The 94,873-nt window shown below is 73.4% G+C and carries 92 protein-coding genes; 51 read left to right on the plus strand and 41 right to left on the minus strand.

The features are described 5' to 3' along the window. The 9 genes from IG69_RS20495 to IG69_RS0117625 form a co-directional block, all read right to left on the minus strand. A partial coding sequence (locus IG69_RS20495) for a hypothetical protein (protein WP_036830577.1) occupies positions 1-191 on the minus strand: 191 nt, incomplete at its 3' end. A 126-nt stretch (positions 192-317) separates the two neighbouring features. Next, a complete protein-coding gene (locus tag IG69_RS0117590) occupies positions 318-1,001 on the minus strand; it encodes a MadR family response regulator transcription factor (RefSeq protein WP_281174747.1) in 684 nt (227 codons plus the stop codon). Further along, on the minus strand, positions 995-2,368 hold the full coding sequence (locus IG69_RS0117595; RefSeq protein WP_051750712.1) for a MadS family sensor histidine kinase: 1,374 nt from the start codon (positions 2,366-2,368) through the stop codon (positions 995-997). The genes IG69_RS0117590 and IG69_RS0117595 overlap by 7 nt, the downstream gene beginning before the upstream one ends. Further along, positions 2,365-3,573, minus strand: a complete 1,209-nt coding sequence (locus tag IG69_RS0117600) for an iron-containing alcohol dehydrogenase (protein ID WP_051750713.1) — start codon at positions 3,571-3,573, stop codon at positions 2,365-2,367. Before IG69_RS0117600 ends, IG69_RS0117595 begins: the two co-directional genes overlap by 4 nt. Positions 3,574-3,682: 109 nt before the next feature. After that, positions 3,683-4,348 (minus strand): anti-sigma factor family protein, encoded by a 666-nt coding sequence (locus tag IG69_RS20500; RefSeq protein ID WP_036830580.1) that lies wholly within the window; start codon positions 4,346-4,348, stop codon positions 3,683-3,685. Continuing rightward, positions 4,345-4,866: a sigma-70 family RNA polymerase sigma factor gene (locus IG69_RS0117610; protein WP_030529480.1), complete on the minus strand. Its 522-nt coding sequence runs from the start codon at positions 4,864-4,866 to the stop codon at positions 4,345-4,347. Before IG69_RS0117610 ends, IG69_RS20500 begins: the two co-directional genes overlap by 4 nt. Positions 4,867-4,885: 19 nt before the next feature. Next, positions 4,886-5,548 carry a hypothetical protein gene (locus IG69_RS0117615; protein WP_030529481.1) on the minus strand — a complete coding sequence of 221 codons (663 nt, stop codon included), beginning with the start codon at positions 5,546-5,548 and terminating at the stop codon, positions 4,886-4,888. 69 nt (positions 5,549-5,617) lie between these two features. Beyond that, on the minus strand, positions 5,618-6,907 hold the full coding sequence (locus tag IG69_RS0117620; RefSeq protein WP_030529482.1) for an MFS transporter: 1,290 nt from the start codon (positions 6,905-6,907) through the stop codon (positions 5,618-5,620). Further along, positions 6,904-7,518: an ArsR/SmtB family transcription factor gene (locus IG69_RS0117625; RefSeq protein ID WP_030529483.1), complete on the minus strand. Its 615-nt coding sequence runs from the start codon at positions 7,516-7,518 to the stop codon at positions 6,904-6,906. The genes IG69_RS0117620 and IG69_RS0117625 overlap by 4 nt, the downstream gene beginning before the upstream one ends. A gap of 220 nt (positions 7,519-7,738) precedes the next feature. Here IG69_RS0117625 and rplM point away from each other — a divergent pair, with 220 nt between their 5' ends. From rplM to IG69_RS0117645, 4 genes are all read left to right on the plus strand, one after another. Next, entirely contained in the window at positions 7,739-8,182 is a 444-nt protein-coding gene (gene rplM, locus IG69_RS0117630) for a 50S ribosomal protein L13 (RefSeq protein WP_030529484.1), read from the plus strand. After that, positions 8,182-8,694, plus strand: coding sequence for a 30S ribosomal protein S9 (gene rpsI, locus IG69_RS0117635; protein WP_030529485.1), 513 nt, complete (start codon positions 8,182-8,184; stop codon positions 8,692-8,694). The genes rplM and rpsI overlap by 1 nt, the downstream gene beginning before the upstream one ends. Positions 8,695-8,810: 116 nt before the next feature. Next, the gene (gene glmM, locus IG69_RS0117640) at positions 8,811-10,157 is read left to right on the plus strand and encodes a phosphoglucosamine mutase (protein ID WP_030529486.1); all 1,347 of its coding nucleotides are present in this window, start codon (positions 8,811-8,813) and stop codon (positions 10,155-10,157) included. Positions 10,158-10,225: 68 nt separating this feature from the next. After that, a complete protein-coding gene (locus IG69_RS0117645; RefSeq protein ID WP_030529487.1) occupies positions 10,226-10,651 on the plus strand; it encodes an Ohr family peroxiredoxin in 426 nt (141 codons plus the stop codon). A gap of 33 nt (positions 10,652-10,684) precedes the next feature. Here IG69_RS0117645 and lhgO read toward each other — a convergent pair whose 3' ends face one another. From lhgO to IG69_RS0117675, 6 genes are read right to left on the minus strand one after another with little or no spacing between them, the layout of a single operon-like run. Continuing rightward, on the minus strand, positions 10,685-11,872 hold the full coding sequence (lhgO, locus tag IG69_RS0117650; RefSeq protein ID WP_030529488.1) for an L-2-hydroxyglutarate oxidase: 1,188 nt from the start codon (positions 11,870-11,872) through the stop codon (positions 10,685-10,687). Positions 11,873-11,891: 19 nt separating this feature from the next. Then, the gene (locus IG69_RS0117655) at positions 11,892-13,277 is read right to left on the minus strand and encodes a GH1 family beta-glucosidase (protein ID WP_030529489.1); all 1,386 of its coding nucleotides are present in this window, start codon (positions 13,275-13,277) and stop codon (positions 11,892-11,894) included. A gap of 10 nt (positions 13,278-13,287) precedes the next feature. Then, positions 13,288-14,127, minus strand: a complete 840-nt coding sequence (locus tag IG69_RS0117660; RefSeq protein ID WP_030529490.1) for an MOSC domain-containing protein — start codon at positions 14,125-14,127, stop codon at positions 13,288-13,290. Beyond that, positions 14,124-14,639 carry a beta-class carbonic anhydrase gene (locus IG69_RS0117665; RefSeq protein ID WP_030529491.1) on the minus strand — a complete coding sequence of 172 codons (516 nt, stop codon included), beginning with the start codon at positions 14,637-14,639 and terminating at the stop codon, positions 14,124-14,126. The genes IG69_RS0117660 and IG69_RS0117665 overlap by 4 nt, the downstream gene beginning before the upstream one ends. After that, positions 14,636-16,339 (minus strand): fumarate hydratase, encoded by a 1,704-nt coding sequence (locus IG69_RS0117670; protein WP_030529492.1) that lies wholly within the window; start codon positions 16,337-16,339, stop codon positions 14,636-14,638. The genes IG69_RS0117665 and IG69_RS0117670 overlap by 4 nt, the downstream gene beginning before the upstream one ends. Beyond that, positions 16,336-17,265 carry a carbohydrate kinase family protein gene (locus IG69_RS0117675; RefSeq protein ID WP_030529493.1) on the minus strand — a complete coding sequence of 310 codons (930 nt, stop codon included), beginning with the start codon at positions 17,263-17,265 and terminating at the stop codon, positions 16,336-16,338. The genes IG69_RS0117670 and IG69_RS0117675 overlap by 4 nt, the downstream gene beginning before the upstream one ends. A gap of 127 nt (positions 17,266-17,392) precedes the next feature. Between IG69_RS0117675 and IG69_RS0117680 the strand changes: the two genes are divergently transcribed. Further along, positions 17,393-17,950, plus strand: coding sequence for a DUF4245 domain-containing protein (locus IG69_RS0117680; RefSeq protein WP_030529494.1), 558 nt, complete (start codon positions 17,393-17,395; stop codon positions 17,948-17,950). Positions 17,951-18,274: 324 nt separating this feature from the next. Beyond that, a complete protein-coding gene (locus IG69_RS0117685) occupies positions 18,275-18,826 on the plus strand; it encodes a dihydrofolate reductase family protein (protein ID WP_030529495.1) in 552 nt (183 codons plus the stop codon). Positions 18,827-18,874: 48 nt separating this feature from the next. Here IG69_RS0117685 and IG69_RS0117690 read toward each other — a convergent pair whose 3' ends face one another. Beyond that, positions 18,875-19,108: an exodeoxyribonuclease VII small subunit gene (locus IG69_RS0117690; protein WP_030529496.1), complete on the minus strand. Its 234-nt coding sequence runs from the start codon at positions 19,106-19,108 to the stop codon at positions 18,875-18,877. A 9-nt stretch (positions 19,109-19,117) separates the two neighbouring features. Then, on the minus strand, positions 19,118-19,666 hold the full coding sequence (locus IG69_RS0117695) for a hypothetical protein (RefSeq protein WP_030529497.1): 549 nt from the start codon (positions 19,664-19,666) through the stop codon (positions 19,118-19,120). A gap of 77 nt (positions 19,667-19,743) precedes the next feature. On the opposite strand from IG69_RS0117695, the gene IG69_RS0117700 reads away from it, so the two are divergent. Continuing rightward, positions 19,744-20,343: a TetR/AcrR family transcriptional regulator gene (locus IG69_RS0117700; protein ID WP_030529498.1), complete on the plus strand. Its 600-nt coding sequence runs from the start codon at positions 19,744-19,746 to the stop codon at positions 20,341-20,343. A 19-nt stretch (positions 20,344-20,362) separates the two neighbouring features. Here IG69_RS0117700 and xseA read toward each other — a convergent pair whose 3' ends face one another. Continuing rightward, a complete protein-coding gene (gene xseA / locus IG69_RS0117705) occupies positions 20,363-21,607 on the minus strand; it encodes an exodeoxyribonuclease VII large subunit (protein WP_051750714.1) in 1,245 nt (414 codons plus the stop codon). A gap of 82 nt (positions 21,608-21,689) precedes the next feature. Here xseA and IG69_RS0117710 point away from each other — a divergent pair, with 82 nt between their 5' ends. Continuing rightward, positions 21,690-22,703 carry a 4-hydroxy-3-methylbut-2-enyl diphosphate reductase gene (locus tag IG69_RS0117710; protein ID WP_036830585.1) on the plus strand — a complete coding sequence of 338 codons (1,014 nt, stop codon included), beginning with the start codon at positions 21,690-21,692 and terminating at the stop codon, positions 22,701-22,703. Positions 22,704-22,713: 10 nt separating this feature from the next. Further along, positions 22,714-23,169, plus strand: coding sequence for a GNAT family N-acetyltransferase (locus tag IG69_RS0117715; RefSeq protein WP_084696909.1), 456 nt, complete (start codon positions 22,714-22,716; stop codon positions 23,167-23,169). Here the strand turns inward: IG69_RS0117715 and IG69_RS0117720 are convergent. Further along, positions 23,151-24,344: a DNA recombination protein RmuC gene (locus IG69_RS0117720; RefSeq protein ID WP_030529501.1), complete on the minus strand. Its 1,194-nt coding sequence runs from the start codon at positions 24,342-24,344 to the stop codon at positions 23,151-23,153. The genes IG69_RS0117715 and IG69_RS0117720 overlap by 19 nt on opposite strands. A 9-nt stretch (positions 24,345-24,353) precedes the next feature. On the opposite strand from IG69_RS0117720, the gene IG69_RS0117725 reads away from it, so the two are divergent. From IG69_RS0117725 to ychF, 5 genes are all read left to right on the plus strand, one after another. Continuing rightward, entirely contained in the window at positions 24,354-24,815 is a 462-nt protein-coding gene (locus IG69_RS0117725) for a glutathione peroxidase (RefSeq protein WP_084696910.1), read from the plus strand. Between the two features lie 20 nt (positions 24,816-24,835). After that, positions 24,836-25,483 carry a hypothetical protein gene (locus IG69_RS0117730; protein ID WP_030529503.1) on the plus strand — a complete coding sequence of 216 codons (648 nt, stop codon included), beginning with the start codon at positions 24,836-24,838 and terminating at the stop codon, positions 25,481-25,483. A 9-nt stretch (positions 25,484-25,492) separates the two neighbouring features. After that, entirely contained in the window at positions 25,493-26,008 is a 516-nt protein-coding gene (locus IG69_RS0117735) for an NUDIX domain-containing protein (RefSeq protein WP_036830589.1), read from the plus strand. 134 nt (positions 26,009-26,142) lie between these two features. Further along, positions 26,143-26,499 (plus strand): YdeI/OmpD-associated family protein, encoded by a 357-nt coding sequence (locus IG69_RS0117745; RefSeq protein WP_030529505.1) that lies wholly within the window; start codon positions 26,143-26,145, stop codon positions 26,497-26,499. A 12-nt stretch (positions 26,500-26,511) separates the two neighbouring features. After that, complete coding sequence (ychF, locus tag IG69_RS0117750; RefSeq protein WP_030529506.1) at positions 26,512-27,597, plus strand: redox-regulated ATPase YchF; 1,086 nt, start codon at positions 26,512-26,514, stop codon at positions 27,595-27,597. A 170-nt stretch (positions 27,598-27,767) separates the two neighbouring features. On the opposite strand, the gene IG69_RS21800 is transcribed toward ychF, so the two are convergent. Continuing rightward, on the minus strand, positions 27,768-28,067 hold the full coding sequence (locus tag IG69_RS21800) for a hypothetical protein (protein WP_211251042.1): 300 nt from the start codon (positions 28,065-28,067) through the stop codon (positions 27,768-27,770). Positions 28,068-28,312: 245 nt separating this feature from the next. On the opposite strand from IG69_RS21800, the gene IG69_RS20505 reads away from it, so the two are divergent. The 3 genes from IG69_RS20505 (at position 28,313) to IG69_RS0117765 (ending at position 34,598) form a co-directional block, all read left to right on the plus strand. Then, complete coding sequence (locus tag IG69_RS20505; RefSeq protein ID WP_036830591.1) at positions 28,313-32,476, plus strand: nSTAND1 domain-containing NTPase; 4,164 nt, start codon at positions 28,313-28,315, stop codon at positions 32,474-32,476. Between the two features lie 308 nt (positions 32,477-32,784). Then, entirely contained in the window at positions 32,785-33,747 is a 963-nt protein-coding gene (locus tag IG69_RS21310) for a TolB family protein (protein WP_169742099.1), read from the plus strand. Next, complete coding sequence (locus IG69_RS0117765; RefSeq protein WP_157577712.1) at positions 33,744-34,598, plus strand: SGNH/GDSL hydrolase family protein; 855 nt, start codon at positions 33,744-33,746, stop codon at positions 34,596-34,598. The genes IG69_RS21310 and IG69_RS0117765 overlap by 4 nt, the downstream gene beginning before the upstream one ends. A 1,236-nt stretch (positions 34,599-35,834) precedes the next feature. On the opposite strand, the gene IG69_RS0117770 is transcribed toward IG69_RS0117765, so the two are convergent. Next, a complete protein-coding gene (locus tag IG69_RS0117770; RefSeq protein ID WP_030529509.1) occupies positions 35,835-36,584 on the minus strand; it encodes a ZIP family metal transporter in 750 nt (249 codons plus the stop codon). Between the two features lie 83 nt (positions 36,585-36,667). Then, a complete protein-coding gene (locus tag IG69_RS0117775; RefSeq protein WP_030529510.1) occupies positions 36,668-37,144 on the minus strand; it encodes a MarR family winged helix-turn-helix transcriptional regulator in 477 nt (158 codons plus the stop codon). A gap of 56 nt (positions 37,145-37,200) precedes the next feature. Between IG69_RS0117775 and IG69_RS0117780 the strand changes: the two genes are divergently transcribed. The 9 genes from IG69_RS0117780 (at position 37,201) to IG69_RS0117820 (ending at position 48,842) form a co-directional block, all read left to right on the plus strand. Next, positions 37,201-38,265, plus strand: a complete 1,065-nt coding sequence (locus IG69_RS0117780; protein WP_051750715.1) for an SDR family oxidoreductase — start codon at positions 37,201-37,203, stop codon at positions 38,263-38,265. 203 nt (positions 38,266-38,468) lie between these two features. After that, positions 38,469-38,675 (plus strand): hypothetical protein, encoded by a 207-nt coding sequence (locus IG69_RS22255; protein ID WP_157577714.1) that lies wholly within the window; start codon positions 38,469-38,471, stop codon positions 38,673-38,675. Next, positions 38,672-40,492, plus strand: coding sequence for a glycoside hydrolase family 15 protein (locus IG69_RS0117790; RefSeq protein WP_084696913.1), 1,821 nt, complete (start codon positions 38,672-38,674; stop codon positions 40,490-40,492). Before IG69_RS22255 ends, IG69_RS0117790 begins: the two co-directional genes overlap by 4 nt. A gap of 17 nt (positions 40,493-40,509) precedes the next feature. Beyond that, the gene (locus IG69_RS0117795) at positions 40,510-43,506 is read left to right on the plus strand and encodes an FAD-binding and (Fe-S)-binding domain-containing protein (protein ID WP_084696914.1); all 2,997 of its coding nucleotides are present in this window, start codon (positions 40,510-40,512) and stop codon (positions 43,504-43,506) included. 69 nt (positions 43,507-43,575) lie between these two features. Further along, positions 43,576-45,381 carry a thiamine pyrophosphate-requiring protein gene (locus IG69_RS0117800; RefSeq protein WP_030529515.1) on the plus strand — a complete coding sequence of 602 codons (1,806 nt, stop codon included), beginning with the start codon at positions 43,576-43,578 and terminating at the stop codon, positions 45,379-45,381. A gap of 76 nt (positions 45,382-45,457) precedes the next feature. Next, positions 45,458-46,573 (plus strand): enolase C-terminal domain-like protein, encoded by a 1,116-nt coding sequence (locus tag IG69_RS0117805; RefSeq protein ID WP_030529516.1) that lies wholly within the window; start codon positions 45,458-45,460, stop codon positions 46,571-46,573. A gap of 378 nt (positions 46,574-46,951) precedes the next feature. Then, the gene (locus tag IG69_RS0117810; RefSeq protein ID WP_030529517.1) at positions 46,952-47,260 is read left to right on the plus strand and encodes a hypothetical protein; all 309 of its coding nucleotides are present in this window, start codon (positions 46,952-46,954) and stop codon (positions 47,258-47,260) included. Between the two features lie 121 nt (positions 47,261-47,381). Beyond that, positions 47,382-47,678: a hypothetical protein gene (locus IG69_RS0117815; RefSeq protein WP_030529518.1), complete on the plus strand. Its 297-nt coding sequence runs from the start codon at positions 47,382-47,384 to the stop codon at positions 47,676-47,678. 237 nt (positions 47,679-47,915) lie between these two features. Further along, a complete protein-coding gene (locus tag IG69_RS0117820; protein WP_051750717.1) occupies positions 47,916-48,842 on the plus strand; it encodes a universal stress protein in 927 nt (308 codons plus the stop codon). 22 nt (positions 48,843-48,864) lie between these two features. Here IG69_RS0117820 and IG69_RS0117825 read toward each other — a convergent pair whose 3' ends face one another. Together IG69_RS0117825 and IG69_RS0117830 are read right to left on the minus strand one after the other, a co-directional pair. Then, a complete protein-coding gene (locus IG69_RS0117825) occupies positions 48,865-49,677 on the minus strand; it encodes an SGNH/GDSL hydrolase family protein (RefSeq protein ID WP_030529520.1) in 813 nt (270 codons plus the stop codon). A 106-nt stretch (positions 49,678-49,783) separates the two neighbouring features. After that, a complete protein-coding gene (locus IG69_RS0117830; RefSeq protein WP_036830605.1) occupies positions 49,784-50,581 on the minus strand; it encodes a PIG-L family deacetylase in 798 nt (265 codons plus the stop codon). Between the two features lie 137 nt (positions 50,582-50,718). Here IG69_RS0117830 and IG69_RS20515 point away from each other — a divergent pair, with 137 nt between their 5' ends. The 3 genes from IG69_RS20515 (at position 50,719) to malQ (ending at position 54,888) form a co-directional block, all read left to right on the plus strand. After that, a complete protein-coding gene (locus IG69_RS20515; protein WP_084696916.1) occupies positions 50,719-51,042 on the plus strand; it encodes a DUF3311 domain-containing protein in 324 nt (107 codons plus the stop codon). Beyond that, complete coding sequence (gene mctP / locus IG69_RS0117840) at positions 51,039-52,688, plus strand: monocarboxylate uptake permease MctP (protein WP_030529523.1); 1,650 nt, start codon at positions 51,039-51,041, stop codon at positions 52,686-52,688. The genes IG69_RS20515 and mctP overlap by 4 nt, the downstream gene beginning before the upstream one ends. Before the next feature lie 70 nt (positions 52,689-52,758). Continuing rightward, positions 52,759-54,888 carry a 4-alpha-glucanotransferase gene (gene malQ, locus IG69_RS0117845; protein WP_030529524.1) on the plus strand — a complete coding sequence of 710 codons (2,130 nt, stop codon included), beginning with the start codon at positions 52,759-52,761 and terminating at the stop codon, positions 54,886-54,888. Positions 54,889-54,971: 83 nt separating this feature from the next. Here malQ and IG69_RS0117850 read toward each other — a convergent pair whose 3' ends face one another. From IG69_RS0117850 to IG69_RS0117890, 9 genes are all read right to left on the minus strand, one after another. Then, entirely contained in the window at positions 54,972-55,943 is a 972-nt protein-coding gene (locus IG69_RS0117850; protein WP_030529525.1) for a hypothetical protein, read from the minus strand. 257 nt (positions 55,944-56,200) lie between these two features. Continuing rightward, positions 56,201-56,896 carry a type 1 glutamine amidotransferase gene (locus IG69_RS0117855; protein ID WP_030529526.1) on the minus strand — a complete coding sequence of 232 codons (696 nt, stop codon included), beginning with the start codon at positions 56,894-56,896 and terminating at the stop codon, positions 56,201-56,203. A 3-nt stretch (positions 56,897-56,899) separates the two neighbouring features. Continuing rightward, positions 56,900-57,649, minus strand: a complete 750-nt coding sequence (locus tag IG69_RS0117860; protein WP_030529527.1) for a VIT1/CCC1 transporter family protein — start codon at positions 57,647-57,649, stop codon at positions 56,900-56,902. 1 nt (position 57,650) lies between these two features. After that, on the minus strand, positions 57,651-57,959 hold the full coding sequence (locus tag IG69_RS0117865; RefSeq protein WP_030529528.1) for a 4a-hydroxytetrahydrobiopterin dehydratase: 309 nt from the start codon (positions 57,957-57,959) through the stop codon (positions 57,651-57,653). A 65-nt stretch (positions 57,960-58,024) separates the two neighbouring features. Beyond that, positions 58,025-59,239: an ABC transporter ATP-binding protein gene (locus IG69_RS0117870; protein ID WP_051750718.1), complete on the minus strand. Its 1,215-nt coding sequence runs from the start codon at positions 59,237-59,239 to the stop codon at positions 58,025-58,027. Next, on the minus strand, positions 59,236-60,252 hold the full coding sequence (locus IG69_RS0117875; RefSeq protein WP_030529530.1) for an ABC transporter ATP-binding protein: 1,017 nt from the start codon (positions 60,250-60,252) through the stop codon (positions 59,236-59,238). The genes IG69_RS0117870 and IG69_RS0117875 overlap by 4 nt, the downstream gene beginning before the upstream one ends. A 7-nt stretch (positions 60,253-60,259) precedes the next feature. After that, the gene (locus IG69_RS0117880) at positions 60,260-61,243 is read right to left on the minus strand and encodes an ABC transporter permease (RefSeq protein ID WP_030529531.1); all 984 of its coding nucleotides are present in this window, start codon (positions 61,241-61,243) and stop codon (positions 60,260-60,262) included. Beyond that, complete coding sequence (locus IG69_RS0117885) at positions 61,240-62,247, minus strand: ABC transporter permease (RefSeq protein ID WP_030529532.1); 1,008 nt, start codon at positions 62,245-62,247, stop codon at positions 61,240-61,242. Before IG69_RS0117885 ends, IG69_RS0117880 begins: the two co-directional genes overlap by 4 nt. A 111-nt stretch (positions 62,248-62,358) precedes the next feature. Then, the gene (locus IG69_RS0117890; protein WP_030529533.1) at positions 62,359-64,035 is read right to left on the minus strand and encodes an ABC transporter substrate-binding protein; all 1,677 of its coding nucleotides are present in this window, start codon (positions 64,033-64,035) and stop codon (positions 62,359-62,361) included. A gap of 255 nt (positions 64,036-64,290) precedes the next feature. Between IG69_RS0117890 and typA the strand changes: the two genes are divergently transcribed. The 6 genes from typA (at position 64,291) to IG69_RS21315 (ending at position 73,892) form a co-directional block, all read left to right on the plus strand. Continuing rightward, positions 64,291-66,186 carry a translational GTPase TypA gene (gene typA / locus IG69_RS0117895; protein WP_030529534.1) on the plus strand — a complete coding sequence of 632 codons (1,896 nt, stop codon included), beginning with the start codon at positions 64,291-64,293 and terminating at the stop codon, positions 66,184-66,186. A 9-nt stretch (positions 66,187-66,195) separates the two neighbouring features. Further along, positions 66,196-68,046 (plus strand): ABC transporter substrate-binding protein, encoded by a 1,851-nt coding sequence (locus tag IG69_RS0117900; protein WP_084696918.1) that lies wholly within the window; start codon positions 66,196-66,198, stop codon positions 68,044-68,046. After that, the gene (locus IG69_RS0117905; RefSeq protein ID WP_245616191.1) at positions 68,043-68,900 is read left to right on the plus strand and encodes a PIG-L family deacetylase; all 858 of its coding nucleotides are present in this window, start codon (positions 68,043-68,045) and stop codon (positions 68,898-68,900) included. Before IG69_RS0117900 ends, IG69_RS0117905 begins: the two co-directional genes overlap by 4 nt. Beyond that, positions 68,897-69,388, plus strand: a complete 492-nt coding sequence (locus tag IG69_RS0117910) for a flavin reductase family protein (protein WP_030529537.1) — start codon at positions 68,897-68,899, stop codon at positions 69,386-69,388. The genes IG69_RS0117905 and IG69_RS0117910 overlap by 4 nt, the downstream gene beginning before the upstream one ends. Continuing rightward, positions 69,385-71,127, plus strand: a complete 1,743-nt coding sequence (locus tag IG69_RS0117915) for a VanW family protein (protein WP_030529538.1) — start codon at positions 69,385-69,387, stop codon at positions 71,125-71,127. The genes IG69_RS0117910 and IG69_RS0117915 overlap by 4 nt, the downstream gene beginning before the upstream one ends. 104 nt (positions 71,128-71,231) lie before the next feature. Further along, complete coding sequence (locus tag IG69_RS21315; protein ID WP_051750719.1) at positions 71,232-73,892, plus strand: hypothetical protein; 2,661 nt, start codon at positions 71,232-71,234, stop codon at positions 73,890-73,892. On the opposite strand, the gene IG69_RS0117925 is transcribed toward IG69_RS21315, so the two are convergent. Further along, positions 73,861-74,901, minus strand: coding sequence for a GNAT family N-acetyltransferase (locus IG69_RS0117925; RefSeq protein ID WP_051750720.1), 1,041 nt, complete (start codon positions 74,899-74,901; stop codon positions 73,861-73,863). The two genes, IG69_RS21315 and IG69_RS0117925, sit on opposite strands and share 32 nt — an antisense overlap. Before the next feature lie 21 nt (positions 74,902-74,922). Between IG69_RS0117925 and fdxA the strand changes: the two genes are divergently transcribed. The 3 genes from fdxA (at position 74,923) to IG69_RS0117940 (ending at position 77,789) form a co-directional block, all read left to right on the plus strand. Beyond that, positions 74,923-75,249 (plus strand): ferredoxin, encoded by a 327-nt coding sequence (gene fdxA / locus IG69_RS0117930; RefSeq protein ID WP_030529541.1) that lies wholly within the window; start codon positions 74,923-74,925, stop codon positions 75,247-75,249. 4 nt (positions 75,250-75,253) lie between these two features. Next, positions 75,254-76,414, plus strand: coding sequence for a succinyldiaminopimelate transaminase (dapC, locus tag IG69_RS0117935; RefSeq protein ID WP_030529542.1), 1,161 nt, complete (start codon positions 75,254-75,256; stop codon positions 76,412-76,414). Positions 76,415-76,502: 88 nt separating this feature from the next. Then, positions 76,503-77,789, plus strand: a complete 1,287-nt coding sequence (locus tag IG69_RS0117940; protein ID WP_030529543.1) for a citrate synthase — start codon at positions 76,503-76,505, stop codon at positions 77,787-77,789. 68 nt (positions 77,790-77,857) lie between these two features. Here the strand turns inward: IG69_RS0117940 and IG69_RS0117945 are convergent, their stop codons facing one another. Then, positions 77,858-78,745, minus strand: a complete 888-nt coding sequence (locus tag IG69_RS0117945; protein ID WP_030529544.1) for a hypothetical protein — start codon at positions 78,743-78,745, stop codon at positions 77,858-77,860. 49 nt (positions 78,746-78,794) lie between these two features. Continuing rightward, the gene (gene dapD, locus IG69_RS0117950; RefSeq protein WP_030529545.1) at positions 78,795-79,718 is read right to left on the minus strand and encodes a 2,3,4,5-tetrahydropyridine-2,6-dicarboxylate N-succinyltransferase; all 924 of its coding nucleotides are present in this window, start codon (positions 79,716-79,718) and stop codon (positions 78,795-78,797) included. A 69-nt stretch (positions 79,719-79,787) separates the two neighbouring features. Between dapD and dapE the strand changes: the two genes are divergently transcribed. The 8 genes from dapE (at position 79,788) to IG69_RS0117990 (ending at position 86,715) form a co-directional block, all read left to right on the plus strand. Next, on the plus strand, positions 79,788-80,894 hold the full coding sequence (gene dapE / locus IG69_RS0117955; RefSeq protein WP_030529546.1) for a succinyl-diaminopimelate desuccinylase: 1,107 nt from the start codon (positions 79,788-79,790) through the stop codon (positions 80,892-80,894). Positions 80,895-80,966: 72 nt separating this feature from the next. After that, entirely contained in the window at positions 80,967-81,695 is a 729-nt protein-coding gene (locus tag IG69_RS0117960; RefSeq protein WP_051750728.1) for an LOG family protein, read from the plus strand. Between the two features lie 48 nt (positions 81,696-81,743). Next, complete coding sequence (locus IG69_RS0117965; RefSeq protein WP_051750721.1) at positions 81,744-82,073, plus strand: DivIVA domain-containing protein; 330 nt, start codon at positions 81,744-81,746, stop codon at positions 82,071-82,073. Next, positions 82,073-82,510 carry an SRPBCC family protein gene (locus tag IG69_RS0117970; protein ID WP_030529549.1) on the plus strand — a complete coding sequence of 146 codons (438 nt, stop codon included), beginning with the start codon at positions 82,073-82,075 and terminating at the stop codon, positions 82,508-82,510. Before IG69_RS0117965 ends, IG69_RS0117970 begins: the two co-directional genes overlap by 1 nt. After that, complete coding sequence (locus IG69_RS0117975; RefSeq protein ID WP_051750722.1) at positions 82,507-84,564, plus strand: DivIVA domain-containing protein; 2,058 nt, start codon at positions 82,507-82,509, stop codon at positions 84,562-84,564. Before IG69_RS0117970 ends, IG69_RS0117975 begins: the two co-directional genes overlap by 4 nt. Then, a complete protein-coding gene (locus IG69_RS0117980) occupies positions 84,551-85,873 on the plus strand; it encodes a hypothetical protein (RefSeq protein WP_245616192.1) in 1,323 nt (440 codons plus the stop codon). Before IG69_RS0117975 ends, IG69_RS0117980 begins: the two co-directional genes overlap by 14 nt. 125 nt (positions 85,874-85,998) lie before the next feature. After that, complete coding sequence (locus tag IG69_RS21805; protein ID WP_084696920.1) at positions 85,999-86,169, plus strand: DUF3117 domain-containing protein; 171 nt, start codon at positions 85,999-86,001, stop codon at positions 86,167-86,169. A gap of 189 nt (positions 86,170-86,358) precedes the next feature. Continuing rightward, the gene (locus IG69_RS0117990) at positions 86,359-86,715 is read left to right on the plus strand and encodes a hypothetical protein (protein WP_030529552.1); all 357 of its coding nucleotides are present in this window, start codon (positions 86,359-86,361) and stop codon (positions 86,713-86,715) included. Between the two features lie 9 nt (positions 86,716-86,724). Here the strand turns inward: IG69_RS0117990 and IG69_RS0117995 are convergent, their stop codons facing one another. Beyond that, the gene (locus IG69_RS0117995) at positions 86,725-87,360 is read right to left on the minus strand and encodes an O-methyltransferase (RefSeq protein WP_030529553.1); all 636 of its coding nucleotides are present in this window, start codon (positions 87,358-87,360) and stop codon (positions 86,725-86,727) included. A gap of 135 nt (positions 87,361-87,495) precedes the next feature. Between IG69_RS0117995 and sigE the strand changes: the two genes are divergently transcribed. The 4 genes from sigE to IG69_RS21320 are packed head-to-tail and all read left to right on the plus strand — an operon-like array spanning position 87,496 to position 90,595. Beyond that, positions 87,496-88,119: an RNA polymerase sigma factor SigE gene (sigE, locus tag IG69_RS0118000; RefSeq protein WP_051750730.1), complete on the plus strand. Its 624-nt coding sequence runs from the start codon at positions 87,496-87,498 to the stop codon at positions 88,117-88,119. Next, positions 88,116-88,670: an anti-sigma factor family protein gene (locus tag IG69_RS0118005; RefSeq protein ID WP_030529555.1), complete on the plus strand. Its 555-nt coding sequence runs from the start codon at positions 88,116-88,118 to the stop codon at positions 88,668-88,670. The genes sigE and IG69_RS0118005 overlap by 4 nt, the downstream gene beginning before the upstream one ends. After that, on the plus strand, positions 88,667-90,016 hold the full coding sequence (locus IG69_RS0118010) for a S1C family serine protease (RefSeq protein WP_036830596.1): 1,350 nt from the start codon (positions 88,667-88,669) through the stop codon (positions 90,014-90,016). The genes IG69_RS0118005 and IG69_RS0118010 overlap by 4 nt, the downstream gene beginning before the upstream one ends. Before the next feature lie 27 nt (positions 90,017-90,043). Further along, the gene (locus IG69_RS21320; RefSeq protein WP_051750723.1) at positions 90,044-90,595 is read left to right on the plus strand and encodes a twin-arginine translocase TatA/TatE family subunit; all 552 of its coding nucleotides are present in this window, start codon (positions 90,044-90,046) and stop codon (positions 90,593-90,595) included. Between the two features lie 30 nt (positions 90,596-90,625). Here IG69_RS21320 and IG69_RS0118020 read toward each other — a convergent pair whose 3' ends face one another. The 4 genes from IG69_RS0118020 to IG69_RS21325 are packed head-to-tail and all read right to left on the minus strand — an operon-like array spanning position 90,626 to position 94,267. Then, positions 90,626-91,759 carry an Mrp/NBP35 family ATP-binding protein gene (locus tag IG69_RS0118020; protein WP_030529558.1) on the minus strand — a complete coding sequence of 378 codons (1,134 nt, stop codon included), beginning with the start codon at positions 91,757-91,759 and terminating at the stop codon, positions 90,626-90,628. 10 nt (positions 91,760-91,769) lie between these two features. Beyond that, positions 91,770-92,330, minus strand: coding sequence for a DUF1003 domain-containing protein (locus tag IG69_RS0118025; RefSeq protein WP_051750724.1), 561 nt, complete (start codon positions 92,328-92,330; stop codon positions 91,770-91,772). After that, positions 92,323-93,621: a magnesium transporter MgtE N-terminal domain-containing protein gene (locus IG69_RS0118030; protein ID WP_030529560.1), complete on the minus strand. Its 1,299-nt coding sequence runs from the start codon at positions 93,619-93,621 to the stop codon at positions 92,323-92,325. The genes IG69_RS0118025 and IG69_RS0118030 overlap by 8 nt, the downstream gene beginning before the upstream one ends. A 10-nt stretch (positions 93,622-93,631) precedes the next feature. Then, positions 93,632-94,267, minus strand: a complete 636-nt coding sequence (locus IG69_RS21325) for a hypothetical protein (RefSeq protein WP_051750725.1) — start codon at positions 94,265-94,267, stop codon at positions 93,632-93,634. Between the two features lie 320 nt (positions 94,268-94,587). Between IG69_RS21325 and IG69_RS0118040 the strand changes: the two genes are divergently transcribed. Beyond that, on the plus strand, positions 94,588-94,873 hold a 286-nt coding region (locus IG69_RS0118040; protein ID WP_030529562.1), incomplete at its 3' end, for a hypothetical protein.

The following is a 94,873-nucleotide window of genomic DNA, read 5'->3' on the forward strand; positions in this document are numbered from 1 at the left end:
CGCACGGCCTCCAGCACGACCACGACCCGGGCAGCAGAGGCCCGCGCGGCGACCTCGTCGAGCAGCTCCATCAGCTCACCCAACCCGTCCCCGCACGCTTCGGTCAGGGCCTCGTCGAGCCCGGTCAGGGCATCGCGGGCAGCCTCGAGCCGGGAGCGGCGCTCCTCGAGTTCGGCTGTCCCCGTGGACATGTGACCATCCTGGCACCGGCCACCGACAGCCCACCCGTCCCGCCCGGGCGCCTGTGGACGACGGCCGCCGTCCTACCTCACTGTGGAAAACCGTTGTCCTGCAGCCGCGACCGAGGTCGCTCGGCGCTAGGAGAGCAGCCCGCGCTTCGTCGCCTCGTAGACCGCCTCGGCGCGCCCCGACACCTCGAGCTTGCGCAGGATGTTGCCGACGTGGAACTTCGCGGTGGTCTCCGAGATGTAGAGCCGCTTGCCGATCTCCTTGTTGGACAACCCTCGTGCGAGGAGCTGGAGCACCTCGTCCTCGCGCGCCGACAGGGTCGGGGTGACCGGCTGCGGAGGCGCCTGCATCCCGCGCACCATCGCCGCCGCGGACCGTGCGTCGAACGCCGACTCGCCCTTGCTCACGTCGTGGATGGCGCGCACGAGCGCCGCGGTGTCGACGTCCTTGACGACGTAGCCGCGTGCACCCGCGCGCACCGCCTCGAGGACGAGCTGCTCGTCGAGGAACGTCGTCAGCACGAGGACGGCCACGCTCGGGTGCCCGGCGCTGATCGCCTGCGCGAGCTCGAGGCCCTCGGTGTCGCTCGACGACGACAGCTTGAGGTCGAGGAGGACCACGCGCGGGGTCACGCGCTCGAGGACGGCCAGCGCCTCTCCGCGCGAGGAGGCCTCCGCGACGACGGTGATGTCGGGCTCGCGCTCGAGGACGGACCGCAGGCCCTGCCGGACGATCGCGTGGTCGTCGACGAGCATGACGCCGATGGTCTCGCGGTCGGCGGGGGTGTCTCGGACGTCGGCGGTGCTCAGCACGGCGTGGCCTCCTCGGCGGTCGGGGGAGCGAGCCCGGCGGGGACCCGGACGACGGGCAGGGGGACGCGGAAGGTGAGCCGGACGCCGCCCAGCCGCGAGCGACGGAAGGCCAGCGTCCCGCCCAGCCCCCGGACGCGGGAGTCCATGTTGGCCAGGCCCTGGTGCCGGCCGTCTCGCACCGTCCGGCGCTCGAGCTGGAGCATTCGGCGCAGCGCGGCGGGCTCGCCGTCGCCGTCATCGGACACCGACACGACGAGGGCGTCCGGCATCCACCGCACCCGCAGGACCGCGCGCCGCGCCCCGGCGTGGGTGACGACGTTGAACAGGGCCTCGCCGACGACCCGGGCGACCTCGTGGTGCACGTCGTGCCCGAGCGCGGTCGTCCGCCCCGCGACGCGCACCTGGATGTCGAGCATCGGCCGGTGGTGGTGGACGACCTCGCGCAGCAGGTCCTCGAGCGACGCGACCGAGTCGGTGTGCGGACGGGTCAGGGCGAAGATCGCGGTGCGCAGCTGCTCGACCGCCGTCTGCGTCAACGACTTCGCGGTCTGCAGCTGCGCCCCGACCTGCCGCGCGCCGAGCGCCTCGGCCTCCCCGCGCGCGACCTCGACGGCCATCCCCGCCGAGAGCACGTACTGCGTGACGCTGTCGTGCAGCTCGCGGGCGATGCGGTGCCGCTCGGCGTCGACGAGCTCGCGCTGCTCGGCGACCGCGAGCCGGTGCTCCGCCGCCTCGAGCTCGGCCGTGCGTGTCGCGAGGTCGCGCGCCTGCGCCCGTGCCTCCTCGTGCAGCCGCTGGGCGCGCCGGTGCAGCGACAGCCCGGCCTGGTACTGCTCGCTCGTGTGCAGCGAGACCGCCGCCTGGTTGGCGAGGATGCGCAGCACGGCGAGGTCCTCCGGCTCCGGCTCCTCGTGGAGCCCGTGGCGTGCGGCGAGCCCGCCGACGCGGCGCCCCTCGAGGTACATCGGGACGCGGACCCAGACGTCGGTGCGCGCCGAGGGCCCGGCGTAGCCCGAGCGCACCGCCGACAGCTCGAGGCGCACGGCCTCGGGCACCTCGGTGGGGTCGCCGACGCTGCGGCGGTCCGGGCCGATGACGACGAAGCGGGGCCGGGCGCGCTCGAGGTGGCTGTCGGCGAGGGCGAGCACCGCCCAGTCGGCGTCGAGGTGGTCGGCCGCCGCCCGCGCCACCTCCTCGAGCAGCCCCCGCGGTCCCTCGACGGTGCGGACGACGGCCCGCGAGATCGTGTCCATCGCGCGCACCGCGCGCTGGGTGCGCTCGGTGGAGCGCACGTACGCCGGGTAGTAGGAGTTCTTGCCGGACCGCACCCCGGTCAGGCGCGAGAGGTCGGTCGCGCCCTCGGTCACAGCGCCGCCCGGAAGATGCGCTCGATGTCGGCCGCGTCCGTGGGGCGCGGGTTGGTCGTCAGGCAGGCGTCCTCGAGCGAGTTCTGCGACAGCGTGACGAGGTGCTCCTCGGTGATGCCGAGCGAGCGCAGCGACAGCGGTACCCCGACCTCGTCGGCCATGACGCGCACCTTCACCGCGAGGGCCTCGGCGGCCTCGGCCGGCGGCATCCCGTCGACGGCCAGCCCGGCGGAGCGCGCGAGCGGCACGAAGCGGTCGGGGGAGGACTCGGCGTTGTAGCGGATGACGTGTGGCAGGAGGATGCCGTTGATGACGCCGTGCGGGGCGTCGAGCAGCCCGCCGACCTGGTGGCTCATCGCGTGCGTCGCGCCGAGGATCGCGTTGGTGAAGGCGAGACCGGCGGCGAGCGCCGCCTCGGCCATCCCGGTGCGGGCCTCGGGGTCGTCGGGGGCCCGCATCGTCTGGACGAGGTGCTGGTTGACGAGGCCGACCGCGTTGAGCGCGTGGACGTCGGCGAGTGCGTTGTGCGCCCGCGAGACGAAGGCCTCGATGCCGTGGGTCAGCGCGTCGAGGCCGGTCGCCGCGTTGAGCCACTCGGGCATCGTCGTCAGCAGGCGCGGGTCGGTGATGGAGATGTCGGGCACGAGCGCGCGGCCCATGATCGTCACCTTCACGTGGCGCGTGGTGTCGGTGACGATGCAGAACTGGCTGACGTCGGCGCCCGTGCCGGAGGTCGAGGGCACCATGAGCAGCGGCGGGATCTCGCGGTGCACCTGGTCCACGCCCCGGTAGTCGAGGATCGAGCCGCCGTTGCCGGCGAGCACCGCGACCCCCTTGGCGGCGTCCATCGCGGAGCCGCCGCCGAGGCCGATGATGACGTCGCAGTCGTTGGCCCGGTAGAGGTCGTGCGCGGCCGCGACCTCGACGTCGCGCGGGTTGGGCGAGACGTCGCTGCAGACGACGGGGGAGAGGCCGACCTCGCGGAGGTGGCCGAGCAGCTCGTGGGCCCACCCGACCTCGACGATGCCCGGGTCGGTGACGACGAACGGCCGGCGCGCCCCGAGCCGGCGGGCGGCGTAGCCGGCCTCGGCGAGGGCGCCGATCCCGAAGACGATCTCGGGGGCCTGGAACTTGACGAGCGCCGAGGCGTCGAGCGGCCAGGTCGTGGTCGTCGTCCCGGCTCCGTTGCCGCCCAGCGCCGTCATCGCGGCCCTCCTGCACCCCTCGGGTGGCAGCAACGGTAGCCCGCTCGGCCGGGACGCGCACCCGTCCGCCCGGCCCGTGGCCGGGACCGGCCACCCCCTCTCCGAACGGTCAGGTCGTGTGGCCCTCGGCGAGCGTGTCGCCCGCCGCCGACACGACCTCGAGGGTGGCGATGCGGCCCGCCGGGAGCGATGTCGCGCCGACGACGCGCACGACGTCGCGGTCGGTGGCCGACCACGTCGCGCCGGTCTCCCGGCGGCCGTCGGTGGCGTGGACGACGAGGGTGTAGCGGCCGGTCGGGGGGAGGTCGGCGAGCTCGAGCGCCACCTGGGTGCCCCAGGGGCGGGGCTCCAGGTCGGCCCGTCCGCTCGGGCCCGAGCCCACGGTGGACGCGAGCGTCACGGCCGTGGTGGAGGGGGGCGGCGACCCGGCGGCGGCCAGGCGCGCCCCGAGGACGACGCCGGCCAGGAGGGCGACGGCCGCGGCGAGGGCGCCGAGCGCGACGGCGCGTCGGCGAGCGGCGCGGCGCCGCGCGGCCACGGCGCCGAGGAGCGGGGCCACCTCCTGCTCGGGTGTCGTCGCCCGGGCGGGCTCGGCCCACACGTCCTCCGGGACACGGCGCAGGAGGCCGGCCACGGGGGTGGCGGCCTCCACCTCCGCCCGGCACCCGTCGCAGGCGGCGAGGTGGGCGCCGAACCGGGCGCGGTCGGCGGCGTCGAGCCCGCCGAGGACCCAGGGCCCGAGCAGGTGCCGCAGCTCGTCGTGGTCCTCGGTCACCGGGTCACTCCCATCTCCTCGAACGCGACGCGCAGGGCGCGCACCGCGTAGTGGCTCCGTGACTTCACGGTGCCCTCTGGCACCCCGAGCCGCGCGGCGGCCTGGCGCACCGACATCCCCTCGTGGAACAGCAGCCGGACGACCTCGCGGTGGGCCGGCGCCAGCCGCCGCAGCGCCTCCGCCACGAGCCAGCCGTCGACGGCCTCCTCGAGGCCGTCGTCCCCGGCCATGGCCTCGAGGACCGAGCCGTCGTCGAGGAGCTCGGGCCGGCGGCCCGCGGAGCGCCACGCGTCCGTCGCGACGTTGCGGGCGACGGTGAGGACGTAGGCCCGCACCTCGCGCTCGTCGCGCCCGGGCTCGAGCCGTCCGATGGTCCGCCACACCCGCAGGAACGTCTCCTGGAGCAGGTCGTCGGCCACCTGCGGGGAGGCCGCGCGGCGCCGCAGGTACGCGCGCACCGCCGGGGCGTGCGCGGCGTACACCGTGGCCAGCGCGGCCTCGTCCGCCGGTGGGGTCATGGGGGAGATGATGGACCGTTCAGGGCCCGGTGACCACGAAGTCCACCGAGGCGACCTCGGACGCCAGCCCGAGTGCCCGCAGGTCGCGGGCGTCGACGTCGCCGTCCCCGTCCGCGTCCGGGACGACGGCGGGTGCGTCGTCGTAGCGGCCGTCGTGGTCGAGGTCGGCGACGACCGCGGCGAGGATGGTCGAGCGGGTGCCCGTGCCGAAGGACGGGGCGCCGACGATCCACGTGTCCATGACCGACACCCGGTCGGGCCGGTTGTCGGTGAGCGCGGTGAGGTTGAACAGGCCCGCGAGGTTCTGGCCCGCCCCGGCGCCGACCGCGGTCGTCGAGTCGAGGACGACGAGCCCGGGCAGCGCCTCGTCGGCGCCCGGGGCGAAGGCGCCGGGGAACGGGGCGGTGCTCGCGTGCGCGGCGGGGCCGGTCAGCTGCGGCGTGAACGCGGACCGGGTCAGCGCGTCGGGGCCGTGCACGGTCACGCGCAGGTCGACGGCCCAGGCGCGCCCGGCGACGCCGACGACGTCGTGGCGGGCGGGGGCGACGATCCGCACCTCGGCGCCGCGCTGCCGGTGGCCGTGGTCGCCGTCGGCGGCCGCAGGGCTCGGCGAGGCGGCGGCCACCGCGACGACGGCGGCGGTGCTCGCGATGGCGACGGTCAGGGCGGTGCGTGGTCCCACGGTGTCCTCCTCGGGCCGGCGGGTACCTCCCGCCGTCGAGGGGAGGTACGCCGGCGGGGCCCGGTCGGTTCAGCCGGCGACCGAGGGCACCGCTCCGGCGCGCTCCTGGCGCAGCGCGGGGAGGTAGCAGAGCGCGCCGAGGACGCTGAAGGCCCCCGCGACGAGGATGCCGGTCGCGGTGCTCGTCGCCTCGGCGAGCGGGCCCAGGACGAGCAGGCCGAGGCTGTAGCAGCCGCCGGCCACCATCGAGTTGACCGACAGGACCGTGGTGCGGTTGGCGGCGTCGGCCTGGCGGTGCAGCAGGGTGCTGTGGACCGGGCCCGCGGTGCCGTGCAGCGTGTAGACGACGAAGAAGGCGGTGACGAGCCCGACCGGGCCGGTCATCAGGGCCATGACGACGACGAACCCGCCCTGGAGGACGCGGGAGGCGATGGCCGTCCACGTCACACCGACCCGGCGGGCGGCGAGCGCGGCCGCCGCCGACCCCGCCGCGAACAGCCCCCACGCCGCGGCGGACACCGGACCCATGAGCGCGCCGGCCTCGGTCTCGCCGCCGACGAGCTCGGAGAGGCGGACCGGCATGAACGTCTCGAAGGCGATCATCCCGACGCTCCAGAAGACCTCGACGAGCACGAGCGCCCGCAGGACGCCGTTGCGGCCGAGCAGCCGGACGCCGGCCACGACGACACGGGGCGCCTCGCGCGCGGAGTCGAGGGCGCGGCGCACGCCGCGGGCGTCGACGTGCGTGCTCGGCTCGCGCAGGAGGACGAGCGTGGCGACGAGGTTGACGACGACGAAGGCGATGGAGAGCCAGTACGCGTTCTCGAGCGCGGTGAGCGCGCGCACGGGGTGCCACGCGATGACCCCGCCGGAGACGACGGCACCGAGCGCGATGGCGACGCCCAGCACCGTGCCGGCGCGGGCCAGGCCCTGCTCGACGGGGACGCCGGGGTCGTCGGCCTGGGCGGTGTCGACGTACCAGGACTCCAGCGGCCCGGAGTCGAGGGCGCGGAAGACGCCCTGGAGCAGGAGGGCGACGCAGAAGGCGGCGAAGGTCTGCGCGAGGACGAAGACGAGCGCGGACACGAGCGCGACGACGCCGGAGGCCACGAGCAGCGGGCGGCGACCGAGGGCGTCGGCGAAACCACCGGTCGGCAGCTCGAGCGCGAGCACGACGAAGCCCTGCATCGAGAGGATGACGCCGAGCTGCGCCAGCGACATCCCGCGCTCGAGGGCGAGGAGCGTGGTCACGCCGATGACCAGCCCGACGGGGAACCAGCGGGTGAAGGTCAGCAGCAGGAGGACGCGCAGCGCCTGCCGCGCGGTGAGCGGGGCGGTGCTCGACGCCGTCGTGCTCATCGCTGCTCGCCACCCCGCGGGGCGCGGTCGAGGTCGACCGGGTACATGACGGCGTAGACGGCGACCCGGCGGGCCGAGGGGTTGCCCTGGCCGACGCGGCGGTAGCGCGCGACGACGTCGTCGAGCTCCTGGCGCAGGGCCCGCGCCTGGTCCGGGGTGGCGACGACCCACGAGTCGTCCATCCCCATCGCGTCGCGCCAGTCGACCGGCCACGTCGACTCGACGTCGAGCCAGCGCTCGTAGCGCTCGCCGAGGTGGCGGGAGTAGTCGCGCTGGAGCCAGCCGAGCGCGCTCTCGGCGTCGTCGTCGCCGGCGAAGTCGCTCGGCTCCCACTGGTGGCTCTCGGTGGCGGCGCGCCACAGCCGGCGCTTGCCCTCGCCGTCGCCGGTGTCGGCGACGAGGCCGACCGCCTCGAGGCGGCGCAGGTGGTAGGACGTCGCCCCGGAGTTGGTGCCGAGCGCCGCGGCGAGGTCGGTGGCGGTCGCCGGGCCGCCGACCCGCAGGGCCGAGAGGAGGCGGCTGCGCAGCGGGTGGGCGAGGGTCTTCAGGGCCGCGGCGTCGAGCCGCAGGCCGGTCAGGTGCCCGTCGTCGGTGGGGTCGGAAGAGGCCATGTGTGCACACTACCTGTGCACAGTTTGTTTGCACAAGAGTCGTGCAGAGAGGATGTGGACGGCATCGCCGCAGGTCAGGGACCATCCGCCGGCGATTTGGGGGAGCGGGGCACGGGTCCGTAGCATGGACGACTGGTGTGCCGTGCGCTGTCACGAGGGCCGTCGCTCCCTCGCGGGAGCACTCGGCACACGCCATCCGACCCGCAACAAGAGGACTCTCATGCGTACCTTCACCCCGAAGCCGGGCGACGTGACCCGCGCGTGGCACGTCATCGACGCCACCGACGTCGTGCTCGGCCGGCTCGCGAGCCAGGCGGCCGTGCTGCTGCGCGGCAAGCACAAGCCGACCTTCGCGCCGCACGTCGACACCGGTGACTTCGTCATCATCATCAACGCCGACAAGGTCGCCCTGACCGGCTCCAAGGCCGAGCAGAAGAAGGCCTACCGCCACTCGGGCTTCCCGGGCGGTCTGCGCTCGACCTCCTACACCGAGCTGCTCGCCAAGAGCCCGGAGAAGGCGATCGAGAAGGCCATCCGCGGCATGGTCCCCAAGACCTCCCTCGGCCGCCAGCAGCTGACCAAGCTCAAGGTCTACCGCGGCGCCGAGCACCCCCACGCTGCCCAGCAGCCCAAGCCCTTCGAGATCACCCAGGTGGCCCAGTGATGTCCGAGAACGCCCAGATCGACGAGACCGCCGGGACGGACGTCAACGACGCCCCCGTCACCGAGTACACCTCCGAGTCCGACGGCACCGTCGCGACCGAGTCGACCCGCCGCCCGAGCGCCTCGGCGCCCGGTGGCGCGACCGGCCGCCGCAAGCAGGCCGTCGCCCGCGTCCGGATCGTCCCGGGCAGCGGCGAGTGGAAGATCAACGGCCGCTCGCTCGAGCAGTACTTCCCGAACAAGGTCCACCAGCAGATCGTCAACGAGCCGCTCAAGGTCCTCGAGCTCGACGGCGCCTACGACGTCCTCGTGCGCGTGCACGGCGGTGGCCCCTCCGGCCAGGCCGGCGCCGTCCGCCTCGGTGTCGCCCGCTCGCTCAACGGGGTCGACGAGGAGCTGAACCGCCCGGCGCTCAAGAAGGCCGGCCTGCTCACCCGTGACGCCCGCGTCCCCGAGCGCAAGAAGGCGGGTCTCAAGAAGGCCCGCAAGGCGCCGCAGTACAGCAAGCGCTGACCCGCGCCCCGCGCGACGAGCCGACGGCGGCACCCCTCGGGGGTGCCGCCGTCGCCGTGTCCCGGCCCGCCACACGGTAGGTTCGGTCGCTGCCCCACCACCGAAAGGCCCCCAGCATGTCCCGACTCTTCGGCACCGACGGCGTCCGTGGTCTCGCGAACCGCGACATCACCGTCGAGCTCGCGCTCGACCTGAGCATCGCCGCGGCCCACGTCCTCGGTGACGCCGACCGGCAGGCGGGCCGCCGCCCCCGCGCGGTCGTCGGCCGCGACCCCCGGGCCAGCGGCGAGTTCCTCTCCGCCGCGGTCACCGCGGGCCTGGCCTCGGCCGGTGTCGACGTGCACGACGTGGGGGTCCTGCCGACCCCGGCGGTCGCCTTCCTCACCGCGGACATGGGCGCGACCTTCGGCGTGATGCTCTCGGCGTCGCACAACCCGATGCCCGACAACGGCATCAAGTTCTTCGCCGAGGGCGGCCACAAGCTGCCCGACGCCGTCGAGGACGAGATCGCCGCCCACATCGGCCAGGACTGGGACCGCCCGCAGGGCGCGGAGGTCGGCCGCATCCAGAGCAACCGCGCCGGGCAGGCGCGGTACATCGCGCACCTGCTGCGCACGCTGCCGAACCGCCTCGACGGCCTGACCGTCGTCATCGACGGCGCGCACGGCGCCGCGAGCGCGGTCTCGCCGGAGGTCTTCCGGCTCGCCGGCGCCGACGTCGTCGAGATCGGGACCGACCCCGACGGCCTCAACATCAACGACGGCTACGGCTCGACGCACCTCGACCGGCTCAGGGCGGCCGTCCTCGAGCGCGGGGCCGACCTCGGCATCGCCCACGACGGCGACGCCGACCGCTGCCTCGCGGTGGGCCACGACGGCCGCGAGGTCGACGGCGACCAGATCATGGCCGTCCTCGCGGTCGCCCTCAAGGAGCGCGGCGTGCTGCGCGAGAACACCCTCGTCGCCACCGTCATGAGCAACCTCGGCCTGATCCAGGCGATGGAGCGCGAGGGCGTCAAGGTCCGCCAGACCGGTGTCGGCGACCGCTACGTCCTCGAGGAGATGCGCCGCTCCGGCTACTCCCTCGGCGGCGAGCAGTCCGGGCACGTCATCATGCTCGAGCACGGCACGACCGGCGACGGGGTCCTCACCGGCCTCATGCTCGCGGCGCGCGTCGTCGAGACCGGCACGCCGCTCGCCGAGCTCGCGACCGTGATGTCGCGCCTGCCGCAGGTCCTCGTCAACGTCAAGGGCGTCGACAAGTCGCGCGTCGAGAGCGACGAGGAGCTCCAGGCCGCCGTCCGCGCCGAGGAGGAGGCCCTCGCCGGCACCGGCCGCGTGCTGCTGCGCAAGTCGGGCACCGAGCCGGTCGTGCGCGTCATGGTCGAGGCCGCGACCGAGGAGCACGCCCGCGAGGTCTGCGACCGGCTCTGCGCGGTCGTCAAGGAGCGACTGGCCCTCTGACGGGAATGGCCGCGCCGGGGGTTCGGTTGGCACGAGGGACCACCTGTCGACGTTGAAGGAGAGCCTCCGTGCCCCACGAGTCCGTGACCAAGAAGTTCTACAGCATCTCCGCCACCTCCACCGGCGGCCGTGACGGCCACACCAAGAGCGCCGACGGCACCGTCGACGTGAAGCTGGGCAAGCCGAGCACCTCGAACCCGGTCGCCAACCCGGAGACGCTCTTCGCGGCCGGCTACGCCGCCTGCTACAACGGCGCGCTCGCGCACGTGGCGCAGCAGGACGGCATCGACGTCACCGGTGCGGAGACGACCGCCGACGTCACCCTCGGCGAGACGGCCACCGGTGTCGGCCTCGCGGTCGAGATCGTCACGACCATCCCGGGTGTCGACGCGGAGACCGCGCAGGCGCTCGCCGACAAGGCGCACGAGTTCTGCCCCTACAGCAAGGCGACCCGCGGCAACATCGACGTCACCGTCGTCGGCAAGCCCGCCTGACGCCCCCTGCACCACCCCACCGGCCTCCTCCCGTCACGACGGGAGGAGGCCGGTGACGTGTCGGGCGATCGCGAACGCCGCGGTGGCCGCCGGCGAGGGCGCGTTGAGGACGTGCACGCAGCGGCCGGAGCGCTCGACGAGGAAGTCGTCGACGAGCGTGCCGTCGGGGCGTACCGCCTGGGCGCGGACGCCGGCGGGGGCCGGGCGCAGGTCCTCGTCCCGCAGGTCGGGGACGAGCCGGCGCAGGCTGTCGCCGAAGCGTCGGGCGTCGAGCGAGCGCGCGACCTCGTGGAGACCGCTGCGGGCGTGCCGGCGGGCCAGCCGCCACAGGCCCGGGTACGCGAGCGTCCCGGCGAGCTCGCGGGGCCGGACCACGCCCCAGCCGTAGCCCTCGCGGGCGAGCGCGAGGACGGCGTTCGGGCCCGCGTGCACGTGGCCGTCGACGCCGCGCGTCAGGTGCACGCCGAGGAAGGGCAGCTCCGGGTCGGGGACGGGGTAGACGAGGCCGCGGACGAGGCGCGCCGCCTCCGGGGCGAGCTCGCGGTACTCGCCGCGGAACGGCACGATGCGCACCGACGGCCGGTGCCCGAGCCGCTCGGCGACGAGGTCGGTCCGCAGGCCGGCGCAGGAGACGACGAGGTCGGCCGTGACCGTCCCGCGGTTGGTCTCGACCACGACCTCGCGGGGGCCGTCGTGCCCGCCGACGACCTCCGTGCCGGGCCGCAGGTCGGCGCCGGCGGCTGCGAGGCGGTCGACGAGCGCCGCGCACACGCCCGGGTAGTCGACGACCCCGGTCTCGGGGACGTGGAGCGCTGCGAGGGCGGCGACGTGCGGCTCGTGCGCGCGGGCGCCGTCGGCGTCGAGGCGGCTCACGGCGAGACCGTTGGCCAGCCCGCGGTCGTGGAGCGCGGCCAGGCGGGGCAGCTCGTCGGGGGAGGTGGCGACCACGAGCTTGCCGGTGACGGCGTGGGCGACCCCGTGCTCGCGCGCGAAGGCCAGGAGCTCGGCCGCGCCGCTGCGGCACCAGCGGGCCTTCGCGCTGCCCGGCGGGTAGTACAGGCCCGAGTGCACGACGCCGCTGTTGCGCCCGGTCTGGTGCCTCGCCCAGCCGGACTCCTTCTCCAGCACGGTGACCCGAGCCGCGGGGTCGTCCGTGACGAGCCGGTGGGCGACGGCGAGGCCGACGATCCCGCCGCCGACGACCACGACCCGGCGGCTCATCGGTCGGCCACTCCCGGCGTCATCCGCGCCCGTGGTGCTCCGCGATGACCCGCGCGTACTCGAGGCCGGAGTCCTTGATGGTCCGCACCTGGGTGTCGTAGTCGACGTGGACGATGCCGAAGCGCTTGTCGTAGCCGTAGGCCCACTCGAAGTTGTCGAGGAGGCTCCACGCGAAGTAGCCGCGGACGTCGGTGCCGCCCTCGATCGCGTCGGCGACGGCGCCGAGGTGGTCGCGCAGGTACGCCACGCGCTCGGGGTCGTGGACGGCGCCGTCTGGGGAGACGGTGTCGTCCCAGGCCGACCCGTTCTCGGTGATGTAGACCGGCAGGCCGCACTCGCGGGCGGAGCGCTCGATGATCAGTCGGTGCGACTCCGGCGACTGCTCCCAGCCCATCGCCGTGACCGGCGGGTGGGGGTCGATCTCGGAGACGCGCTCGCAGCCGGGCAGGAGGTGGGTGTTGCCGACCGGCTCGTCGCCGTCGGCGGTGGCGCGCACGCGGGTGGGGAAGTAGTTGTTGACGCCGAGGTTGTCCAGCGGGGCGCCGATCGTCGCGAGGTCGCCGTCGTGGACGAACGAGCCGTCGGTGAGGTGCGCGACGTCGTCGAGCATCCCGTCGGGGTAGGCGCCGTGGAAGAGCGGGCCGAAGAAGACGCCGTTGAGGGCGTTGTCGGCGCGGCGGACGGCGTCGAGGTCGGCCTCCGTCGGGTCGGCCGGGCCGTGGACCTGGGTCGGGTTGAGGGTGATCGACACCTGTGCGTCGCGGCAGTGCTCGCGGATCACGGGCACCGCGGTGCCGTGGGCCAGCATCAGGTGGTGGGCCGTGAGCAGGCCCTCCATCGGGTCGCGGTGGCCGGGGGCGTGGGCCCCGATCGAGTGGCTGAGCATCGAGGAGCACCACGGCTCGTTGAGCGTGGTCCAGTTGACGACGCGGTCGCCGAGCGCGCCGACGACGTGGGCGGTGTAGTCGGCGAACCAGCCGGCGACGTCGCGGGAGCGCCAGCCGGCCCGGTCCTCGAGGGCCTGCGGGAGGTCCCAGTGGTAGAGCGTGACGACCGGGCGGATGCCGGCGCCCAGCAGCTCGTCGACGAGCCGGTCGTAGAACGCGAGCCCGAGGGGGTTGGCGGGGCCGGTGCCGTCGGGCTGGATGCGCGGCCACGCGACGGAGAACCGGTAGGCCTCGAGCCCGAGCCGCTGCATGAGCGCGACGTCCTCCGGCACCCGGTGGTAGTGGTCGCACGCGACCTCGCCGGTGTCGCCGTTCGCGACCTTGCCCGGGGTCGCGGAGAAGGTGTCCCAGATGGACTGGCCGCGGCCGTCCTCCTTGGTCGCGCCCTCGATCTGGTAGCTCGCGGTGGCGGCGCCGAAGAGGAAGCCCTCGGGGAAGGTGAGCTCGGAGGTCGTCATGCGCACGAACCTACCGGGCGGGCCGGACCTCGTCGCCGACGCGGACCTCGCCCGTGGACACCGGCACGAGCTGGACGGCGAACCACGTCGCGCCCTCCCAGCGCCGGTGGCGGGCGAGCGTGCGGATCGGCTCGTGGCCGCGCTCGCGGGTGGCGGGGTCGAGGGTGGTCATGACGCAGCGGTCGACCGGCTTGACGACGCGGAAGGTGACGGCGCCGACGGTGACCGCGCTCCAGCCGTCCTCCTCGAAGGGCTCGAGGTCGCCGTCGACGACGAGGTTGGGCCGGAAGCGGTCGATGCCGATGGTGGTCGGCTCCTCGCCGCGCTCGAGCGCGGTCTCCGCGACCCAGTCGCCGAGCCGCCGGAGCGAGGCCGCCGACGCGAGCGTGACCGGGTAGCCGTCGGCGAAGGCGGTCGCCTCGCCGGGGCGGGCGTGCGTCGGGTTGAGCGGTCGCGGGTCGGCGACGTGCACGAGCCGGACGTCGGTGCGCCGCAGGGCATCCCGCAGCCAGGCGTGGGCGGCGTCGTCGGCCACGCGACCGGTGAGCGCCCGCCCGTGGACGGTCACGGGGACCGGCTCGCCGTGCGGGGGCTCGACGAGGAGGTCGTCGCCGCCGTCCGCGCGCAGCCGCAGCGCGGCGCCGAGACCGGGGTCGGTGCCCGGGGTGTCGGCGGTCAGGGCGAGGAGGGCGTGCTCCTCGCGGGCGGTCAGGCACTCGCCGTCGGGCGTGACGACCATCCAGCGGCGGTCGTCGCGCAGGCCCCAGGGCTCGACCGTGGCGGCCGGGACGGCGCGGACCGCGGTGCTCTTGACCGGGTGCAGCGCCACCCGTTCCAGCCGGGTGCTCACGCCTGCCGGCTGATGCGCCCGGTGTCGACGTCGTACATGAAGCCGCCGATGAGGGCCCGCTCGCCGATGAGGGGGTGAGAGCGCAGGACGTGGACGTCGTGCTCGAGCGCGGCCTGCTGGTCGGTGACGACGTTGAAGTCGTGCCACGACGCGTCGACCCCGGCCGACTCGCCGACCCGGCGCTGCAGCTCCTCCTCGGTGTTCGAGGCGACGGCGCAACGGGTGTGCGGGACGACGAGGACGCGGTTGACGTTGAGCAGGTGCACCGCGAGGACGATCGCCTCGAGGGCCTGCGGCGTGACGCGCCCGCCGGGGTTGCGGAAGATCTTCGCGTCGCCGGGGTGCAGGCCGAGCATCGCGAGCGGCGCGATCCGGCTGTCCATGCACGTGACGATGGCGATGCCCGCGTGGGCGACGCCGTCGAAGCCGGCGAGGTCGAAGGTCTCGGCGAAGTGCTCGTTGGCGGCGAGCAGGTCGTCGAAGTCGGCGGGCGTGGTGGTGGGCTCGCTCACAGCAGTCCGGTCCTCTTCTCGATGGTGAACGCGACGGGCTTGGTGACGCCGGCGAAGAAGTCCTCGCCCTTGTCGTCGACGACGATGAACGCCGGGAAGTCCTCGACCTCGATCTTCCAGACGGCCTCCATGCCGAGCTCGGGGTACTCGAGCACCTCGACGCTGCGGATGCAGTCCTGGGCGAGGCGCGCGGCCGGGCCGCCGATCGAGCCGAGGTAGAAGCCGCCGTGCGCCTGGCACGCGTCGGTCACCTGCCGGCTGCGGTTGCCCTTGGCGAGCATGACCATCGAGCCGCCCGCGGCCTGGAACTGCTCGACGTAGGAGTCCATCCGGCCGGCGGTCGTCGGGCCGAACGAGCCCGACGGCATCCCCTCGGGGGTCTTGGCCGGGCCGGCGTAGTAGACGGGGTGGTCCTTGAGGTACTGCGGCATCGGCTCGCCGGCGTCGAGGCGCTCCTTGATCTTCGCGTGGGCGATGTCGCGGGCGACGACGAGCGGGCCGGTGAGGCTCAGCCGGGTCTTGACGGGGTACTTCGTCAGCTCGGCGAGGATCTCGTCCATCGGCCGGTTGAGGTCGATCGGCACGACCGCGCCGGCCCCGGTGCCGCTGACGCCCTCGGCGTCCTCGAGGCCCTCGTGGGTCGTGTCGGGGAGGAAGCGGGCGGGGTCGGTCTCGAGCTGCTCGATGAAGACGCCCTCGGGGGTGATCTTGCCGAGGACCTGGCGGTCGGCCGAGCACGAGACGGCGATGGCGACGGGGAGGCTGGCGCCGTGGCGGGGGAGCCGGACGACGCGGACGTCGTGGCAGAAGTACTTGCCGCCGAACTGCGCGCCGATGCCGAACTCGCGCGTCAGCTCGAGCACGCGCTCCTCGAGCTCGGTGTCGCGGAAGCCGTGGCCGGTGGCGGGGTCGCCCTGCTTGGGCAGCTGGTCGAGGTACTTCGCGCTGGCGTACTTGGCTGTCTTGAGGGCGAACTCGGCGCTCGTACCGCCGATGACGATGGCCAGGTGGTACGGCGGGCAGGCGGCGGTGCCGAGGCCGCGGAGCTTCTCGTCGAGGAAGCGCATCATCGCGTCCGGGTTGAGGATCGCCTTCGTCTCCTGGAAGAGGAAGGACTTGTTGGCGCTGCCGCCGCCCTTGGCCATGAAGAGGAACTTGTACGTCGTCTCGTGGCCGGGCGCGGTGTCGGCGTAGAGCTCGACCTGGGCCGGCAGGTTGGAGCCGGTGTTCTTCTCCTCCCAGGTCGTCACCGGGGCCATCTGGCTGTAGCGCAGGTTGAGGCGCGTGTAGGCGTCGTAGACACCGCGGCTCACGGCGGCCTCGTCGGTGCCCTCGGTGAGCACGTGCTGCCCGCGCTTGCCCATGACGATGGCCGTGCCGGTGTCCTGACACATCGGCAGCACACCGCCGGCGGCGATGTTCGCGTTCTTCAGCAGGTCGAGCGCCACGAACTTGTCGTTGTTGCTCGCCTCGGGGTCGTCGAGGATGTTCGCCAGCTGCTGCAGGTGCGCGGGGCGCAGGTAGTGGGCGATGTCGTGCATCGCGGTCTCGGTCAGCAGGCGCAGCGCCTCGGGGGCGACCTGGAGGAAGCGCCGGCCGCCCGGGCCGTCGACGGTCTCGACGCCATCGGTCGTCAGCAGCCGGTACGGGGTCTCGTCGGCCCCGACGGGCAGCAGGTCCTCGTAGGCGAAGTCGGTCATCGGATCTCCTCCCGGGTGGGGGCGTAGGCGCCGGCGTGGCGGACGGTGACCCCGCTCGTGGCGAGGGCGCGCTCGACGGCGGGGTCGACGTCGTCGAGGGTGGCGCGGGCGAGGCGCTCGCGGGCGTCGGGGCTGCCGAGCAGCCCCGTGTCGAGGAGACCGGACACGAGGCCGGCCATGAAGGAGTCGCCTGCGCCGACGGTGTCGACGACGTCCTTGATGCGGGCCGGCGCGCGGCCCTCCTCGCCGGACGCGGCGCGCCAGACGACGCCGTCACCGCCGAGGGTCACGACCGTCAGCGACGCGCCGAGGTCGGCCCACCGGGCCATGACGGCGGAGGGGGAGTCGCCCGGGTAGAGCCACTCGAGGTCGTCCTCGGAGCACTTGACGACGTCGGAGAGGCCGACGAGGTGCTCGACCCGGGGGCGGACGTCGGCGACGGCGCCCATGATCGTGGGGCGCACGTTGGGGTCGTACGAGACGGTGCCCTGGGCGCCTGCCCGGCGCATCGCGTCCTCGACCTCGGCGTCGCCCGGCGTGAGGGTCGTGGCGATCGACCCGGTGTGCAGGTGGCCGGTGCCGTCGGGCAGCTGCACCGGCGGGAGGTCCCAGTGCAGGTCGAAGACGTAGGAGGCCGCGCCGTGCTCGTCGATGGTCGCGAGAGCGGTCGAGGTCGGGTGGTGCGGGCTGCGGCTGCCGGGCAGCAGGTGCGCGCCGCTGGCCTCCACGTGCTCGGCGCAGCGGGCGCCGCGGGCGTCCTCGCCGACGAGGCACGCGACGTGGGTGTCGTGGCCCAGCCGGGCGAGACCCACCGCGACGTTCGCGGGCGAGCCGCCGACGTGCTCGGCCGACCGCCCGTCGGGGTAGCTGACGATGTCGACGAGGAGCTCGCCGACGACGACGACCGGCGGCGCGGAGGCGCTCACGGCATCCCAACCTCTCTGGCGGCTGCTGACGGGCCCGCCCGTGGCCGGCACGGTCGAGGGCGGCGTGTCGAACCCTATCGTCGGCACCGATTGGGCGTCTGCGCCGCCCGTCGGCGACGATGGGGGAGTGAGCACCCCGACCGCCCCGAAGAGCCGCTACTCGATGGGGTCGACGAAGAACCTCGTCCTGTCGCTGCTCGCGGTGCTGGGGATGGTGCTCGTGCTGGTCTTCATGGTGCCGCGGGTCGACCGGGTCGGGGGGCCTGTCGTCGACGTCGCGACGAAGGCGCAGGAGATCCGGACGTCCTCGGGCTGGCCGATCGTCGAGCCGGAGGGGCTGCCGAGCGGCTGGTCGCCGACCTCGGTCCGGTACGTGCCGGTGACCGACGGCTTCCGGACCTGGCACGTCGGCTACCAGACGCCGTCCGGCACGTTCGTCGCCGTCGAGCAGACGAAGGACCCCAGCCGCGGGTGGATCTCGGCGCAGACCAACCGGGCCCCGCGCGAGGGGACGGTCGAGGTGGCGGGGCGCACGTGGGAGAAGTTCGTCCGCGACAACAAGGTGCAGAACAGCCTGCTGTACGTCCCGCCGACCGGGTCGGGCGAGCTCGCGACGCTCATCACGGGCACCGCGACCTTCGAGGACATGGAGACGTACATCGAGTCGCTCCAGCCGGTGCGCTGACGCAGCCGGCGCGGGTCGAGGTCCGCGCTCACGCCGGTGCCCGCGGGCGGAAGGGCCCGGGCCTGGTGTGCACGTCCGGCCGCTGTCGTTCGCTCCCGTCCCTGACGCATGCAGGATGAGCGGTCAGGCGCGACCGTTCGTCCCGGTTGCTCCGCCATCGGGAGCGAACGACAGTGACTGTCCGAAGGGTGTGCTGACGGGGGTCGGCCGCCTCGACCGGGCAGGCCTGCGGTCGCCGCATGCCCGAGCGATGAGTTCGCGGTGGCGGGGTGGTCCATCCGTGCGACAGCATCCACGTCACCCGCACGACCACCGGAGGACCCCATGACCCGCCTCGTCACCGCCCACCTCTTCCACGCCGTCAACGGCGTCGTCGAGTCCCCCGACCAGTGGCAGTTCGGCCACTTCGGCCCCGAGGAGGGCGAGATGATGGGCCGCACCCTGGCGAACGTCACCGACGTCGTGATCGGCCGCAAGCTCTGGCAGGAGTGGTCCGAGTTCTGGCCCGCAGCCGCCGAGGGCGACCCCTTCGCCGCGTTCGTCAACCCGGTCCGCAAGCACGTCGTCTCGAGCACGCTCGGGGACGACCTCGGCTGGAACAGCACCCGCATCGACGGCGACCCGCTGGACCACGTCCGCGCCCTGCGCGAGGGCGACGGTGGCGACATCGCGGTCGTCGGCGGCGTCGAGACCGTCCGCTCGCTGTTCCTCGGCGGGGTGGTCGACCGGCTGACGCTCACCACGCACCCGGTCGTCGGTGCCGGGCGGCGGCTCTTCGGGGACGACGTGCCCGTGACGCGCCTCGAGCTGCTCGAGTCCACCGCGACCTCGGCCGGCAACGTCGTCACGACCTACGGTCTGCGCACCGCCGACTGACACGCGTCCCCGGCATCACCCGAGGCGGAGAGGGCCGGCCCGCGGGCCTCAGTCCTGCGGGCCGGCGACGCGCTGCTCGGCCTGGTCGAGCCAGCGGCCGCAGTGCGCCGCGAGCGCCTCGCCGCGCTCCCACAGCACCATGCTCTCCTCGATGCCGACCTGCCCGCTCTCCAGCCGGGCGACGATGTCGACCAGCTCGTCCCGCGCCTGCTCGTACCCCAGCTCGGCGACGTCGGCGTTCGCGCCGGTGCCGGCGTCGGGGGCGGGGGCGTCCTTCGGCATGCCGCGAGACTACCGACGCCCACCGACCCCCGCCGGTCGAGGGCGCACGGAGTAGCTGAGGCTGACGACCCCGTCGACCGCCACGACGAGCGACCAGAGGCGCAGCGTCCCGAGCAGCGCCTCCGTCCGGGCCGCGTCCCCGATGACGAGGATGCCGACCCCGAGGAGCGACGCCCCCACCGCGTACGCGACGAGGTGACGCAGGAAGCCGCGGCGCTCGCGGGCCGCGTGCGCCCGTCCGGCGCGGGGGCGAGGGGCCGGGGCGGGGCCGCCCGCGAACCGGTGCGCGAAGCGTTCGTCGGCCCAGCGGACCATCGAGTGCCCGAAGCCCACCGAGACCCCGAGGTAGACGGCGGCGAGGGCGTGCGCCGTCGTCGCGGTGGCGCCGCCGCGCAGGTCGAGCACGGTCGCGACGAGCAGCACGAGGTCGACGAGCGGCGCGGCGACGAGCAGCCACCCGCCGACTTGGGGACGGCGCAGCAGGTAGCGCGTGGCGAGCCCCGCGAGGACGAGGACCCAGAACATGACCTCGCAGGTGACGATGACGGCGACAAGCACAGTGCGTCCCTCCCGATTTGTTGGTACGACCGTACCAAATAGATGGACCCGCCGCCCCGGGCTGCTAGACAGGGTCCGTGCCCAGGGTCGTCGACCAGCAGGCGCGCCGGCAGCTCATCGCCGACGCGCTGCTGGCCGTCGTGCGCCGGGACGGGATCGGTGCGGTGTCCGTCCGGTCCGTGGCGGCGCAGGCAGGCCTGTCCGTCGGCTCGATGCGGCACACGGCCGCGAGCCAGGACGACCTCGTGGCCTTCGCGATGCACGCCGTCGCCGACCGGGTCGGGGCCCGGGTGGCGGCCCGCGTCGGCGGGTGGGACGCCGCCCACGCCCCGGACCTCGACGACCTCGTCGACCTCTGCGGGGAGGTGCTGCCACTCGACGACGAGCGGCGCGCCGAGGCCGCGGTCTGGCTCGAGCTCGTCACCCTGGCCCGCACCGCCCCGCGGCTCGCCGAGGTTTCGACGCAGGCGCACCTCGGCATCCGCTCCCTCGTCGACCGGGTCGTCGCCGCCCTGCTGCCGGCGGCCGACCCCGCGCGCCACGAGGCCGAGGCCACCCGGCTGCACGCCCTCCTCGACGGCCTCGCGCTGCACGTCGTGCTCCAGCCGGAGGTCACCGACCTCCGGGGCGTGCGTGCGGTCGTCCGGCACCACCTCGCCGGGCTCGCCGCGGGCTGAGCTGCCGGCGACCGCGGGGTCAGGACCCGAGGACGCGGACCCCGAAGTCCCCACGGGCGACACGGACCCGCAGCAGCTCGTCGGGTGCGAGGTCGGCGGGGTCGGTGACGAGGCCGCCGCCGACCTGCTGCACGACCGCGTACCCGCGGTCCAGCGTCGACTGCGGTGAGAGCGCCCGGGCCTGCGCGCGGAGGTGGTCGACCCGGTCGCGCTGCCGGTGCAGCCCGGCCTCGACCCGGTGCAGCGCGCGGGAGCGCAGCGCCTCGACCACCTCGCGCTGTGAGCGCAGGAACGCCCCCTTGTCGGCGAGGACCGGGCGGCTCGCGAGCTCGGCGAGGCGGCGCCGCTCGTGGTGCAGCCGTCCGCCGACGGCCCGGTGCCCGCGCTCACGGGCGACCTCGAGCCCGCGCCGCTCGGCGACGGCGTCCGGGACGATCGCCTTCGCGGCGTCCGTCGGGGTGGAGGCGCGGTGGTCGGCGACGAGGTCGAGCAGCGGGGTGTCGACGTCGTGCCCGATCGCGCTGACGACCGGGGTGGTCGCGGCGGCGACGGCGCGCAGCATCGTCTCGTTGGAGAACGGCAGGAGGTCCTCGACGCCCCCGCCCCCGCGGGCGATGACGACGACGTCGACCTCGGGGTGGGCGTCGAGCTCGGCGAGGGCGGCGGTCACCTCCGCCACCGCGTTGGTGCCCTGCACCGCGACCTGCCGGATCTCGAACCGTGCGCTCGGCCAGCGGCGCAGCGTGTTCTCGACGACGTCCTTCTCGGCGGCGCTGGCCCGGCCGCAGACGAGGCCGATGCGCCGGGGGAGGAAAGGCAACGGGCGCTTGCGGTCGCGGTCGAACAGGCCCTCCTGCCCGAGGTGGCGCTTGAGGTACTCCAGACGCGCCAGCAGCTCGCCGACGCCGACCGGCCGGATCTGGCGGGCGTCCATGACGAGGGAGCCGCGCTGGCTCCAGAACGACGGCTTGGCCTGGAGGACGACCCGGGCCCCCTCGCTGAGCGGACCGGGCATCGCGTCGAGGGCGTTGACGTGGACCGAGCACGAGAGGCTCATGTCGACGTCGGGGTCGCGCAGGGTGAGGAACGCCGTGCGCGCGCCGGGCCGCCGGGTCAGCTGGACGACCTGTCCCTCGACCCAGAGGACCGACATCTTCTCGACGTACTCGCCGATCTTCATCGAGAGCAGGCGGACCGGCCACGGGTTCTCGGCCGTGGTGTCGACCGCCCGCTCGGGCAGGGGTGCGCGCGCCGGGGTGCTCACGGGGGCCACCCTAGGCGGCGGCACCGTCAGCCCGTCCGCCCGCGATGCGGGCCCGGACGAAGGCCCCACCTACGATGGACACATGGCTGAGACGACCAAGCGCGTGCTCCTCGCGGCCCCCCGCGGCTACTGCGCCGGTGTCGACCGGGCCGTCGTCACCGTCGAGAAGGCCCTCGACCTCTACGGCGCCCCCGTCTACGTCCGCAAGGAGATCGTCCACAACAAGCACGTCGTCACGACGCTGCAGCAGCGTGGCGCGATCTTCGTCGACGAGACCGACGAGGTGCCCGAGGGCGCGACCGTCGTCTTCTCGGCGCACGGCGTGGCCCCGGTCGTCCACGAGGAGGCGCGCGCGCTGAGCCTGCGCACCATCGACGCCACCTGCCCGCTCGTCACCAAGGTGCACCGTGAGGCCGTCCGGTTCGCCGACAGCGACTTCGACATCCTCCTCATCGGCCACGAGGGCCACGAGGAGGTCGTCGGCACCGCGGGCGAGGCGCCCGAGCACATCCAGCTCGTCGACGGCCCGGACGACGTCGACAACGTCACCGTCCGCGACCCCGAGAAGGTCGTCTGGCTCAGCCAGACCACGCTCTCGGTCGACGAGACGATGGAGACCGTCCGCCGGCTGCGCGAGCGCTTCCCGAAGCTGCAGGACCCGCCGAGCGACGACATCTGCTACGCGACGCAGAACCGCCAGCTCGCGGTCAAGCAGATGGCCGCCGACTGCGACCTGATGATCGTCGTCGGCTCCCGCAACTCGTCCAACTCGGTGCGCCTCGTCGAGGTCGCGCTCGAGCACGGCACGCGGGCCGGCCACCTCGTCGACTACGCGGACGAGATCGACGAGTCCTGGCTCGACGGCGTCTCGACCGTCGGCGTGACCTCCGGTGCGTCCGTGCCCGAGATCCTCGTCCGCGGCGTGCTCGACTACCTCGCGGCGCGGGGCTTCGAGGACGTCCGCCCGGTCGTCGCCGCCGAGGAGTCGCTGATGTTCGCGCTGCCGAACGAGATCCGGCGCGACCTCAAGGCCGCCGGCATGTCGGACAAGATGCGCCACGACGGCTCGTTCGCCGAGACCAGCGCCCTGCGCTGACCGGCGGCACGTGGACGCCCGGGTCGAGCTCGCGACGACGGGCCCCGGGCTGGCCCTCGCCGGGCGGCTGCTCGACGCGTTCAACAGCGAGTACGACGACCCGTCGCCCGGCCCGGACGCCCTCGCCGCACGGCTCGCGGAGCTGACCGGCCGCGGCGACACCGACGTGCTCCTCACGGGTGAGCACGGGGTGGCGGTGGTCCGCTACCGCCCGGCACTCTGGAGCACGCGCGACGAGGCCTACCTCGCCGAGCTCTGGGTGGCGCCGGCCGCCCGCGGCCACGGCCTCGGGCGGGCCCTGCTGCGGGCCTGCCTCGACCGGGCCCGCGCCCGCGGGTGCGACCTGCTCGACCTCGCGACGAGCGCCGACGACGTCGCGGCCCGAGCCCTCTACGAGAGCGAGGGGCTGCACGCCACGGAGGGACCGGGCGGCCCCACGACGTACCACTACGAGATCGACCTCTGACCCTCCCCGTCGTCGGGGCGCGGCCCGTCGAGCACCAGCTGCGGGCGCGCGTCGGGCTCGGTGACGGCGTCGATGAGCTCCTGCGCGGTGAGCGGCCGCGGACCGGTGCGGACCGGCTCGAGGACGGACAGCTCGTCGGTGACGACCTCGAGGTCGCGCATCCGCCGGGCGGTGACGAGCACGCGCGACTCGAGCGCCCCGACCATCGCGTTGTACGCCTCGACGCTCGACTGGAGCGAGCGGCCGACCTTGGCCGTGTGCGCGCCGAGCGTGCCGAGCCGGCCGTAGAGCTCGCGGCCGAGGTCGAGCAGCTCACGGGCGCTCTGCGAGAGGGCGTCCTGCTGCCACGTGAACGCCACGGTGCGCAGCAGGGCCATGAGCGAGGCCGGGCCGACGAGCACGACCCGGCGAGCCAGCGCCTTCTCGTGCAGCGCCGGCTGGGCGGCGAGAGCAGCGGCGAGCATCGCGTCGCTCGGGACGAAGCAGACGACCATCTCGGGGCCGTCGCGGAAGGCGGCCCAGTACTCCTTGGCGGCCAGGGTCGCGACGTGGCCCGCGACGGCGTCGGCGTGCCGGCGCAGCAGCGCGGTGCGCTCGTCGTCGGTCAGCTCCTCGGCCTGCGCGTCGAGGAAGTGCGTCATCGGCGCCTTGGCGTCGACGACGAGCGACTTGCCACCGGGGAGGCGCACGACGACGTCGGGGCGGACCTGCCGGTCGTGCGGCCCGAGGACGCCGACCTGCTCCTCGAAGTCGCAGCGCGAGAGCATGCCCGAGGCCTCGAGGACGCGGCGCAGCTGGACCTCTCCCCACGCGCCGCGCACCGATGACGAGCGCAGCGACCCGGCGAGCGAGGCGGTGGCCCGGCCCAGGCCCTGCGTCTCGGCCTCGACCCGGCCGAGCAGCGCCCGCAGCGAGCCGTACTGCTGCGACCGGTCGCGCTCGAGGACACCCACGTGCTCCTCGACGCGCACCAGGGCGTCCTTGAGCGGCGCCAGCAGGGCCGCGGTCTCCATGTCCTCGGCGAGCGAGGTCTCGAGGTCGAGCACCCGCTCGCGCAGCAGGTCGCGCTCGGTCTCGACCCCCGCCACCGCCGCCCGGTGCACGAGCCGCGCGAGCAGCCACGCCACGACCGCGCCGACGACCAGCCCGAGCACGCCCCACGTCATCCCGTCCATGCGAGGACCATGGCAGAGCCCTCCGACAGGCCCGGCAATCCGCCGCGCGCCGCGAGTCCGAACCTCCACCCGGTCAACACCGCGTGTCAGTGCGGCTTCACGCCCCAGTACGACGGCCTCGAGGCGCTCTGGCAGGAGTACAAGGACCGCGGCCTCGTCGTCCTCGGCTTCCCGTGCAACCAGTTCGGCGGCCAGGAGCCGGGCAGCGCCGAGGACATCGGCGAGTTCTGCCGCGTCAACCACGGCGTGACCTTCCCGCTGTTCGACAAGGTCGAGGTCAACGGCGACGACGCCCACCCGCTCTTCCGGTGGCTGCGCCACGAGGCACGCGGCGCCCTCGGCAGCGAGAAGATCAAGTGGAACTTCACGAAGTTCCTCGTCGGGCGCGACGGCACGCCGATCAAACGGTTCGGCTCCAGCACCAAGCCCGAGAAGCTGCGCGGCGCCACCGAGAAGGCCCTCGCCGCCTGAGCCGTCCTAGGCTCGCGGGCATGCCCGAGAGCGCCGAGGAGTACGCCGCCCGCGTCGTTGCCGCGCAGGACCGCGACGGTCGCCTGCCGGTCGGGGGCCAGGAGGTCCTCGGGTGGGACGTGTTCCCCTTCGAGGTCGACGGCCTCCGGGCCAAGGTCGGGCCCGTCCTCGTCGACGTCGAGCCGCCGCGACGCGGCGAGGATCCGAGCGGCTGCCACTGCCGCGAGGCGGCGATGGAGGGTCCGGCCGCGACCGGCGACTGGGCCGCCGTCTGGGAGGGGGTGGGCTGGCGGGTCAAGGTCGCCCCGCCGTCGGGCTCGCCGCTGGTTCTCGTCGCCGAGCCCCTCGAGCACCTCGACGTCGATGCGCTGAGCGACGACCTCGCGGCGGCCCTGGGGCGCCTGCAGGTGGCGCTCGTCGGCGCCGTCGAGGCGCTGCCCTCCGTGGGCCGCTGCCACGTGCTGCGGCTCGGGGACGGTGGCGCCCACGCCCACGTGTGGTTCGTCGCCCGCCCCGCGCGGATGCCGCAGCTGCGCGGGTCGTTCATGGTGGTCTGGGACGACCTGCTCCCGCCGGTCCCGGCAGAGGTGCGGGACGCCAACGCGGCCTTCGTCGTCGAGCGGCTCGTCCGGCGGCTCGGCGGCCGGGCCGTCACCGCGCTCGCGTAGGGTCACGGCATGGCGCGACGCGAGGAGACCGAGGCCGAGCGCCTACGGCGGATCGCCATCCTCAACGCCCGGCTGCCCAAGAAGCGCAACATCGCGCAGGGGCTGCTGCGCAACCCGGCCGGCGAGGTCCTCCTGTGCGAGCTGTCGTACAAGAAGGAGTGGGACCTGCCCGGCGGCGTCGTCGACCCGGGGGAGCCGCCCGCCCTCACCGTCGCCCGCGAGGTCGACGAGGAGCTGGGGCTCGAGGTCGCCGTGGGTGGTCTCGTCGCCGTCAACTGGCTGCCGCCGTGGCGCGGCTGGGACGACGCCCACCTCTTCCTCTTCGACCTCGGCGTCTTCGAGGGCGAGCTCGACCCCGCCCGCTTCCTGCCCCGCGAGATCGCCGGCGCCCACTGGGTCCGGCCCGAGGCCGCGGCCGAGCACGTGGCCCCGTACACCGCGCGGATGCTCGAGGTCGTCGCCGGATGGACCCCCGGCACGACGCTCTACCTCGAGAACAGCGAGCCGGCCGGGGGAGCGACGTGAACGGCGAGCACCGCGTCGCCCTGATGCTGCTCGGCGGGCTCGTCCTCGTGAGCCTCGGCATCCTCGGCTACATCCTCGTCTCCGCCCTCACCGCCTGAGCGGCGGCTGTCACCGCGTCGCCCTACCGTCGGGTCATGACCCCGTCCGAGCCGGTCCTCGAGTTCCCCGACCGCGACGCTCTCTGGGCGTGGCTCACCGCCCACCACGAGAGCGATCCGGGAGGCTGGGTGCGCCTGGCCCGGGCCCGGTCGGGCCTGCGCAGCGTCACCTTCGAGGAGCTGCTCGAGGCCGGCATCGCCTTCGGGTGGAGCGAGAGCACCCGCCGCCGGTACGACGAGCGGTCCTACCTCCAGCGCTTCACCCCGCGACGCGGGCGCGGGACGACGTCCGAGCGCAACCGCCGCATCGCGGAGCGGCTGGAAGCGCAGGGCCGGATGACGCCGGCCGGGCGCCGGGCCCTGGCGGTCGGGGCGACGCCCGGGGCTCGGTAGACTCCTCGTCCTGTGGCACTCACCATCGGAATCGTCGGTCTCCCCAACGTCGGCAAGTCGACGATGTTCAACGCGCTGACGAAGAACGACGTTCTGGCGGCGAACTACCCGTTCGCGACGATCGACCCCAACGTCGGCGTCGTCCCGCTCCCGGACGCCCGCCTGCAGCGCCTGGCCGAGATCTTCGGCAGCGAGAAGATCCTCCCCGCCACAGTCTCCTTCGTCGACATCGCCGGCATCGTCCGCGGCGCGTCCGAGGGGGAGGGGCTGGGCAACAAGTTCCTCGCCAACATCCGCGAGGCGGACGCCATCTGCCAGGTCGTCCGCGCCTTCGAGGACGGCGACGTCGTGCACGTCGACGGCCAGGTCTCGCCCGAGTCGGACATGGAGACCATCCACACCGAGCTCGTCCTCGCCGACCTCCAGACCCTCGAGAAGGCCGTCGCCCGTCTCGAGAAGGAGGCGCGGATCAAGAAGGAGTCCAAGCCGCTCCTCGAGAACGCGCTGGCGGCCCAGAAGGTGCTCGAGGAGGGCAAGACCCTCTACGCGCACGGGGCCGCCGCTGGCGTCGACCTCGGGATGGCCGCCGGCCTCGGGCTGCTGACGACCAAGCCGTTCATCTACGTCTTCAACCTCGACGAGGACCAGCTCGGCGACACCGACCTCCACGCCCGGCTCGCGGCCCTCGTCGCGCCGGCCGAGGCGGTCTTCCTCAACGCCAAGCTCGAGATGGACCTCATGGAGATGTCCCCCGAGGACGCCCAGGAGATGCTCGAGTCCTTCGGCGCCGAGGAGTCCGGCCTGGACCAGCTCGCGCGGGTCGGCTTCCACACCCTCGGCCTGCAGACCTACCTGACCGCCGGCCCGAAGGAGTCGCGCGCCTGGACCATCCGCCAGGGCTGGACCGCGCCGCAGGCCGCCGGGGTCATCCACACCGACTTCCAGCGCGGCTTCATCAAGGCCGAGATCGTGTCGTTCTCCGACCTCGACGAGCTCGGCTCGATGGCCGCCGCGAAGGCCGCCGGCAAGGCGCGCATGGAGGGCAAGGACTACGTCATGCAGGACGGCGACGTCGTCGAGTTCCGCTTCAACATCTGACAAGCGCCGTCACTGCAGGTCCAGCAACTGCCATGACTCGGCGCAGGCCCGACGGTCCGCATCTAGTCCGCAAGAATTTGAGCCGTCTCTCCTAGCCCCCGGTGCCCTACGACGGTCGATACGGCGCACGCGCAACGCTGATCATGTAGCTCACGTGGCTCCCTTCTGTGTCAAGACGCCTTGGGGACGGCGGTCGTAGGCTGGTTGGTGACGGGTCCGGGAAGTGGCTTGTCCGAAGTGCCGGTGTGGGGTTGTGAGCCGGTCGCGCTGGAGTCAGAGTCGTTGCCCCGTTGCCCTCCCGGGCCCGTCGCCATGTCATGGGTGAGGTCGTCCGGGAGCGCTCGATAGACCAGGTCGGAAAGGCGGCGTTTGAGGCCGCGCATGGCTTCGTTGGGGGTCTTGCCAGCGGCGACCTTGCGGTCGTAGTACGCCCGGCCTTCGGTGGTGTTGCGGAGCTGGGACTGGGCCACGTGACGTGTCGTTGCTCGTTTGTGGCAGTCGTGTGAGCATCTGCGCTGCCCAGCCAGATGCAGTCAGATCGCAGGAATCGCCTGGTACAGCGCGCCGCGGGAGCGCGTGGGGCGCGCTCGTCCCGCGACGTGTCCCCGGGCCGAATGCCGTCTGGCAATCTGCGAGAAGGACGTATCGCAGTCGGACCACCGTTCCCTCGCTCGTTGCCGTTGACCTACATCGGGTGGGTTGGGACAGTGTGCCCGTGAGGGTCGCGGTCCTTGGACCACTCCTGGTCGGTGACGACGCACTCGGGCTCGGCCCGCGGGACCGCGTCGTCCTCAGCGTGCTCGTGCTGCGAATCGGAGTGGCTGTGCGCACGGACACGCTCGTCGACGCCCTGTGGGGGGAGCGCCCGCCCGCCTCGGCCGCGAAGGTGGTGCAGGGGTGCGTCGTTCGCCTGCGACGGATGCTTGGGACGGACGCCATCGAGACGGTCTCAGCGGCAGGCTACCGGCTGCGTATGCACTACGACGACGTCGACGCGACCGTCTTCGACGACCTGGTATCCCGAGCACGGGAACTGCTGGCCGGCGGCCAGCCCGACCGGGCCCGTTACACCAGCAACTGCGCGCTCGCACTGTGGCGCGGCGACCCGCTTCCGGACCTGGAGAACTGGCAAGGGGCGCAGGCGTGGCGCGGCCACCTCGTCGACCAGTACCGAGACGCGCAGGAGCTCGCGTGCAAGGCGGCCTTGGCGGTTGGCGCCCATGCCGACGTGCTGGCTGACCTACGGGGACTGGTCAACGAGGAGCCGCACCGCGAGCAGCGATGGGCCATGTTGGCCCTGGCTGAGTATCGGTGCGGTCGACAGGCCGAGGCCCTAGAGACGATCCGCCTGGCTCGTCGGCACCTTGGCGAGACGCTCGGGCTCGACCCGAGCGTTGAGCTGATCGAGCTCGAGGCGGCCATGCTGCGCCAGGCCCCGGGCCTGACAGCTCCCCCTCGTCCTCCGGATGCGGCGGACTGCCCTTATCCCGGTCTCCTGCCTTTCGACGTGGGCGACGCTGAGTCGTTCTTCGGGCGCGAGGCGGAGGTCGCCGCGGCGCTGCGTACGCTCGACCGCACGCATGCCCTCGTCGTCGTCGGGCCCTCCGGCTCCGGAAAGTCCTCCTTGTTGCGGGCCGGCGTCGCCGCGGCGCTGCGCCGGGATCGGCGCCGGGTGCACGTGATGACCCCCGGGAGGCGGCCCCGCGTCGCCTTCGCGGCCACTGGCGCAGTGCCGGGCGACGTTGTCGTCGTCGACCAGCTCGAGGAGGCCCTCGAGCCCGATGTCGAGGAGGGTGCCGCCTTCGCCGAAGACCTCGCGCGCTTCGTGCACGACGGCGGTGAGCTGGCGCTGGGTGTGCGCGGTGACCGCGTTGGCACCCTCGCCACCCACCCGGGTCTTGCGCGGCTCGCGGAGACCGGGCTGCACATGCTCGGCCCGTTGAGCGCCGACGACCTCCGACGGGCCGTCACCGGGCCGGCCGAGCAGGCCGGCCTCGTCGTGGAGCCAGGGCTGGTCGACCTCCTGGTGCGAGAGGTCGAAGGTGAGCCGGCGGCCCTCCCGTTGCTCTCCCACGTCCTACGCGAGACGTGGGCGGTGCGCGAGGGGCGCACACTCACCGTCGCGGGCTACGGATCCACAGGCGGCGTGCGGGCGGCCGTCGCACGCACCGCCGAGACGCTCTTCCACGATCTCGGCCCCGACGACCAGCTGCTGCTGCGCCAGCTCATGACACGGCTAGTGGGCACCGGCGAGGACAGCGCCCCGGTGCGGCGCCGGGTACCGCGCCACACGATCGAACAGGGCGAGCACCGGCACGCCCTTCTGGAGCGACTGATCGCGTCCCGCCTGCTCAGCAGCGACGGTGAGGTCGTCGAGATCGCGCACGAGTCGTTGACCGCGGTCTGGCCGCGACTGCGCTCTTGGCTCGACGACGATGTCGACGGGTTGCGCACGATGCGCCACCTCGCGGTCTCGGCCGAGAGCTGGGACCAACTGGGTCGTCCGCCGAGCGAGCTCTACCGCGGGGTGCGACAGTCCCGCGCCTCGGAATGGCGGGCGCGTGCAGACCCCGCACCCGACCTGACCCCCACCGAGACCGCCTTCCTCGAGGCGTCCGCCTCCCTGGCCGCCCACGAACAGCAGGCGGCGCAGGACCAGGTGAACCGCGAGAGGCGCGTGAATCGTCGGCTGCGCGCCGGTTTAATCGCCACCGTCGTGCTGGCCATCGTCGCGACAACCGCGGGCGTTTTGGCCTCGCTCGCCTCACGTCGCGCGGATGCCGCGGCAACGGCGTCCGACGCCCGTCGCCTCGGTGCCGAAGCGCTGCGCTCCGACCAGCTCGACACCGCCCTGCTCCTGTCGGTGGCCGGGGTGCGGCTAGACCCCTCGACCGACACCCGTGCAAACCTGCTGGCCACGCTCGATCGGGCCCCCACCCTGGTGCGGCTGAGCCGCACCCCACGGATCGTCAGCCAGGCACTAAACACCCGCTCGGGGCTCGTGCTCGCCCAGGCGCCGGACGAGGGGTTGCTGGTGCGGCGCGCGTCGTCCCTCGAAGCGGTGGCTGTGCACCCCGAACTGCGTGGAGCGGCAGTGGTGGTCGCTGCCGACGGGGCGACGGCTGCGGTGACCCCGATGCCCGAGCTGGTCGCCGCCGGCGCCGTGCCTGCGGTGGTCCTGCTCGACGCCGACGGCTCACGCGCCAAGACCCAGCTCGGCGGTATCCCTCGCGGTCGACATGCCCAGCAGAACATCTCCGTCAGCACCGACTCACGATGGCTCGCGGTGACGCTGCTGGCCCTCGACGGCGGTGACCAGCCGGTCACGGGGGTGTGGGACCTGAGAGCGCCAGAGCGACCAGTGGCGCTAATTAACCTCGGCGACCAGAGCGAAGGCCCCGTGGTCGCACCCGGCGGGCGATCCCTGTGGTCCTCAGGGGGTGGGGTGCTGCGCGAGAGCGCGCTGCCGTCCGGCCGTACGATGCGCACCTTGTCGGGCAGAGACCTCAGCCTCGGCGAGGTCGATGGCCCCTTCGCACTCTCGCCCTACGGCGCGACGCTCGTCCTCGCGTCGGGGTCACAGCTCGTGGTTGTCGACGCTGCGGAGGGCACGGTTCGCCACGTGATGCCGGTCATCGGCCGAGTCGACCGCATCGGCTTCTCGGCGGACGGCACGAAGCTCGTGTCCGCCGGCGACACCCTCATGATCTGGGACGTCGCTGGCGAGGAGCCAGTGGAGCTCCTCGCCCAGGACGACGGCGGGGGGTGGCCGGCGTTCGACGCAGCAGGGGAGACGCTGTACACCTCGGCCTTCGAAGGGATGCTGCTGGCTTGGGACGTCAGCGGTAGACGCGGCTTCCTGCCCTCAGCGGGAGCAGAGTCCGTGCTCGGCGGGGGTGGCATCGTCATCTTCTCACCCGACGGCGCGCGGGTGCTCACTGTCGCGGGCGGGCGCGACGCGACCTTCGCGGTCCGTGACGTCGCGACGGGTGCCGACAGCCCGGCGGTCACCGTCACCCAGGACACAGCGAACTACCTGGACGCGGCATGGAGCCCCGACGGGATGCTCATCACCGTTCAGACGGCCGACGACGTGGTGACGGTATGGGACGGCACAACCCTCAACGAGGTGGCCCGGCGCCCCCTTCCGGCTGGCGAACAGGCGGTCTACGCCGCGTTCACTGGTGACGGTGCCCTGCTGGTGGGAACGTCAGAGGGTCGGTTGCACGTCCTCGACGCGCACACCCTACGACCTCGACGGGACCCGGTCGTTGCCGCTCCGGCGGTCGGCGGGGAGCCTCCCGGAGTCGTGTCGAGCCTCCGGGTTCGGCCTGGCACGACGCAGGTGCTCGCCAGCATCCAGGACGTGGGAGAGGTTCTCGTCGACACGGCACTCGGCACCCTGCGGCCCCTTGACCTGGGGGTCGATGTGCTCGGTGCGGCCTGGTCCCCGGACGGCAACCGACTGGCCGTGACGCGCGCCGACGGAGCGGCGGGGCTCTTCGACGCTGCAGCGTCGCGCTGGATCGCCCCGCCGAGCGGGCGTTACCCCTTTGCAGGAGCGGCCCCGGCCTTCACGCCCGACGGCTCGGAGTGGGCAGTGGCCGCAGCCGGGCGCGTCGGGCGCTGGGATGGTCGCACCGGGGCCTTCCTCGGGGCGGTCACGGTCGATGGCGGGGCGGCGGTCAGCTACCTCCCCGACGGGTCTGCCCTGCTCGTGGCGCAGGACTTCGGCCCGGTGCGGCGTTGGAATCTCGACCCCGGCTCGTGGGTGCGCACCGCGTGCGCGGTCGCCGGCCGTGAGCTCACCGACGAGGAGTGGCACGACCATCTACCCGGCCGGGACGTCCAGCAGGTCTGCGCCGCGGACAACGGCTGACTGTAACGCTCCGGCAGCCCTCGCCTCACCGGCCGTCGGCCCACTGACGACCACCACCAGACCCGTCCAGGCTCATGCCGGCCAGCGGCCCGGCAAGGTCAACGGGTGCGCATGCTCTCCCGCGCGGAGCCGGGTAGTTGCGCTCGGCGCTGATACCGCACCGATACCCCGTCAACCCATGGTGGCGGCGACTCGAGGCAGCCGCGCCCCGACGGACAGCGAAGGATGCCATGTCCACTCAAACCACCACCGCGAGCACGGGGCGCCGAGTCGAACACCGGTTGGCGCGCGCTCCCAGGGCAGCGGTCGTGCTGCTTGCGACCTTGGCGGGCGCCTTGGGACTGTTCGGCGCGACCACCTCGGCGTCCGCTCACGTGGTCCCAGGCGCTGTGGCTGCGGCCATCGCACAGAAGCCTGCGAACGGTCAGATCACCTTCGGGCGTTACGACCCGTCCATCGACGCACACACCGTATGGATCGCCGACGCTGACGGGCGGGCCCAGCGCCAGCTGGTCGACGGACCCAGCTGGTTCTCCGACTGGTCTCCGGACGGCTCGCGGATCGCGTTCGACTTCGCTGACGACACTGGTGTGCACATTGGCACCATCTCCCCCGACGGCGGGCAACGCGCGAGTCTTACGTCCGAGGAGGGAGTCCAGGAGACACCGGACTGGTCACCAGACGGCCAGTGGATTGCCTACGGCGCCATGGATGCGAGCCTGCCCTACTTCAGCACCTCGATCTGGGTCATGCGAGCCGATGGCACGGGTGCCCGCCGCGTGACCTCCGGCGGCTTTGACGTCGAGCCGGTGTTCTCGCCGGACGGGACCCACATTGCGTTCGCGCGCATCGTCGACGACGGCGAGGGCGCGCCTCAGGTCAACTCACTGCACGTGGTCAATGTCGATGGAAGCGGACTACGCGAGGTGGTAGCACCTCGCGCGGGTCTCGAGCACCCCGACTGGTCCCCCGACGGAAAGTGGTTGGGCTTCAACATCAACCCCGGAGAGCGCGACCTTCCCGACTCCGGTGCGCTCATCGTGGTCCGCCCCGACGGCAAGGCGCTGCACGTGCTGCGGGCACCGACGTCCACCCTGCGCTTCTTTAAGATCGCGTGGTCACCCGACGGACACCGACTCCTCATGGGCTGCTTCGACACCCGCCTGGAGCGGGACCGGCTGTGCACCAGCAATGCCGGCGGAGGCGCCGTCCGCCCTGTGGAGCTCGGTAGCGACTCGTGGGTCAACTTCCCATCCTGGGGCACCACGTGACGGCCAAGGGAGCGGCGATGAAGCGAACACCAGCGATCGTGGCCGTACTCGCGTCATTCGTCGTGTTCGCGGGTTGCTCCTCGCCGCAAGGCACGTCGCCAACCACGGCGTCGAGTGCGCCTGCGTCCGTATCATCCCCGTTGTCGCTGGTCGTGATCGGTGACTCCATCCCGTACAACAGCCAACAGGATTGCCCCAGCTGCAGAGGCTTTGTCACTCAGTACGCCGACGCCCTGGCGAAAGCCACGGGTCGCGAGGTCACCCTCAAGAACCGGTCGACGCACACCGGAGCCACGGTGCCGGACCTCTTGGCGGACCTGCCGGGATTGCAGGCCGAGCTGACGACCGCGGACGCCATCATCGTGGGCATCGCGCACAACAGCTTCCCGCTCAACGAGGAGACCCCGTGCGGCTCGCCGGTCGACCGGTTGTCCGGCGTGATCAAGGACTGGTCCAAGGTCGACCAAGCGTGCGCTACGGCGTCCGTGAAGACGTACCGTCCGATGTACGACGAGTTGTTCGCCACTGTCGCCGGTTGGCGGACCGGGAAGCCCACGATCCTGCGGACGATCAACCGGTACAACGACTGGGTCGGCAGTGAACAGCTGACGCTCACTCCGGAGCAGGCAGTAAAGACGGTGGTCCTTCAAGACGCCTGGAACACGATGTTGTGCGAGTCCGCTGAGGCGAGCGGCTTCACCTGCATCGACGTCTACCACGCGTTCAACGGCGCCGACGGGTCCAAGCCTTCAGCCGACCTGCTCGCGGCGGACTACACCCACCCATCTCAGCGGGGGAACGACGAGATCGCGCGGCTTCTCGCCGCAAAAGGGTTTGCACCCTTGGGATGAACCGAACGCCGACCTGTTGACGCAAAGACCGCGTATCCCGGCCCCGGAAGTCCGATCAGTAGGTCTCAGTCTGTTACGGCTTGCCACGCACTAGGGGAGGCAGGTCCATCGACGACGGGGGTAACCACCGCGGGCAGGTTGACGAAGTCGCAGCGGTGCTCGGGCGACGCCGGATCGATGCCCTCGTCTTCAACATCGGCGTAATCGACGTCGCAGTCTCGGGCACATCGAGCAGCCTCGTACACGGCGACGCCCCGATTCTCGGCAGCAACGACCCCGGTCCATCCGGATCCGGCCGAACCCTCAAAAGCTGCGCCACCCCCGTAGATCCGCCAGCCGGGTGGACCTGCTCCGAGCGGATCACATCGATACGGTGGGGGCCAGTCGCCGCACGAGCGCGGGGCACAGGGGTGAGTGGGGCGCGATAGGCCCTCGCCGCCACGACCTCTATCTTGAAGAACCGCATCCCAGGAGGCACGAGTGCAATCGCCTGCTTACCCGAACCAGTTCCGTGATGGAGAGCCAGTCGAGCTAGCTCTGGTGGTCGGTTAACACGCCGCACAACAGCGGTGAGCGGAGTCTCGAGCCAACCTCGCAAAGGGCCTGCCGGTCCGCAAACGGTCCGCAAAAGTCCGCAGATCGATCCCTTGCGACCAGTCGTCGTCAGCACCGTTAAGTCAGTCACCTCGATGTCATCGCAGGTCAGAAAGCACGTATAGCTCACGGCTAGCGAAGACAAGCAACGCCCAAGAAGTGGCAAAGAGGTTCCGCTTCAACGTCTGAATCAAGGCGTTTACGCAGGTCAGGATGAGTGTTGTCTCTAGGAGTCCGCACACAGTCCGCAACATGATTTGCATGATGGCGCGATCCAGCCGTTGAGAGGGCCGGTGTCCCGCCCCGGGTCTTGCTCGTTGACCCCGCTGCGATGTTGCTCTTAAGTCGAGCCGCCTTCGCAGCGAGGTAGCGCCCGTAGCACCCCGCGAAGCTGTGAGCGAGAGGTCAGGAGTCTCCACGCTTTGCGTTGCTGCGCCACGCGGTGGCTTGGGGACCCCTGCGAAGTGTGGATCAACGACCCCTGGCACCTCGACACGAGCGTCGTGGTTCGACGGCCGATGCATCAGGTCGCGGCGCAATCGGTCCCTGTTGGGTGCCGGCGTCGCGTATGTGCGACGCCTGCACTTGTCGGGTGCCCCTTCAGGCGGTCGGATCAAGCCCTCAGCACAAGGGCTGAGACGGTCAGGCGCGCTCGATCGCGAAGGCGAGGATGAACCCGAGGGTGGCGATGAACCCGGCGTAGAGGTGGGTGCGTTCGAACGCTTCGGGAATCATGGTGTCGGCGACCATGGCGAGGATGGCGCCGGCGGCGACGGCGGTGATGACGGCGATGACTTCCGGGGCGGCGCCGTCGAGGGCGAGGACGCCGAGCACGCCGGCGAGGCCGCTAGCGAGGGCGATGCCGGCCCAAACGCTGAAGATGTAGCGGGCGCTGCGGCCGTTGGTTTTCATCCCGGCGGCGCTGGAGAGCCCTTCGGGCAGGTTGGAGATGAAGATCGCGGCCAGCACTGGGACCCCGACCCCGCCGCCGGCGAGGAGGGAGAGTCCGAGGACGACGGACTCGGGGATGCCGTCGAGCAGGGCCCCGATGGCGATGGCGGCGCCGCTGCCGTCCTGGTCCTCCTCGGAGGGTTGCTGCTCGCCGGAGCGTTTGCGGTGGCGGGCGCCGTGGCGGGCGAGGGCGATGTTGGCGGTGACGTAGACGCCGGCGCCGGCCAGGAACCCGATGATCGTGGGGGCGAGGCCGCCCGTGGTCTCTGCTTCGTCGACGAGGTCGAAGGCCAGCGCGGAGATCAGCACGCCGGCACCGAAGGCCATGATCGCGGCGATCACCTTCTGCGGGACGTGGACGAACCACGCGATGAGAGCACCAAGGACGAGGGCGCCGCCGGCGACGAGTCCCCAGATCCCGGCTTGCAGGGCGATGGACAAGGTGGGTTCCTCTTTCGGAAAGGGCCGTGGTCGATCGGTGAGAGCCGTTGTGCCGCGGGGGTATCCGAGACACTGGCGGCAGGTTAGGGCTGGTGTTCGTCGAGGTGCCAAGCGCCTTCGTGTGGTTCGCCAAGCGCGTCGGAGATGAGGGTGAGGCAGCGGTTCAGGTTGGCGCGGTCGCGGGGAGTGAGCGCGTCGAGGACGCGTTGGAGGTCGCGCCGCCGGTGGTCCATGACGGTGGCGAGCAGGGCTGATCCGTTGCGGGTGAGGTGGAGGGCAACCTGGCGTCGGTCGTCGGGGTCGACGCGCCGGTCGATCCAGCCGCCGGTGACGAGCTTGTCGCAGAGCCGGGTGGCACTTGAGGGGTGGATGTCGAGGGCGTGCGAGATGTCGCTGGCCTTGACCCGATCGCGGGTGCCGACGATGACCAGGACGCGTAGCTGTTGGGGGGTGATCTGGTCCCCGACCTGGGCCAGAGAGGCGGCGACGACCCCGGAGAACGCGCGGGAGGCGCGCAGCAGGGCCTCGAGGGAGGAGTCGTCGTCAGCGTGCTTGGGCATGCCCTGATCCTCTCGCAAGAGTTGCACTATTACAACTATTGGGGTAGACCAAGTGAATGGAAGAGACGACATCGGACAGGCCGCGCGTGGTCGTGGTGACCGGCGCCAGCGGCGGGATCGGGCGCTCGACGGCGGTGGAGTTCGCCCGTCGCGGGGACCGACTCGCGCTGCTCGCCCGCGGTGATGTCGGGCTCGCAGCGGCCGCGGATGAGGTCCGGGCGCTGGGGGTCGAGGTGATGGTGGTGCCGACGGATGTGGCCGACCACGCCGCGGTCGAGGCGGCGGTGGAGCGGGTCGAGGCTGAGCTGGGCCCGATCGAGGTGTGGGTGAACGTGGCGTTCTCCTCGGTGTTCGCGAGGTTCGAGGACATCACGGCGCAGGAGTACCAGCGGGCCACGGAGGTGGCGTACCTGGGGTACGTGTGGGCCACGATGGCGGTGCTGCCCCGGATGAAGCGCCGCGGTCGGGGCACGATCGTGCATGTCGGGTCGGCGCTGGCGTACCGGGGGATCCCGCTGCAGACGGCGTACTGCGGGGCCAAGCACGCCCTGCAGGGGTTCCACGAGGCGTTGCGGTGCGAGCTGTTGCACGAGCACAGCCCGGTGCGGGTGACGATGGTGCAGATGCCGGCGGTGAACACGCCACAGTTCTCGTGGGTGCTCAGCCGGCTGCCGCAGCGGGCGCAGCCGGTGCCGCCGATCTACCAGCCGGAGGTCGCCGCCCGCGCGGTGGTCTTCGCGGCGGACCATCCGCGCCGGCGGGAGTACTGGGTCGGCGCGAGCACCGTGGCCACCCTGATGGCGAACGCGGTGATGCCCGGGGTGCTGGACCGGTACCTGGCCCGCACCGGGTTCTCCTCGCAGCAGACCGGCACCCCCCGGTCGCCGCAGGACCCGGCGAACCTGTGGGACCCGGCCGACGGGCCCGGCGGCCGCGACTTCGGAGCCCACGGCGCGTTCGACGCCCGCGCCCACGACAAGAGCGTCCAGCAGTGGGTTGCGCACCGCTACCCCCAGCTCGGTGCCGCGCTGTCCGCCGCAGCGGGACTCGGCGTCGCGGTGCTGGTCCGCCGGTCCCGGCACCGCGGCTTTGCCTTGTCCCGTCACGGCCTTGCGCGATGAGCCCGGACATGACCGTGCACTCAAGGCCCGACGGGGGCGCCGGGACCGGGTGGTCCACGGCGTCCGGGGTCTGGGGCACCGGTTGGGGCCTGACGTTGCTGGTGGCGGGGCCACGGCTCTGGCACGGCCTGACCGGGACGGACGCAGGACGCGGGGACAGGGCCGCGATCCGGGCCCTGGGCGCCCGCCATCTGGGGCAGGGCGTGGTGCAGCTGGTCGCACCGTCCCGGTTCACCCGGACCCTGACGGTGGTCGAGACCGTCCACGCCGCGACCATGGCCGGGTTGGCCACGGTGGACCCGGGCCGGCGCCGACCGGCGCTGCTGTCCGCGGCGGTCGCGACCGGCACCGCCGCGACGCTGCTGACCCGCACGATCCGACGCCACACGAGCGGGCCGGTGGTGTCATGACGGGCCGGCGCGGGAGCACCGCGCCCGCGGGTGCCGCCTCGACGGTGGCGAAGAGCCACGGCGCTCCGGGGCGGGCGTTCCCGCCGCAGGCGTTGCGCGAGTACGCGTTCCTGGCCGACGGGTACCGCGGCGCCCTGATCGGGCCGCGGGGGGAGATCGCCTGGCTATGCGCCCCGCGCTGGGACTCCGGGGCGGTGTTCGCGGACCTGGTCGGCGGCCGCGGAGTGTACGCCGTGACCCCGGTGGGGCCGTTCGTGTGGGGCGGGTACTACGAGCCCGGCACCCTGATCTGGCGCAGCCGGTGGACCACCACGGGCGGCCAGGTGGAGTGCCGCGAGGCGCTGGCGATGCCCCCGGATCCGCACCGGGTGACCGTGCTGCGCCGGATCGAGACCGGTCCCGAGCCGGCGAGCGTCGAGGTCGTGCTGACCCTCGCCCCGGACTTCGGGCAGGACGTGTGGGAGGCCACACGGGATGAGTCGGGCGCCTGGGTCGGGCAGGCCGGGCCGCTGCGGGTGCGGTGGCGCGGCGCCGAGCAGGCCCGCCCCGGGAAGGACGGGACGCTGCGGCTGCGGCTGGACCTGCCGCCGGGCGGCCACCACGACCTGGTGCTGGAGGTCAGCGACCGGGCCCTGCCGGAGCCGGTGACGGCCGAGCGCCTGTGGGCCGGTACCGAGGACACCTGGCGGGGCACCGTCCCGGGCTACGGGGCCACCGCCGCACCCCGGGACAGCCGGCACGCCTACGCCGTGCTGCGCGGGCTGACCGCCCCCGGCGGGGGGATGGTCGCCGCGGCCACGCTCGGGCTGCCGGAGCGGGCCGCGGCGGGCCGCAACTACGACTACCGGTACGTGTGGCTGCGTGACCAGGCCTACGCCGGGCACGCGGCCGGCCTGCTGGGACCGGACCCGCTGATGGACGAAGCGGTCACGTTCACCACCGCCAAGATCCTCGAGCACGGCCCCCGCCTCGCGCCCGCCTACCGCCTCGACGGGCGGCTCCCGCCGCACGAGGAGACCCTGGACCTGCCCGGCTACCCGGGCGGGCGGGTCGTGGTCGGGAACTGGGTGCGTGGCCAGTTCCAGCTCGACACCTGCGGGGAGTTGCTGCAGCTGTACGCCACCGCCGGACGCCACGACCACCTGGGCAGCGACGACGTCAAGGCGGTGCTGGCCCTGGTCGACCTGGTCGAGCAGCGCTGGCAGGAGCCGGACGCTGGGGTGTGGGAGCTGGCCGACGACTGGTGGACCCACTCCCGGCTGGCGTGCGTGGCCGGGCTGCGCGCCGCCGCCGGACACCTCGCCGGCACCGATACCCCGCGCCTGCTCACCCTGGCGGATCAGGTCCTGGCCGAGACCTCACACCGGTGCCTGAACCCCGACGGGTCCTGGCGCCAAGCACCGGACAGGCCCGGGGTCGACGCCGCGCTGCTGCTGGCCACCGTCCGCGGCGCGATCCCGGCCGGTGACCCGCGCGCGGCCGCGACCCTGGCCGCGGTCACAGACCAGCTGGTCCAGGACGGCTACGTCTACCGGTACGCCGTGGACGGCCAGCCCCTCGGGGAGGCCGAAGGGGCGTTCCTGCTGTGCGGGTTCGTCATGTCCCTGGCTCAGCTGGCCGCCGGTGACACCGTCGAGGCGTTCCGCTGGTTCGAACGACAACGCGCCGCAGCCGGACCGGCGGGCCTGCTGTCGGAGGAGTTCGACGTCCGGCAACGGCAGCTGCGGGCGAACCTGCCCCAGGGGTTCGTCCACGCCCTGCTGCTGGAGACCAGCATCCGGCTGGGCCAGACCGACCAAGGACGAGGAGCAGCATGACCACCCCTACTGACCCCATGACCACCCCTACTGACCGGGAGGTCTCCCGCTCCGGGGCGACGGATGTGGTGATCGGGCCGTCGATGGCGCAGGAGCTGCGCCGTCACGTCGTGGGGGAAGTCCGCGCCGATGCCGGCGCGCGAGCCGCGTACGCGGTCGACTCCTCGAACTACCGCCAGGTCCCGCTCGCGGTGGTGAACCCGCGGACCATCGACGACGGGGTCGCCGCGCTGACGGTGTGCGCCGAGCGTGGGGTGCCGGTGCTGTCCCGGGGTGGCGGGACCAGCCTGGCCGGGCAGAGCACCAACGAGGCGGTGGTGCTGGACTGGAGCACCCACTGCCACCGGCTCGTCTCGGTCGACCCCGAGAACCGCACCTGCGTGGTTGAGCCCGGCATCGCCTTGGACGAGCTGAACCGGCAGCTCGCTGAGTACGACCTGATGTTCGGGCCCAAACCCTCGACCCACCGCTCCTGCACCCTGGGCGGAATGATCGGGAACAACTCGTGCGGGTCCACCGCCCAGGCCTACGGCAAGACCGTCGACAACATCACCGGGCTGGAGGTCCTGACCGCCGACGGGCTGCGGATGTGGGTCGGGCCCACCAGCGACGAGCAGTACGCCGACATCCTCGCCGCGGGCGGGCGCCGCGCGCAGATCTACGCCGGGTTGCGGGAGCTGCGTGATACCCACCTGGAGCTGTTGCGGACCCGCTACCCAGACATCCCGCGCCGGGTCTCCGGGTACAACCTGGACGCGCTGCTGCCCGAGCACCACTTCGACCTCGCCCGCGCTCTGGTCGGGTCCGAGGGCACCCTGGTCACCGTCCTGCACGCGCGGCTGCAGCTCGTACCGATCCCCAAGGCCAAGGCGATGGTCGTCCTCGGTTACCCCGACATCGCCACCGCCGGTGACGCCGTCCCGCAGATCCTCCCGCACCAGCCGTGGCAGCTCGAGGGCATGGACCAGGTGCTGCTCTCCCTCGAGCAGCAGGCGCAGCTGGCCGGCAAGGCCCGCCAGGACATGCCCACCGGCGGCGGGTGGCTGATGGTCGTCTTCGACGGCGACGACCAGGACGACGCCGATGCCAAAGCCAAGAACCTACTCGACGACGTCGAACACCATGACCACCCGCCGACCTACACGTTCCTGGACGACCCGGCCAAGGAGACCGAGCTGGTCGAGGTCCGCGAGGCCGGCCTCGGCGCCACCGCCCACCCTCGCGGCCGTCACGAGACGTGGGAGGGCTGGGAGGACGCCGCCGTCCCCCCGGACCGGCTTGGGGACTACCTACGCGACTTCCGGGCCCTGCTCAATGAGTTCGGGTATGCCCAGGACGAGACCAGCCTGTACGGGCACTTCGGGCAAGGGTGCGTGCACACCCGGATCCCGTTCGAGCTGCGCACCGTCGCCGGGATCGCGCACTACCGCGCGTTCGTCGAGGCCGGCGCCGACCTGGTCGTCTCCTACGGCGGGTCCCTGTCCGGGGAGCACGGCGACGGCCAGTCCAAGGCCGAGCTGCTGCCCAAGATGTTCGGTGACGACGTGGTCGCCCTGTTCGAGCAGACCAAGACCCTCTTCGACCCGCAGAACCGGATGAACCCGGGCAAGGTCGTGCGCCCGCACCCGCTGGACAACCAGCTGCGACTCGGGCCGGACTACACCCACCCCGAGCCGGCCACGTACTTCTCCTACCCGGACGACCAAGGCCGGTTCTCCACAGCGGCCATGCGCTGCGTCGGGATCGGCAACTGCCGCAGCGCGGTCAGCGACGAGCAGGTGATGTGCCCCTCCTACATGGTCACCCGGCAGGAGGAGCACTCCACTCGCGGCCGGGCCCGCCTGCTGTTCGAGATGATGCGCGGCACCACCATCACCGACGGGTGGCGCTCCACCGCGGTCCGGGACGCGCTCGACCTGTGCCTGTCCTGCAAGGGTTGTAAGTCCGACTGCCCGGTCGGGGTCGACATGGCCACCTACAAGGCCGAGTTCCTCGCCCACCACTACCGGCACCGGGTCAGGCCACGGTCGCACTACTCGATGGGCTGGCTGCCGCTGCTGGCCCAGGCCGCCGGCCGCGCCCCACGAGCGGTCAACGCCCTGACCGGGTCCCCGCTGGCGCCGCTGCTGAAGGCCGCCGGCGGGATCGCCCCGCAACGCGACATACCCCGGTTCGCGCCCCGCAGCTTCGTCACCGCCTGGAAGCACCGCCCGCCGAGCCCGTCTCGCCCGGACGGCCGGCACGCGCCGCTGGGGCCGGTGCTGCTGTGGCCCGACACCTTCACCAACCACTTCGACCCCGACATCGCCGTCTCGGCGGTGCGGGTCCTGGAGGACGCCGGGTTCGAGGTGCGCCTCCCGACCCGGCCGGTGTGCTGCGGCCTGACCTGGATCTCCACCGGACAGCTCGACGTCGCCGCGAAGGTGCTGCGCCGCACCCTGCGGGTGCTGCGCTCCGAGATCCGCGCCGGCACCCCCGTCGTCGGGCTCGAGCCCTCCTGCACGGCCGTGTTCCGCTCCGACGGGACCGACCTGCTCGCCGGGGACGAGGACATGCGCCGGCTGTCCAAGCAGACCTTCACCCTGGCCGAGCTCCTCACGAAGCGCGCCCCGCACTGGCGCCCGCCGCGGGTCGAGGTCGACGCGCTCGTGCAGACCCACTGCCACCAGCACGCCGTCCTGGGCACCGACCCCGACACCGACCTGATGCGCGCGGCCGGCATCGACGCCGACCGGCTCGCCTCCGGCTGCTGCGGCCTGGCCGGGAACTTCGGCTTCGAGGCCGGCCACTACGAGGTCTCCCGCGCCGCCGGCGAACGGGTGCTGCTGCCTGCCGTGCGGGCCGTCGACCCCGCCACCGCCGTCCTCGCGGACGGGTTCAGCTGCCGCACCCAGATCGCCCAGGGCGACACCGGCCGCACCGCCGTCCACCTGGCCCAGCTGCTCGCCTCCGGCCTCGAGACCTCCCCGCCCGCCCGGGGCGAACCGGCGGGCGAGCCACGGGCTTCCGACTGAACCCGACCACCCGAATCGTGACCCGCCGCCGCGGGACCGACCTGCGGCCCCGACCCGAAGGAGCACCTCATGAGCAGCACCACCGTCGCCGACCACGTCCTGACCCGGCTGCGCCAGTGGGGCGTCACCCACGTCTTCGGGTTCGCCGGCGACGGCATCAACGGGCTGCTCTCGGCGTGGGGGCGAGCGGAGGACCGGCCGAAGTTCGTCCAGGCCCGGCACGAGGAGATGGCCGCGTTCGAGGCCTGCGGATACGCCAAGATGTCCGGCCGGGTCGGGGTGTGTGTGGCCACGAGCGGGCCCGGCGCGATCCACCTGCTCAACGGCCTCTACGACGCCAAGCTCGACCACGTCCCCGTCGTCGCGATCGTCGGGCAGACCGCCCGCTCGGCCATGGGCGGGGCCTACCAGCAGGAGGTGGACCTGCTCGGTCTGTTCAAGGACGTCGCCGGCCAGTACTGCCAGATGGTCACCGTCCCCGAACAGCTGCCCAACGTCCTGGACCGGGCGATGCGGATCGCCGCCGCGCGGCGTACCGTCACCGCCGTCATCATTCCCTCCGACGTCCAGGAGCTGGAGTACACCCCACCGACGCACGCGTTCAAGATGGTCCCCTCCAGCCTGGACCAGACCCACGCCGCGCCGACCCCCTCGACGATGGACCTGCAGCGCGCCGCCGACGTCCTCAACAGCGGGAGCAAGGTCGCCATCCTGGCCGGGCAGGGCGCCCGCGGCGCCGCCGAACAGCTCGAGCAGGTCGCCGACACCCTCGGTGCCGGCGTCGCGAAGGCCCTGCTCGGCAAGGACGTCCTGCCCGATGACCTGCCCTGGGTGACCGGGTCGATCGGGCTGCTCGGCACCCGCCCCTCGTATGAGCTGATGATGGACTGCGACACCCTGCTCGTGGTCGGGTCCAACTTCCCCTACACCCAGTTCCTCCCACCGTTCACGGACGGCGAGCCCGCCGTCCGCGCGGTTCAGATCGACCTCGACCCGACCATGCTCGGGCTGCGCTACCCCTTCGAGGTCAACCTCGTCGGCGACGCCGCCACCACCCTGGACGCGCTGCTGCCGCTGCTGACCCGCCAGGACGACCGGTCCTGGCGGGAGAAGGTCGAGCAGGACGTGCACCGGTGGTGGCAGGTCATGGATGCCCGCGGTCAGGTCAGCGCCGACCCGGTCAACCCCGAGCACGTCTTCGCCGAGCTCTCCCCCCAGCTGCCCGAGCACGTGATGATGTCCGCCGACTCCGGCTCCGGCACCAACTGGTACGCCCGCCACGTCAAGATCCGCCCCGGGATGCGCGGCACCCTCTCCGGCACGCTGGCCACCATGGGCTGCGGGGTCCCGTACGCCATCGGCGCCAAGTTCGCCCACCCCGACCGGCCCGCCCTGGCGATGGTCGGGGACGGGGCGATGCAGATGAACGGCCTGGCCGAGCTGATCACCATCGCCAAGTACTGGCAGGACTGGCCCGACCCGCGCCTGGTCGTCGCCGTGCTGCAGAACGACGACCTCAACCAGGTCACCTGGGAGATGCGGGCCATGGAAGGCTCACCCCAGTTCCTGGCCTCCCAGCAGCTGCCCGCCGTCGACTACGCCGCCTTCGCGGCGAGCTTGGGGTTGCACGCCATCCATGTCGACGACCCCGATGCGGTCCCGGCCGCCTGGGCCGAGGCGTGGGCCCAGCAGCGGCCGTGCGTCGTCGTGTTCCGCACCGACCCGGCCGTCCCTCCGATCCCGCCGCACGCCACGTGGGACCAGATCACCAAGGCCGCCGAGTCCATCATCCGCGGCGACAGCGACCGCTTCGACGTGTTCAAGGAGGGCGTGAAGTCCAAGCTCGCCGAAGCCCTGCCCGGACACCCGCAATGAGGAGCACCAGCCTGGCGGCCCCCGCCGGCCGCACGGCCCGAGGGATCGTCGCGGTGGTCGACGGGGGGTCGTCGTGATGCCCCAGGACCTTCCCAGCCCGGGCCGCTGCCGGCTCGAGCACATCAGCGCGGCCGCCTACACCATCCCCACCGACCTGCCCGAGGCCGACGGCACGATCGCCTGGGACACCACCACCCTGGTCGTCGTCCACGCCACCGCCGACGGGGTCACCGGCACCGGCTGGACCTACGGGGCGGCCGAGATCGCGCCCTTGGTCGAGCACACCCTCGCCCCGATCGCCTGCGGCCGCACTGCCATGGACATCCCCGGTGCCTGGCTGGCCATGGTCCGCGGGTTGCGCAACATCGGCCGCCCTGGCCTGACCGCCATGGCCCTCTCGGCCGTCGACAACGCCCTGTGGGACCTCAAAGCCCGCCTGCTCCGGCTGCCGCTGCACCGGCTCCTCGGCGCGGTCCGTGACGACGTGCCCGTATACGGGTCCGGCGGGTTCACCACCTACAACCACCACCAGCTCACCGACCAGCTGCGCGGCTGGCTCGACCTGGGCGTGGACGCGGTCAAGATCAAGATCGGCGAGGACTTCGGCTCCAACACCTCCCGTGATCTGGACCGGGTCGAGCAGACCCTCGCCGTCGTCGGACCTGATGTGCAGGTGTTCGTCGACGCCAACGGCGGCTACACGACCGGGCAGGCCGTCCGGGTCGGGCACACCCTGGACGTCTACGGCGTGACCTGGTTCGAGGAGCCCGTCACCAGCGACGACCTCCCTGGGCTGCGGACCGTGCGGGAGGCCACCCGACTGGACGTCGCCGCGGGGGAGTACATCGACAGCCTCGACACCGCGCACCGGATGTGCGCTGCCGGTGCGGTGGACTGCCTGCAGGTCGACGTGACCCGCTGCGGCGGCATCACCGAGCTGCTGCGCATCGCCGCCGTCGCCGCCGCCCACCACCTCGACATCTCCGGGCACTGCTCCCCGTACCAGCACGCACCCGTCCTCGCCGCGGTCCCCAACCTGCGCCACCTGGAGTACTTCCACGACCACGCCCGCATCGAACACACCTACTTCACCGGCGCCACCGCCCCCCGAGCCGGACGGCTACACGTTGCCGACACCCCGGGATCAGGCATGACGTTCGATGTCGAGCGAGCAGCGCCGTTCACCACGTGACCCCCGACCAGGAGGAAGATCGAATGACCAGATCACCGTCAGAAGTCAGCAGGAATCGACATGCACACCGCGCGCGGGCACGCCGCGTCAGATCGCACCGACCAGGCTTAAGCCGCACGCCTCAGCCCCGTCCGAGTCAGGACGTTTCCCGGCGACGAGGCCGAAACGAATGTGGGACGAACGCGCCCGCAGATCACGCGATGGTGGGCATCAGGTGCAGTCGCCGCCGCGGCGCACTGACGTCCCTAGCACTATCCGTGATCTCAGTGGTCGCGCTCTCAGCCTGCTCGTTCTGGGCGCCCGTCCAGACCAACCAGCCGTACGTCCCCGCAGACGGCCTAGCTCTGTCCACTCCCACTCCAGTTCGAGAACCTCGTCGTGGTCGCCAAAGCCGCAGACCAGCCCGGGGTGCTCGTCGGCCAGGCCGTGAACACCAGCCCCCGGCCGATCCAGGTCAGCGTCACCGTGGCCGGCGGCCAGAACCCCGGCCAAGTCACGCTCCCCGCCGGAAGCGGCGACGGCATCAAGAGCCGCCTCTCACCGGTGAGCCTCGGTCCGATCCCTCAGCCTCCCGGGGCCTTGGTCCAACTCGAGATCTCTCTGACGCCCGGCGGGCGCCACCTTGTCGACGTCCCGATCCTCCCGCCCGACAGCAAGCTGAAGTACTACAACGGAATCACCCCGTGAGCCCCACACTCGGCGACGCGCTCGGCACCGACGTCCATCAGCGACATCGAACAGGGGCGACCGCGCGACCGCGGGTGCCACCGCACCGCCGGTTCACACCGACCACGACGAAGGTGAAGACATGACTGGTGACGACGATGCACAGCGGCTCGAAGAACGGCGAGCTGTAGACCAAACCATCCAGCACGTCATCAACGGGCTGGTCGATGGAGCCAAAGGCTCTGACCCTCGCCGGGTCGCCGCCGCTGTGAAGGCAAGCTTGGAAAACGCCGGGATGATGGGTATGCCTGCCCCCTGGATCGAGGCCGTGGCCGAAGGGCTGGCCCAAGGCAACGCTTACGTGGTCTCGCCGTACACCCAAGAACACGAAGACATCCCGCCCCCCGAGACACACGTCCCTTCGCGAACCATCGACTAAGCGGCCTGCCGGTCGGTGACTCCGACTCGCCGACACGCCTGGTCGACCGCCACCGCGGCGCCACCGGGACGTCGAACCACACGACGCGTGCCATCGTCACCACTCCCTCTCGAGTACCTGTCGGGAGATCCGCGCCGCCACCACCGACAGCCCCCGACGGTCTCCGTGACCGGTTCCACGCGCCCGCTGTGACCCACGAGACTGCGTCACCGGCCGCCGGCGGAGGACGCTGGGGTCATGGCCGAGAACGTGCTCCCGAAGCAGTCGGGCCGGGGTCCCGAGGGACCGGCCCGCCCACCGCTCGTCGCCGCGCTCGACGGCTCCGCCCACGAGGCGGCCGTCCTCGCGTGGGCCGCGGCCTGCGCGGTGCGGCAGGGGGTGCGGCTCGACCTCGTGCACGTCGTCGAGGTCGGCCCCGTGCTCGCGCCGTACTCGGTGCTGGCCACCGAGGCGCCGTGGTTCGGCGAACAGCTCGAGGTGGCCGAGCGGGCCCGGCTCGACGGGCTCGCGGCCGGGCTGCGTGAGCGCCACCCGGGCCTCGAGGTCGGTGTCCGCACCCCCGTGGGGTCACCGGCCGGTGTCCTCGTCCACCTCTCGGAGCGCGCCACGGTGGTCGTCGGCGCCTCCACCCACGACCGGCTGGAGCGCCTCGTCCTCGGGTCGACCGCGCTCGCGGTCGTGGCCCACGGGCACGGGACGGTCGTCGTCGTGCCCGAGTCGCTGCCGCCGGTGGAACCGCACCGGGTGGTCGTCGGGGCCGACGGCAGCGACGCCGGGGGTCGCGCCCTCGCCCACGCGGTGGACGAGGCCGCGTCCGTCGGTGGCGTCGTCACCGCCGTGACGGCCTGGACGGTCGAGGTCGAGGACGGCGTCGTCGTCACCGAGCCCGGGACCGACCGCTGGTCCCGGGTCGAGGAGCGCGTGGGGGCAGCCACCCGCGCGGCCCTGGCCGAGGCCGGGGCGGCCCACCCGGACGTCGAGGTGGCCGTCGTCGTCCGCAACGGCCGGCCGGCCCGCGCCGTCCTCGACGTGGCCGACGAGGTCGACGCCGACCTCGTCGTCGTCGGGCGGCGGGGCAGGGGCGGCTTCGCCGGGCTCCTCATGGGCAGCGTCAGCCGCACCGTGGTGCAGCGGACGACCCGGCCGGTCGCCGTCGTCCACTGAGGGCGGCGGTCGGCGCGGCCGCTCAGCCCATCGCGGCCCGGACCAGCGGCGCGAAGCCGTCGCGGTACCCGGCCCTCGTCGGATGGTAGATGTCGAGCAGGCCGGTCTTCTTCCCCCAGACGAACGGCGTCGCCGAGCAGACCTCGTGACCGGTGAAGGTGGCGGCGGGGTCGAGGTAGGTGAAGCCCGCGGCCTTCGCCCGGGTGGCGAGGACGCGGTCGAGGTGCGCGGAGACGCCGTCGAGCAGGCCGGCCTCGCGGGTGTTCACGCCGCTCGCCTGCCTGCACGAGACGGCGCCGCCGAAGGGCTTCGGGTAGCCGACGACCATGACCTTCGCGCCGGGGGCGCGGGTGCGGATGTCGGCGTACGTCGCGTCGAGCTTCGCAGGCAGCTCGGCGTCGATGCGGGCCTCGACCTTCGCGACCGTCGAGCGGCAGAGCAGCTCGTCCCAGCTGTTGACGCAGCTGAGGATGAGGTCGACGAACCCGACGTCGTTGCCGCCGATGCTCACCGTCACGAAGTCGGTCGAGGACGACAGGGCCGCGGTCTGGCCGCCCGTCACGTCACCGGTCTCGGCGCCCGAGCACGCCCGGAAGGTCAGGCTCGTGTTCGGGCGGGCCTTCGCGACGAGGGGTGCGTACGCGAGGCTGCTGCGGTAGCAGGAGAGGCTGAGGTCGGGCCAGCCGGTGCCGTTGCCCGCGGCGTAGGAGTCGCCGAGCGCGACGTACTGGTCCGGCTCGGCGGCAGCCGCGGACGGGAGGGCGGTGGCGGCCAGGGCGAGGGGCAGGGCCGCGACGGCGGCGGCGAGCGAGCGCAGGCGGGGACGAACGGGCAACGGGCACTCCTTCGTGCGGTGTCGCGGGCGGCTCGCCGCCCCGGGCCCCTGCAGCGTGGACCCGGTCGGCACCCCTCGCAACCGGAGCGTCGACCCGGCGTCGGGCTCAGGCCACGGCGAAGGGCCATCCGTCGACGAGCCCGGCCGCGCGGCCCGGCTCGAGGTAGTGCTCGAACCCGAACACGGCCTCGAACACCTCCGACGGCATCGCGAGCATCATGCCCACGTCGCTCGTCTGGCTGGCGTGCGCGCCGAGCGCGGTCCGCTTGCGCTCGAGCTGTGGGCGGACGTCGACCCGCCAGTGCAGCTCGGCCTCGGGCGTGCCCATCGGGTTGCCGTCGTCCATCGGCCGGTCGGGGTCCCAGTCGTCGTCGCGGCCCGCGGCCTTCGCCAGCTCGTACATCCGGCGCATGGCGTCGCGGTTCATCGAGGACTCGAGGACCCGCGGGCGGCGGGCGGCCAGCTCGACGCCCCGGTGCAGGACCCGGTGGACCTGGACGTGGTCGGGGTGGCCGTAGCCCCCGTGCCAGTCGTAGCCGACGGCGACGTCGGCGTCCTCCTCGTCGAGGACGTCCGCGAACCGGCGCGCGGCCTCGTCGAGGTCGGCGCCGGTGAACGCACCCTCGTGGGCGTTCTGCTCCCACCCGGTCATCCCGGAGTCGGCGTAGCCGAGCCACACCACGCGGTGCAGGCCGATGGCCGCGGCGGACGCGGCGAGCTCCGCCCGGCGCCGTTCGACGACCGTCTCGCCCTCGGCGAGGTCGTCGGGCGCGGTGCCGTGGTCGCCGTTGGTCGCGACGACGAGGACGACGCGGTGCCCCTCGTCGACGGCGCGGGCCATCGTGCCGGAGGTCTGCGAGGCCTCGTCGTCGGGGTGGGCGTGGAGGAAGACGATGGTCGACACGCCGCCCATCATGCCGAGGCCCACCGACGTCGTCGGACACCGACCGGCGCGGAAACTCCCTACACGCCTCACCAGTCCCTACGGTGTCGGGTGGTCCGGTCGCCGCCGGACCTCCACCGGGGGTCCCAGGAGGGTCCATGAGCAACGTCCACACCGGGCACGACGGGGAGGGCGGCGCCGGCGCCGTCGACCACGACACCGTGCCGCCCGCGAACAAGAAGCTGCTCGCCGTCGCCGGCGTGCTCCTCGCGCTGCCCGTCGTCGCGCTGCTCTGGGTCGGCAGCTACAGCCGCGTCGAGCCGCGGCTGTGGGGCTTCCCCTTCTTCATCTGGTACCAGTTCCTCTGGGTGTTCCTCTGCTCGGCGCTGACGTACACGGCCTACCGGATCGTGCTGCGCGCCCGCCCGCACCGCGCGATGACCGGCCCCAGCGCCGGCGACCGGACGGGGGAGCAGGCGTGAGCGGGGTCGACGGCGTCGCGCTGGCCGTCCTCACCGTCCTCTTCCTCCTCGTCACCGTCATGGGCTTCCTCGCGACCCGCTGGCGGCGACCGACGTCGATGGAGTCCCTCGACGAGTGGGGTCTCGGCGGACGCTCGTTCGGCACGTGGATCACGTGGTTCCTGCTCGGCGGCGACCTCTACACCGCGTACACCTTCGTCGCGGTGCCGGCGGCGATGTTCGCCGCAGGGGCGGTGTCGGGCTTCTTCGCGGTGCCCTACACGATCGTCCTCTACCCGATCATCTTCGTCTTCATGGCGCGCCTGTGGTCGGTCAGCCACCGGCACGGGTACGTGACGACGGCCGACTTCGTGCGCGGACGCTTCGGCTCGCGCGGGCTCTCGCTCGCCGTGGCCGTCACCGGCTTCCTCGCGACGATGCCGTACATCGCGCTGCAGCTCGTCGGCATCCAGGCCGTGCTCGAGGTCGTCGGCCTCGGCGGCGGCAGCAACATCATCGCCAAGGACGCGCCGCTGTTCATCGCCTTCGCGCTGCTCGCGGCCTACACCTACTCGAGCGGCCTGCGTGCGCCGGCCGTCATCGCGTTCGTCAAGGACTTCCTCATCTACCTCGTCATCATCGTGGCGATCGTCTACCTGCCCTCGAAGTTCGGTGGCTGGGACGCGATCTTCTCGGCGGCCGAGCAGAAGATGGCCACGCCCAACCCGACCGACGGCAAGCCGACCGGTGCGTTCGTGCCCGGGGCGCAGGCGCACTGGGCCTACGCGACGCTGGGGCTCGGGTCGGCGCTCGCGCTCTTCATGTACCCGCACTCGGTGACGGCCAGCCTGTCGGCCAAGGACCGCAACACGATCCGCCGCAACGCGTCCATCCTGCCGGCGTACTCGTTCGTGCTCGGTCTGCTCGCCCTGCTCGGCTGGGTCGCCATCGCCGCGGGGACCAAGCCGATCGGGCTCGACGGCAAGCCGAACGCGCAGCTGGTCATCCCGCAGCTGTTCGAGGACTCGTTCCCGTCGTGGTTCGCGGGGGTCGCCTTCGCGGCCATCGCGATCGGGGCGCTCGTGCCTGCGGCGATCATGTCCATCGCGGCGGCCAACACCTTCACGCGCAACATCTACAAGGAGTGGCTCAAGCCCGACGCGACGCCGCAGCAGGAGGCCAAGGTCTCCAAGCTCGTGTCGCTGCTCGTCAAGGCGTTCGCGCTCGTCTTCGTGCTGGCGCTCGACAAGCAGAACGCCATCAACTTCCAGCTGCTCGGCGGCATCTGGATCCTCCAGACCTTCCCGGCCGTCGTCCTCGGGCTCTACACCCGCTGGCTGCACCGGTGGGCACTGACCGCCGGCTGGGCCGTCGGGATGGTCTACGGCACCTGGCAGGCGTGGCAGGTCGCCAACCCGCGCGCGGGCATCAACCACTTCGGTGGCTCGCTCTCGGAGATCCCCTTCATCGGGCAGATGGGCTACATCGCGGTGACGGCGTTCGCGCTCAACCTCGTCGTGGCGGTGCTCGGCACGTTCGTGCTCCGGGCGGCCAAGGCCCCCGAGGGCGAGGACGAGACCATCCGCGGCGACTACTTCGCCGACGCCGGTGACCCGCGGGTCCAGAAGGTGCTCCAGCCGCTGCACCAGGAGACGCCGAACCCCTGACCCGGGACGGCACGGGGGCGGGCGCGGACCGGGAGTCCGCGCCCGCCCCTGCCGTTGGCAGGATGGGGGCATGCAGCCCACCCCGTCGCCCCGGCTCGTCGAGCTCGCCCAGGCGCACGGCGTCGCCACCGAGTACTGGGACTGGCGGGGGCAGCACGTCGTCGTGCCCACGTCGTCGATCGTCGCGGTGCTCGCGGCGCTCGGGGTCGAGGCCTCGGACGACGCCGGGGTCGAGGTCGCGCTCGCCGACCACGCCGACCGGCCGTGGCGGCGCACGCTGCCCCCGACCGTCGTCACCCGCGCCGGGCGCACCACGCAGGTGCAGGTGCACGTGCCCGCCGGGTCGGGGGTCGGGCTCGTCGTCGAGCTCGAGGACGGGGGACGGGTCGAGGCGGCGCAGGTCGACCGCTGGGTGCCGGACCGCGTCGTCGACGGGGTGCCGCTGGGGGAGGCGACCTTCGAGCTGCCGGCCGATCTCCCGCTCGGGTGGCACCGGCTCGTGGCCGTCGGGGATGCCGAGCCGCTCGAGGCCGCGTCGGCCACCGCGACCCTCGTCGTGACGCCGGAACGGCTCGAGCTGCCGGAGCCGGTCGCGTCGCGCCGGGTCGTCGGGCTGATGGCCCAGCTCTACCAGGTGCGCTCGGCGACGACATGGGGCGTCGGCGACCTGCGCGACCTCGCCGGCCTCGCGACGTGGGCCGCCGCCGCGCACGACGCCGACTTCGTCCTCGTCAACCCGCTGCACGCGGCCGAGCCGGTGACGCCGATGGAGGCCTCGCCCTACCTGCCGACGACCCGCCGGTTCGTCAACCCGCTCTACCTCCACGTCGAGGACGTCCCCGAGGTCGCCTCGCTCGACGCGACCGCGCACCGGTCCTTCCTCGGGCTCGCCGCGCGGGGGCGGGCGCTCAACGACGGCGACCGCATCGACCGCGACGCCGCGTGGACGGTCAAGCGCGAGGCGCTGCGGCTCGTCTTCGACGCCGGGCGCTCCGGTGCGCGGGCGGACGCCTTCGAGGAGTTCTGCGCCCGCGAGGGGGAGGGGCTGCTGCACTTCGCCACGTGGTGCGCCCTCGCCGACGTCCACGGGCTGCCGTTCACGCAGTGGTCGGCCGACCTCCAGGACCCCGACGGGCCGGGCGTGCGCGCGTTCGCCGCCGCCCACGCCGACGACGTCGACTTCCACCGGTGGATGCAGTGGCTCCTCGAGGAGCAGCTCGCCGGGGCGCAGCGCGAGGCGACGGCGGCCGGGATGACGCTCGGCGTCGTCCACGACCTCGCCGTCGGGGTGCACCCGGTGGGTGCCGACGCGTGGGGCCTCGGGGACGCGCTGGCCCGCGGCGTCACCGTCGGCGCGCCGCCGGACCCGTTCAACCAGCTCGGCCAGAACTGGAGCCAGCCGCCGTGGCGCCCCGACCGGCTCGCGGAGCTCGGGTACGCGCCGTTCCGCGACATGGTGCGGACCGTGCTGCGCGACTCCGGCGGCATCCGGGTCGACCACATCCTCGGGCTGTTCCGCCTCTGGTGGATCCCGGCCGGCGGCTCGCCCGTCGACGGCACCTACGTCTACTACGACCACGAGGCGCTGCTCGGCATCCTCGTCCTCGAGGCGCAGCGCGCGGGCGCCGTCGTCATCGGCGAGGACCTCGGGGTCGTCGCGCCCAACGTCCGCGACGTCCTCCTCGAGCGCGGGCTGCTCGGCACGTCCATCCTGTGGTTCGAGTGGGACGACGACACCGTGCGCCCGCCGGAGTCCTACCGCGACCTGTGCCTCTCGACGGTCACGGTGCACGACCTGCCGCCGACCGCGGGGTACCTGACCCTCGAGCACGTCGCGGTGCGCGAGCGGCTCGGGCTGCTGACCCGGCCGGTCGAGGAGGAGCGCGAGGTCGAGCAGGCAGCCATCGGGCGGGTGCGCGCGGCGCTCGCGGAGCGCGGGCTGCTCGCGGCCGACGCGGACGTCGACGAGACCGTCGTGGCGCTGCACCGCTGGCTGGCCCGCACCCCGAGCCGGATGCTCGCCGTCGCGCTGCCCGACCTCGTCGGCGACCGTCGGGCCATCAACCAGCCGGGGACCAACGACGAGTACCCCAACTGGCGGCTGCCGCTCGCCGGCCCGGACGGCACCCCGGTCGACCTCGACGACATCCGCGAGGCACCCCTCGCCGAGGCCCTCTTCACCGCCCTGCGCACCCCTTGACCCCGGAGTCCGCGATGGCGCGGCTCGGGGCTCGGATGGTGGCGTCGCGAGGGGGGTGATCGCCCCCGTTCCTGCACCATCGGTCACGCCACCCACCCCATCCACGGGTCGCGGCGGGTGGCCCGCACCGCCGGGCGAGGGCGCGCCGCAGCGACGGCGTAGGCGGCCTCGAGGCGCCCCAGCACCGCCTCGGGCGTCCGGTCGATGCTCCGAGGCGTCACGCCGACGACGACGATGCCGGCCGCGGTGGACGTCGCGTCCGACTCGACGGTGGCGTCCCACTCATCGCCCTGGCCGTGGAACCGGCGCGAGTGCACCATCACCGCCATCGCGACGTCGTCGAACCAGGCATCGGGGCTGACGAGCCGCGACCCGGTGGCGCTGACGAGGCCGGGGTTGAGCCACGGTTCGGGGAGGACATCGGAGGTGCGGACGAGCACGGCGAGCGAGTGCTCGGGACGCGACCACGCGCCGCTGGCCGCGGCCGTGACGGCGGCGTCCACCTGTCCGCCGGACGCCGCCCTGGTGCGGTAGGCCCACTCCGCGACGTCGTCGAGACGGGCGATGCCCTTCTGGACGGCCTCGACGACGAGGGCCACGGCGGTGTCGGGGCTCGCGGCGACGGCGGCCGCGTCGACCGCGGACCGGGCGCGGGAGGACATCCGCAGCGGTCCGCGGACGACGACGTCGGGGTCGTGCAGCACGGTGCGTCGGACGGCGGCGAACCCCGCGGTCCGGTCCGACCCCGGCCGCGGGACGAGCAGGTGGACGGTGCCGTCGTCCTCCGCCGAGGTGATGCCGTGCAGGCGCGCCGCTGTCGGGCCGGCCAGGACGGACGTGGGGCCCGCCCACAGCAGGGCGGCCACGTGACGCTGCCGCACGGTCGGCTCCGCTCTGCTCGTCAGCACCACCCTCGGCAGGACCACCCGCCAGCCGCGACCGGCGTTCCACCGCCAGGCCTCGACGCTCACCCCGTGCGCGAGCAGCTGGGAGCGGCTGACGACGCCGTCCTGACGGGCGAGGAGGTCGAGGACCTGGGGTGGGAGCTCTGGCACGGAGTCATCGTCGACCGCCGGCAGGTGGACGCACGAGACGCCGGGGCGAACCTGTGGACGGCCGGGTCCGGCGTCGACGCCTGTGGACGACCCGGGCGTCGACATCCGTCGAGGGGCGCGCGCAGCCGTGGTGGGCCTCGGGGCGCCGTTCGTGGCGTCGGAACGGGGGCGATCACCCCCTGTGCGACGCCACGGAGGCAGCCACCGACGCCACCATCGCCGCAGGAACCGACGGCGGGGGTGGTGGTGGCTCGGGGTCAGGTGAGCTGGGCGAGGAAGCGGCCGGTGAGCGGCTGCCACGCCGTGCGCAGCGCCTCGCGGGCGGCGGTGACGTCGGCGAGGGCCACGGCCCCGGAGGCGGAGTCGGGCTCGGCGCGCACCCAGTCCGCGAAGACCTCCGGGGAGGTCTCGGGGTGGAACTGCACCGACCACGCCCGCAGCCCGAGCCGCAGCGCCTGCGGCCGACCGTCCGGCATCGTGGCGAGGAGCGTGGCGCCCGGCGGCAGGTCGAGCACGACGTCGTCGTTGTAGTGCACCGCCGGCGCCCCTGCCGACCCCCCGAGCAGGGGGTCGGCCGCGCCCTCGCGGGTCAGCGCGACCGGTGCGACCCCGATGGTCCGCCCGGACGGGTTTGGCCCCGCGCGGCCGCCGAGCGCCACGGCGGCGAGCTGGTGGCCGAGGCACACGCCGAGCACCGGCTCGCCGGCCCGGGCGGTGTCGCGCAGCAGGGCCTTGGTCGGGGTGAGCCACGGGTGCTCGGCGTCGTCGTTCGCGCCCATCGCCCCGCCGAGGACGACGAGCCCGTCGTGGCCTCCGTCGGCGAGGCGCGCGGGCACCGGCTCCCCGAGGTCCCCGCGGACGACGTCGAGCCCGACGCCGAGCGCGGCCCACCACTCGCCGAGCCACGCCGGAGGGGCGTCCGGCTCGTGCTGGACGACGAGGAGCCGCGGCACGGCCTAGCCGACCTGGGTGCCGACGAGCGAGCCGATCGCGTAGGTCAGGGCCATCGCGAGCAGGCCGCCGACGACGACGCGGACGGTCGCCCGCTGCGCGTCGGCGTCCCCGAGGCGGGCGCTGACCAGGCCCGTCCCGGCGAGCGCGAGGACGACGGCGAGCACCGTCACCGGCACGCGCCACTCCGTCGGCGGCAGGAGGATGGCGATCAGCGGCAGCAGCGCCCCCACGGTGAAGGCGATCATCGACGCCCACGCGGCGTGCCACGGGTTGGTGAGGTCCTCGGGGTCGATGCCGAGCTCGGCCTCGGCGTGCGCGCCGAGGGCGTCGTGGGCGGTGAGCTCGACGGCGACCTGCTCGGCGAGCGCGGGGGAGAGGCCCTTGCCCTCGTAGATCGCCGCGAGCTCGGCGAGCTCGGCCTCCGGCTCCTCGCGCAGCTCGCGGATCTCCTTGGCGATGAGGGCCTTCTCGCTGTCGCGCTGGGTGCTCACCGAGACGTACTCGCCGACCGCCATGCTCATCGCGCCGGCCGCGAGCCCGGCGAGGCCCGCTGTCAGCACCGGCCCGCGCTCGGCCGTCGCGGCGGCCACGCCGATGACGAGGCCGGCGGTCGAGACGATGCCGTCGTTCGCGCCGAGCACCCCGGCGCGCAGCCAGTTGAGCCGGCTCGAGAACGAGCGGTCGTGGGCCTCGTCGTGGCCCTCGAGCGCGGCGGCGTCGACGCGGTCCGGCGCCTGGTGGTCGGGGGTCACGTCAGTCACGGAAGATCGCCCCCTCGGCGCGCGCAGCGGTGGAGATGCGGTGGGCCAGCTCGATGTCGAGCTGGGTGAGCCCGCCGGCGTCGTGGGTCGTCAGCAGCCACCGGGTCGTGCGCCAGCGGATGTCGATGTCGGGGTGGTGGTTCATCTGCTCGGCCTCGTCGGCCGCGGCGGCCACCAGCCGGATCGCGGCCAGGAAGTCGGGCGCTTCGATCGAGGCCACGAGGGCGTCGCCCTCGCGCGCCCAGCCGGGCAGGTCCGCGAGCTGGCGGGTGACCTCGTCGTCGGTGAGGAGTCGGCTCATCCCGCCATCATCGGCCACCCGGGGCGCCGACGGCACCTCAGGTGAGCCTCACCGTGCCCGGCGTCTCAGGGCCCGGGAGGCGTCACCTGCGAGCTCGCGGACGACGTGCGGCGCGCGTCGGCCTCGGCCTCCGCGACCGACGCCGGGCCGATGGCGTCGCCCTCGTCCTCGCCGCGCCAGTCCTGCACGGTCGCGGTGGCGGTCACCTCGTGCCGCTGGATCTCGCCGCGGGCGATCTCCTCGGCGAAGTGGCACGCGACCCGGTGCGAGGCGGGCACGCCGTCGACCTCGACGACCCGCAGCTGCGGGCGCTCGTCGTCGCAGCGCGTCTCCTGCCGCCACGGGCAGCGGGTGTGGAAGCGGCAGCCCGACGGCGGGCGCGACGGGGAGGGGAGGTCGCCGACGAGGAGGATCTGCTCGCGCGCGTCCTCGGCGGCCGGGTCGGGCAGCGGCACGGCCGAGAGCAGCGCCCGCGTGTACGGGTGCAGCGGCTGCGCGTAGAGGTCGTCGGCCGACGCCTCCTCGACGAGCCCGCCGAGGTACATGACGCCGATCCGGTCGCTGATGTGCCGGACGACCGCGAGGTCGTGCGCGACGACGAGGTAGGTGAGGTCGAACTCGTCCTGCAGCTCCTCGAGCAGGTTGATGACCTGCGCCTGCACCGACACGTCGAGCGCCGAGACCGGCTCGTCGGCGACGATGAGCTTCGGCTCGACCGCGAGGGCGCGGGCGATGCCGATGCGCTGGCGCTGGCCGCCCGAGAACTCGTGCGGGTACTTCTTGAGGGCCGCCGCGGGCAGGCCGACGGCCGCGAGCAGCTCGCGCAGCCGCTTCGCCGTGGCCTTGGCGTCCGTCGCGAGGCCGTGCGCCTTCATCCCCTCGACGAGGAGCGACTCGACCGACTGCCGGGGGTCGAGGCTGCTCATCGGGTCCTGGAAGACCATCTGGAAGTCCTTGCGCCGCCGGCGCAGCGCGGCGCCCTTGAGCGAGGCGACGTCGGTGCCGTCGACGAGGACGCTGCCCTCGGTCGGCGGCTCGAGGTTGAGGATCGCCTTGCCGAGGGTCGACTTGCCGCAGCCGGACTCGCCGACGAGGCCGTAGGTCTCGCCCTTGCGGATCTGCAGGTCGACCCCGTCGACCGCGTAGACGTGGCCGATCACCTTGTCGAGGATGACGCCGCGCTTGATGGGGAAGTGCACCTTGACCCCGCGGGCGTCGACGAGCAGCTCGCGCTCGTCGACGGGCGTCTCGGCGGGCGTGGGCTCGGCGGTGGCGGTCATCGGGGTCCTCCGACGGGGTTGAAGCAGCGCAGCGCGCGGCTGCCGGACTCCTCGAGCTGCGGCGTCCGCTGGGTGCAGACGTCGACCGGCTGCGAGCAGCGGGGGGCGAAGGCGCAGGCGCTCGTCCACGGCAGGTTGTCCGACACCGAGCCGGGGATGGGCGTCAGCGGGGCGCGCTCGGCGTCGAGCCGGGGGATCGACGCGAGCAGGCCGTTCGTGTAGGGGTGGCGCGGCTGCCCGAAGAGCTCGTGCCGGCCGCCGCGCTCGACGATCCGGCCGCCGTAGAGGACGTTGACCTCGTCGCAGAGCCCCGCGACGACCCCGAGGTCGTGCGTGATCATGACCAGGGCCGTCCCGGTCTCCTGGACCAGCTCCTTGAGCAGGCTGAGGATCTGCGCCTGGATCGTCACGTCGAGCGCGGTCGTCGGCTCGTCGGCGATGAGCAGCCGCGGCGCGCAGGCCAGGGCCATCGCGATGAGCGCGCGCTGGCGCATCCCGCCCGACATCTGGTGCGGGTAGTCCTTGAGCCGGCGGTCGGGGTCGGGGATGCCGACGCGCTTGAGGAGGTCGCGGGCCAGGGGCGTCGCCGCCTTGCGCGACATCTTGCGGTGGCGCTCGAGGACCTCGGTGACCTGCAGGCCCACGGGCACCACCGGGTTCAGCGACGAGAGCGGGTCCTGGAAGATCATCGCGATGTCGCGACCGCGCCGGTCACGCATCTCGGAGGAGCCGAGGCGCAGCAGGTCGGTGCCGTCGAAGGTCGCGGTGCCCTCGACCCGGTTGCCGCGCCGGGGGAGCAGCCCCATGATCGCGAGCGAGGTGACGGACTTGCCGCAGCCGGACTCGCCGACGAGGCCGACGGTCTGGCCGGGCCGGACGTCGAACGAGACTCCGTCGACGGCGGTGAAGGGCTCCTCGCCCTGCCGCGTGAACGTGACCCTCAGGTCGCGGACGGACAGCAGCGGCTCGTCGCCGTGACGGTTCGTGGACGGGGTGGTCGCCGTGGCGGTCATCGGCGGGTCACCTCCTGCTCTTGGGGTCGAGGGCCTCGCGCAGCGACTCGCCCATGAGGGTGAAGCCGAGGGCGACGACGATGATGCACAGCGCCGGGTACACGGCGAGGTGCGGGTAGTCGTAGATGTAGGTCTGGGCCTTGCCGAGCATCTGGCCCCACTCGGGCTGGCGGTCGTTGGGGTTGCCGAGCCCGAGGAAGCTCAGGGCGGCGGCGTCGATGATCGACGTCGCGAGCACGAGCGTCGACTGGACGATGACCGGGCCGAGCGCGTTGGGCAGCATGTGCCGGAAGACGACGGCCCGCTCGGTGACACCGAGGGCACGGGCGGCGAGCACGTGGTCGCTGTGCCGCTGGGCGAGCATCGACCCGCGCAGCAGGCGCGCGAAGATCGGCACCTGGACGGCCGCCACGGCGATGATGACGGTCAGCTGGCTCGGGCGAGCGGCCAGCGCGGCGATGGAGAAGGCGAGCAGCAGCGAGGGGATCGAGAGCAGGACGTCGACGATGCGCATGACGAGCGCGTCGACCCACCCGCCGAACGCGCCGGCGAGGATGCCGAGGACCATCCCGCCGGCGAGTCCGAACAGCGTCGCGAAGACCCCGACGATGAGCGTCTGCTGGCTGCCGACGATGAGGCGGGAGAGCAGGTCGCGGCCGGCGTCGTCGGCGCCGAGCGGGAACCCGGGCTGGGGGCCCGGCACGGGGTTGGACTGCGGGCGCACCTGGTCGATGAGGTAGCCGACCGCGGGGTCGTGCGGGGCGATGACGCGCGACACGAGGGCGAGAACGACGAAGAGGAGCGTGATGCCCGCGCCGATGAGGAAGACCGGGTTGCGGCGCAGGCGCTTCCACGCGCTGGCGATGAGCGAGACGCCGGGCTTCTCGTCGACCGTCCCGGCCTCGCGGACGAGGGTGGCCGTGCCGCCCGAGGTCGCGGCGAGGTCGTCGATGCGGTCCTTGCGGCGGTTCATGGGGTTGGTGGGGCTCATCGGGTCCTCACCCTCGGGTCGATGACGGCGTACGCGATGTCGACGAGCAGGTTGATGATGACGTAGATCGCGGCGGCCGCGAGGATGAGGACCTCGAGGACCGGGTAGTCGCGCCGCTGGAAGGCCACCGCCAGCGCGTTCCCGATGCCGCCGAAGTTGAAGACCTGCTCGGTGAGCACCGCTCCGGCGAGCAGGCCGCCGGTCTGGAGGCCGATCGTCGTGACGACGGGCAGCAGGGCGTTGCGCAGGACGTGCCGGCCCCGGATGACGCGGGCGTTGAGGCCCTTGGACTCGGCGGTGCGCACGTAGTCCTCACCGAGCACGTCGAGGACCGAGGCGCGGGTGATGCGGTAGATGACCGCGAAGGGGATCGTCGCGAGGGCCACCGACGGCAGGACCAGGTGCTTGAGGGCGCTCGCCGAGCAGTCGAACTCCCGGGTCAGCAGGCCGTCCAGGACGAAGAAGTTCGTCACGCGGGTGCAGCCGATGTTGTCCTGGCGACCCGAGACCGGGAACCAGTTGTGCTCGACCGAGAGCTGGTACTTGAGGAGGAAGGCGAGGAAGAAGACCGGGACGGCGACACCGACGAGCGAGACGACGACCAGCCCGCTGTCGAGCGGCGAGTTGGCGCGCCGGGCGGAGACGTAGCCGAGCGGGATCGCGAGGACGACGGCGATGAGCAGGGCCAGGAAGCTCAGCTCGATGGTGGCCGGCAGCCGGTCGAGGAAGATCGTCATGGCGTCGGTCCCGGGCAGGACGCCGGTCGAGACGCCGAACTCGCCCCGGAGGGCGCGGGTGAGGAACTTCCAGTACTGGACCCAGATCGGCTCGTCGAGGCCGAGCGCCTTGGTCAGCGCGGCCCGGGTCTCGGGCGTGGCCCGCTCGCCGAGGATCGCGGAGACCGTGCCTCCGGGCAGGGAGCGCAGCCAGAAGAACAGGAGCAGCGAGAGCACGAAGACCACCCCCACCATCTGGAGGAGTCGTCTGATGATGAAACGCGCCAACGTGAGGCTCCTGGTGTTCCCGGTGGACGACGGTGGCCGCCCCGAACGGCTGTGTTCGGGGCGGCCACCGACCCTATACGGACGTGCTCGCGGGGTGGGGACCCCGCGCGGTCACTTGCCTACGGTGACGGTGTCGAACGTCTCCGCCGTCAGCGGGCTGGCCACGAGGCCCTGGACCTTGTCGCTCGTGACGAGCGCCGGCGGGGAGTGGCTGACCGGGATGCCCGGCAGGTACTCCTCGGCGATGCGCTTGTTGATGTCCTGGTAGGCGGCGTCGCGCTCACCCTCGTCGACGATGGCGTCGGCCTTCTTGAGGTCCTCGGAGAGCGTCTTGCCCCACGGCATCACGCTCGTGTGGAAGTCGTTGCTCTTGAGGTTGCTGAAGAAGGTGCCGAGGAAGTTGTCCGCGGCGTTGTAGTCGCCGGTCCAGCCGAGCAGCCACATGTCGTACGCGCCGTTGGCCGACACGTCGTCGAGGTAGCCACCGTTCCACGGCTTGCTCACCTGCTCGACCTTGATGCCGACGGCCTCGAGGTCCTTGGTGAACGCGGCGTGGATCTTCTGGGGGTCCGGCATGTACGGCCGCGAGACCTCGGTCGGGAAGGCGAACTTGAGGGTCAGGCCCTCGGCGCCGGCCTCGGCGAGGAGCGACTTGGCCTTCTCCGGGTCGTACGCGTACGGCTGGAGCTGGGTGTTGTAGCCGGAGACGGTGTCGGGCATGAACTGCGAGGCCACCTTGGCGCCCTCGGGCAGCTGGGTCTTGACCATCTGGTCCCGGTTGAGGGCGTAGGCGATGGCCTGGCGCACCTTGAGGTCCTTGAGCTTCGGGTTCCGCTCCGGGTTCAGGCCCAGGTAGAGGATGTTGAAGGCGGGGCGGACCTCGACCTTGTTGCCGGCGTCCTCCAGACCCTTCCAGTCGACCGGGTTGGGCAGGTCGTAGCCGTCGATCGAGCCGGCCTGCAGCTCCTGGCGGCGGGTGCTCTCGTCGGGGATGATCTTGAAGACGAGGGTCTTGGTCTTCGGCTGCTCGCCGTAGTAGTTCTCGTTGGCGACGAGGGTGACGGTCTTGTTCGCCTCGTCGTACTTCGAGAGCTTGTACGGGCCGATGCCGACCGGGGCCTTCGAGTAGGCGGGGTAGGTGAAGCCCTCGCCCTGCGCCTGGACGTTGTTGGCGTCCCCGTCCTTGAGCGCCTTCGGCGACTGCATCGAGAAGGAGTCGAGCGACAGGATCGTCGGGAAGCTCGAGGTGGTGCGGGTGACGTCGATGACCGCGGTGTTCTCGTCCGGCGCCTCGCACGACTTGTAGAGCGAGCCCGACGGGTCGTCGCTGAACGAGCCGAAGAAGTAGCCCCAGTACTCGGCCGCCGTCTGGCCGGCGCCCTTCTGCTCGAACATGCGCTGCATGTTGTCGCAGACCGCCTGGCCGTTGAACGGCTCGCCGTCGGAGAACTTCACGCCCTGGCGCAGCTTGAAGGTCCAGGACAGGCCGTCCTCGGACGGGGTCCAGCTCTCGGCCAGCTCGGGCTGGATGTCGGCGGTGCCGGGCTTGATGCCGAGCAGGCCCGAGTGGATCTGGCGGGTGATGCGGAAGGTCTCGCCGTCGGTCGCGTAGAGCGGGTCGAAGACGTCGGGGGCCCCCGCCGCGCCGAACGTGAAGGTGTCCTTCACGTTCGTGGCACCGGATGCGCCCGTCCCTCCGTCGGAGTCCCGCTCGGACTGGGCGCACGCCGTCATGCTCAGGGCGGCGGCCGTCAGGAGCACGAGGGGCGCCGTGCGCTTGCGTGTCATCAGTGTGAACCTCGCTTGGGTGTGCGATCGCTCGGACCGCCCGGGTCGGGCGGACGAGGTCCCGCGCGGGCACCGGTCGCCCGGCCCCTCGCGGTTGCACGGACCCTAGCCAGCAAATTGCGCGGGGGGAACGGCCCGACGCGAGTGGTTACCCAAGTGAGACCGAATCCGCGGCGCAGACCTTTCGGCGCGTCTCCGCGGCCGCGCCACTACGCCGATTCGGTCGCTGGCGCAAGACCTGAGAGACTGGTGGGCATGTCTGCCTCCCGCCGCGACGACCTCCGTAACGTCGCCATCGTCGCGCACGTCGACCACGGAAAGACCACGCTCGTCGACAAGATGCTGTGGCAGTCCGGAGCCTTCGGCGAGCACCAGCACGTCGACGAGCGCGCCATGGACAGCGGTGACCTCGAGCGCGAGAAGGGCATCACCATCCTCGCGAAGAACACCGCCGTCCGGTACGCCGGCCCGGCCGCGGTCGACGCCGGGATCACCGACGGCATGACCATCAACATCATCGACACCCCGGGCCACGCCGACTTCGGTGGCGAGGTCGAGCGCGGCCTGTCGATGGTCGACGGCGTCGTCCTGCTCGTCGACGCCTCCGAGGGCCCGCTGCCCCAGACCCGGTTCGTCCTGCGCAAGGCGCTCGCCGCGCAGATGCCCGTCGTCCTGTGCATCAACAAGGTCGACCGCCCCGACGCCCGCATCGCCGAGGTCGTCGACGAGGTCTACGAGCTGTTCATGGACCTCCTCGTCGACGCCGAGCACCACCAGGACCAGCTCGACTTCCCGGTCGTCTACGCCTCGGCCAAGGCCGGCCGCGCCTCGCTGACCCGCCCGGCCGACGGCGGCCTGCCGGAGGACGAGGACCTCGAGGCGCTGTTCCGGACGATCATCGAGACGATCCCTGCGCCCTCCTACGACGACGAGGCCCCGCTCCAGGCGCACGTCACCAACCTGGACGCGTCCAACTTCCTCGGCCGCCTCGCGCTCCTGCGCGTGCACAACGGCACGATCCGCAAGGGCCAGCAGGTCGCCTGGTGCCGCCGCGACGGCTCGACCGTCCCGGTGAAGATCACCGAGCTGCTCATGACCGAGGCGCTCGAGCGCCGCTCCGCGGAGTCCGCCGGCCCGGGCGACATCATCGCCGTCGCCGGCATCCCCGAGATCACCATCGGCGAGACCCTCGCCGACCTCGACGACCCGCGGCCGCTGCCGCTCATCACGGTCGACGAGCCGGCCATCTCGATGACGATCGGCATCAACACCAGCCCGATGGCCGGCCGCGTCAAGGGCGCCAAGGTCACCGCGCGCCTGGTCAAGGACCGCCTCGACCGCGAGCTCATCGGCAACGTCTCGATGCGCGTCCTGCCGACCGAGCGCCCCGACGCCTGGGAGGTCCAGGGCCGTGGTGAGCTCGCCCTGGCCATCCTCGTCGAGCAGATGCGCCGCGAGGGCTACGAGCTGACCGTCGGCAAGCCGGTCGTCGTCACCCGCGAGGTCGACGGCAAGGTGCAGGAGCCGGTCGAGCGGCTGACCATCGACACCCCCGAGGAGTACCTCGGCTCCATCACCCAGCTGCTCGCCGCCCGCAAGGGCCGCATGGAGCAGATGACCAACCACGGCACCGGCTGGGTCCGGATGGAGTACCTCGTCCCCTCGCGCGGCCTCATCGGCTTCCGGACGCAGTTCCTCACCGACACCCGCGGCACCGGCATCGCCAACCACGTCTTCGAGGGCTACGAGCCCTGGCTCGGCGAGATCACGACCCGCATCAGCGGCTCGCTCGTCTCGGACCGCTCGGGGCCCGCGACCGCCTACGCGATGATGAACCTCCAGGAGCGCGGGACGCTCTTCATCCCGCCGACCACCGAGGTGTACGAGGGCATGATCGTCGGCGAGAACTCGCGCGCCGACGACATGGACGTCAACATCACCAAGGAGAAGAAGCTCACCAACGTGCGCTCCGCCGGTGCCGACGTCCTCGAGCGGCTCGCGCCGCCCCGCGCCCTCTCGCTCGAGCAGTCCCTCGAGTTCTGCCGCGAGGACGAGTGCGTCGAGGTGACCCCCGAGGCGATCCGCATCCGGAAGGTGGAGCTCGACCAGACTCTGCGCGCCCGCGCCGCGGCCCGCGCCAGGAGGAGCTGACCGCAGGGCATGACGAGCAGGAGCGACCGCAGTCCCGAGCAGGCCGCCGTCTCGCGCAGCGCGCGGCGGCGGGCGAGCCGGCGCCGTCCGACGCGCCTCGTCGTGGGGCTGGCCCTCATCGTCGTCGCGGTGCTCGTCGGGGCGGGGGTGGTCGTGGCGCGTCAGCGCGGCGGCGGCACCGGCTCCGACACGCTGCCGAGCTCGGCGGTCGGGGACCGCGTCGACACCCGCGGGGGCACGCTCAGCGCGCTCGCCCTGGGTCCGGTGCCCTCGTGGGACCCGCAGCGGATCGCGTCGCGGGCCGACATGGCCTTCGCCGGGCGGGTGTTCGCGCGGACCCTCACCGCCTACGCCCCGAGCACCGACCCGCAGCAGCAGTCGCGGCTCGTCGGCGACCTCGCGACCGACACCGGCACCGCGAGCGAGGACCTCAAGACCTGGTCCTTCACCCTGCGCGAGGGCCTGCGGTGGCAGGACGGCAGCGAGCTGACCTGCGCGGACGTCGCCTACGGCATCTCGCGGACCTTCGCCACCGACGAGGTGACGGGCGGCCCGACCGACGCGCTGGCCGTGCTCGCCATCCCGCGCGAGGCCGACGGGTCGAGCACCTACACCGGTCCGTACGGCTCCGGCGAGAAGGCGAAGGCCGCGCAGGCCGTCTTCGACAAGGCCGTGACGTGCGACGACCGCCAGATCACGTTCACCCTGAGCACCCCGGTCGGTGACTTCGCCGAGATGCTCTCGCAGCCCGCGTTCGGCCCGGTCAAGAAGTCCGCCGACCGTCGGGCCGACGGCACCTACGACGTGTTCAGCAGCGGCCCGTACATGCTGCGGGGCGCGTGGGAGCCCGGCCGCGGCGGCCTCTTCGTGCGCAACCCGCACTGGGACGCCGCGAGCGACCCCGTGCGCAAGGCCTACCCGGACCAGATCCGCTACCAGGAGGGCCTGGACGCGGAGGCGATCGCGCAGCAGGTGAGCGCCGACAACGCCGCCGGCCGGGCCGCCGTGGCCCTCGCGTCCGTGCCGCCCGCCATCCAGCAGCAGGTCACCGCCGTGCAGAGCCTCGGTGACCGGTCGGTCAACCCGCTGACCGGCGTGGTCGACTACCTCGTGCCGAACGTCAAGAGCCCCGTCTTCGCGGACGAGAAGGTCCGGCTGGCGCTCGCCGCCGCGACCAACCGCGACGCGTACGTCACCGCCATCGGCGGCGCCACCGCGGCGCAGCCGTCGCTGTCGCTCCTGCCGAGCGCCCTGCCGTCGGCGCACGACGACGACCCGGTGGGGGCCGGGGTGCGCGGTGACGCCGCCCGGGCCAAGGCCCTGCTCGCCGAGGCGAAGGTCGAGGGCCCGGTGGAGTTCACCCTCGCCTACCGCTCCGACCCCACGGCCGACAAGGCCGTCGCGGCCCTCGTCGCGGGCTGGCGGCAGGCCGGCTTCGCGCCGACCGTCGAGCCGATCACCGAGGACTACTTCTCGACGATCGTCCAGAAGTCCGCCGCCGAGGACTACGACGTGTTCTGGTCCAACTGGGCACCCGCGTGGCCCTCGGGCTCGACGGTGCTCCCGCCGCTGTTCGACAGCACGATCAACATCACCGACGCGGGCCCCGGCCGCGACTACGGCTACTTCAGCGACGAGCGCCTCGACGAGCAGATGGCCAAGACCTCGACCGTCGCCGACCGGACGGCCCGCGAGCGGGGCTGGGCCGACGTCGACCGCCGGCTGCTCCAGCAGGGCGCCTACATCGGGCTCGCGGAGCGTCGCGCGCTGTACATCGCGGGCAGCGACGTGCGCAACCTCTCGGCCAACACCGTGCTCGGCGGCGTCGTCGAGCTCGCCGACATCGCGGTCGTGCCGTGAGGGGCCTGCTCGACGGCCTCGACCTCGGGGGCAGGCCGTCCCGGATGCTCTTCGTCCACGCCCACCCGGACGACGAGACGCTGACGACCGGGGTCGCGCTGGCCCACCACGCGGCCCGGGGCGACGAGGTCCACGTCCTCACGTGCACGCTCGGCGAGGAGGGCGAGGTCATCCCGCCGGCGCTCGCGCACCTCGAGGGCGACGGCCCCGCGCTCGCCGCGCACCGCCGCGACGAGCTGCAGCGGGCGATGGCCGTCCTCGGCGTCACCCACCACCTGCTCGAGGACGCCGACGGCGCCTTCCGCGACTCGGGGATGGCCGGCTCGGCCGCCGCGGCCGACCCGCGCGCCTGGGCCGGGGTGGCGCCCGAGGTCGCGGCCGCCGCGGTCGCCGCCGTCGTCGAGCGCCTCGCCCCGGACGTCGTCGTCACCTACGACGCGGGGGGTGGCTACGGCCACCCCGACCACGTGCGCACCCATGCGGCGACCCGGCAGGCCCTGCGCACCACGGGGGCCGACCTGCCGCTGCTCGGCCGCCTCACCCCGCTGACCTGGGCGAGCGAGGACCACGCCTGGCTCGCCGCCCACGTCCCCGCGGGCGAGGGATGGGTCGTACCGGACGCGACGAGCGAGTACGCGGGCGACGTCGTCCCGGACGAGGTCGTCACCCGGGCCGTGGTCGACGCCTCCGTCGTGCCCGCCCAGGAGCAGGCCCTGCGCGCCCACGAGACCCAGGTCGTCGTCGGCCCGGGGTGGTACGCCCTGTCCAACCGCCACGTCTTCCGGCTCGCCGGCCGCGAGGGCTACGCGCGCCTCGACCTCGCGACGGGCCGCCCGGTGGGGGAGGCGTCGTGAGCACCCCCGACGAGGCCGTCTTCCGGCAGGCGATGGGCCGGATGGCCCAGGGCGTCAGCATCATCACGACGCGCCAGGGCGGTCACGACCACGCGATGACCGCCGACACCGTCACCTCGGTCTCGCTCGACCCGCTGCTCGTCCTCGTCTGCGTCGAGACCGAGAGCCGCTTCCACGACGCCGTCGTCGACGCCGGCGTCTGGGGTGTCAGCGTGCTCGGCGTCGACCAGCGGCCGCTGTCGGACTGGTTCGCCACCCGCGGCCGCCCCCTGCACGGCCAGCTCGACCGCGCGCCGCACCACCGCGGCCCGCAGACCGGCGTGCCGCTCGTCGACGGCGCCCTGACGACGCTCGAGTGCCGGACCACGGCCGTCCACCCCGCGGGGGACCACGTCATCGTCGTCGGCGAGGTGCTCGGCGTCGACATCCCCGACACCGTCGGGCCCGCCCTCGTCCACTACCGCGGCCGCTACGGGAGCCTCGCATGACCGACGACCTGCTCGGGCCGGACACCTGGGAGGAGCCGGCGTGGGAGGACCCTGCGCCCGGCCGCCGGCGCTGGCCCTACGTCGTCGGCGGGGCGCTCGTGCTGCTCGCCGTCGTCTACGGCGCGACCGCGGCCTGGGCCGCGGACCGGGTCGCGCGTGGCACCACCGTCGCCGGCGTCGAGGTCGGCGGCCAGAGCGCGGCGCAGGCCCGCGCGACGCTCGCGCGCGCGCTCGGTGACGGCTCGGGCCGCCCGCTGACGCTCACGTCCCCGGCCGGCGAGGCGTCCGTCGACCCGGCCGACGCCGGGCTCGCCGTCGACGTCCCGGCCAGCGTCGACCCGCTCGTCGGCTTCAGCCTCGCCCCCGCCGACGTCTGGCGCCAGGTCGCCGGCGGCGGGGAGCAGCCGGCCGCCGTCACCGTCGACGAGGCCGCGTTCGGCGAGGCGCTGGAGGGCGTGCGGGACGAGCTCGACGCGTCGGCGAAGGAGGGCAGCGTCTCCGTCGCCGGCGGCAAGGTGGCCTACGAGGAGCCGGTCGCCGGGGTCGAGACCGACGTCGCGCGGACGGCTGCCGCGGTGCGTCGCGCCTGGCCCGGCCGCGACACCGTCGCCGTCGTCGGCGACGTTCGGGCCCCGAAGGTGTCCGCGCAGGAGCTGCAGCGGGTCCGCGACGAGTTCGCGGAGGTGGCCGTGTCCGCGCCGGTCACCGTGCAGGTCGGCGGGTCCTCCTTCGAGCTGTCCGCGAAGCAGCTCGCCCCGGCGGCCGTGCTCACGCCGGCCGACGACGGCACGATCACGCCGCGCGCCGACGACGAGAAGCTGCGCGCGATCGTCCACGCGGCCGCGAAGAAGGCCAAGCTCGAGGTCGCCCCGAAGGACGCCGTCGTCACGTTCGCCGGCAACGACTGGCGCAAGCCGAAGGTCGCCCCGTCGGCCCCGGGCAGCGCGCTCGACGACGCCTCGATCAGCGCCGCGGTCTGGACGGCCTTCTCCACCCCGTCGAAGACCGCCACGGTGACGACCAAGGAGGTGCAGCCGGAGTTCACGACCGAGGTCGCGAAGAAGACGCTGCCCCGGGAGAAGGTCTCCAGCTTCACCACCTACTACGAGCCGGGCGCGGCGCGCGTCACCAACATCAAGAACGCCGCCCGCTACCTCGACGGCACCTACGTGCCCCCGGGCGAGCAGTTCAGCATGAACGGCGTCCTCGGCGAGCGGACCCCCGACAAGGGCTACGTCAAGGCGGGGATCATCCTCAACAACCGCCTCTCCGACAGCTACGGCGGCGGCATCTCGCAGGTCTCGACGACGATCTTCAACGCCTCGTTCTTCGCCGGCGTGCAGCTCGACGCGTGGCAGGCCCACTCGTTCTACATCTCGCGCTACCCCGAGGGCCGGGAGGCGACGATCTCGTGGCCGGACCTGCACAACAAGTTCACGAACACGCTCGACGGCGGCATCCTCATCGACGTCGTCGCGACGGACACCTCGGTCACCGTCACGTACTGGGGCACGAAGAAGTACGACGTCGAGGCGACCAAGAGTGCCCGCTACGACATCGTCCAGCCGAAGGTCGTCCGGGACGACAGCCCGACCTGCAAGCCGCAGGGGCCCGTCCCCGGCTTCAAGGTCGACATCGGCCGCATCTTCAAGCAGGGCGGCAAGGTCGTCCGGAAGGCCTCGTTCACGACCTCCTACGTGCCCGAGGACGACGTGACCTGTACCGCCTCCGGCCGCTGAGCCGATGCCGGTGTCGTCCCTTCGGACAGCTCCTCGTCGTGGGTGAGAGCGGCTCTGCGCCAGCCTTGTAGCGTTTCCGGCCGGGGACGACGAAGGAGCTGGACGTGGGTCGGGGACAGGTGCGTGGATGGGCCGCGCTCGCGGTGGTGGCGGCGCTCCTGCTGCCCCCGGCGACGGCGGTCGCCGCGCCGGCGGCGGCGGGCAGCGGGGTCGCCGCGGCGGCCGTCGCGCGACCGGAGGCGGGCAGCTACCGGGCCGTCTTCCCCGCCCGCCTGGCCGACACCCGCACCACCGGCCAGAGGCTGCGCCCCGGTGGGCGGCTCGTCGTCCCGGTCGTCGGTCGCGGGGGGCTCCCCGCCGCCGGGGTGGGTGCGGTGCAGCTGCACGTCACCGCCGTCGGGGCCTCCGGCACGAGCCACCTCACCGTCCACGCCTCCGGCACGACACCTCCTGCCGCGTCGTCCCTCAACTTCCCCCGCGCCCGCGCGGTCGCGAACACCGTCCTCGCGCGACCGGGGGCCGACGGCGCGGTCGTCGTCACCAGCGGCGGCGCGGCCGTCGACGTCGTCGTGGACCTCGTCGGGTGGTACGCCGCGAGCCCCCGGCCCACGACACCGGGCGTGCACGCCGTCGCGCCCGTGCGGGTCCTGGACACCCGCCGGACCGGGCGTCGGGTCTCGACGGTCCCGACGACGGTGCGGGTCACCACCGGCGCGGTGCCCGTCGGCGCCACCGCCGTCGTCGCCAACCTCACGTCGGTCTCGTCGAGCGCGAGCGGGCTGCCCCTGCTCTCGTGGGCGAACGGCAGCCCCCGCCCCTCCACGTCGAACGGCAACACGGTCCGCGACCAGGTCGTCGCCACCCAGGCGCTCGTCGGCGTCGGACCGGACGGTCGTCTGGCCCTCGCCATGGGGGCCGGCTCCACGCACCTCGTCGTCGACGTCGTCGGCTACCTCGTCGGTCCCTCCGCGGCGGGCGGGCGGCTCCAGGCGCTGCGGCCGACGCGTCTCGTCGACACCCGCACGAGCGGCGCCCCGGTCGGCTCGGGCCGCCGGCTCGACCAGCAGGTCGCCGGGCGCGGGGGCGTCCCGGCCGGCGCCTCGGCGGCCCTGCTCACCGTCACCGCGGTGCCCGGCCGGGGCGCCGCGGGCACGCTCGTCCTCGTCGGGACCGGGGAGCGCACCCCCGCGACGTCCGACGTCAACGCGCGCGACGACGTCCCGGTCGCCCGGCAGGTGCTCGTGCCCCTCGGTGTCGACGGCGGGGTCTCCGTCGTCCGGTCCGGGGGCAGGGGGCACGTCGTCGTCGACCTCGTCGGCTACGTCGGCGCCGTCCCGGAGCCGACGGTCGTCGTCGCACCGGGCGCGGCCGTCCTCGCCGAGGGGCTGCGCGACGGCCCGCTCCGCGACGACGCCGAGTCGGTGCTGCGGACCTCGGTCCGGCACGGCCTGAGGACCTGGTGGCCGAAGACCGCTCCGTCGCTGCTCGCCCGCCCGATGGACGCCGCGGCGCAGGCCGACCGGACCGACGCCGTCCGGCGCCTGTCCATGGAGGCGCTCGGGGTGTCGACGGCGCTCGCCACCGACGTCTACGACGCGCAGGACGCGGGGATGTCGCGGGCGCAGGCGCTCGCCGTGGTCGACCGGGTCGTCGGCACCGTCGCCTGCCGGCACCGGGCCACGCGCGTCGGCGGGTGGGGGCACTCCTGGCAGAGCACGATGTGGTCCTCGCTCGCGGCCCGGGCGGCGTGGCTGTCGTGGACCGGCCTGTCCGCACGGACCCGGGAGTGCGTGCGCGACATGGTGGTCTCGGAGGCCGACTTCGCGACGACGGCCGAGCCGTACGTCATGGTGTCGAGGTCCGGCGTGGTCCTGCGCCCGGGCAACTCCGGCTCCGAGGAGAGCTCGTGGTTCGCCCTCGCCCCGGCCGTCGCCCTGGCGATGCTCCCCACCGCGGAGCGCCGCGACGTCTGGCGGGCGGCCCAGGTGCGCCTGCTCGCGAACTCGTTCAGCCGCCGTGCCGACCTCTCGAGCACGGCGACGGTCGACGGGATCCCGCTGAGGTCGCTCCTCCTGGGCTGGAACGTCGAGGACGACGGGTCGGTCGTCAACCACGACCGCGTCGCCCCCGACTACGCGACCAACGCCTACCAGAACGTCGACGCCGTGCTCCTGGCCCGGCTGGCGGGGACCGACGCGCCCCAGGCGGCGTTCGTCGGGCTGCCCGCGGTGTACGCCGGGCTGGTCGACACCGAGTACGACGTGGCCGACGGGTACGCCGCGCCCGGAGGCAGCGTGTACCGCCCGCGGCCCCCCGCCGACGCCGGTGACGTCGACGACGCCGCGACCCGGTCCGGGTACGGCGTCTACTACCCCCAGGGCTGCGACTGGGGGGAGGGGCAGGTGCTGCCCTTCGCGCTGCTCGACACCCAGGCGGCGGCGTTCGGCTTCGCCGACGGGCCGCGCGGCGCCGGGGCCCGGGCGGCCGCGGTCCACCACCTGTCCCTCGCGGTGCAGATGCAGGCCCGCTCGACAGACGGCCGGATGTACGTCGACCCCCGCGAGTACACCTACGTCGGCCGCGAGGAGCACACCGCGCAGCTCGCCGCGCAGCTCGTCCTCACCCTGGCCCTCTCGCCGCTCTCCGCCGACGACGACGACGTGCGCGTGGCGCCGGACGCGACGTCCACCGCCCCGCTCGACGCGCCACCGCCGGCGGGTGACGAGTCCCTGCTCATCGACCCGCGGGCGTCCTCGGACGGGTGAGCGTCGTGTACTCGTGGTGCACGACGAACCCCGCCCTCCGGTAGAGCTCCTGCGCGGCCGCGTTGTCGGTGTCGGTCTGCAGGTGCAGGGACCGCACACCCCGGTCGGCCGCCGCGCCGGCGAGCCGGCGCAGCAGCGCGGAGGCCACACCCCGCCGGCGGGCCCGCGGTTCCACGAACATCGCGGCGATGCCGCCCCACGTCGACGCCACGCCCAGGCGCCCGACGCCGAGGACGCCCTCGTCGTCCTCGACCGACGCGAACACCTGCTCCGGCGACCCGGTGAGCACGGCGCGCGCCGGTCCCTCGGGCGCCTCGCGGTAGCCGCGGTAGGCGTCGAACCAGCGGTCCTCGAGCGTGGTCGAGGTCGTGACCCGCAGCCCTCCGTGGGCCGGCTCCGGCACGGCGGCCAGCACCTCGTCGACGGCGGCGGTGAGGGCGCTCGTGGCGACCCGGGGGACGTAGCCGCGCGCGACGAGCAGGGCTCCGAGCGGGTCGGCGTCCGGTCGGACGCCGACCGGCCCGGCGAGCGTCAGCATCGACGGCAGCCCTCGCTGGCCGTACCAGGCCTCGACGAGCTCGGCGGCCCGCTCGAGCGTCGTGCCCGGGTCGCCCACCGTGAGAGCGGAGTTGGCGCGGTGCGTGAAGCCCGACGTCGCACGCAGCAGCCAGTCGCCGAGGTGCTCGTTCTCGGCCGCCGGCCACGCGCCGACCATGACGCGCTCCAGGTCGTCGACCGAGAGGGCGAGGTGGGGTGCGCCGCGCCGGGACGGGCGCGGCGGCAGCTCCTTGACGACCGTCACCGACGGCCGGGGGACGGCGACCTCGCCGCGGCGGGTGCGGACGAGCAGGTGGTCGGCATCGACCGCGAGGAGGTCGCCGACGACGTCGGTCAGCGTCGCCCCCGAGAACGGGTCGGGCGCCGGGAGCCGGTGCCGGACGACGACGCGTGTCCCGACGGGCGGGACGTCGGGGGAGTGCGGCGGCGGGCCGCCCTCCGGGATGCTCATGGCGTGAATAGTATGGGCGGCATGACGTACGTGATCGCGCAGCCCTGTGTGGACCTGAAGGACAAGGCCTGCATCGAGGAGTGCCCCGTCGACTGCATCTACGAGGGCGAGCGCAGCCTCTACATCCACCCCGACGAGTGCGTCGACTGCGGTGCGTGCGAGCCGGTCTGCCCGGTCGAGGCGATCTACTACGAGGACGACGTCCCCGAGCAGTGGGCCGACTACTACAAGGCGAACGTCGAGTTCTTCGACGACCTCGGCAGCCCCGGCGGCGCGGCCAAGCTCGGCGTCATCGCCAAGGACCACCCGATCATCGCCGACCTGCCCCCGCAGGAGCACGACGAGTGACGGGGTGCTGACCCTCCCCGACTTCCCCTGGGACTCGCTCGCTCCGGCCAAGGAGCGGGCGAGCGCCTTTTCCGACCCCGACCTCGGGCCGGACGCGGGGCACGGGCTCGTCGACCTGTCGGTCGGCACCCCCGTCGACCCGACCCCCGGGCTCGTGCAGCGCGCGCTCGCCGAGGCGGCGGACGCCCCGGGCTACCCGCAGACCTACGGCACACCGGACCTGCGCGAGGCCGTGGCCGCCTGGTTCGCGGCGCGGCGCGGCGTGCCGGGGCTCGACCCCGCCGGTGTCCTGCCCACGGTCGGCTCCAAGGAGCTCGTCGCGTGGCTGCCGACCCTCCTCGGGCTGGGGGAGGGCGACGTCGTCGGCTTCCCGCGCGTCGCCTACCCGACCTACGACGTCGGCGCCCGGCTGGCCCGCGCGGTGCCGATGGCGGTCGACGCGCTGACCGCCCTCGGTCCGCTCACCCCCGCCACCACGCCGCGGCTGCTGTGGCTCAACACCCCCGGCAACCCGACGGGCAAGGTCCTCGGTGTCGAGCACCTGCGCAAGGTCGTCGACTGGGCCCGCGAGCACGGCGTGCTCGTCGCCTCCGACGAGTGCTACGCCGAGCTGGACTGGCGTCCGCGAGAGGCGGGTTCGACCGAACCGCCCACCACGCCCTCGATCCTCGACCCGCGCGTCTGCGGCGGCTCGCACGAGGGGCTGCTCGCCGTCTACTCGCTCTCCAAGCAGTCCAACCTCGCCGGCTACCGGGCCGCCTTCGTCGCGGGCGACCCCGCCGTCGTGCGGCAGCTCCTCGAGGTGCGCAAGCACGCCGGGATGATCGTCCCCTGGCCCGTGCAGCGGGCCCTCGTGGCGGCCCTGTCCGACGCCGGCCACGTCGAGAAGCAGAAGGCGCGCTACGCCGCCCGGCGCGCGGTCCTGCAGCCGGCCGTCGAGGCCTTCGGGCTGCGCGTCGACGACTCCGAGGCCGGCCTCTACCTCTGGGCCACCGCGGGCGAGGGCTCGCGGACCACCCTCGACCGCCTCGCCGACCGGGGCGTGCTCGTGGCCCCCGGGGACTTCTACGGGCCCGCCGGTCGCGAGCACGTGCGCATCGCGCTCACCGCGACCGACGAGCGCATCGAGGCCGCCGCCCGTCGTCTGGCCCGACCCGAGCGTTGAATGTCACGTCGCCCCCGTTTTTTCCACCGGTGACCGGCGGGTAGGGTCGAAAGGACGCCCAACGCCCATCGACCCCAAGGATCGCGACATGACCGACGGAGCAACCCTCCACGCCGCGGGCACGCAGCTCGACCTCCCCCTCGTCCCCGCGACGGAGGGCAACAGCGGCTACGACATCTCGAAGCTGCTCAAGGAGACGGGGAACGTCACCCTCGACGCCGGGTTCACGAACACCGCCAGCTGCTCCAGCGCCATCACCTACATCGACGGCGACGCCGGCATCCTCCGCTACCGCGGCTACCCGATCGAGGAGCTCGCGACGAGCTCGACGTTCCTCGAGACCTCGTACCTGCTCATCTACGGCAACCTGCCGACCCCGACCGAGCTCACCGACTTCGAGGACCGCATCCGCGAGCACACGATGCTCCACGAGGACCTCAAGGGGTTCTTCCGCGGCTTCCCGCGCGACGCGCACCCGATGCCCGTCCTGTCCTCCGCCGTCTCGGCGCTGTCGACCTTCTACCAGGACAGCCTCGACCCGTTCGACGAGGACCAGGTCGAGATCTCGACGATCCGCCTCCTCGCCAAGCTGCCGACCATCGCGGCCTACGCGTACAAGAAGTCGATCGGCCAGCCGTTCCTGTACCCGGACAACGACCTCAGCCTCGTCGAGAACTTCCTCCGGATGACCTTCGGCGTCCCCGCGACCCGGTACGACCTCGACCCCGAGATCGTCAAGGCCGTCGAGCTCCTCCTCGTCCTGCACGCCGACCACGAGCAGAACTGCTCGACCTCGACCGTGCGCCTCGTCGGCTCCTCCCACGCGAACCTCTTCGCGTCGGTCTCGGCCGGCATCAACGCCCTCTTCGGCCCGCTGCACGGCGGCGCGAACCAGGCGGTCCTCGAGATGCTCGAGCGCATCGACGGCGCCGAGTACACCGCCGAGGAGTTCATGAAGAAGGTGAAGAACAAGGAGGACGGCGTCCGCCTCATGGGCTTCGGGCACCGGGTCTACAAGAACTACGACCCGCGCGCGGCCATCATCAAGGACACCGCCCACAGCATCCTCGCGAAGACCGGCGGCAACGACCGGCTCCTCGACATCGCGATGCGCCTCGAGGAGATCGCGCTGGCCGACGACTACTTCGTCGAGCGCAAGCTCTACCCGAACGTCGACTTCTACACCGGCCTCATCTACAAGTCGATGGGCTTCCCGACGCGGATGTTCACCGTCCTGTTCGCCCTCGGCCGCCTCCCGGGCTGGATCGCCCAGTGGCGCGAGATGATCGCCGACCCGGCGCTGAAGATCGGCCGCCCGCGGCAGGTCTACATCGGCGAGGGCGAGCGCTCCTACGTGCCGCTCGACCAGCGCTGACCGACCGCGCCCGCCGACGGCCCGGCACCCCACGGGGTGCCGGGCCGTCGCGCGTCCGGGGTGAGCCGTCAGGCGGCGAGGCGGATGACGACCTCGCGGTCGCCGACGCCGCCCCCGTCGGTCCACGTGAACGCCGAGTCGTCCATCGAGCGGTCCCAGTGCAGGCCGTGGGTGCTCACCTGGGTGGCGCCGGTGTCGGTGGCGCGGGCGACGGCCCACGAGGCGACCGCCCAGGCCTCCTTTGAGGAGCCGGTGCTCACCCGCACCGTCCCGTCGCGCCGGGTGGCGGTCAGGCCGAAGTCCTTCTTCACGAGGGCGACGAGCGCGTCGGGGTCGCCGGCCGACTCGGGGGCCTTGAGCGCGCACCCGATGCCGCGCGCCGTCTGGCCGGAGAGCACCGACGCCGTCGTGCGCGCCTTGTCCTCGTGCTGGGCGTAGGCCGACCCGGCGGCCGAGCGCTGCACCTCCTGGGCCGCGACGGCGATCTCCATCGAGGTGTAGCCCTTGACCTTCTCGAGCGCGTCGTAGAACTTGTTCGTCGAGTACTCGGGGTCGAGGATCTGCTCGGCCGAGCCCCAGCCCTGCGAGGGCCGCTGCTGGAACAGGCCGAGGGAGTCCCGGTCGCCGTAGCGCACGTTGCGCACCTTCGACTCCTGCATCGCCGTCGCGAGGGCGATGGAGGCGGCCCGCGGCGGCAGCCCCCGCTTGACCGCGATCGCGGTGATGGCGGCCGCGTTGCTCGCCTGGTCCGGAGCCCACTCGTGGGTGGTACCGGCGGCGGTGACGCGGCACTGCTCGCCGGACACCGCGTGGAGGAGGCGCTGCACGCCGCCCCAGCCGACGACACCGAGCCCGACGACGAGGGCGAGCACGAGCACGGCCGCGACCCGGCGGCCGCGGCGGGCGGGCCGGCGCTGCTCGGCGAGGGTCACGGAGCCCTTGCGGGTGCGCGGCATGGGGGACGGTCCTCCGGGGTACGGGTCTGGCGGTGGAGCGGGTGGTCGGTCAGTCGTTGGCGTGCAGGGCCGAGTTGAGGACGATGCCGTGCCCGTCGCGCGGGCGGGCCTCGACGGTGCCCGTCACCGAGTTGCGCAGGAAGAGCAGGTTGGACTGCCCGGACAGCTCACGGGCCTTGGTGACCGTGCCGTCCGGCAGCGTCACCTTGGTGCCGGCGGTCAGGTAGAGCCCGGCCTCCACGACGCAGTCGTCACCGAGGGCGATCCCGAGCCCGGCCTCGGCTCCGAGCAGGCAACGCCTGCCGATGCTCACGCGTTCCGTGCCGCCGCCGGAGAGGGTCCCCATCGTCGAGGCGCCGCCGCCGATGTCCGAGCCGTCGCCGACGACCACGCCCTGGCTGATCCGGCCCTCGATCATCGAGGACCCGAGCGTGCCGGCGTTGAAGTTGACGAAGCCCTCGTGCATGACGGTGGTGCCGCTCGCGAGGTGCGCGCCGAGGCGGACCCGGTCGGCGTCGCCGATCCGGACGCCGGTGGGCAGGACGTAGTCGACCATCCGCGGGAACTTGTCGACGGCGAGGACCTGGACCGGGCCGCGGGCCTGCATCCGGGCGCGGACGGTCTCGAAGCCCTCGACGGCGCAGGGCCCCTGGGTGGTCCACACGACGTTGGGGAGCACCCCGAAGAGCCCGTCCAGGTTGAGAGAGTTGGGCTCGGCGAGGCGGTGGGAGAGCAGGTGCAGGCGCAGGTAGGCGTCCTCCGTCGACGCCGGCGCGGCGTCGAGGTCGACCCGGACGGTCACCGTCTCGCGGGCCACGCCGCGCACCTCGTCGGCGACCGCGAGGGCCCGCAGCTCCTCGGGGGCCTCGGAGCCGCCGGGCTCGCCGAGGGCGGGGGCGGGGAACCAGGCGTCGAGGACGGTGCCCTCGGCCGTGCGGGTCAGGAGGCCGTGGCCCCAGGCGGTGCGCGTCATGGTCTCCAGCCTACGGGGGCGGCCCGGGCGCCCCGGACGACCCCGCCGAGCGCTCACTAGGGTGTCGGCATGACCGGTCCCACGCCCGTCCTCGACCTCTCCCTCGACGTCACGAGCCTCACAGCGCAGGTCTGCGACGTCCCGTCGGTCAGCCTCGACGAGGCGGCCCTCGCGGACGCCGTCGAGGCCGCCGTCCGCGCCGTCGGCCGCCTCGAGGTCACGCGCCTCGGCAACACGGTCGTCGCACGCACCGAGCTCGGTCGAGCCGAGCGCGTCGTCCTCGCCGGCCACCTCGACACCGTCCCCCTGACGAGCGACCCGGCCAACCTGCCGACCCGCCGCGTCCCCGGCGCAGACGGCGAGGTCCTGTGGGGCCGCGGCACGGTCGACATGAAGGGAGGGGTGGCGGTGATGCTCCGCGTCCTCCACGAGGTCGCCGAGCCGAACCGCGACATCACGTACGTCTTCTACGAGGGAGAGGAGATCGACAGCGAGTTCAACGGGCTGCTCCACGTCGAGCAGCAGGCGCCGCACCTCGTCCAGGACGCCGACTTCGCCGTGCTCCTCGAGCCGACCGACGGCCGCGTCGAGGGCGGCTGCAAGGGCACGCTGCGGGCCGAGGTGTCGACCAAGGGGATCGCGGCGCACTCGGCGCGCCCGTGGAAGGGCCACAACGCCATCCACGACGCCGCCGAGGTGCTGGCCCGGCTCGTCGCCTACCGGCCGCGGACGGTCGAGGTCGACGGGCTCGAGTTCGCCGAGGCGCTCAACGCCGTCAAGGTCGAGGGCGGCATCGCCGGCAACGTCATCCCCGACCGCTGCGTCGTCACCGTCAACTACCGCTATGCGCCCTCGCTGTCGCCGGAGGAGGCCGAGGCGCACGTCCGGGAGGTCTTCGACGGCTTCGAGGTGAGCGTCGGCGACAACGCCGGTGGCGCGCGTCCCGGCCTGCACCTGCCCGCGGCGAAGGCGTTCGTCGAGGCCCTCGACCTGCCGGTCCTCGCCAAGCAGGGCTGGACCGACGTCGCCCGCTTCTCGGCGATGGGCGTGCCGGCCGTCAACTTCGGCCCGGGCGACCCCAACCTCGCCCACATGGACGACGAGCAGTGCCCGGTGGCGCAGTACGACGCCTGCGAGGCCGCCCTCCTGCGCTGGCTGCGCGGGTCGGACGGGTGAGCCACCTAGGCTGACGCCGTGGAGACCCCCGAGCAGCCGCAGGAGCGCGACTACCACCAGGGCCCGGTCGTCATGCGCCGGTCCAAGGTGCCGCGCTCGACCACCGACCAGCGCCTCCTCGACAGCCGCGGCTCCGCGGAGTGGGTCCACTCCGACCCGTGGCGCGTCATGCGGGTGACGTCGGAGTTCGTCACCGGCTTCGGGGCGCTCGCCGAGCTCGGCCCGGCGGTCAGCGTCTTCGGCTCGGCCCGCACCCGCCCCGACAGCCCCGAGTACGCGCTCGGCGAGCGCGTCGGCCGGGCCCTCGTCGAGGCCGGCTACGCCGTCATCACCGGGGGCGGTCCCGGCGCGATGGAGGCGGCGAACAAGGGGGCGCTCGAGGCCGACGGCACCTCGGTCGGCCTGGGCATCGAGCTGCCCTTCGAGGCGGGCCTCAACCCCTACGTCGACCTCGGCGTCAACTTCCGCTACTTCTTCGCCCGCAAGACGATGTTCGTCAAGTACGCGTGCGGCTTCGTCGTCCTGCCCGGCGGCTTCGGCACCCTCGACGAGCTCTTCGAGGCGGTGACCCTCGTGCAGACGCAGAAGGTCACGAGCTTCCCGATCGTCCTGCTCGGCACCGACTACTGGGGCGGCCTGCTCGACTGGCTGCGCGGGACCGCCGTGGCGGCCGGCACGATCAGCGAGAAGGACCTCGCGCTGCTCATCGTCACCGACGACCCCGACGAGGCCGTGCGCGTCGTCGTCGAGGCCGACCGGGCGGTCGCCGAGCAGCGGGCCGCGACGGCCCGGCCCGAGTGACACCGAGGACCCGGCCGGGCCGCAGGTCCGGATCGTAGGATCCCCCTCGTGGTCCCGGTCCTGCTCGCCCTCGTCGCGCTGGCGCTCGTCGCCGTCGTGGCCCTCGTGGCGACCGGCCGCCTGCGCGTCGACCCCCTCGCCGACGCCGTGACGACCACGCCCGACCACGGCCTGCCGCCCGAGCCGGCGGCCGCCGACGTGCGCTCCGTCCGCTTCGACACCGCCGCCCGCGGCTACCGGATGGACGAGGTCGACGCCCACCTGCTCGACCTCGCCGACACCCTCGCGGCGCGTGAGCGCGACGTCGCCGAGCTGCGGGGCGACGCCGCGGCGCCGGCCCCCGCCGACCCGACCGACCCCACCTCCCGGGAGACCTGATGGCCTTCACGATCCGCCGCGCGAGCGACCTGCCCCGCGAGGCCGCCTGGGACGCCGTGACCGACCTGCGCGCCCACACCGCCCACGTCCCGCTCACCGACGTCGAGGTGCCCGACGGCGGCCTCGCCCTCGGGGCCGAGGTCAACGCGGTCACCCGCCTCGGGCCGGTCGCCGGCTCGGACCGGATGCTCGTCACCGCGCTCGAGCCCGGGCGCCGGCTGCGGCTGGTCAAGACCGGCTGGTTCCTGCGCGGCTGGGCCGACATCACCGTCGACGACGACCCCGCCGGCAGCCGCGTCACGTGGACCGAGGAGATCTGGCTCCCCGGCCTGCGCCGCCTGACGCGCCCGGTCGGCGACCGCCTCGGACCGCTGCTGTTCGGCAAGGTCGTCGAGGGCCTCGTGGCCGGCGCCGAGCGCCGTCGGGGCGGCTCGTGACCTGGTCGGTCCTCGCGGCGGTCCTCGGTGTCGGCGCGGTCCTCGGCGCGGCGTGGTGGCTGGGCCGCCAGCGGACGGACGACGAGGTGCTCGTCGACGACCCGCGGGCCGGCACCTACCGCACGGCCTTCCGGGGCTACCGCACCGACCAGGTCGACGAGGTCGTCGACCGGCTCGAGGCCCGCATCGCCGAGCGCGAGGCCGAGCTGCGGGTGCTGCGCGGCGAGGCGCCGCCGGCGCCCGCCGCCCCGACGGGGGCGGGGGAGGACGAGCCGCCCCCTCGAGGACGTCCGGCACCCGGGCGTGACCCGGTTGCCGGACGCCCCGCGCCGCTGCGCCGCACCGACCTCCTCGCCCCGCTGGCCTACCTCCTCGTCGCGGCCTACGTGACGATGCACCTGCTCGGCGCGGTCCGCACCGGCTACCTGTCGCAGGGCGTGCAGGACCAGCAGGCCTTCGAGTGGTACTTCGGGGCGACCGCGCACAACCTCGCCACGCTCTCCAACCCGCTGCTCAGCGACCTCCAGAACTTCCCGACGGGCGTCAACCTCATGGCCAACGCCGCGGTCCTCGGGCTCGGGGTGCCGCTGACCCCGCTCACCCTCCTCGCCGGGCCGGAGGTCACCTTCGTCCTCGTCGAGCTCCTCGGCCTGGCCCTGACGGCGAGCGGCTGGTACTGGCTCGTGCGCCGGCGGCTCGCGGTGCACCCGCTCGCCGCCTTCCTCGGGGGGGCGCTCGCGGGGTTCGGCCCGGGGATGGTCAGCCACGCCAACGGGCACCCCAACTTCGTCGTCCAGGCCCTCGTGCCGGTGATCGTCGACCGGGTGCTGCGGCTCGCCGAGGGGCGCCGTCCGATGCGCGACGGGGTCGTCCTCGGGCTGCTCGTCGCGTGGCAGGTGCTCATCGGCGAGGAGGTGCTGCTGCTCACGGCGGTCGGGCTGCTCGTCGGTGGCGTCGTGTGGGCCGCCCACGGGCGCGTCCGCTGGCGCCCGCTCCTCACCGGCGGCGGGGTGGCCGGCCTCGTCGCCCTCGTGCTCGTGGGCTTCCCCCTCTGGTGGCAGTTCCTCGGCCCGCAGAGCTACGCCTCCATCTGGCACCCGCCCGGCGGCAACGACCTCGCCCAGCTGTGGGGGAGGGCCACGCGCACCGTGGGGGCGGACCCGTGGGCGTCCGCGGCCCTCTCGATGAACCGCACCGAGGAGAACTCGTTCTTCGGCGTCGCCCTCTGGGTGGCCGTCGGGCTCACCGTGGTCGCGCTGTGGCGCAGCGTCGTCGTCCGGGCGCTGGCGGCGGTCGTCGTCGTCACCTGCTGGCTCTCGCTCGGCGAGGAGGTCACCCTCCACGGCACGGCGCTCGGCATACCCGGGCCGTGGGCGCTCCTCGAGCTCGTGCCCGTCGTCCAGAACGTCCTGCCGACCCGGTTCACCCTCGTCGCCCTCCCGGTGCTCGGGGTGCTCCTCGCCCTCGGCGTCGAGCACCTGCGGCGGGCCGTCGACCGGTTCGCCGACCAGCCCGGGCCCGGGCTCGCGCTCGGTCTCGCCGCAGGAGTCGTCGCCCTGCTGCCCGTCGTCCCGACCCCCCTCGTCGTCGACCCGCGTCCCGTCGTCCCCGCGTTCTTCACGCAGGGCACGTGGCGTGAGCACGTCGACGACGGCGGCTCGGTCCTCGCGGTGCCCCCGCCGAACGTCGCCGACGCGCGCGCCCTGGAGTGGCAGGCCGCCGCCCGCTGGGGCTTCCCCGTCGTCGCCGGCTACTTCGTCGGCCCGAACGGGGGCCCCGACCGGGGCGGCCAGTACGGCGCCACCCCGACCGGGCTCACCGTGTGGCTGGCTCAGGTCGCGCAGACCGACGTCGTCGTCCCCGCGAGCGCGCAGGAGCGGGCCGGCTTCGTCGAGAACCTGCGCGACGGGCGCGTCGACGCCGTCGTCCTGCCCGACGACCGCCCGGCGGCCGGCTCCCTGCGAGACTCTCTCGTGACGCTCCTCGGTGACCCGCAGCACCTCGACGGGGTGTATCTCTGGGACGTGAGGAGGCTGACCGATGGCGCAGGCTGAGCTGGCCCCCGCCACCGAGGCCGTGACCGGCACCGGTCGCGGCCCGCTGCTGCGCCGCCTCGCGACCTCCGCCGGGCGGCACGAGCTCGCCGGGCGCGCCCTCCAGCGGCCGGTCCTCACCATCCTCGCCGTGTACGCCGTCTCGCGGGTCGTCGCCCTCGCGGCGCTCTGGGTCGCCGCGACCTGGTTCCAGAACCCCGCGGGCGTCGGCCACCAGGACCCCACCGTCGGCGACCTCGTCGGGCTCTGGGACGGCGTCTGGTACCACCGCATCGTCGAGGACGGCTACCCCGTCCCGCTGCCGCGCGACGCCGACAACGGGCGGATCACCTACAGCGCGTGGGCCTTCTACCCGCTCTACCCCTACCTCGTGAAGGGGCTGATGTTCACCGGGATGTCCTTCGAGGTCGCGGGGGTCGTCCTCAACCTCGTCCTCGGCGCCGTCGGGGCCGTGCTCATCCACGCGCTCTTCCGCAGCACCTACCACGCGGCGCGCCAGCCGCAGCGCGAGCGCCTCGCCCTCGTCGCCGCGTGCCTCTGGTGCTTCTACCCGACGACGTCGATCATGCTCAAGCCGTACACCGAGGCGCTCGCCGTGGCCCTCGTCGCCGCCGCGCTGCTCGTCCTCGTGCGGCGCCACTACCTCCTCGTGGCGGCGGTCGCCCTGCCCCTCGGCTTCACGCGCGGCGTCGCCCCGGCCCTCGGGCTCGCGGTGCTCATCCACCTCGGGGTCCGCTGGCGCGAGGAGCGGGCCGCCGGGCTGCGCCCGCTCGCCGGGCAGTGGCCGCGGATCGTCGTCATGCTCGCCTCGGTCGGCGTCAGCGCGATCGCGTGGCCGGCCGTCGCCGGGTTCGCCACCGGCGTCCCGACCGCGTTCTTCGACGTGCAGGCCGCGTGGGGCCAGAAGCCCGCCGACGGCCCGTTCGTCCTGTGGTTCCAGTGGGCCTGGGACGGCAAGGGCCTGGCCGGCGTGCTCGTCCTCGTCGCCCTCGCCGCCACCTACGTCGCGCTCGTCCTCGGCCGGCACGGGCGCTGGATGAGCGTCGAGATGCGCGTGTGGGCCCTCGCCTACCCGTTCTTCCTCTTCGCCGTCGTCCGGCCGATCACCTCGATGTGGCGCTTCCTCCTCCTCGACATGCCGCTGGCCGCGCTCGTGGCGTCGGTCGCGATGCGCACGGCCGACGGCGGGCAGGTCGTGCCGCACTGGAAACGGCGGGTGGCCGTCGTCGTCGTGGTCCTCGTCGGCGGCATCCTCTGGTGGACCTGCAGCCTCCTCACGTACACCCCGTGGGGCTCCTTCCCCCCGTGACGTGCGGGTTCGGATTTCGCCACGCCGCAAGCCTGCTGCGATAATGGTCTCCGAGTCTCGGCGGTCCGGCGTCGAGCAGGACGCGGCGCGACCCACGCTGCCGCGACGAAGAAGGGAATCACGCCATGGCGGCAATGAAGCCGAGGACGGGCGACGGCCCGCTCGAGGTCACCAAGGAAGGTCGCGGCATCGTGCTGCGCATGCCCCTCGAGGGCGGTGGGCGGCTCGTCGTCGAGATGACCCCCGACGAGGTGCGCGCGCTGGGCGAGGCCATCGACAACTGCGACGGTCTCTGACCGGCAGGCCGCCGACGGGAGCCCCCACCGATCATCCGGTGGGGGCTCCGTCGTGTCCGGGGGAGGTGTCGCGGCGAGCGTGCGGGGTACGCGGTGAGACGGTGTGGCGCCGCCGCGCCGCCCCCGCCTACGGTCGAGGGCCACGACACGACGACCCGCCGGGACACGGCGGCCGAGGAGGACCCACGGATGAACGCCGGCTACGGACTGACGGTGCGCTGGTCGCTCGAGGACGCCCCTGCGGGGGTGGCCGACGAGCTGCGCGAGTACGTCGTCGGCACCTCGATCGCGCGCTTCATGTTCCTCGACGGCCTGGCCTTCAAGGTGTGGCGGATGCGCGAGGGCGAGTGGTTCGAGGGCACCTACGTCTTCGACAGCGAGCAGGAGCGGCAGCACTTCCGCGAGGGGTTCGAGCCGGGGGCGGCCACCGCGCCGGGCAGCGCGATCATCGGGTCGGCGCCGAGCACGATCGAGGAGTGGGAGGTCGTCGCGATCGCCGAGGGCCCGGCCGGCTTCCGCCGGGGCGCGGGGCCCTCGGTCAGCTGACGCCGGTCCTCAGCGGCGGACGGCGACGAGCACGCCGTCGCTGACCGGCAGGAGCGCGGCGACGAGGTCGTCGTGGTCGCGCAGGGTCTTGCCCAGGTCGCGCAGCGTCGTCGTCGTGGCGTCCCGCGAGGCGGGGTCGGCGACCTTGTCGTGCCAGAGCATGTTGTCGACGACGAGCACCCCGCCGCTGCGCAGCAGCCGGACCGCGTGCTCGACGTAGGTCGGGTAGGTGTCCTTGTCGGCGTCGACGTGGACCATGTCGTAGCCACCGTCGGCCATCCGCGGCAGGACCTCGGCGGCGGCGCCGGTGATGACGCGCGTGCGCTGGTGCGGGTAGCCCGCCTCGGCGTACGCCTGGCGCGCGAGCCGCTGGTGCTCGGCCGAGACGTCGATCGTCGTGAGGATGCCGTCGTCGGGCATCCCCGAGAGCAGCCAGAGCCCGGAGGTGCCGGCGCCCGTCCCGACCTCGAGGACGTGCTTGGCCCGCACGCTCGCCGCGAGCAGGCGCAGCACGGCGCCCGCCCCGGTGCCGACGGGGGAGGCGGCGTCGAGCTCGGCGCCCCGGCGGCGGGCCGCCTCGACGACCTCGGGCTCGGGGACGAACTCCTCCGCGTAGGACCAGCTGGCCGGCTTCAGTCCGCTCATGGCGGCAACCCTAGTGCGCCCGGCAGGGGGTGGCGCGCCACCGGTTCCCAGCCGGCGTTCAGCCTTCCCGGGAACAATTCTCGGTTCCGGCACGTATCGATGGGTGGCATGAGCAGCGTGGTGAGCGAGGAACCGATGGCGACGACCGCAGACCCGGCCCCGGTGGGCACGGGGACCGCGTGGGTGCCCCCGTCGTGGGAGGAGGTCGTCGAGCAGCACTCGGCCCGCGTCTACCGCCTCGCCTACCGTCTGACCGGCAACGTCCACGACGCCGAGGACCTCACGCAGGACGTCTTCGTCCGCGTCTTCCGCTCGCTGCACACCTACCAGCCCGGCACCTTCGAGGGCTGGCTGCACCGGATCACGACCAACGTCTTCCTCGACAAGATGCGCCGCAAGCAGCGCATCCGCTTCGACGCCCTCTCGGACGAGTCGGCAGCGCGCCTGCCGAGCCGCGACCTCGGCCCCGAGCAGACCTTCGCCGACACCCACCTCGACGACGACGTCCAGCGCGCGCTCGACGCGCTCTCGCCGGACTTCCGCGCCGCGGTCGTCCTCTGCGACATCGAGGGCCTCTCCTACGAGGAGGTCGCCGCGACGCTCGGCATCAAGCTCGGGACGGTGCGCTCGCGCATCCACCGCGGCCGGGCCCAGCTGCGCGAGGCGCTCGCCCACCGGGCCCCCCGCCCGCGCCCCGAGGTCACCGCTCCCACCCGCCGCGGCCCGGTCGTCCGGCGACCCGCCGCCGGAGTCGTATGACGGCCCGCGCGGGCGTGCAGTGCCTCGGCGACGAGCTCTCGGAGTACGCCGCCGGCCGTCTCGGCGCGTCCCGCGAGCAGGCCTGGGACCGGCACCTCGTCGCCTGCGAGATGTGCCGTCACGCGGTCGGTCAGGAGCGCCGCCTGCGGGCGGCCCTCGCCGGCGCACCGTCGATGCCCGGTGACCTGCGCGTGACCCTGCTCGCCCTCGCGCGCGACCTCGAGCCGTCGGCCACCTCCGCGCCGGCGGCGGCCGCCGGACCGGACCCCCTCCGGCTGCTCGCCCCGTCCGCCCCGCCCTGCCACCGCAGCGCGCTGCGCGCCACCGTCGTGGCGGCCGCCGCGGCGGGCGTCTCCGCCGCGGCCGCCTGGAGCCTGACGGTCATCGGCAGCCCCGCCGTCGTGCGGCCCGCGGGCTCCCCGGCCGGGCCCGCCTCCGCGACGACGCGGGTCGCCGTCCCGCACGGGACGACGGCGTTCGCGCAGGTCAGCCTCACGACGCGCACCTCCCCGCCCGCGTCGTCGCGCCAGCAGGCACAATCGACGCCATGAGCGAACGGGACCGCGGGTCCGACGACTGGCAGCCGTGGGACCGCGAGCCCCCGAGCGGCCCGGCGACCGAGCCGGTGCCCGCCGCGGAGCCGCAGTGGGCGAGCGCCGCCGGCGCGGAGCCGACCACCGAGCTCCCGGCCGGCCCGCCCCCGCCGCCGTACCAGCCGATCAGCGGCTCGTGGGGCGCCCCGCCCGTGCCGCCCTCCGCCTCGGCGGCCCACCCCGTCTCGCAGCCCGAGCCCCGTCCCGGCCGGCGCGGCCCGGGGTGGGGCGCGCTCGTCGGCGTGGCCCTCGCGACAGCCCTCGTGGCCGGCACGACCGGTGGCATCGTCGGTGGTGCGCTGGCCGACCGCGGCTCGGGCTCGTCGGGCACGGCCGTCGCCGCCCCGCAGCCCGGGGCCGGTGCGACGACCCGGCCGCGCGGCTCGGTGGCCAACATCGCCGCCACGGCGCTGCCGAGCGTCGTGACGCTGCGTGTCGAGGGGGCGGACGGTGGCGCCACCGGCTCCGGCTGGGTCTACGACGACCAGGGGCACGTGGTGACGAACAACCACGTCGTCGCCGGCGCCGGCGACTCCACCATCACCGTCGTCCTCTCGAACGGGAAGCAGGTGTCCGGCAAGGTGGTCGGGCGTGACGGGTCCTACGACCTCGCCGTCGTGCGGGTCGAGGGCGCCGACCTCACGCCGCTGCCGGTGGGCAGCTCCGCCGACGTCGTCGTCGGTGACGAGGTCATCGCCGTCGGCGCGCCGCTCGGCCTCGACTCGACCGTGACGAGCGGCATCGTCAGTGCGCTCGACCGTCCCGTCACGCCGGGGCAGCAGGACGACCAGTCGTTCATCAACGCGATCCAGACCGACGCCGCGATCAACCCCGGCAACTCGGGCGGCCCGCTGCTCGACATGCAGGGCCGGGTCATCGGCGTCAACTCCGCCATCGCCCGGGTGCCGGGCACCTCGCTCGGCGGCCAGAGCGGCAACATCGGCGTCGGCTTCGCCATCCCCAGCGACCAGGTCGCGACGACCGTCGACCAGCTCATCAGGACCGGCAAGGCCGAGCACCCCATCATCGGCGTGTACCTCGACAGCTCCTACGACGGCGAGGGCGTGCGCGTCGCCGACGACGGGCCCGACGGCGACCCGGCGGTCAACCCGGGCGGACCGGCGGACGAGGCGGGCATCGAGGCCGGCGACGTCATCACCGCCTTCGAGGGCCGGCCGGTGACGGACGACGGCGAGCTCGTCGTCAAGATCCGCGCGCGCAAGGTCGGGGAGTCCGTCAAGCTGACCATCGTGCGCGACGGTCGGGAGCGGGATGTCACCATGGTGCTCCAGGGGTCGGAGTGACCCCCCGCAGCGAAGGGGCGTGACGCGGTGTTCGGCGTCAACGGGTGGGAGATCATCCTGCTCGCACTCATCGCGGTGTTCGTGCTCGGCCCGGACAAGCTGCCGGAGTACGCGGCCAAGCTCGCGCACGGCATCCGCCGGCTGCGGGTGATGGCCGAGGGCGCCAAGGACTCGCTGCGCGACCAGCTCGGCCCGGAGTACGACGACATCGACTGGCGTCAGTACGACCCGCGCCAGTACGACCCCCGACGCATCGTCCGCGAGGCGCTGCTCGACCCGCTCGACGAGGCCGTCGCCCCGGTGCGCGGCGAGATCTCGAGCGTGCGCGACGCCGCCCGGGTGCGTCGTCCGGCGGGTGACGCGGCCGCCGCCGGAGCGGCCGGGGCCGCGGCCGGGGCGACCGCTGCGGCGGCGAACGGGTCGGCCGCCGCGTCGACCCCCTCCGACACCGACGCCGACCTCGGCGACGGGTACGTCGAGGACGGCTACGACGACGAGTACGTCACCGTGCAGCCGTGGATGACGCCGACGGCGTTCGACCCCGCGCTGCCGACACCGTTCGACACCGACGCGACCTGACCGGCCCGGCCGGCCGCGTCGGAAGGGTCGTCAGCGGCCGACCGGCGAGAGGCCGAGCGAGCGACCGGCGAGGCCGCGCGAGCGCGTGGCGAGGCCGGAGGCGATACCCCGCAGCGCGACCGCGGCGGGGGAGTCCGGCTCGCCGAGGACGACCGGGCTGCCCTGGTCGGCGCCGATGCGCAGGCGCGTGTCGAGCGGGATCTGGCCGAGCAGCGGGACCTCGGCGCCGATCGAGCGCGAGAGGGACTCGGCGACCTCACGGCCGCCGCCGGAGCCGAAGATCTCCTCGCGGGAGCCGTCGGGCAGCTCGAGCCAGCTCATGTTCTCGATGACGCCGGCGACCCGCTGGTGGGTCTGGAGGGCGATGGAGCCGGCGCGCTCGGCGACCTCGGCGGCCGCCTGCTGCGGCGTCGTGACGACGAGGATCTCGGCGCCCGGGATGAGCTGCGCGACGGAGATCGCGATGTCGCCGGTGCCCGGCGGGAGGTCGAGGAGGAGGACGTCGAGGTCGCCCCAGAAGACGTCGGCGAGGAACTGCTGCAGCGCCCGGTGGAGCATCGGCCCGCGCCAGACGACCGGCTGGTTGCCGGGCACGAACATCCCGATCGAGATGACCTTCACGTCGTGGCTGACCGGCGGCATGATCATGTCGTCGACCTGGGTCGGCTTGTGCTCGACGCCGAGCATCCGGGGGATCGAGAAGCCGTAGATGTCGGCGTCGACGACCCCGACGCGCAGGCCCTGCGCGGCGAGGGCGGCCGCGAGGTTGGCGGTGACCGAGCTCTTGCCGACGCCGCCCTTGCCGGAGGCGACGGCGTAGACGCGGGTCAGCGAGCCGGCCTTGGCGAAGGGGACCTCGCGCTCGGCGGTGCCGCCGCGCAGCTTCGTCTTGAGCTCGGCGCGCTGCTCGTCGCTCATGACGCCGAGGGTGACGCTGACGTCGGTGACGCCGTCGACCGCCGCCAGGGCGTTCGTCGTGTCCCGGGTCAGCGTGTCCTTGAGCGGGCAGGCGGCCACGGTGAGCAGGACGGTGACGGCCACGCGGCCGTCGTCGTCGCACGCGAGGTCGCCGACCATCCCGAGCTCGGTGATCGGGCGCCGGATCTCGGGGTCGATGACCTTCTCGAGGGCGGCGTGGAGGACGTCGGTGCTGACCTGCGGCATACCCCCGAGTCTAGGTCCGCGGCGCGGTCCGGCCGTCGTCGGCCCCGGCCGGAGCGGGGGGCTGTTGCACGACGACGAGGCCGCGCTCCTCCATCTCGTCGAGCAGGTCGCGCAGCTCGCTGCGGACGAAGTCGCGGGTCGCGGTGTCGCGCATGGCGATGCGCAGTGCGGCGACCTCGCGGGTGAGGAACTCGGTGTCGGCGAGGTTGCGCTCGTCGCGCGAGCGGTCCTGCTCCAGGGCGACGCGGTCGCGGTCGGCCTGGCGGTTCTGCGCTAGGAGGATGAGCGGGGCGGCGTACGAGGCCTGCAGCGACAGGATGAGCGTGAGCAGCGTGTAGTTGAGCGAGCGGGGGTCGAACTGGAGCACAGCCGGCAGGAAGGTGTTCCAGGCGAGCCAGACGACGACGAAGACCGTCATCCCGATGAGGAAGTACGCGGTGCCCATGAACCGGGCGAACTTCTCGGACAGGACGCCGAAGGCCTCCCCGGAGAACGCGGCGGGCAGCGTGAAGCGCCGCCGGCCGGCCTCGCGGGGGGTGTCGATGCGGGAGCGGCGCTCGCGCTCAGCCACGGGTCACCTCCTCGTGGGGGACGACGTCGTGGCGCTCCTCGCGCCAGTCGTCGGGAAGGATGTGGTCGAGCACGTCGTCGACGGTGACCGCGCCGAGCAGGTGCCCCTCCTCGTCGACGACCGGCATGCCGACGAGGTCGTACGTGGCGAGCGTCCGGGTCACCTGGCCCAGGCTCGCGGTGGGCGGCAGCGGCTCGACGTCCTTGTCGAGGATGCCGCCGATCGGCTGGTGCGGCGCCTCGCGCAGGAGCCGCTGGATGTGGACGACGCCGAGGAACTTGCCGGTGGGGGTCTCCAGCGGCGGGCGGCAGACGAACACGGTGCAGGCCAGCGCGGTCGAGAGCTCCTGGCGGCGGACGACGGCGAGGGCCTCGGCGATCGACGCCTCCGGGCCGAGGATGACCGGCTCGGTCGTCATGAGGCCACCGGCGGTGTTCTCGTCGTAGGTGAGGAGGCGGCGCAGGTCCGCGGCCTCGTCGGCGTCCATCTTCTCGAGCAGCTCCTCCTGGCGCTCCGGCGGCAGCTCGGAGAGGAGGTCGGCGGCGTCGTCGGGCTCCATCGCCTCAAGGACGTCGGCGGCGCGGGCGACCTCGAGGCCGACGAGGATCTCGACCTGGTCGTCCTCGGGCAGCTCCTCGATGACGTCGGCGAGGCGCTCGTCGGTGAGGGCGGCGGCGACCTCGGCGCGGCGGCGCGGGCTGAGGTCGTGGATGACCTCGGCGAGGTCGGCGGGCTTGAGGTCCTCGTAGGTCTCGAGCAGCTTGGCCGCGCCCTGCCCCTCGCTCGCGGTGCGCAGGCCGACGACGTCCTCGATCGTCGCGACGAAGGTCTCGCCACGGCGGCGCCCGAGGCGGCCGAGGCGGGAGGGGCGCGAGGCGTCGAGGCGCACGGCGACGCGGGTGACGTTCCAGCCGCGCTGGCCGAGCTGCTCGATGCCGACGTCCTGGACCGTGGCGGTCGCGATGTCGCCGTCCTCGGTGCGGACCTGGACGGTGCGCTCGAGGAGCTCGGCGACGACGAGGGTCTCGTTCGGGCGCTGCTCGAAGCGGCGCATGTTGACCAGGCCGGTCGTGATGACCTGGCCGCCCTCGACGGACGTGACCCGGGTCATCGGGACGAACACGCGGCGGCGGCCCGGCACCTCCACGACGAGGCCGATGGCCCGCGGACGGGACTTCGTGGCGCTGAACGTGACGACGACGTCGCGAACGCGGCCCACCTTGTCGCCGAGCGGGTCGAAGACGTCCAGCTCGGACAGGCGGCCGACGAAGGCCCGGGTCGGCGTGCTCACGTCCGACAGGCTATCCGCCGTCGGAGGGGGGCGTGGACGGCTCGTCCGGGGTGTTGCGCCGGGCGCCGGCCCGGCCGCGCCAGTGCCAGGGGCGCCACCGCGCGGTCGCGGGCGCCGCGGGTCGGACGGGGGCCGCGCCGCTGCTCGTGCCGTGGTGGCCGGGCTGCTCGCCGGGTCGGCCGTGCGGGGTGAGGACGTGGAGGGTGTTGTGCGCCCGCCAGCGCTCGAGGACCTCCTCGGCGCTGCCCGGGGCGTTGAGCCGCTCGGGCCGCAGGACCGCCGCGGCCTGCTCCCACGCGTCGGTGCCCGGCTCGAGGACGCTGGTGGTGGCGTGGATGGTGAGGAGGCGGCCGCCGGTGTCCTTGCTGCGCAGGACGAGCTCGACCTCGTCGGGCAGCCACGGCAGGTGCTGCTCACCGGGGCCGGAGACGACGTAGGCCGCCGGCCCGGTGCCCCGCTCGTCGCCGTCGTCGTGCCACACGTGCCAGACCGGGTACGTCGAACCGTCCGGCAGGCGGACCCACAGCAGCCCCGACTTGGACGCGGCCTCGTTGAGCAGCTTCGTCACGTCGACCCGCGGGGGAGCGGGCGCGGCGGGCGTGACGTCGGCGGCGGCGCTGGCGTCGGTGGTCGCCTCGTCGGACATGTCCAGCACTCTCCCACAGCACCCGCTCGTCCCGGCTGCTTCGCATTGCGACGCACTCGGGACGAGCGGTCGTGGTGCGTCCCGCCGGTGCCGTCTCGCCCTGCCGGTGCGACCTCGCCCGGCCGGTGCCTCATGGCACGCCGGCACGGCGAGACCCGGGCGGCACGGCGTGACCACGACGGCGGGGCTGCGAGGGGGTCGGGCAGGAGGGGAGCCGGAGGGGGGTCTGCTTCTCTCGCGACGACGAATTTTGTTCTGCTGAGGGCGAACCGAGCCTCGTCGGCCCTTGTCCGTCGAACACGTGTTCGGTACACTGAGGCATGGACACCGAGACCCTCTCCCGCCGCATCGCGGGTCTGCGCGAGGAGTGCGCGCGGCTGGGTCGTGAGCTGGTCGAGCAGGGTCACGGCCTGTCGCCGGAGGAGGCGTTCGCGCTCGCCGGGGAGCTGCAGGGTGTCGTGAACGCGGCCGAGGGAGCCACGGCGGTGGCGGGGGCGTGGGGCGCTCGGGTGGAGACGACGGTGCGCTCGGGCTCGTGGGAGCGGGTGCACCCGGTGGGGTTCGTCGACGCGATGGCCTCGACGCGGATGTCGCTCGCGACGGGGC

Source organism: Phycicoccus jejuensis, assembly GCF_000720925.1.
In the GTDB taxonomy this organism is placed as follows: Bacteria; Actinomycetota; Actinomycetes; order Actinomycetales; family Dermatophilaceae; genus Phycicoccus; species Phycicoccus jejuensis.

Bases quoted from the DNA above. Each gene is read 5' to 3' on its own strand.
- IG69_RS0117600 (WP_051750713.1), bottom strand. From the start codon at position 3,573: ATGACGGCGCTGGGCGGCAACGGAGCCGGGACGACGACCACGACCTGG.
- IG69_RS0117610 (WP_030529480.1), bottom strand. From the start codon at position 4,866: ATGACCCCACCGGCGGACGAGGCCGCGCTGGCCACGGTGTACGCCGCG.
- IG69_RS0117620 (WP_030529482.1), bottom strand. From the start codon at position 6,907: ATGAGCACGACGGCGTCGAGCACCGCCCCGCTCACCGCGCGGCAGGCG.
- IG69_RS0117625 (WP_030529483.1), bottom strand. From the start codon at position 7,518: ATGGCCTCTTCCGACCCCACCGACGACGGGCACCTGACCGGCCTGCGG.
- rplM (WP_030529484.1), top strand. From the start codon at position 7,739: ATGCGTACCTTCACCCCGAAGCCGGGCGACGTGACCCGCGCGTGGCAC.
- rpsI (WP_030529485.1), top strand. From the start codon at position 8,182: ATGTCCGAGAACGCCCAGATCGACGAGACCGCCGGGACGGACGTCAAC.
- glmM (WP_030529486.1), top strand. From the start codon at position 8,811: ATGTCCCGACTCTTCGGCACCGACGGCGTCCGTGGTCTCGCGAACCGC.
- lhgO (WP_030529488.1), bottom strand. From the start codon at position 11,872: ATGAGCCGCCGGGTCGTGGTCGTCGGCGGCGGGATCGTCGGCCTCGCC.
- IG69_RS0117655 (WP_030529489.1), bottom strand. From the start codon at position 13,277: ATGACGACCTCCGAGCTCACCTTCCCCGAGGGCTTCCTCTTCGGCGCC.
- IG69_RS0117670 (WP_030529492.1), bottom strand. From the start codon at position 16,339: ATGACCGACTTCGCCTACGAGGACCTGCTGCCCGTCGGGGCCGACGAG.
- IG69_RS0117685 (WP_030529495.1), top strand. From the start codon at position 18,275: ATGACCCGCCTCGTCACCGCCCACCTCTTCCACGCCGTCAACGGCGTC.
- IG69_RS0117690 (WP_030529496.1), bottom strand. From the start codon at position 19,108: ATGCCGAAGGACGCCCCCGCCCCCGACGCCGGCACCGGCGCGAACGCC.
- IG69_RS0117710 (WP_036830585.1), top strand. From the start codon at position 21,690: ATGGCTGAGACGACCAAGCGCGTGCTCCTCGCGGCCCCCCGCGGCTAC.
- IG69_RS0117720 (WP_030529501.1), bottom strand. From the start codon at position 24,344: ATGGACGGGATGACGTGGGGCGTGCTCGGGCTGGTCGTCGGCGCGGTC.
- IG69_RS0117725 (WP_084696910.1), top strand. From the start codon at position 24,354: ATGGCAGAGCCCTCCGACAGGCCCGGCAATCCGCCGCGCGCCGCGAGT.
- IG69_RS0117730 (WP_030529503.1), top strand. From the start codon at position 24,836: ATGCCCGAGAGCGCCGAGGAGTACGCCGCCCGCGTCGTTGCCGCGCAG.
- IG69_RS0117735 (WP_036830589.1), top strand. From the start codon at position 25,493: ATGGCGCGACGCGAGGAGACCGAGGCCGAGCGCCTACGGCGGATCGCC.
- IG69_RS0117745 (WP_030529505.1), top strand. From the start codon at position 26,143: ATGACCCCGTCCGAGCCGGTCCTCGAGTTCCCCGACCGCGACGCTCTC.
- IG69_RS0117775 (WP_030529510.1), bottom strand. From the start codon at position 37,144: ATGCCCAAGCACGCTGACGACGACTCCTCCCTCGAGGCCCTGCTGCGC.
- IG69_RS0117780 (WP_051750715.1), top strand. From the start codon at position 37,201: ATGGAAGAGACGACATCGGACAGGCCGCGCGTGGTCGTGGTGACCGGC.
- IG69_RS0117790 (WP_084696913.1), top strand. From the start codon at position 38,672: ATGACGGGCCGGCGCGGGAGCACCGCGCCCGCGGGTGCCGCCTCGACG.
- IG69_RS0117795 (WP_084696914.1), top strand. From the start codon at position 40,510: ATGACCACCCCTACTGACCGGGAGGTCTCCCGCTCCGGGGCGACGGAT.
- IG69_RS0117800 (WP_030529515.1), top strand. From the start codon at position 43,576: ATGAGCAGCACCACCGTCGCCGACCACGTCCTGACCCGGCTGCGCCAG.
- IG69_RS0117805 (WP_030529516.1), top strand. From the start codon at position 45,458: ATGCCCCAGGACCTTCCCAGCCCGGGCCGCTGCCGGCTCGAGCACATC.
- IG69_RS0117815 (WP_030529518.1), top strand. From the start codon at position 47,382: ATGACTGGTGACGACGATGCACAGCGGCTCGAAGAACGGCGAGCTGTA.
- IG69_RS0117820 (WP_051750717.1), top strand. From the start codon at position 47,916: ATGGCCGAGAACGTGCTCCCGAAGCAGTCGGGCCGGGGTCCCGAGGGA.
- IG69_RS20515 (WP_084696916.1), top strand. From the start codon at position 50,719: ATGAGCAACGTCCACACCGGGCACGACGGGGAGGGCGGCGCCGGCGCC.
- malQ (WP_030529524.1), top strand. From the start codon at position 52,759: ATGCAGCCCACCCCGTCGCCCCGGCTCGTCGAGCTCGCCCAGGCGCAC.
- IG69_RS0117865 (WP_030529528.1), bottom strand. From the start codon at position 57,959: ATGAGCCGACTCCTCACCGACGACGAGGTCACCCGCCAGCTCGCGGAC.
- IG69_RS0117870 (WP_051750718.1), bottom strand. From the start codon at position 59,239: ATGACCGCCACCGCCGAGCCCACGCCCGCCGAGACGCCCGTCGACGAG.
- IG69_RS0117875 (WP_030529530.1), bottom strand. From the start codon at position 60,252: ATGACCGCCACGGCGACCACCCCGTCCACGAACCGTCACGGCGACGAG.
- IG69_RS0117880 (WP_030529531.1), bottom strand. From the start codon at position 61,243: ATGAGCCCCACCAACCCCATGAACCGCCGCAAGGACCGCATCGACGAC.
- IG69_RS0117890 (WP_030529533.1), bottom strand. From the start codon at position 64,035: ATGACACGCAAGCGCACGGCGCCCCTCGTGCTCCTGACGGCCGCCGCC.
- typA (WP_030529534.1), top strand. From the start codon at position 64,291: ATGTCTGCCTCCCGCCGCGACGACCTCCGTAACGTCGCCATCGTCGCG.
- IG69_RS0117900 (WP_084696918.1), top strand. From the start codon at position 66,196: ATGACGAGCAGGAGCGACCGCAGTCCCGAGCAGGCCGCCGTCTCGCGC.
- IG69_RS0117915 (WP_030529538.1), top strand. From the start codon at position 69,385: ATGACCGACGACCTGCTCGGGCCGGACACCTGGGAGGAGCCGGCGTGG.
- IG69_RS0117925 (WP_051750720.1), bottom strand. From the start codon at position 74,901: ATGAGCATCCCGGAGGGCGGCCCGCCGCCGCACTCCCCCGACGTCCCG.
- fdxA (WP_030529541.1), top strand. From the start codon at position 74,923: ATGACGTACGTGATCGCGCAGCCCTGTGTGGACCTGAAGGACAAGGCC.
- IG69_RS0117940 (WP_030529543.1), top strand. From the start codon at position 76,503: ATGACCGACGGAGCAACCCTCCACGCCGCGGGCACGCAGCTCGACCTC.
- IG69_RS0117945 (WP_030529544.1), bottom strand. From the start codon at position 78,745: ATGCCGCGCACCCGCAAGGGCTCCGTGACCCTCGCCGAGCAGCGCCGG.
- dapD (WP_030529545.1), bottom strand. From the start codon at position 79,718: ATGACGCGCACCGCCTGGGGCCACGGCCTCCTGACCCGCACGGCCGAG.
- dapE (WP_030529546.1), top strand. From the start codon at position 79,788: ATGACCGGTCCCACGCCCGTCCTCGACCTCTCCCTCGACGTCACGAGC.
- IG69_RS0117960 (WP_051750728.1), top strand. From the start codon at position 80,967: ATGCGCCGGTCCAAGGTGCCGCGCTCGACCACCGACCAGCGCCTCCTC.
- IG69_RS0117970 (WP_030529549.1), top strand. From the start codon at position 82,073: ATGGCCTTCACGATCCGCCGCGCGAGCGACCTGCCCCGCGAGGCCGCC.
- IG69_RS0117980 (WP_245616192.1), top strand. From the start codon at position 84,551: ATGGCGCAGGCTGAGCTGGCCCCCGCCACCGAGGCCGTGACCGGCACC.
- IG69_RS21805 (WP_084696920.1), top strand. From the start codon at position 85,999: ATGGCGGCAATGAAGCCGAGGACGGGCGACGGCCCGCTCGAGGTCACC.
- IG69_RS0117990 (WP_030529552.1), top strand. From the start codon at position 86,359: ATGAACGCCGGCTACGGACTGACGGTGCGCTGGTCGCTCGAGGACGCC.
- IG69_RS0117995 (WP_030529553.1), bottom strand. From the start codon at position 87,360: ATGAGCGGACTGAAGCCGGCCAGCTGGTCCTACGCGGAGGAGTTCGTC.
- sigE (WP_051750730.1), top strand. From the start codon at position 87,496: ATGGCGACGACCGCAGACCCGGCCCCGGTGGGCACGGGGACCGCGTGG.
- IG69_RS0118005 (WP_030529555.1), top strand. From the start codon at position 88,116: ATGACGGCCCGCGCGGGCGTGCAGTGCCTCGGCGACGAGCTCTCGGAG.
- IG69_RS0118010 (WP_036830596.1), top strand. From the start codon at position 88,667: ATGAGCGAACGGGACCGCGGGTCCGACGACTGGCAGCCGTGGGACCGC.
- IG69_RS0118020 (WP_030529558.1), bottom strand. From the start codon at position 91,759: ATGCCGCAGGTCAGCACCGACGTCCTCCACGCCGCCCTCGAGAAGGTC.
- IG69_RS21325 (WP_051750725.1), bottom strand. From the start codon at position 94,267: ATGTCCGACGAGGCGACCACCGACGCCAGCGCCGCCGCCGACGTCACG.